Here is a 111885-nt window from a genome sequence, read left to right as displayed (position 1 = left end):
AGCCATGAGAAAATCCCCTCCAAGTAGAGTGTACCACCCACCGTCAGGTGGGCGGGCTTTTTACACTGTCTACTCAAAGGGGATAATATCATTCCGTGGGTCTTTTTGGTTGCGAGCATTTCTACTCCTCTATGGTAAGGTTTGCCTGTCTGATCCAGTTCAGCCTGCGGTTATTTAACAAACCGAGATTGTAATACGTAATCGATTGAGCGCCTGCGTCCACCGCAGTTTTCACCCTCGCTGCCAGATCAAACGCTGACTGGATTTGGCTATGATGCAGGGAAAAAGCAGCCCCCAACGCAGCTTCTGGGGCGACAAGCTTCATCGCATGAAACGTATACGCCACCTCATTAACACTGTCTCCATAGGCGAGAGGGACGACACGATCGAGAGTAGCCGCAGCTTTTCGTAATGAAACCCCTTCCCCATAGGACTGATTCACATAAAACGGTGTCGAGGACGGAAAGCCATCCAATGCAGTCCCCTTACTCAGCGCGATTTCCTTCAGGCTCCTCCATAGCCCATCTACCACTTCCAGACGAGTTTGCTGATAGTGATACAATTCCGGGTATTCCAGCAGCAAGAAGGCGAATTCTCTCGTTTCTGCAGATACTTGCGAGATGGAATCGGCTTCCACCATCTGATTGACCAGCCTTGATACAAGCTGTTGGACAGCTCCTACATCGATTCGTTTCGCTTCAGCACGTTCCGTACATGCCCCGCAAAAACAGAAAGAGAGTAACCATTGTAATGATTCTCCTAACGGTAGGAGGCATACTTCATGATGCTCGCCATGCTTCATCGGCAAAAAGGCGGTCGCTTCGATCAAAATCCGCTCTGGCTTGACTTGCTCTAACGTATCTGCAAATAGTGCCTTGGCGTAATGCTGCACCTCAGGCTGCGAAGGACATAACGCGTACGTGTATGTATCCCCCCAAATGTTTTGCACACAAAGATCTGGATGAGCCAAACCTAGCGTAGAATTGTGAAGGCCAACCCACCATGTATGAAACCCCATTCCTGCCCGCTCACAAGCTTCTTTCATTTTGGCAAGAACGCTTGCTTGTGCGATTTGCTCGTGTACGGTCGGGCGCAAACGGTTATACTTCGACCATTCAGGCGTAAACGACACCCCTGAAAGCGGCAGCCTGCGAAACGTTTTGCTTTGCGGGTGAAAAAATCTCCCCTGATGATAGCTGCTATTGACCACCGCTGTATTACATTTGGCACCTTCCAATGTTTGTATCACAGCTTCGATACCACTCTCGGCTATGTCCCACGGATAAATAAACATTCCGACTTGGCGTGATGAACTCATTTCATTTCACCTCGTTTTTGCAAGTAATCATATGTCAGTGTTTGTCTAAAATCAATCTTGATTATTAAATTTTCTGAATAAACTTCTCAAAGAAACACCCCCAAGGAAGGGGGTGTCTGTTACATCACACGCTTCATTATTACAAGGTACAGGGAACGAAATACCTGCACTTAGTGAATTTTCGCGCGGTATTTCATGTATTTAGAGTACGCATTTTTATATGTTTTACTTATGTGCGTTGTCAATTTTGTTGTCACCGTTGTCGCGGTTACTAACCTATCTACTCAATGATATATGACATTACTCCCCACAGTAACTATACTGAATCACGCCCATTTCTGTTGTAACAGAATATGAATAAGCAAATTAATCATAAAAGCTTCGGTCACATGAACCGAGGCTTTTATCTTCTATTTAATGAAGGAACTCATCACTTTTGTTTACTCACTCTTATAATCTGTAAGATTTTGTTTCTGAAATCCTTACTCCGCCTTCACAAATTTTTCAACGTGTTTTGCGCGTTCTTCCTCAGAGGAAAAGGAGAATATTCATCACTAGATGTTGTCTTGTGGACGTGCGTCTTTGTTATGTGGTTCCCAAAAGGGGGCGAGTCTTAAAAATTCTATTCCGTTCATCATTTATTTGGTTATTAGTGAAACAGCAGCCGGTACTTTAAATAACATTATTTTTCCTGTCCACATTTGTGTTGTAACTACAATTTTATTATTACTTTGCGAGAAAAAGTATCCAGCACCATCCTGATCAATCAAAGTCCATCCATTTTTTTTCATCACGTCCAAAAAAAGATCGATTGCCCTCCCTTGTTCAAACTGTGCCCCGTACCATGAAAAATCGTCCTCTTGGGCTACTGTTACTAGATAATCGGGTGACTGTTTAATTAACTCAAAAACTACCTCTTTCTTAACTGAGGAAAATGGGAGTTCTGGATAAAATAAGCCAGGCCAAAATTGATGTATTCCAACGAAAACAAGTAGGGCAATAATCATTAAAATAGCAACTTTTCTGATCATCATTACACCCCAATCATTGAAAGAATGTTAAAAAAATTATAACCCTTACTTAATCAAAACAGTAAGGGCCTCTCATGATTCTTATTGTTTAATTATCAGCCTTATCCATCTCATATCCATAAACATCATAACCTGCATCAAACCAATCCCCAACTGTTGATACTTCTTTTTTATCAATAGAATGCTGGGATAAGTATTGTTCACCATCTCTAACTACTGTAATCATTGCGGTGTGATCTATAGCTCGCGATTGGACACGTTGAGGACGGGTTCGAGAGCCTTCTGCAAAGTATCAGCTACTACGGCGTCCGACAAAGTTATAGAGGGCGTGGGACTCTTCCTAAAACATCATCGGCTGCAACAAAGGGCTTGCTCTTTCGAAAACATGGAAATAGTTGAGAGATTCTGCCATAATGAGGGCATAAAGGAATAGGAGGTGCTGCTCGTGAAAAAGAAGCTACTCATACTCGCGTTTGCTTTCCTTGTCACAGCAATTCCGTCAATGTCACTAAGTCAACCGGAACACCTAGTCATATGGTATGGGGCCGAGCCGGACTGGTAGTTGTCGCAAATCACTTCTTGAATCCATTTTATAGGGGAGGTGCAGACTGTGAAAAAATGGTTGTCTGGACTTGCAACTTTTGCCCTTCTGTTCACCTTTGTTAGCGTCCCGCAAAATGCTGAACCAGATTGGAAAAGAGTCATCATTGCTACCGCAGACCCCGACTGGTAGAAACCAAGTTTTAGGGGGAGTGTAATAGTATGTACAAAAAGGCTACGTTTGCCCTCGCGAGTATCGGTGCGCTGCTGCTTGTTGGAAATAGCGCATCGGCAGCGATTACTCGCGCTGAGTCGTATGTCGCCATCAGCAAGTTGAGCGACGAAGAGGCGAAAAAGGAAGCCCAAGCCTTCGATAATCTACTCACTCAAAGAGCTAACGAGATCGCTGCCGACACTGGTATAGATTTGTCTGGATACGCGCGAATTGAAAAAGTTGACGTTTGGAAAATGGACAAAGGCCTATTCAAAGAGCTTAGAGAGCTGACTAAAACTGAAGTAGGCGATAAAATGCCCCAAATCCATCTGCACGAGTCCGGTGAGAGCCTGTACATACTGAGACAGTACGCGGATGGAACGAACACAGCTGTAGAGTTCGTGCTGGAAAACGGTAAGTGGGAGAAGAAATAGTATAGGTATTAGTAAAGAAACTCGTCCCCTCAAAACAGGGACGGGTTTTTACTAGCTAGCTAAAATAAAATCGACGAATACTGGTGCTGGTAATTACTCGTAACTCACCTTCATAATGTCCAGGAAGGGTATTTTCCCTATCGTTCCGTTTTCATCTTCATGAACTAGTCTCGTACGCGAGTCAAGAACCATGATCCGTCCACGCACTTTCTCAGGCATCCCTCAAACAGTCAACGACCTTTCATCTCCGTCATTTTTTGCTTCCAAGAGCTGAATCCCCCAATCCTCTAATTCAAACTCATCCCTTGTAGGACGCTTTGGCGTAGCTGCCATTGCTATAAAGCCCCTCCTCAATGAATCGTATAGAAATGATTTTCTATCTTCTCGCCATCTGCTTTGTTCCTTTCTCTCCCATACATCTAGTACCTTCTTCCATGTTCTTAATTGAGGGATACGTGTTTCTTCAATATGTCATATTTAGCATATCAGTATATATTTCATAAATATTTCATTTTTATTTAACATTTTATTTTGTTAGAATCTGAAAGAGTTTTACATTACATATAAAGAAAATAGGGGTTGGTATCATGATTGCACTAGATAGTAATTGGAATTCACTTAGGGTGTTCTACGGTCTAACAGAAAAAGATTTAGACCTCTTGTATTCACACAAAGAATTCTTCAACACTCACTCAAAAGAAATCGTAGATTGTTTTTATAAAGAATTGGAAAAACATCCTAACTTGAATCAAATGATTCGTACAAATGTAACTATGGACCAATTAAAGAACATGCAGATTTGGTATATCGAAACGCTTTCTTCTCATGTTATTGATGAAGAATATGTAAACAGCCGAAAACGAATCGGTACAACCCATGCTAGAATTGGATTGTCGGCTTCTTGGTTCTTAGGTGGATACTCACTGTATTTACGTCTTTTTTCTGATAGAATTCAATCGTTAAAAAACTCAACTGCATTTTATCAGGCTCTTATCAAAAGAGTTTTTTTTGATTCTGCAATTATTCTTGAACAGTATATCGGCGACACGATGCGTGAAAATGTAAGCTACCGCCACAATATGGAGCAAATGGCAGCCGAATTGACAGCTACAACCCAGGAAGCGCTTAGAATCTCTTCCTTCTTCACCGATTCTGCAACCAAACTATATGAATACAATGGTGAGATCGCTCATTCCATGAATGTGTTAAAGGAGCAGAATGAGGAGATTGAGAAACTCAGCGGCTTCGTGGCAGATGTTTCTACACAAACAAATCTTCTAGGCCTTAATGCTGCGATTGAAGCTGCTAGAGCTGGAGAGCACGGACGTGGCTTTACCGTTGTTGCTAATGAAGTACGTAAATTAGCCGATAAATCAAATGCCTCATCTAAAGACATTTATCAATCTCTACAGAACATTAACAATCAATTACTTAAAATTGATCAACATGTCTCATTATCAACTGTTTCCGCTGAGCAATTAGATACTACTTCCGAGCAATTATTTTCTATCATCCATAAACTAGATGAAATTTCTAATCGTCTTCATAATCACTAACTACTACTGAACGGCCAAAGGAGCTTATTTCTTTGGCCGTGTTCTATTATGTAGCTCCTTCCTTTCCCACCCTTCCAGGAGCGTCATGGTATCTGGCTCCGACCTCTTCCACTCAATGTATTTCTCTTTTGTGAGGACATCCAATATTGCCATAATGCCCCCTCTATCCCGACCTGTCTTGATACACAATTCATCAACAGTTGGTGTTCTACGCCGCCCTGCCGAATAGTTGCCGACCACTCTTAATACCTTCCGCTCGATATCAGACAACATGCCTATCCCCCCAAAACAAGAACTTATGTTCCCGTTATATGCGAGCACCATGCGTATGTGCAAATAAAATAAACCTCGAACTATCAATATAGATGACAATTCGAGGTTTATTTTATTTACTATCACTAAATATTTGATCATACTTTTCTGCAAATAATTGCTTGTTAATCATTCCTAGACACAATAGACATCCTGAATAAATATATGCTTGAATTATCCACCCTGGAATTGGATAAATCTCGAGAATCCATTTATTAATAGGAATCAATACTAAAGTAATCTTTCCCCCCTTCCAAACCTTTAACTCTAACGAATCCTTATTGGGAACATAACGTAAAGATAAATGAGCATCAGCATTTCTAATATTCCTATTTATTCCCTTCGTTAGGTCGACGTATTTATTGGAAGTTTCTCTATTAAACATCTGAATTTTTTCATAAAGAGTCAAACTCATGAGATTAACTGCACTTTCGTCCATACCATTTGTTAATTTGGCCAACTGTAAACAGGGAACTAGTATCTGGCCGATATATTCAATTGATTTTGAATATGATGTAATAAACGAACTCGCAATTAACTTTTTTTCAGATAGTTTCTTTGCTTCCTTTTGTGAGAATTCCCTCAAGAGATTCAATGCATCCACATGATATCGAACTGCCTCCGAATATCCAGATATCCCTGCAAGTTCGGAATTATCCTCCGTCCCCCTCCAATACGTACTTAAAATTTTGATTGCTTTTTGAGGATTTATTTTAATAGTGTTTAGGTCACACGCTTAAACATTTTTTCTAAGTCATAACCAGTAAAATGAATCACAATCGGCCTGCCGTGTGGGCACGTATACGGACTACTCGTCTTGCGCAGCTGGTTCAGCAAGCTTTCCATTTCAGCATGTGTCAGGAAGCGGTTCGCTTTAATCGAAGCTTTGCAGGACATCATGATGGCAGCTTTTTCGCGCATCAGCACGACATTGGCTTGGGCGTTTTCGCCCGTTTCCAGTACAAACTGAATGAGCTCCTCAATGACCTCCAGCTCAGCCCCTTCTGGGAACCAATGTGGATGCGCACGAACGATAAAGGTCCGTCCCCCAAACGCCTCGATCTCCAAACCAAACGATTGCAAAAGCGACAGTCGCTTCTCCAGTTTGCTCGCCTCTGCTGCCGTATACTCCACCGTATGTGGAAATAGCATGATCTGGCTGGAAATGCCCTCTTCTGCAAGCTTGTCCATGAAATACTCGTAAAAAATCCGCTCCTGCGCGGCATGTTGATCGATTAAATACATGCCTTCGTCATTTTGCGCGACGATGTAGGTGCCGTGTACTTGACCAACTGGGTACATAACGGGAACAGGCGAATCCGTCTCATGTTCATTAGTCGCTTCCAAGAGTGGCTGTGATTGATCGGTACCTGCTGTGGCTGAATTGTCCTCGCCGCTGATTTCATTCGTTGAATGAGGAGCAAGGGATGGAGCCTGGGCAATGTCCAATTGTTCCGGAATCTTAGTCTCATAAGGTTGGAAAGATTCTCTCATGTCCGTTTGATCCAACATAGTTGCCTGCACAATTTCATGCGGGATAGCCTCTACTTTTGCAAACTCCAACTTTTCATAGTTGACTGCCGACTCCTTCACCGTGCCACTCTCAAGGGATGGTGCGATATGAGGCACTACATCCACTTGCTTACTGGTTGTTTCCTGCTTGGCCATCCATTCCTGGAGTCGGGGACTCGCTGCTAACAGTGGCGATTGTGGTGTTTCAGGCTTGCTGATTTGCAGGTCAAACTGCGGTTGTACGACCTGGGTGACGACCTTCGCTTTTGGTTGCGTAGCCATGGGTCTGACAATTCCTAAGCCTTGTCGCAATGTCTCTTTTACCGATTGCTCTATAGCACTGCACAATTCATCTTCTTTACTGAATCTCGCCTCAAGTTTGGCAGGATGTACGTTCACATCGACCAGTGACGGATCCATCTCGATCTGCAAAGCCACAATCGGATAACGGCCGATGGGTAACAATGTATGATAACCGCGCATAATCGCATTGTTGATCGAATAGCTGCGCACGTACCGACCGTTTACCAGTGTCGAAAGGTATGAGCGATTCGCCCTTGTTACTTCCGTCTTCGAAAGAAAACCAGACCACTTATAGTCGAGGGTCTCCCCTGCAATTGGTAGCAACAGCTTCGCTACTTGCACACCGTAGATAGCCGCCATGACGTGCAGCAGCTTTCCATCGCCAGACGTTTGCAAGAGTGTCTTACCGTTATGAGTCAGCAGGAAGGAGATCGACGGATGCGTGAGTGCAAGCCGATTCACATAATCGGAAATATGTCCGACTTCCGTAGCGATCGACTTCATGTATTTCAAGCGCGCAGGTGTGTTAAAAAACAAGCTGCGTACACATACTTCCGTCCCTTTTACAGCGGCTTTATCGGAAATCGTTCCGAGCTGACCACCTTCAATCAAGAGCTGAGTACCTACCTCACTACTGGACGTACTGCTCGTCAGCTCCATGCGCGAGACTGCAGCAATACTCGGCAGGGCCTCGCCACGAAAGCCCAGTGTACGAATGCGGAACAAATCACGAGCGTTGCTGATTTTACTGGTGGCATGGCGCTCAAAAGCCAGCTGGCAATCTTCCCGATCCATCCCTTTCCCATTGTCAACGATCCGAATCATCTCCAGACCGCCTTCCTCTACGTGGATCTCGATTGTCGTTGCACTGGCATCAATTGCATTTTCGACCAGCTCTTTGACAACCGAAGCCGGTCTTTCCACTACTTCCCCTGCAGCAATCATATTGGCGAGATGCTCATCTAAAACTTGAATGGTTCCCATGAGTGCCTCCCCTCCGGACGAACCCTATCGCTTTTTCAATTGCTGTTTCCATGCATATAGCTTCATCATGGCGTCCATTGGCGTCGTTGAATTCAAATCCAGCTCGCGCAGTTCAGCCATAATCGCTTCTTCCTCCGCCGACGTGAACTGTATCGGTTCTTCACGCACCGCAGCAACTGGTGCCGTCCATAGCGTTTCGAGCGACATTTGCACGTCACTCGCTGCATTTCCATTCCCTGCATTTCCATTCGCTTCAAGCCCAGTTAAGATACTGCGCGCCCGTTCAATGACCCAGGTCGGCATTTCAGCCAGCTCAGCCACATGGATTCCATAACTTTTATCTGCTCGACCTTCTTCAATTTTGTGAAGGAACAAGAGCTTTCCTTCCCGTTCTTCGCATCGAGCGTTGACATTCACGACACCACTCAACGTCTCTGCTAACCCGGTCAACTCATGGTAGTGCGTCGAGAAGAGTGTTTTGGCACCGATTTTTTGGCAAATGTACTCAATGACTGCTTGTGCAAGCGCCATTCCATCGTACGTCGAAGTCCCGCGGCCAATTTCATCAAGTAGGATCAAGCTCTTCGCTGTCGCTTTTTGCAGGGCGTGTCTGGTCTCCAGCATTTCCACCATAAACGTACTGTGACCACCTACCAAATCGTCGGCTGCCCCGATTCGAGTAAAGATCTGATCAACAATCGCCAGCTTGGCCTGTTTAGCCGGAACGAAGCAACCGATCTGTGCCATCACCGTAATCAAGGCGATCTGTCTCATGTACGTACTCTTACCTGCCATATTTGGACCCGTAATGAGCAAAACTTGGCGATTCGTCTGATCCATCTCCACGTCATTTGCCACGTATTTTTCGCGCTCCAGAACGGCTTCCACTACTGGATGACGCCCTTCTGTAATGACGTAATCGCCGCTTTCCACAAGCTCAGGACGTATAAAACCGCGCTCGTCACTTACCGTAGCAAATGCCTGAAGAACATCCACAGATGCAATACGCTCAGCGAGATTCTGCAGTCTTGGTATATGCTTCGCGACCTCACTTCTTACCGTTACGAACAGTTGATATTCCAACTCAATCATCTTTTCTTCCGCTTCAAGAATGAGCGCTTCACGTTCCTTCAACTCTGGTGTGATGTACCGCTCTGCATTAGCCAAAGTTTGCTTGCGCTCATACCGCCCCGCTGGAACGTTGGCGATATTAGACTTCGATATTTCGATGTAATAGCCGAACACCTTATTGAAGCCTACTTTGAGTGAACGAATCCCTGTCGCTTCTCGTTCTCCCTGCTCTAGTTGGGCAATCCACGTTTTCCCTTCACGACTTGCCGTATGGAGCTTGTCCAGGTACTCATCGTATCCCGTCTGAATCATTCCGCCTTCACGAACCGATATCGGGGGATCATCCACGAGCGCATGAGCCAAATAGTTGACGATATCCGTACACTCATCCATCCCTTGCGCAAGCTCCATCAATACTGGCGTATTTGTTTGAATCATAAACTGCTTCAGCTCTGGAACAGCTTCCAAAGACATCCGTAGCTGTATGAGATCTCTTGCGTTCGCATTCCCGTAGGAAATACGGCCCGCCAGACGCTCCAAATCATAGACACGATCCAAGCAAGTCCGTAAATCGGAGCGAAGCAGCATGTCACCCTTCAAGGCTTCCACAGCGCTCAAACGTGCCTCCAACTGATCGCGACTGAGCAATGGGCGCTCAATCCATCTGCGCAAAAGACGACCACCCATTGCGGTTTGAGTCCGATCTAACAGCCACAACAGAGAGCCTTTTTTCGTCTTATCGCGAATGGTCTCTGTCAATTCCAAATTGCGTCTGGAAAAGCCGTCCATTTGCAGATACTGCTTTGCTTCGTACTGTTTTAACAGGCGCATATGGGCAAGACTGCGTTTTTGCGTCGTCCCTATGTAGAACAAGAGAGTATTGACCGCCGCTCGCATGGACATATCCAGCCCTTTTGCCTGCTCCGCATATTGACTATCCACCGCAAATGCGTCCAACTGGTTTGCATCCACGACTGTAGATGGCAATGCTGTCTTCGGCAAAATAGCGAGGCCAAAAAAGACGAGCTCCTTGGGGCGATATTGCAAGGCTTCATCCAGAAAAGCCTCTGCTTGTCCCACCAAAGAGGTAACGTACATCTCGCCTGTACTCAAATCACACGCAGCAACACCTGTTCGCCCTTCTACTTGGGCCAACGCTGCCATATAATTGTTTTCCTTATCCGTCAGCCATTTGCCTTCCATCATCGTTCCCGGAGTAATGACGCGTGTAACTTCCCGGCGAACGACCCCTTTGGCTTCTTTTGGATCTTCGACTTGCTCACAAACGGCTACTTTATGTCCTTTTTTCAGTAGCTCTGCAATATAGCCATCTGCCGCATGATGTGGAACACCACACATTGGTATGCGCTCAGAACCACCACCCTCACGTCCCGTCAGTGTAATTTCCAGCTCACGGGACGCAAGAATGGCGTCATCAAAAAACAGTTCATAAAAATCGCCTAAGCGAAAAAATAAGAAAGTATCCGGATAATCTTTTTTGATAGCCAGATACTGTTGAATCATCGGGGTATATTGAGCCATGATTTTCTTCTCCTAGCCTACGAATTCTCGTCGCTATTATATCATGATTGTACGGTAATGTTGACCCTGCATCCAATGGTAGATCTGTTTATGCTAGCTTCCATGTCTTGCGAAGGTCTTCATCCGTTCTCCACGATTGGCTTTCGATTAAAAAAGAAAAGTATCGATCTAAATGAATTCGTGACAGTGTATAGCCTGGTAGTTCCTTTAATTCTTGCCAGACTTGGGCAACGTACGGCAGGAGCTTTTCTTTTTCGCCCTGGTAGTACGCTTTGATGAGCGGGAGCTTTAGATGAGGCGTCGCTTGTAGCTTCTCGTGATTGGTTGCAACCAAATGGGCCAAATGAAGAATACCTCGAGTGACAAGGGGATCAACGAGCCAACTGGGGAGTGTACGATATTCGAATCCATATTCCTTCTCCCTTACATCCCCCAAAAATCCATATCGCTCTCTGCGGCTCATACAGCCTGCATCCTCAATCAGAACAAGGGGAAGAGCCAAGTACGCATCCAATTTTCGCCGAAGAGAAAAAGTAGGGGTAAGCCCGCCAAAATGAATATGCCCGCCGATTGGATAACCTTGAAACGGCATTCCGCCAGCGAGCCATTCGATAGACGAATTCCCTATTTTCTTGTATGCGAGTGCCAGATTATCGTAGATATGCATAAATAATTGATCAGGGTCCTCCGAGGGCGCAGGTCTCAACTCTGCAACCGGGTGCTGATGGAGACCTAATTCTTCCCGATAGCGTGTCGTATCACATCCAACCGTGCCATTAATACTCAGGAAGTCAGAAGCAAGTGCCATCTCTCCTGTGGGCTTGCGTAAAGCAAACTCGGGATCAGCCCCCAAGCTTTGCAGCTTTTGCGGCTGTTTGCGCATCCGACCTTCCCACCAGTCTCGAGCCCGCTGCATATATTCGTCAGCATCCTTGGCTGGCCAATTTGGTTCCACCTCGACGACCTTAAGCCGATGGGGAGAAGCCGCCATGATCGTCACTTGACCCGCATCGGCTCCAGCGGCATACAAACTGCGCGCAGCCAGCCCTTGCACCACCTGTACCTCCGTTTCGGTGGAAGGCAGGGAAACGGATTGCCACTCAGGTTCCTGCATCCGGTGCAGCAGCCATTGTGATTGCTCCTCGCTCCTGGCGATATCTAGTACATAGTCTTGGTAAAGGCAGATCCTATATGTCCGCCAGCCCGGTCGCGCTGCTTTTCCTGTCGTTACAGGTATTCTCCCTTGCCGGAGCAACCAGCGCCCGATTTCTGGACGATGCAAATACGCTACGACTTCTTTAGCGTTAGCCGTCATCGGTTGTGTTACTGGCGTTTCCTGCTTGTTAGCTCGCTGACTCGCCTTTGTGCGTAGAATCATGCCTTCCACACTCCCCCGCTATTCTCTCGTTATCTTATGACTGCGCCCAGAAAAAAGTGTGGATGGTACGCATCCGAAAAAAAAAAAAAAGAGGAGATAATTTCTCCTCTTTAGTCGAGCTCGTCGAGTAGCGTAGCGGAATCAAAGTCATCAAACTCGTCACTGTTATCTTCAAAGTCGTCAACCAGATGGAACTCTTTGTCATCACAACTATTGCAGACAACAACGCACACCTTTGTTTCTCCAATGACCTCTACTGCATATTCGCTTTCAACTCTGACTGTGATTGTGCCACCACCACTTAACTCCGCTTTTATGCACTTCGGTTGCTCCACGGCGCGTGCAACGATTTCCAGATCGCCTCTGCAGTTCTTGTCGAAGAACGTAAGCGGTACGAGTACGGAGAACTTAACAGTTTCCCGCTTGACTTCGGTTTGCGTGTTATTAGCAAACGAAAACCACAGGTTGACGTCATACATACCAGATACTTCAACGGCATCTCCGACTTTCTCTGCTTGGAAGTTCGTGTTTATAATCCAGCATCCGAGGATCGTCGAAGGAGTTTGCGACGGTATGATGGTGTGGGTTGTAGTAGAAAATTTATGGCCTTTGCCGCAGACTGCTTTCGCGATAAGTTCCCGGCACTGTAGATCTTTGTCTATACCCGACATTTCGTTACCTCCTCCATACAACGTTTCTGTACATTTGTATGCAGGGCATTCGACTAGCGTGCAAACAACCACCTTATATTTGGGAAAGTTGTTGGGTACTCATCAATACAGCGCCGGGAAGGCTTTCTATCAAGAATTAGGAGCAGCAGCCACCAGATTTTTTCTTTTCAGGCCCGCCACCCGTCTCTCCAGTCAATGGGTTTCCGCCTGTATCTAAAATAATACGCTCCGAAACGGTGTTCGTGATCACGTTCGTGACCATTTGCAATAGATCATTCACATCGACTTGCGATTGCTTGAATTCCGTCACGATTGGAATGGAATCCAGCTCCTCATGCAATTGGTTGTACTCGCCTTCCACTTTTTTCACCAGTTCCGGCTTGTTGATGGATTCAAACATCACCATTTGCTTTTGCTTCTGCTTCAAGGTGTCAATCAAATCTTGCACACGTTCATTGTGCTTGATTTGCAATTCGGCACGTTTGAAGAAATCGACTTCATTCGTACGCGTGATCATAGCTGCAAGTTCGCGAGCTTTATCAAGAATTTCTTTCTGGGTATACACGTTTGTTTGTTCCATAATGACCTACACCTCAACTTTGGATACGAGTTCTCCGTGGAGTGTCCACGTTTTCGCATCTGTAATTTTTATGTGCACATACTGTCCGATCAAGGATTTGTCGCCAGTGAAATGGACCAACTTGTTCGTACGCGTACGACCCGCGAGCACTTCCGCATTCGTCCTCGATTCGCCTTCCACCAGTACCTCGACAACCTGATCCTGCAGTTTTTTGTTCTGCTCCAGTGCGATGCGAGCCAACACTTCATTGAGTCGATATAAGCGCGCTTTTTTCACTTCCATTGGAACGTTGTCTTCCATGACAGCAGCCGGTGTACCTTCACGTGGGGAGTAAATGAAGGTATACGCAAATTCATACTTGACCTCTTCCACCATCGAAATAGTATCTTCAAACTGCTCATCTGTTTCGCCTGGGAAGCCAACAATAATATCGGTAGAAAGCGAGACATTCGGGATCGCGTCCTTGATTTTGCGAACGAGCTCCAAATAATGCTCACGAGAATATTTGCGCGCCATCCGCTTGAGTACTTCTGTCGAACCGGATTGGACAGGCAAATGGATTTGCTCCACCAGGTTGCCGCCCTTTGCCAGCACCTCGATCAAGTGGTCGTCAAAATCACGCGGATGACTTGTTGTGAAGCGCACACGCGGGATATCAATCTTGCGGACCTCGTCCATCAGGTCTCCAAAACCATACTCGATGTCCTCAAAATCTTTCCCATACGCATTGACGTTTTGTCCAAGAAGCATGATTTCCTTAAAGCCTTGGCGAGCGAGATCACGCACTTCCGCGATAACATCTTCCGGGCGTCGACTGCGCTCTTTTCCGCGGGTATACGGCACGATACAGTACGTACAGAACTTGTCACAGCCGTACATGATGTTAACCCAGCCCTTGGTGTTTCCTTCGCGGAGCTTCGGCATATTTTCGACGATATCGCCTTCTTTGGACCAAACCTCAATCACCATTTCTTTACTGAACATCGCATCACGCAACAGCTCTGGCAGACGGTGAATATTGTGCGTTCCAAAAATCAAGTCGACCTGCTGGTAGCTTTTCAGGATTTTCTTCACAACTTTCTCTTCTTGGGACATGCAACCGCAAACACCGAGGATCAGATTCGGATTGTTATTCTTGAGCCGCTTCATGTGTCCAAGCTCTCCAAATACTTTATCCTCTGCATTTTCGCGGATCGCACAGGTGTTAAATAGGATAACATCCGCATCTTCGACAGAATCAGAGGAGGTATAGCCCATTGCCTGCAAAATACCAGAAATCGTCTCCGAATCATGCTCGTTCATTTGGCAGCCATACGTACGAACGTGATAACGCTTTCCTTTTCCGATGTGCTGCATGTCTTCTGGGATATTAAAATCGTAATGGACTAAAATCTCTTCCTTACCACGCTTTTTCGCATCTTTCAGAGAGGGGGCCTGGAAGTATTTCGCATAGTCTTCCGTTTTCTTTGGAGACTTAACGGATTTTAAGTCCACAGTCGCCTCTTTCGTTTCCTTCATCATGTATCACCTCAACTAAAATCATCTACATAAGTAACCAATAAAGAATTATATCATTTTGGGTGATACAAAAGCTAATGCTTAATAACCATTATGAGGCAAAAAATGTACGAAACGGCGAGAGACCGTGCCGATCATCACTGGGTATTCCCGGTTTGTTAACCCCTGCCCGCTCCAAAAGCGTTCCATCCAAATCAAACAAGCATGCCCTTACCATTTGGAACTCCGTCTTTTTTCCTATTTTCACCATAATATTTTTTCTCCTGCAACAATACAAGCCCACTCGCCGTCTGAATAGCAGTCAACAAAAACTACATTGCCATTTTGAGGAGGTTAACATGAAAAGAGCACTAGCCGTATTTTTGTCGGTGTTGATGTTCTTAACGATTATCCCAGTCGTCGGTGCCGCTTCCACTCCTTCGTTCTCAGACGTTCCACGTAGCCATTGGGCATACAAGGAAATTACGGAGATGGCGGCAAAAGGGATCATCAAAGGATACGACAATGGGACGTTTAGACCGAACAATGAAGTTACCCGCGCCGAATTTGCCAAAATTATGATCGCAGCAGCAGATGTAGATATAAACAAACGCTACGTCGACCAAACCTTTAAGGATGTTCCGCGTCATCACTGGGCATTTCTGTATGTGGAATACGCCAAGCCTTACTTGACTGGTTACAAATCCGGCTCCACCTACACGTATAAGCCAGATCAAGCTGCAGTACGTGAAGACATTGCTGTCGCATTGGTACGCCTGTTGGGCTATGATCAAAAGTACAAAGCCGACCTGAATCAATTGAAAAAGTTCCGTGATTACGATGATATTTCGTCAGCTCTGCGTCCGTATATTGCGATTGCGATCCAAACTGATCTGATGAAAGGATACAATGGCAATTTCCGTCCACAAGATCCGATTACTCGTGCGGAAGCTGCTTCTCTGCTTTATCGTGCTATTTTGGATCGTGACGATGATGATGAGATCAAAATTGTATTCCCTACCCCTGGTCAACCGCAGCCTCAGCCAGAACCAGAGCGAATCAATATCAGCGATTCCTTCTCTGATTCCAAATTGAAAAACTGGAATACAGACAAAGCGACAGGAAAATGGGAGGTCGCTAGCAAACAAGTGACAGCGGAATCCGATGACGATGATCTGGATCACTACTTCCTGCCACTGAATTGGAATGAGTCTGACAAAGTTAAGAAATACGAATTGAGCGTCGATGTCAATGTCGTAGGCAGTGAAGGTTTAGGAGGCCTTTACTTCAACGGTAAAGACGGAAAAGCCAATGTTGTATTCGTCCAAAAAGATCGCGTTGTTTTAGGGAAAGTGAATGATGTCGACGAAGACGATATTGACATCATTACTTCTAGCTCCTACAAGCTGAAATCCAGCAATCGCTTAAAAGTAGAAGTTAACGAGAACACCGTTTCCATCTACCTGAACGATCAATACTTGTTCGGTCAACAGTATGTAAAACAAGAAGGCACAAAGCTCGGTCTGTACCTGCAAGAAGAGGCAATTGAAAACGCGCCTCGCAAAACGACCTATCTGGACAATTTCTCCTTCAAGGAGACTAAATAAAGAACCATATTTTGACCCGACAAGCTATCTTGGCCTGTCGGGTATTTTTTCACTCTCTTTGACATGCATGTTCTACCAAATGGAAAAAAGATAGCGAAAACGTAGAAATAAACGCATTTCAGATGTTATAATGGTAGCTATTCTTGTCCTGTGAAGGAGCCTTCCTATGTCGTTTTCTGTTAATCAACCGTTTCGCTGGATGGACTCCGGTACCTACCAGGATAGTCCACTTGAACCTTTAATCCGTGATGAAGCGTTGGCAGCCAGTATGCAATTTGAATCTGCAACCCCTGTGATTCATCTCTGGGTGTACGATCAGGCGCTGTATCTCGGCCGTAGAGACGCCAAGCTTCCTCATCTGCAGCAAGCCTTGCGCAAGTTCGGTCAAGATGGCTTTGGTTGTGTTCTTCGCTCATCTGGTGGAGCTTGTGTTCCGCTTGATGCTGGCGTTCTCAATATGGCTTGTTTATTACCTGACACTTCGATTTCCATTGACTCCTTCTTCTCATTTGTTGCCCAGCTTCTTGATGTGGGCCTGCGCGATTATGGGAAGCTAGAATTTGGAGAAGTGACGGGTTCCTACTGTGCAGGCGAATACGATTTTTCCATTCACGGTAAAAAAATCGGAGGTATGGCACAAAGACGCACGCGACATGGCTCTATTTTGCAGTTATGCATTAACGTCGACGATCGGCCACGAGGGGAATGGATGGAGCACTTTTACCGTCTTGCCGGCTTGGATGAAATGCAAAATCATAAGCCAATTCCTTCCATCGATGCTTCTACCGTTGGCAGCATTGCGAGTTTGACTGGAAAATTGGCCACTATGGATGATGTAAAAGCACGTCTATTGGAGACAATCCGTTCTGAGTGGGCTGTATCACCTACCCCCTTTTATGTGCAAAATGAGTTAGTGACAGAGTCGAGGCATCATTTGTCACAACGATTACACTTATTTTCTTATACCGCAAAAGAACTGGCCGCACCTGACTGGCACTTACCCGAATAACGGGCATTATATTTGCTTTTGATTCTCCAGGTGCTGCCGGAAAAATTCTGGAGGAATTATGAATAGCAATCGAAAGGGGACGTTTCAGGATCTGAATGCCCTTTTTGTTTTTGGGGCTCTTACTGTCTTGATGATTCACATCCTCAGTTTTTTTCTCTCAAATGAGAAGACGTATCCGTGGAATAGTGATTTACAAGCCGTTCTAATCATCTTGTTAAAATTCGGTCGTTCTTTGTTTATATTTGCAACTGGCATGTTGTTGTTTTACTGGTATCAGCACCGACAATTGGATTGGCGTGCTTTCTGGAAAAAACGCTGGCGCGCGGTTATTTTGCCTTATGTAATTTGGACGGCCATCTTCACCTATTTTAAACACCAAACTTTTGACCCGGCCGTGCTGGTTGGACCGTTTTTCGAAAGTCTGTTTAATGGCAGTTCGTTCTACCACCTGTATTACATTCCGCTTTACTTGCAGCTTTGCTTGTTGTTTTGCCTGATCAAACCGTGGATGGAACGGTACTTGAACTTCCGCTGGATCATCGCGCTATTTATTGGACAGGCTGGTCTGTACGTTCTCTACCGCTATTTGTTCATTCAGCCGTTATGGGCCATCGATTGGGCTTCAAACCCATTCCTGTCCCTCATCCAGCACAGTTATGTTTACGGGCAACATTATGTTTTCATGTACGTATTTACTTTTGCACTCGGCGCTTATGCCGGAATGAATGTGGATAAATGGCGGACGTGGGTGAAACGCCTTCAAATACCTTCTATCGTTGTGATGGCAAGTGCAGCTGTTTGGATGGCGTACGGCTATCTTTCCGGCTCCAAAAGCTATTACGAGAGCATGAATATTTTCGAACCGCTTTACTTGGTGTACACACTCTGTGTGATCATCAGCTTTTACCCTGCATCCAGTTATCTCGGTAAACTGCCTAAACTCGGTCCATGGCTTGCCCGGTTGGCCAAACAAAATATGGCTATCTATTTGGTTCATCCGTTAATCTTGTTCTTACTGCAGAGCTACGTCATTCATCGACTAGGCTGGTCGACGCCGTCATTGGTCCTCGGCATGTTCGTAATTACACCGCCACTGTGCATTTTCCTTTTCGAATTGACGACGATGTCCTTTTGGTTCAATCGAAGAAAACGTATGGAAGCAAAACCGATTTTCAAAAATCAAACGTATAAAGCGTAAGGGATACACTGGTTTCCTCTAAACTCCTAATGTAAAAAACAATATGATCTCCCATACTAGTACTAGGGACGATTGTTCCACACCTCGATTACTTGCCTGGCGTAACTGCCGGGCTTTTTTTCGTCTAATGCCCCGTCAAAGGCTTGGTGACGCCAAGTTTTCTAAATGTAGCCCTACCGTTTGTACCTCGCTTACGGTATCATAGAAGAGGACCACGAGCAGTGCTTACTGCTATAGACGACAGAAAGAAAAGGTGGTGGATCTGAATGAATCAAGAGATCCCTTTGTTACATATTCCGATCAAAGATCTCATAATCGCGTCCACAAAGGTCGCACATGTGCAGTTAGGTAATTCGCTTGAGCACACCCTGCTAGTCCTAATCAAGTCCGGCTATTCAGCCGTTCCTGTACTGGATCATCAGTATCGTTTGCATGGGTTAATCAGCACGAATATGATCATGAATAAGACTCTAGGTTTGGAACGCTTCGAGACCGAGCGTATGTCCGAACATATTGTAGATGATGTGATGGATACGAAGGTCCCTCGATTGCGTGACACCGATGAATTTTTGAAAGCATTGGAAGTTTCCATTAATCACCCTTTCGTCTGCATTGAAGACGACGAACACTATTTCCAAGGAATCTTGACTCGAAAATCGATATTGGCTTTGGTATATCGTCACTTTCGCAATCTGCCCTTTCCTTTGGCTGACCAACAACAGCCGGCAGAATCGTAGGTCACGGCATACAAAAAGACGGGGCAATAAATGCCACCGTCTTTTTCACATTCTTCTGCGTTACTTCTTTAGAGTAAATAGCTTGGCGATAGAAGCTGATGCTTCCGGTTCTTTTTTTCAGCGAGTAATGTCTGCGCATATTCCAGTGGATGACGGTACGTTTGTTTAAACATCGCCTTCTCTCCTGCCTTGAAAAAAGAATAGCGCTGATCACGCACATTGACTTCAATTAAATACGGATTGCCTCGCTCGTCAATTCCCATATCCATCCCTAAATCTGCTAATGATGAAAAATGCCGACCATACTGCTTCGCAATTTCCACCGCCGCTATACCAACTCTTTCGATGACCGCTTGTTGTTGTTTCACTTCAGGAAAGATGGGTACCAAAGCTTCCGAAAACGGCACTGCTGTCCCACCTCGAGAGAGATTGCTCAGCTTGTTTTTCTGATTGGCGACCTTGGCAACCATCCCGCTCACAGTCCACTGTTTCTCTTTGTTTTTCTGCACCGAAACACGAATATCAAACGTTTTTCCTCCATAGCGCGCCAATGGAATTCCTCGCTGGATCAAAAATCTTTTGTTACCGACCCAACGTCGCACCGTGGAGAGTATCTGCGAATGAGATAAAATCTGCCGCTTTTTCGAGGCAATGAAGTGATAATTGCCTCTATGCCGTTCAATACGTGCTACCCCAATTCCGACTGATCCAATCGAAGGCTTGACGTACACCACCTGGTAATTATCCAAGAACTGACGCAACTGCTCCATGGAATAAGGAACGGTATGTGGCAGATAGCTGCGGATGTGTTCGTTTTTCCAGAGCATCTGGTGTACTCTTCTCTTATCCCGTACAACCAAGCCATTGAACACCGTCTTCTTTTGGCTCAATCTTCGAATCACATTTCGTGCTTTTGTATCCCCTGTCAACACACGATTGTGGATGACGCGCGGGACTGAAACCAGTTGGGAGACGAGTCGATTTCCGTTCCAAAAATATCCCTTGACCCTTTCATCTCCTGGCTTCACATGCCGCGGATGGAAAAAAACAGGCTCCAATCCAAGCTCTCTTCCGATTTCGACATAATAAGGCAGACGCTCATATGACTTGAGGCCTTGAATACCTTTCTCCATAAGGGCCCAATCCAACATTATCCCGATTCTGTCCACGTAGATCCCCCTTGCCACATTGCTCTCACATAGGGTATGTGCCAGAAAGGGCAAGAGCGTGCCTATTTTTGTACACCTCTTTCGCGAACTGACAAAATAATTGCTTTCTCATAGGAATGATGTCGGATGCTGCGCTTGCCCGGGAAAGGATCGCATTTCGTTCTTTTTATTGTCCCCGGCGTTCGATAGCCAGTAAAAATGGGGCTTGGTTTTGCTGATTGATATATTGATATTTTAAAACCAAATAATCCAATTGGCTTAGCTCGTGGCAAAATGCTTCTACTGCCTCTTTTTCCGTCTCTCCCGCCGAATGCCCCCAATAAATCATGACTGTCATGATTCCGCCTGGTCTGAGCACCCTCAACCCTGATTGAATCGCCTGAATGGTACTACTCGCTTGTGTTGTGATTTCTTTGTCTCCACCCGGTAAATAGCCCAAATTAAACATGATCGCCGCGGCACTAATCTCCAGCTTGTCAATTTCCTCATGACTGGCGAGCATCATTTCTACCCTGTTCGCCAGACCTTCTCTTTCAAGTCTCTCTCGTGTTTTCTCGATCGCCTGCGGCTGGATATCGAAGGCGATTACCTTCCCCTCTTCTTGCACCAATTGCGCAAGAAATAAGGTGTCATTTCCATTCCCCATCGTGGCGTCTACAACAGTTTCTCCTACTTGTACCCGTTCACGGATTAATTTACGTGCAACTTCTAATACATTTGGAAACACAGTCAACTCTCCTCTCTATGTACACAAACCTTGTTATAAATCGATTTGCAGGCCGATGCGCGCCGCATAAACTGGACCTGCAGCAAAGGCATTGGCCTCCGCGAATACTTTAGACTCATCATAGCCGTAAAACAAATGCGTAACTAATAAAGAACGGCAGAATAAGGATTGTGCCAGTTCTGCCGCTTGGCGAACAGACAGATGCCCATTTTGCTTGGCTGGTAAATTGTAATCCAGATAGGTCCCCTCGCAAATAAACAAATCCGCTTGATTCGCAAAGCCCTCCCAGGCTGTACCTGGTCCACTGTCAGCTCCGTATACGAGGACATGACCGTTTGCTTCCAAACGCATGGCGTAGCATGGATCTCCATCACCATGGTCTGTCCGTAAAAAAGTAATCGAGACGTCCCCAATGGTAACAGACGTTTCTTCGGTGATTGGGGTAAATGTGGTCGCATCTCGATACACCAATGTCTGAGCATTCGCCAATGGCAGCGCAGGAGCGTAGATCGGAAGCGGCTTGTCAGCAGGTCTTTGGCCAAATAGCTGATGAACCATTAAACCGTACTGCATCACTCCTACATCCGCAACATGATCATGATGATAGTGAGATAAGAGCATGGCATCCAGCTCATAAATGGGCAAATGCTTGCCTAACTGAGCAAGAACACCGCTCCCGCAGTCGAGAAGAATTTTGACACGGTCTGTTTCAATTAGGTAACCCGGAGTAGCACCCCCTGGGCCAGGATAAGGAGATTGATAGCCTAACACGGTAACGCGCATATTCGGTTCACTCCCTCTCATAGGATGGAATAAGGTAGGACAGGAGGTCTGAGATGCAAGGAACATGGAGAGCCGCATGGCAGATCGCTTTTACGTATATTGGGACAGTCGTAGGAGCTGGTTTTGCCTCAGGCAAAGAAATTGTAGAGTTCTTTGTTCAATATGGAACACAAGGCTTAGTGGGCATCATTCTGGCGACGACGCTGTTTATTTGGGCAGGCATCCGCGTCATGCTGATTGCCTATCGGATTCAGGCCGATTCCTATCAAGAAGTCAGCACCTATTTATTTGGGCATCCGTTTGGCACTGTATTTAATACCTTGCTCTTAACCGTATTGCTAGGCACTACCTCAGTCATGCTCGCTGCTACCGGCGCGATTTTTTGGGAGTCATTTCGATTATCTCCCCAAATCGGCATTTGGTTTAGCATGATTTTGATTTTTTTCGTGACGAAAAAAGGGCTGTTTGCCATCCATCACGTGAACAGCATTTTTGTTCCGATGCTCATTGGCTTTACTGTACTTGTCTTCCTTTATACGAAGCCATGGTTAGATACGAATGTCGTCGTTGAATCGTTACGGCCTTGGGCGTGGCTTAGTTCTCCCTTTTATTATGTTGCCTTAAATGTCACGCTTACACAAGCGGTTTTGATTCCGATGGGTAGACAGAGTACAAGCGAGAAGCCTCTCATCCTGGGGGGAATCATAGGAGGATTGGGAATAGGCCTTCTGCTCTTGCTCGCCTATGCTTCTCTCTCTGTAAAAATGCCGGGAATCCATCACGCGGAAATGCCTATGATTGCTGTGCTGCAAGGCTTGGGGCCAACCATTCCTTTTTTATTCTCCCTATTGGTGTATGCCGAAATTTTCTCGACTCTTGTGGCCAACGTTTTTGGTCTAGCCCAACAGATTAGACAAGTTACCCCACTTCGAGGGCCGACTATTTTACTCGGGATTTTGCTGATTTGCTATTTGATCAGTTTTATCGGGTTTAGCTCGCTTCTCCGCTTCCTATATCCACTCTTTGGTCAACTGGTCGTCTTTTTCCTTGTCATGCTCGTGTACAGGCAGTGGCGCGAACGCATGTAACAAAAAAACCTCTCCCGTTAAGGAGAGGTTTTTCACTCTATCAAACTTAAGCAAATTCTTTAACCAATTTTTCGAAGTCTTCTTCAGACAAGCGAATGTCTTGGTTCACCAAACCTTCTTCTTTGAAGCCATTTACGAGAGCTTCGTAAGGTTTTTGCTCAGTGTTTTGGTAGATCAGACCTGTAATCAGGCCTTTGTGTTGCATAGAGGTAGACATTGCTTTGATACGGTCATGTGGATCGTATCCTTCGAGCGTGTCTACTGGTACGATGTTCTCTTTGAACCAGTCGTATGTGTTTACCTTGTTGTAGGTTACACAAGGGCTGAATACGTTGATCAAGGAGAAGCCTTCGTGTTGGATACCTTTTTCAATCAGTTCAGTCAAGCCCTTCAGATCGCTGGAGAAGGATTGAGCAACGAATGTCGCACCTACAGACAGCGCCAGTTCAACTGGAGAAATCGAGGACTCGATGGAACCTGCCGGTGTAGACTTGGTCACGAAACCAGTCGCGGAACGCGGGGAGGTTTGACCTTTTGTCAGACCGTAGATTTGGTTATCCATTACGATGTACGTAACGTTCATATTACGACGGATAGCGTGTACAGTATGGCCCATACCGATCGCGAAACCATCCCCGTCACCACCTGCTGCGATAACTGTCAGCTCGCGGTTCGCCATTTTCACACCTTGTGCGATTGGCAGGGAACGTCCGTGAATACCGTGGAAACCATAACAGTTGATGTAGCCGGAAATACGACCAGAGCAACCGATACCGGAAACAACTGCCAGATTTTCAGGTTCCAGACCTACGTTCGCTGCAGCGCGTTGAATAGCCGCTTGGATGGAGAAGTCTCCACAGCCTGGGCACCAGTTTGGCTTTACGTTATTTCGAAACTCTTTCATAGTCGCCATTTTTTACCAGCTCCTTCACTTCAGCATAGATTTCCTTCGGCAGGAATGGGTTACCGTCATATTTAAGCACGGATTCGATTTTTTCAGCGTTTCCAACGTGTTGTTTGAGCAAGCTTGTTACTTGCGCTTGAGCGTTGTGCTCAACAACAACAACTTTCTTCGCTTTATCTACGAGTGCTTTGATTTCTTCAGTTGGGAACGGATGCAGCAAACGGATTTGTGCATGGTTTACTTTCATTCCCTCTTGTTCCAGACGGCCTTTTGCTTCTTGAATAGTACCAATTGTGGAGTTGATACCCACAACCAGAACATCCGCATCAGCGTGAGGAGCATCTGCTGTTACAGCGCCTTTGAAGCTTTTCAGGACGCCTTCCATTTTGCGCATACGTTTATCCATTTGTTGAATACGGTTTGCAGCATTCTCAGATGGACGACCAGTTTGATCATGCTCAACACCAGTTACGTGGTGCAGACCGTATTTTTGACCAGGAATAACACGAGGAGAAACGCCGTCTTCTGTTACTTCATAACGTTTGAACAGGTCGTTTTGCTCTTTTTCTGGCAATTCTTGTCCAGCAAGCAGTTTTCCGCGGCGGATTTCTACTTTGCTGTAGTCAAATGGAACAACGGTTTGTTTACCCAAGGACAGCGTCAAGTCTGTCATCAGGATAACAGGCAGTTGGTATTCTTCCGCAATGTTAAACGCTTCAACTGCATCGTAGAAGCACTCTTCTACTGTGCTTGGCGCGATCACTACTTTTGGAATGTCACCATGCGTACCGTAGATCATAGCATTCACATCGGATTGCTCGATTTTGGTAGGCATACCAGTAGATGGGCCACCACGCTGTGTGTTCACGATTACAACTGGTTGTTCCGTGATACCAGCCAGACCAATTGCTTCCATCATCAGGGACAGACCAGGACCTGCAGAAGCAGTCAAGGAACGAGCACCCGCGAAGTTAGCACCGATTGCCATCGTAATTGCAGCAATCTCGTCTTCTGTTTGGATAACAGTACCGCCCAATTTAGGCAGCTTTTTAATCAAGTATTCCATTACCTCGGAAGCAGGTGTGATCGGGTAAGCTGGCATGAAACGGCAGCCTGCTGCTACAGCACCCAGAGCGATCGCATCGTTACCGATGAGGAACAGTTGTTTTTGTGGATCAGCCTTTTCCATTTGGAACTCAGGCAGTTGACCACCAGTCAATTCATTTACAAAATCAAAACCGCGGCGAATGGCATCCATGTTCTTTTCAACCACTTTTTCGCCCTTGCGGAGGAACATATCTTCAACAATGGGACGGAAGCTTTCCACTGAAATGCCGAGGATGGCACTGGATGCACCAATCGACACCATGTTTTTCATCAGGGAAGTTCCCAGCTCATCAGCGATCTCAGTCAGTGGTACAGTGAAGAAGCGAACTGGCTTCAAGCCGTCCGGCAACTTTGGATTAAATTTCGCGTCCGCGATAATGATACCGCCTTCACGCAACTCATGCGCATTGAAATCGATCGTCTCTTGGTCAAACGCTACGAGAATGTCCAGATCGTCAGAGATCGCACGCATTGGCGTTGTGCTCACGCGAATTTTATTGTTCGTGTGTCCACCCTTAATACGGGAAGAGAAGTGACGGTAGCTATACAGATGGTACCCCATCCGGTTCATTGCCATCGAGAAAATCTCACCAGTACTCTCGATGCCCTCCCCTTGCTGTCCTCCAACTTTCCAGGAAAGTTGACTAATCATTCAGATTCCACCCTTTCAGTGACTGTGAGAAAAGCTGCCCTATCACACCTTGAAAAGACTGATAAGATGTGACATTTCTGTGCATAGACAGTAACAATTGTAGTCCTGTCCATGTCAAATTGCAAGTGCTTTTACTCAACTTACTTTTGACCTGAATTTTAATGTTGAACTTGGTACATTAATATCCTCATGCTTTATTGTAGCACGTTTCCGAAAACACGCAACCAATTTCCTTGCACAAATTTCAATACTTCCGCCTCTTTATATCGTTTTAACAAAGCTTCTAGTAACTGGGAGTAATCTGCCGCGGATGCCATGTCCCCAAACGTCTCGGTAATACCATCGAAATCGGAGCCAAAACCTACGTGGTTTACGCCACCCAACGCGCAGATGTGATCCAAGTGGCGCAGCAAGTCATCCATCCAAACCGTGCGCTTGTCCGGCACGGTAAAGAAGTCTACAAACGTCAAGCCAATCACGCCATCTTTGGCGATTAACGCTCGAATTTGCTCATCCGTCAAATTGCGAGAGTGATTGCATAGGCTTCTCACGTTCGAGTGGGATGCGATCACTGGTGCTTTTGAGCATTCTAGTACATCCCAGAATCCTGGGTCGGCCAAATGCGAAACATCAATGATCATCCCCAGCCGATTCATTTCTTCTATGACTTCTCGTCCAAATGAAGTAAGTCCACCTGGATTCGGCTCTCCATTTCCACTTGCTAGGGCATTGCCATGATTCCAGGTCAGCGTCATTCCTCGTACACCAAGCCGGAACCACGTACGTAGCTGAACCAGACTCTCTTCTAATGCATGCGCACCTTCTACAAACAGAATAGCCCCTTTCTGTCCCTTTAATACGCATTCAGTCAAATCGGCCTTTGTGAAAATCGGCCGGAATTTATCACTGGCCACCTTTTGATAAAAAATATCGATCATTTCTAGTACAGAATGAAAGCGACGTCCAAACGGCACCTGAGAAGGGACGAAACAGGCAAGCACTTGTATGTCTACATTCCCTTTTTCAAGGACGGTAAAACCCGTTTGCAAGAGCTTGTCTTCTTTATAAAAGTCCAAATCAGGGTTCTGCCATAGCTTGCATAATACATCGCTATGCGCATCAAAGATTTTCATATGGAAACGCTCCTTCTCTTCGATGACTTCGGAGGTTATACTTCTGGACAAACGAAAAAACCTGTTCATTCTTCGAACAAACAGGCAGGTGAAGCATTTGCAGTTGTATCATCTGGGTTCTACGATTAATTTGATTGCAGTTCGTTCTTCTCCATCAATCACGATGTCGGTAAAGGCTGGAATACAAATGAGGTCAACTCCACTCGGCGCTACGAACCCTCGTGCGATTGCTACTGCCTTCACAGCTTGATTAAGCGCCCCAGCACCAATGGCTTGGATCTCAGCGGCTCCTCGTTCACGAAGAACTCCGGCAAGGGCACCAGCAACGGAATTGGGGTTAGACTTTGCTGAAACTTTTAATACTTCCATCCTTTTTGAACCTCCCGTCTGATAGGAATCCTGTCATCATTAGAATGATATTCGCATAACCCCTAAAAATTCCTGCTAACTCGCTTGAAAGATTCAAAAAATTCTAATCTTATTCTCATTATTCCATAAACGGATGGTCGGAGTCAATTCTGATTCGTTCCATTTTTTTCGCATGCCCAGTCGCTTTATCTAGAGTAATCAGCACTGCATTCAACTGCGCAGGATCTGGCGCTACCTCAAAGCGAACAGGGAGCTGCGTCAAAAATTTCTTAATAACTGCTTCGCGTTCCATCCCCAAAATGCCGTTACTTGGGCCACACATTCCCACATCACACAAAAATCCGGTTCCTTGAGGCAAAATACGTTCATCAGCGGTTTGCACATGGGTATGCGTCCCCACGACCGCTGTTACCTTCCCATCTAGGTACCATGACATAGCTTGCTTCTCCGATGTAGCTTCTGCATGAAAGTCTACAAAAATGAACTTCGTACGCTTCCGAGCTTGCTCCACTAGCTTGTCAGCCATTTGAAATGGACAGTCGAGCGGTGGCAAGAACGTACGCCCCATCAAATTAATGACAGCTAGTTCCCCTTCAGGTTGTTTGATGTATGTAATCCCTTTTCCGGGAGCCCCTTCTGGGAAGTTCGCGGGTCTAATCATCCGCGGCTCATCATCAATAAAATCGAAAATTTCTCTTTGGTCCCACGTATGATTCCCGAGCGTAATCGCGTGAACACCCCACTCGAAAAGCTCCTTGGTAATTTTCTCTGTGATCCCGCGACCATGCGCAGCGTTCTCTCCATTTGCTACGATAAAGGTAGGGCTGTATTTTCGTTTCAGTAACGGCAAATATGTTTTCACGATCTCTCTGCCAGGCGAGCCCATAATATCTCCAATGAATAACAACTTCATTACCAAATCACCTCATTGCTAGTATACACAATTCCTCTGCTCATTAGAAAACTTGACTTCGTCAAGCATTTGGTGTGTCCTTCGTTGCGCTACAAAAAAAGTAAAGTGGCACGCAGCCACTTTACTTTGCATACTCAACTGCCCGTGTTTCACGGATAACCGTTACTTTAATATGACCTGGGTAGTCAAGTTCATTTTCAATTCGTTTCGTGATATCCCGTGCCAGACGGGTAGCTTCCGCATCGTCAATCTTATCAGGTTGAACCATCACGCGAATTTCGCGTCCTGCTTGGATCGCATAAGACTTTTCTACGCCATCGAACGACTCAGAGATCTCTTCCAGTTTCTCCAAACGTCTGATATATGTTTCCAATGTCTCACGGCGTGCACCTGGGCGTGCGGCAGACAGAGCGTCAGCAGCTCCCACGAGCATAGCAATGACGGAAGTTGGTTCGGTATCACCGTGATGAGACGCAATACTGTTCACTACTACGTGGTGCTCATTGTACTTCTTAGCCAGTTCAACACCGATTTCAACGTGTGAACCTTCTACTTCATGGTCAATTGCTTTTCCGATATCATGCAGCAAACCTGCACGTTTGGCCAGCTTCACATCTTCTTTCAGTTCTGCCGCCATTAAACCGGCGAGATGTGCCACTTCCATAGAGTGCTTCAGTACGTTTTGACCGTAGCTTGTACGATAACGCAAGCGTCCGAGAATCTTGATCAGATCTGGATGCAAGCCGTGAACGCCTGTTTCAAACGTTGCTTGCTCACCGTATTCACGGATTCGCTCGTCTACTTCGCGACGTGCTTTTTCCACCATTTCCTCGATGCGAGCTGGGTGAATGCGGCCGTCTGCGACCAGTTTATCTAACGCTGTCTTGGCGATTTCCCGACGAATCGGATCGAAGCCAGACAGGATGACTGCTTCTGGAGTATCGTCAATAATCAGATCGATACCAGTCAACGTTTCCAGGGCACGAATGTTACGTCCTTCGCGTCCGATAATACGTCCCTTCATCTCATCATTTGGCAACGTAACCACAGAAACGGTTGTTTCTGCTACGTGGTCTGCTGCACAACGTTGAATGGAGGTCGTAATGATCTCACGAGCACGCTTGTCCGCTTCTTCCTTGGCCTGAGTCTCAATCTCCTTGATCATCACAGCCATTTCGTGGCGGACAGTATTCTCCACATCAGTCAGAATGATCGTCTTCGCCTCATCCTGCGTCAAGCCGGAGATTCGTTCTAGCTCTGATACTTGTTCTTTATATAAGTGCTCTACCTTGCTTTGCAGTTCTGCGATGGTACGGTCACGCTCAGACAATTCTTCTTCTTTGCGCTCCAACTGTTCCATCTTGCGGTCCAACGATTCTTCTTTTTGTAGAATTCGTCGTTCCTGACGCTGGATCTCATTGCGTCTCTCACGCAATTCAGTTTCCGCTTCGGATCGAAGCTTGAACACTTCATCCTTTGCTTCCAGCACCTTCTCCTTCTTAACGGCTTCGGCGTCCCGTTTGGCTTCCTCCACGATCTGTCGTGCAGCTTCTTCTGCACTGGAGATCTTCGCTTCCGCAATCGATTTACGAGTGAAGTAGCCTGCACCCAAGCCGATCAGCAGGGCAACGAGCACAATGACAACAGTAATTATAGGATCCATAGGCTTTTTCGTTTCACCTCCTTATTGTAAGACATCTCCCCGCTTTCCAAGCATTTGTTTTCCATGGAGTGCTCTCACATTTGAACATTCGGCTAAAAAACAAGACCGATTTACTCGGTCCGCTGAATCCGTACAGCTTTCGCACGGTTTTTCAGTTGTTTCATAGGCAACGAGTGAGCAAATCACAAAAGTTATGATACACCAAGTAAATACAAACCTATTTTATTATTTGTGAACAAGAATTGTCAAGATCATGCAAATAGAGTTGGCCCTAACTATCGCTTCTATGACGCAATTCTTCACGCATTTGTTGAATGATCGCATGGGAGAATCCCTTGCGCATCAGCATAGATAGCAGCTTGCGCTCTTCATCGGGGTTCGGTGCACCCTCTATACGCCGCGCCTTCTTCTCTATCAATGCGCGGGCAGCATCTAGTTCAGCCTGCCTAGACACGCCACGTACTGCGTCATCTACAATCGCTCTGTCCACTCCACGCTGGGTAAGCTCCATACGCAGCATATACGGGCTCCTCGGCTTCAAACGCAATCGCTCGTCTACCCATTGCTTCGCAAATGCTTCATCATCGATGTAGCCGTGATCCTTGCAGCGCTGGCATATCTCTTCTGCAATCTGTGGCGAAAATCCCTTTTCTATCAAATAGGAATGCAGCTGACTGCTTGTTCGCGGGCGTATGCCGAGATATCGCAATGCACCTAAATACGCTTTATGCTTTTCTTCTGCTATCAGGACTTCTCGGCAAAAAGCTTCATCTAATTCTGTTCCCTTAAATAGGTTGTACTTTACCAGTATGTCTTCGTGTACGGTAATGGCATACTCGCCTTCGACATCGATATGGTAGCGTTGCTTTTGTTTGATATCTCGATGAACGGCAGTGATCAGGCCGCTCTTCATGATGATTCACTCCTTCGCAAAGCTAAAATAACAGCCTGTCTCATCGACAGGCTGCTCTTCTACTCTTCATTACTCCAGATCAAATGTAGGCTCTTCATCTTGCTCTGGGTCATTTACTGCTTCACCTTCTGGAACAGAACCAGGGTTTAGGCTGAAGTATTCGCGTACTTTTGTTTCAATCTGCGATGCAATGTGCGGATTTTCTTTCAGGAAGACTTTCGAATTTTCTCTACCTTGGCCGAGACGCTCCTCATTGAAGGAGTACCATGCGCCACTCTTTTGTACCACATCGATCTCGGAACCGATGTCGAGAATGCTACCTTCTCTGGAAATACCTTCGCCGTACATGATATCCACTTCAGCAACCTTGAATGGTGGTGCTACTTTATTTTTGACGACTTTGATCTTCGTCTTGCTTCCTAAAATGTCGTTGCCAACTTTGATAGATTCCGCTTTACGAACGTCCAAGCGAACACTCGCGTAGAACTTCAAAGCGCGTCCACCCGGAGTTGTTTCTGGGTTACCGAACATAACTCCCACTTTTTCACGAAGCTGGTTGATGAAGATTGCAATCGTTTTGGACTTGTTGATGGCGCCGGACAACTTGCGGAGTGCTTGGGACATCAAGCGTGCTTGCAAACCTACGTGGGAATCTCCCATCTCGCCTTCGATCTCTGCTTTTGGTACGAGTGCCGCAACGGAGTCGACTACGATAATGTCTACCGCACCAGAGCGCACCAGTGCTTCCGCGATCTCCAAAGCTTGCTCACCAGTGTCTGGTTGGGACAACAGCAATTCATCGATGTTCACACCCAGCTTCGCAGCGTAAACCGGATCCAAGGCATGCTCAGCATCGATAAACGCAGCTTGTCCACCCTGTCTTTGAACTTCTGCGATGGCATGAAGCGCTACTGTTGTTTTACCAGAAGACTCTGGTCCGTAAATCTCAACAATCCGTCCGCGTGGGAACCCACCCACACCAAGTGCAATATCTAGAGCAAGTGCACCGCTAGAAGCCGTAGAAATCTGGATGTTGGATACTTCTCCCAACTTCATAATGGAACCTTTTCCGAATTGCTTTTCTATTTGACGCAATGCACTCTCCAAAGCTGCGCGACGATCTGACAAATGGTACACACCCTTTCAATTTTCGCATCTCTTTTGCTTGTCTTCATCATACCTCGAGACAGAAGTGTTTGCCAAGTATTTTTTACGAACAAATATTCGCATCGTAAAAAAGCAGCCATTTCCTGGTTGTTCCCAGAGAAATGACTGCTTTGTGTAATACTCTCTAATTAGGAACGCTTCGCTCCGCGAGGCTTTGCAGGCTCCAGATTGATTCGTTTTCCGTTGATACGTGTTTGACGCAGTGACTCATATACGAATGCCGCTACCTCTTCCGGAACCTCAACAAATGTGAAGTTCTCGAAAATGTCGATGCGACCTACTGATTTTCCTGGGATACCCACAGATTCAGAGATCTCGCGTACCAGATCCTGTGGCTTCATGTTCGCATTGCGGCCTACGTTCAGGAAGAAGCGAACCATGCCTTTTGCTGCGCCTGTCTCACCAAAGTTGTACGCTTCTACTTCCTGCCCTTGTCCCGCTTCGGTATGGAATGCCAGGTGCAATGCAGCAGCTGCTACTTTTTCAGCCGGGTATTGACCTACGAGAGCATCCGCTACTTTTTGATACATATCCGCGATTGCATCGCTTTCCAAAAGGCTAGTCAATTGTTCACGCAATTGCTCTTGTTTGCGCTCAGCCACTTCCTCCAAGGAAGGAACATTGCGAGAGAGCACTTGTGCTTTTGTCTGCTTTTGGATAAACATCATTTGTCTTACTTCACGCGGCGTAACCAGCGTCATCGCAATTCCTTTGCGACCTGCGCGACCAGTACGGCCAATACGGTGTACGTAGCTCTCAGAGTCTTGTGGAATATCGTAGTTGATTACGTGAGAGACGTTTCCTACGTCGATACCGCGTGCTGCTACGTCAGTCGCGATCAAGAATTCAATCGAGCCCTCACGGAACGCATTCATGACCTTGTCACGTTGTGCCTGTGACAAGTCACCATGCAATCCGTCCGCAAGGTATCCGCGGGATTGCAGCACTTCGGACAACTCATCTACGCCGCGCTTAGTGCGGCAGAAAATGATACCCAGCTCGACATCCTCACTGTCCAAGATGCGGCAGAGGCTCTCTACTTTGTTACGGTCAAACACTTTGTAGTATACCTGTTCGATCAATGGTGCCGTTACTTCTTCACGGCTAACCGCGATCGTTTGCGGTTGTTTCATGTAACGGGTAGCCAAACGCTTGATTTCTGGCGGCATCGTCGCAGAGAACAGCAAGGTTTGACGCTCTTCCGGCATATGTGTGATGATCGTTTCGATATCTTCGATGAAGCCCATGTCCAGCATTTCATCCGCTTCATCCAAAACGAGTGTATGTACGTTATCCAGCTTCAATGTTTTTCGGCGCAAGTGGTCCATAACACGGCCAGGAGTACCTACAACGATTTGTACACCTTGGCGCAGTGCACGAATTTGATGTCCGATCGATTGTCCGCCATAGATTGGCAGCGTACGAACTTTGTTATATTTCGAGATGCGCAAGAGCTCTCCCGCAACCTGGATAGCCAGCTCACGAGTTGGGGTCAGCACGATCGCTTGTACACGATTGGCAGGCGTAATCTTTTCTACAAGTGGAATCCCGAATGCAGCAGTCTTACCAGTACCTGTCTGTGCTTGACCAATCAGGTCTCCGCCATCCAGAACTTTTGGAATGCAAGCTGCCTGAATCGGTGATGGCTCCTCGAAGCCCATATCGTGAATCGCTTGCAGAATAGATTTATGTAAAGGAAAATCGGAAAAAATCGTCATGAAAAAAATCACCTTTCTTTTTGCATTTGCAGCGCATAAAACAACGCGTATTTAGCGGCACGCCCAACGATTGCATGCCTTCTTCCGGCAAGGCGCAGCTCTTTTACAACTGTAGGCATTCCTTCTGCCGCGATCCCTACGTAAACAAGGCCAACAGGCTTGCCCTCGGAAGGATCGGGTCCAGCCACTCCCGTAACAGAAATCCCGTAAGTAGCCCCCAGCTTTTCTCGTACATGTTCAGCCAGCAATTGAGCTGTTTTCTCACTGACTGCCCCATCTGTTTGCAAAATGGAATCAGGTACTTCGAGCAACTGATTTTTCACTTCATTGGTGTAGCAGACTACCCCTCCACGAAACACTTGCGAGCTTCCCGGCACAGAGGTAATCAACGAGGCAATTGCTCCTCCTGTGCAGCTTTCTGCACAAGCAATCGTCTCATTTCTCTTTTTTAGCTCAGAAACCAGCACATCATGCAGCGACGAATTCTCACCCATCCCGTACATATACTGGCCAACACGGCTGAGAATTTCTTTTTCTACAGGTAAGATTAGGGCTTCCCCTTCTTCGACTGTAGCAGCTCTTGCCGTAATCCGCAGCGTTACTTCGAATTCTTTGGCGTATGGCGCGATCGTTGGATTGTCCTGCTTTTCGATCAGATCGAGCAGTTTTTCCTCCAAGGCAGATTCGCCTATTCCGTAGAACCGGAGTACATGAGAATGAAACACTTGTTTTTCTGGGAGCAAATCGTTCAAGTAAGGCATCACGTAATTCTCCACCATTGGATACAGCTCGCTTGGTGGTCCAGGTAACAGCACGAACGTACTACTGTCATGACGGATCGCCATCCCCGGCGCCATCCCGAAATCGTTGGAGAATACATGGCTGCCAGAAAGCACCAGCGCCTGCTTACGATTGTTCTCCGTCATGACAATCCCACGTTGCAAAAAGAATTTTTCAATTCTCTCCATGGCCTCTGGATTCGTTTCCAATCCAATGCCTACATGCCCCGCCAAGGTTTCTTTCGTCAAATCATCTTGAGTCGGCCCTAGCCCACCCGTGAAAATGACGAGATCAGATCGCCCTGATGCCAATCGAATCACTTGTAGCAATCGCTCCGTATTGTCTCCCACAACCGTATGAAAGTAAACTCCCACGCCAATTTCCGCCAGCTTCTGAGAAAGAAACTGTGCGTTGGTGTTAGCGATCTGGCCTAACAAAAGTTCGGTACCTACCGCAATAATCTCCGCTCTCATCTTCCTCATCCATTCTCTTTGAGAGTAGAAAAGCCTCTAAACTAATAGTTTATCACTTGCAAACGCTCAAGAGAAGAGTCTTGTGAAAAAAGAGACCAATACCCACATTACGAGTATTGGATCACGTTACGATTTTTCGCAAAGTAGTCGTACCCGGAGTAAATCGTGATGATCACCATCGCCCAAGTAGCTACTTCGTCGAACGGAATGCCGAAGAACTCAAATGGGAAGTTGCGAATCATGACAGCCGTAATCGCTACGATCTGCACCCATGTTTTCAGTTTACCCAATGCACTCGCAGCAATTACCTGTCCTTCTGCCGCTGCAACTAGTCGTAGACCCGTTACCGCAAACTCCCGGCTGATAATGACAATCGCAATCCACGCTTCCAGACGTTGCATCTCTACAAGTGAAATGAGTGCTGCGGAAATCAACAGCTTATCAGCAAGCGGATCTAGAAACTTCCCCAAGTTCGTCACGATTTTATTTTTCCGTGCAATATAACCGTCGAGTCCGTCCGTACTGGCTGCTAGGATAAACACCAAAGCCGCAATCAGCTCGTTATACGTCATCGTCAGGCTGCCAATCGAAAATGTCCCGATGTTGTAACGCACCAGCATAAAAAACATAACTACCGGCACCAGAAAGATCCTGGCGAGTGTGATGCGGTTGGCGAGATTCAACTAGACTACCTCCCCGGCTAAATCGTATTCATAGGAGTGTGTAATTTTTACTTTTACGATGGTGCCCAGTTCGCCTTTAAAACCTGTGACGAATACTTCACCATCGATTTCCGGAGCGTCATACTGTGTTCGACCTACATAAATATCGTTACGTCCTTCGTAACGTTCAATCAAAATATCCAAGACTTGACCAACAAAGCGTCCGTTGCGATCTCCGGCTACTTCACGTTGAATTTCCATCAGCATGTTCGCACGTTTTTCCTTAAGCTCTTCGTCAACGTGGTCAGGCAGACGAGAAGCTGGAGTGTCATCCTCGTTGGAGTAAGTAAACACACCCAGTCGATCAAAGCGAATATCCTTCACAAACTCGCTCAGGCGCTCGAAGTCTTCCTCTGTTTCCCCTGGGAACCCTACGATCAAAGAGGTACGCAGTGCCACATCTGGAACCTGTGCGCGAATTTTTGCTACCAGCGCACGAATGTCCGTCTGTCTTCCCGGGCGACGCATTCTTTTCAAAATATGGTCTTCGGAGTGCTGCAAAGGCATATCTACGTATTTGCACACTTTTGGATTGGTAGCAAAGGTGTGGATCAATTCATCCGTGAAAAATCCAGGATATGCGTAGTGAAGACGAATCCACTCGATGCCCTCGACTTCTGCCAGGCGGTTTAAAAGTTCAGGAAGCATCAGTTTTCCATCGTAAATATCCGTTCCGTAGTTCGTAGAATCTTGTGCGATCAGGCTCACTTCTACGATACCTTGAGCAGCCAAATGACGCGCTTCTTCTACGATGGACTCGATTGTACGACTGCGGAATCCCCCACGCATCAAAGGAATCGAGCAGAACGTACAGGCGTTGTCACAACCCTCGGCAATTTTAATATATGCGGAGTATGTGCCTTCTTTTACTTTCCGCTTCACTACATCTTCGTACGTAAAAATGGGATTTCCTACAAAAATCGGTCGCTTGCCCTCTAGAGATTCTTCGATAATACCTGTAATCGACATAAAATCGCCTGTTCCGACAATACCGTCCACCTCAGGAATCTCATTCAAGATATCCTCTTTGTAACGTTGTGTGAGACAGCCTGCCACCACAAGCGATTTCAGTTTGCCGGATTCCTTCAATTCACCCATTTCCAGAATCTTATTGACGGATTCTTCCTTGGCTGCATCGATGAAACCGCAGGTATTGACGATGACCACAGTTGCTTCTTCCGGGTTATCAACCAGTTCATAACCTTTTTCATCTATCAGATGGGCCATCATGTCCGAATCAACGAGATTCTTTTCACAGCCCAGCGTAACAATCGCTACTTTTTCACGCGTGCCTACCTTCTCTGTCATCTTTTTTCCTCCAATTGGTCACACCAACCCATATTACACCTATCCAGTATAATATAAGCCTAAAGGAAGTGTCAAAAAAGAGAAAAGTACGAAAGGCAAGCATACGCTTGCCTACTGGGTGACCGCCTCTTTAACTTTCATCGTAATATTAGACGGCATTGATTTCATTTTAGACGTGTCTACCAAGACTCCGTTAACCTTCAATTCCACTACAGTCGGTTTGCCCAAACGAATATAAGCTGATTTCCCCAGCTCAATCGTTTTTTCCTGATCCTTCTTGAGCGTGCCCTGCTCAACATAAGTTTTGCCTTTTCCTTCCGAAATACCAAACCAGCTTGTTTCTGCTTTCACCTTCAAATAAACCGTGATTTTTTCTCCACCTTGCAAGGAATAATTATACATTGATCCTTGCTGCGATTCGAATGTGATGGTTGCCTGAGGAGTTTCTGTAACGGTCTCAGGTGGGTTTGTTCCTGTTTCAGGATTCGGTGTGGTAATAGAAGGCGGCTTCGGTTGTTGAGCAATCGGGGATGTTCCCGCTCCACCACCATTGCCAGGCGTGACAATCTCTGCTCCAGGGTTAACTGTTCCACCCGGCACTGGCTGAGTCATCTGATTTCCGTTGTTGTTGACGACAGCGAAATAAATAACCCCGATAATCAAGGCAATAAACAAGACGAGCAAGGTCTTGGTAACCCATCGCCCCGCTTCTAATGGATTGTTCGCTGAAGCAACTCGTCTGCGACGCAGTCGTTCTACTTGCTCTGTAGGTGGCTGGGCCGGCAAATCGGACTGAAAGTGAGTCAGGATGTGGTTCGGGTCTAGACCGACAGCTTCCGCATAACTCTTTATAAATGCACGCGCGTAAAAGTGGCCAGGAAGTACATGAAAATGACCCCTTTCAATAGCTTCCAAATATCGCCGCTGTATCTTGGTGATACGTTGGATGTCGTCGAGCGTGATTCCTTTTTCTTCGCGGGCCCTTTGTAGGACTTGACCTAGCTCAGACACAGCTGCCCCTCCTTAATTCATTTCGAAATTATCAAAGCCGCGATTGTTGATAAGCTCATATGTAATCTCTTCATCCGGATGATGACGCAGCTCAATAATGTAATGGAAATCATCAAGTTGGTACTCAGATTCCCTTACGAATATATCCGGATGCTCAATGATTTTTGCGGCAGGAAAGTTCATAATTTCCCGAAGCAAGGTGAAGTGCTTTTCTGTCGATCGCAGCGTTGAGACAATTCCATCTATCAAATATACATGATCTGTAGACATTTCATCAATGGCTAAGGAACTACGCACCGTCTGGCGCAACAAAGTAGAGGAAATGAATGTCCAACGTTTATTGGCGGATACGCTGGCAGCAATCATCGATTCAGTCTTCCCTACGCGAGGCATGCCACGAATCCCGATGAGCTGATGACCTTCCTTCTTCAGGATTTCTGCCATGAAATCGACCAACAAGCCCAGCTCCTCACGAACAAAACGAAACGTTTTTTTGTCCTCGCTATCCCGTTCAATATAGCGACCGTGACGCACAGCCAAGCGATCCAGCATTGTCGGGGGACGTAACCTCGTTATGGTTATGTTGTCCATTTTTTGCACAACGTTGCGCAAAACCTCCATTTTTTCATCATCATCGGTCAAGAGCAGCATACCTCGACGCATGGTATCCACACCATTGATCGTCACGATATTAATGTTCAACATCCCCAGAATAGAAGATACGTCCCCTAAGAGACCGGGACGGTTACGGGCAATCTCATACTCCATGTACCATTCTTTCTTCGCTTCCATATGCAATCCTCTCCGCCAACCAGAATTCTCTTCTTATGTAGTATATCACGTTCGTTTCATTCGACAATCGCGAAAAGAAAAATCCCCAAAAGTAGGGGATTTGATGGCTAGCTGCCAGCGTTCGCATCATTGCGATTCTGAACAAGCTTCACCATGAGTGATGCCAAAGCTTGTTGCTGCTGTTGATCACCTGCGTCCCACAGCTGTTTCAACAGACGCTCCTGATCGTTTTTCGGGTCTACTTGCTCAGACAGATAGCTACCGATTTGATAAGCTACATTTTGAAGCGTATCGCTTTCCATCCCGGATTGTTTCGCTTGTTCTACCCGATCTCCGAGAAACGCTTTCCAGTCGCTGAAATTGTCAAGAATCGACATAGGGAAATTCCCTCCTTTTGTACGTTGCGAACAGATTTGCTGCCCACACAAAAGGTAGAATTCCATCATTTCTCGTATTTTATTCATGCATACTTCTCTTCTACGTGTACCACCCACCGTTTGGACTAATCACTTGCCCCGTCACATAACTGGAATCCGCCGAAAGCAAAAAGCGCACGACTGCGGCTACCTCATATGGTTGTCCAAGACGGTTGGCCGGTATTTCTTCCGCGATCATTTCCATTTCATCTGGAGCAAAGCGCTCCATCATTCCACCAGCAATAGCCCCAGGAGCGACTGCATTTACCGTGATTCCGTTTGGGGCCATTTCCTTTGCCAGGGCTTTGGTGAACGTATTGACTGCTCCTTTGGTCATGGAATACAACACTTCACATGAACCGCCTGTCAGTCCCCAAATGGAAGAAATGTTAACGATACGCCCATACCTTGCGCGCAGCATGGCCGGAACAGCAGCTTGGCAGACCAAAAAAGCCGAACGAACATTAAGAGCGATGAACTCATCGAATTTCTCGACAGTCACATCCGTAAATAAGCCGACATCATCCACAGAGGCATTGTTTACGATCAATAATGGTGCAACCTGCATCTGAGCAAACATCGCCGTAATTTGCTGTGGATCCCGTAGATCAGCTTGGAGGATGACGTACGGAACACCCCGCTCCTGGCATTTTTGCACCAACGGCTCCAATTTTTCTTTATTTCGATTGTAATGCAGATAAAGGGGAACCCCCGCATCAATCAGGTAGGCACCGATCGCCTGCCCGATCTCTCCGGAAGCTCCCGTAATTAACGCCCACGGCGTCTCTTGCTTGAACATGAATACATTACTCCTGTGGCGAAGCGGAACGAACGATAGAAACAGCCATCTGCTCGATTAAAAAATGCTCCTTCAAACGTTTTTCCACATCTTCGCGTGTGATCGACTCCAAGGTCGGCACTACGGAAAACAGATCATTTCCGTTAAATTTGAAGCTGGTAAACTGGTTAGCGATAAACTCCACGGAGTTTAGAGAACGCAGGAAGTTTCCGATTTTTTTACGCTTCGCACGCTCAAAGTCATCTTGGGCTATACCGTTTTGCTTCAACTGTTTGATTTCTGCTTTGATCGTTTCCACTAAACGCTCTGGATCAGGTGTATCTCCACCAATGATCGTATACGCATAATCCTGCTCGCTGCTGTAGTCAAAATCAAAGCTTTCCGTAATCAGCTCACTGTCATACAAACGCTCATAGACAGCGGAGCTTGTGCCGAATGCGATGTCCAATACTAGTTTAGTAGTCAACTCGCGTTTTAACAAGGCTTCCTTGGTTAGACCGTTTTCCTTTTCCTTGATTCCGATCATGCATTTGGGCAAGCCAACTGTTAGAAACGCTTCTACTTTCGCTTCCGCTGGAGCTGATGGCTCTTCTGGAAAAACGCGCGTGATTTGTGGCGCAGGAGCAAACTCCTTTGCTCCCTGATTTTCACGAATGAGCTTCATGATCGCTTCTGGTTCGAAGGAACCCACGACCAATAGGAGCATATTGGCAGGATGATAAAACGTTTCATAGCACTGATACAAATATTCTTTTGTAATATGAGAGATCGTCTCGATCGTACCCGCAATCTCAATGTTAATCGGATACTTTTGGTACATGGCCTTCAAGAGGTTCACGTACACCTTCCAGTCAGGATTGTCATCGTACATGGTGATTTCCTGGCCAATGATTCCTTTTTCCTTTTCTACACTGGCATCTGTAAAATATGGGTCCTGCACATAATCGAGCAGCAGATTCAGATTGTCATCTAGCTTATCTGTGCACGAAAACAAATAAGCGGTACGATTGAAGCTCGTGAATGCATTACAGCTCGCCCCGTTTTTACTGAATTCGTGCATGACATCCCGATCTTTCTTCTCAAACATTTTGTGCTCAAGAAAATGCGCAATGCCGTCGGGAACATTGATTTCTTCCCCGCTTCGAGTGCGGAAATGGCTGTCAATGGAGCCGTAACGCGTAGTGAACACAGCGTATGTTTTGCTGAAGCCCTGTTTGGGAACCAGATAAACTTGCAATCCATTTTGGAGAGTTTCATGATATACCGTTTCATTTACTTGTTCAAAGACAGTGGTCTGCATCTTATGCCTCTCCCTTCTTGTCCCGCAGCAGATAAATCGTGTCAATCGTCACCTTGCTTGCTACCTTCTTGATATCCTCAATAGTCGCTTGGTTGATCCCCGCCAAAAGCTCTTCGATTTTCCGAGGACGTCCACTAATCACACCATTGTACGTAAAATCAATCATCCCGCGCGCACTGTCCAACAGCTCACGGAACTGGTTAGACAAAGTTGCACGCGTTTGGCTCATTTCCTCATCCGATATGGTTCCTTGTTGCATCAGATCAAGCTGCTGCTTAATAATCTCAACCGCACGTTGATATTTGCTAACATCAATCCCGGACATAATCATGAGAATCCCTTTGTGGCTCTCAAGCCTGGAAACGGCATAGTAAGCGAGACTTTCTTTTTCACGGACGTTGACAAACAGCTTGGAGTGCGGAAAACCGCCTAAAATCCCGTTGAACAAGAGCAGCGTCGGGTAATCGTCATCCTTATAAGTGATCTGCGTGCGGCAACCGATGTTGAGCTTTGCTTGGTTGACATCGAGTCGATCGATCACTTCGCGTTCAGCCGATACATCCTTCGCCGTTGATGCGATCTGCAGTTCTCCTACTTGGGAACGCTCCACTGGGATATGCTTGCGAATAGCCTCGCTTACTTCCTGCTGATCAACATCGCCGACCACGAACATATTGATCGGATTTGTCGTCGTTACTTCTTTAAAATATTGATACAGCTCCTGACCAGTGATCTTTGGCAAATCCGCCACACGACCTTGGACGAGAAGAGAGAATGGTTCACCTTTACACATTTCTTCTGTCACGCGTTGGTTCGCATACTTCATTTTGTCGTCGATCAAACTCTCTATCCGTTTTCGTAGCGTCTCTTTTTCCTGTGCCAAGTACTTTTCGGAAAAAGCGTTGTCTTGTACATACGGTCTGACGAGCATATCTCCTACGAATTCGATGGCCTGCTCCAAAAGTGAGGATTCATTGGATAAATACTTTTCATTCGGTACTTCCATATAAATTTGCAGGATTTGCCGCTCGCCTTTTTTCATGACATCGACATCAAAAATGGCACCATACAGGAAATCCAAATGTGCTCGCAATAGTTTCGTTTCTGGAAAACGAGCGCTGGCACGTTTCATGACCATCGCAAGCAATGCTGTTTTCGTTACGTGCTCCTCCGATAGCGCTTGTTCAATCATCGTCACGATCGTCGTTGTCTTGAACTTTTCGGTTGGAAGGATATGTACGTTCATCCCATTGATTTGGGAGCTTTGAAATGCAATTTCGGTTGTAGAAGCAGTCATAGTCCAATCTCCCTTCTCCATCAGCTTACTCATACTCTTCTCTATTGTAACCAATTGTCAGGGCATCAAGCATCAGAATCTTCCATTATATATCCCAGTGCTTCATCCTATGCGCTCACGCAAGTCCCGTAATACGCAAATCACAGCGCTTCCATTATATAAAAAAGAGCAAACGCACCTTTTCACGAAGGGCGTTCACTCTTTTCCTTACATATCCATCGCATCCCAGTCTCGAGGATCATCCGATGTGCTATGCTCTTCAACAAATCGACCGCAATCAGACGAGAGACAGAGCATGCCATCCAACTGCTCATCATGAAAGGGTAAGCCGTGGCTTCCCCCACAGTACGGACAAGTCCACATACGACGGGCCTCCTTTTATTCGTGAAGGTACTCCGTAGTAGTTTGTCCAAATTTTAGAGGAGACTCTCCACTTTATTTTGCTCCCAAATCCGCAAGTAATCATACGGATCGATCGCTTTCCCCGTGCTGTTACGATAGAGGCCAAAATGCAGGTGAGGTTCAAACATTCCCACTGTACCAGTTCCACCGTAGCCTGTATCTCCAACAAAACCGATCAGCTGTCCAGCTTTTATCGTTTTCCCTACATGCAATCCTGGCGCATACGCCTGCAAATGAGCGTAATACATCCGATATTGGCCATTCTCATCCGTAATGTTTACTCTCCAGCCACCATACGTATTCCAGCCCACTTTGTTGATCGTCCCATCGGATACCGAGTAAATCGGCGTTCCTTTCGGTGCCATAATGTCGATGCCCTCGTGATTACGGACACTGCCGCTATTCGACTCGGTCCACTCTCGATCGGACCCGAAGCTATCCCCATACGGCTCATATCCACTATTATCGTGGAAAGGAAACCGAAATTGTTTCCCAATCAATTGATCATCCGCATCCGCAACTTTTGTGGCAATCGGATGCTCAGCTCTTTTTGCATCTTCTGGCAAATATAAAATTTGGCCCACCAGTAACTCATCAGAAGAGAGAGGGTTATCTTTTTGAATGGCACTCATGTTCGTGTCGTGGCGAACTGCAATTTTTGATAAGGTATCTCCCTGTTGAACGACATATGGATTAAAGGAGTATTTCACACTCGCAGCCTTGTCTTCCACAGTTTTGGATTGTATGTATGCAACAGCCGACGTCTCATCCCATCGAACTTGATAGCCAAATGCCTCGGAGATAAATCGGATTGGAACAAGCGTCCGCTTATTCACAATGATTGGAGAAACATCCATCTTCAAACGTTTTCCATCTACGTTCGCAGTCTCGCTTCCAATTGTAAGGGTGATATGCTTGCCTTTTTTGTTGAGCAATACTTTTTGCGTATCTGCATCGTAGCTTACTTCTGATCCTGTTGCCTCCGCTACTACTCGTATCGGAACGAGCATGCGCCCATTTCGATGGATTGGTGATACATCTGATTGGACTCCCATTCCATCGACAACGACAGAAATGATCGGTCCTGGCTCTTTTGCTGAAACCATTCCACCGGATACTGCTATCATCAGGCAAAAAACAAAAGCGCCTAGAATCCTGTTCCATCGATAACTGCTGTACTGATGTAGACAGCGGTTCATCTTTTTCCCTCCCCACAGACAATTTGCAAATACGGATAGGACCGTTTTTTGCGGACCGCAAGCAGTCACAAAAATTATCGCACAGGGGAAGTGACAGGTTCTAGACGCTAAATTTTGTCAACGAATGATTAACGCGATCCCGTATCGTAAGGTTTGCCGAGGGCCGCTGGAGCACTGGATCGCCCTACCAGACCAGCCATCACGAGAATCGTCAGTACGTACGGAAGCATGAAAATAAATTCAGTCGGAATGTAATTGGTCAATCCGAAGATTTGTACCAAAGACTTGATCGCTTGAGCGACACCAAAGAATAAAGCTGCTCCCATCGCACCCATTGGATGCCATTTACCAAAGATCAAGGCCGCAATCGCGATAAAACCTTGTCCGGAAACCGTGTTATGGGAAAAGTTACTGGTTGTCGTCAAAGAAATGGTAGCTCCACCCAACGCAGCCAGCATACCACTGATCATAACAGCTGTGTAGCGCATTCTCTTAACATTGATCCCTACTGTATCAGCAGCACGCGGATGCTCACCAACTGCACGCAAGCGCAATCCGAATGGTGTCTTGAATACAATATACCAAGTAAGGAAAACTGCAATGAAAGCTAGATAGCTCGTAGGATAAGCCTCAAAAATGGCATGTCCGATATACGGAATTTCACTCAATCCAGGAATACTGAATTTGTTAAACACTGAGTTCAATGTCGTTGTCTGACCTGCTCCGTTAAAAATAATTTTGGTCAGGTAGATGGAAAGTCCAGCTGCCAAGAAGTTCAGGGCCACACCGCTGACGGTCTGGTCCGCTTTAAACGTTACCGAAGCAACAGCATGTGGGAGCGCAAAAATAGAACCGGCAATCCCCGCCGCAATAAATCCGACCCACGGTGCCCAAGCACCAAGTGAATCTTGGAAAGCATAGGTCATTACGGCACCAGTAAAAGCACCGATAATCATCATACCTTCTAGCGCAATGTTCACGACACCAGAACGCTCGGAGTACAGTCCACCCAATGCTGCAAAAATCAAGGCAGTGGAAAACACGATGGTATCATGAACGAGGTTGCTAAGAATTAATCCCCAATCCATCAGTTTCCACCTTCCTTTTTCTTCTTCAAGATCGGCTTAATAAACATTTTCACGATGCCATGTGCAGCAACGAAGAAAATAACGGAAGCAATCACGACACGAATCAATTCAAACGGTACACCCGCACTAAATTGCATACCGCTCGCACCGAATGTGAGAACCCCAAACAATATGGCAGCAAGGATAACCCCGAATGGTGTATTTCCGCCAATCAATGCTACCGCAATTCCATCAAAGCCATAGCCAGTATGCTGCGTCATAATCGCTTGATAGTGGAATACGCCCAAAATCTCAGTAGCTCCACCAATCCCTGCAAACATACCACCAATAAACATAGCCTTTACAACATTACGATTCACGTTCATACCAGCATACTCAGAAGCATGCGGGTTCAAACCAACGGAACGCAATTCAAAACCAGATTTAGTTTTCCAAAGGATGATATAGAAGAAAATAGCTGCGAGTACGGCAATCAGTGTACCCCAGTGCAAACGAGCATTGTCAAACATTTCAGCGAGCCATCCAATGGTAATGATCGCAGAATCCTTTACCTCTTCAGATGTTTGTTTGCCTGCTGGAATAAAGAAGGCATTCATGACCCAGTTTGCAAAGTAAAGAGCTACCCAGTTCAACATAATGCTGGTAATAACCTCATTGACACCACGGGCTGCTTTCAAATAACCGGCAATCGCACCCCACAAACCACCTGCTACAGCTCCTGCAATGATAGCAAGTGGAGCATGAATGATAGCTGGAAGGTCAAAAGAAACACCTACAACAGTAGAAGCAATCATCCCTACGATAAATTGACCTTCTGCCCCGATGTTAAAGAGACCTGTACGGAAAGCAAACGCTACAGCCAAACCTGTAAAGATCAAAGGTGTAATTTGGCGAATCGTTTCACCAAAGTTATACGCGCTACCAAATACTTTTTTAATCAAAGCCATATAGGCATCAATTGGATTAAATCCACCTGCCAACATTGCGATTGCCCCAGTCAAAAGACCAAGAATGATCGCAACGGCAGGAACGAGAAACGATTCTTTTGTGAAGACCGCAATAACTCTATTCATCGTTTCCCCCTCCTTGCATTACTTTTCCGCCGGACATCATCAAGCCGAGCTCTTGCTCCGATGTCGATTTAGCATCGACAATCCCCACAATAGCTCCCTCATAAATAACCGCAATCCGGTCGGACAAATTGATAACCTCATCCAATTCTAAGGAAAGCAAGAGAACTGCTTTTCCTTGATCGCGTTGATCAATTAGTCTGCGATGAATGAATTCGATAGCCCCTACGTCCAAGCCACGAGTAGGTTGAGCCGCAATCAGCAAATCCGGGTTCTTGTCCACTTCGCGGGCAATAATTGCCTTCTGTTGGTTTCCTCCCGAAAGCGCTCGTGCTGGCGTGTAAATACTCGGAGTTCGAACGTCGAATTCTTCGATAAGCTTGGCCGCATGCTTGTCAATGGCGCCATAATCAAGAAAACCGCCTTTGCAAAACGTTGGATGGAAATACGTTTCCAATACCATGTTTTCACTCATGGTGAAATCAAGAACCAATCCTCGCTTATGTCGGTCTTCTGGAATGTGAGACAATCCTGATTCCGAAATGTTTCGCGGACTTTGATTCGTAATTTCTTTGCCATTAAGAAGGATACGCCCACTTGTTGCTTTACGTAAGCCAGTTAATACTTCAATCAGTTCACTTTGGCCATTTCCGTCGACTCCTGCAATTCCAAGAATTTCACCCGCGCGAACCTCTAAGCTGAGATTGTTCAGTGCATTCACACCGCGGTTCCCCATTGCAGTCAATTTCTCTACGGCCAAGATCGTATCTTTAGGTTTTGCTTCCGTTTTATCCACGCGGAAGTTTACTTCACGACCAACCATTTTTGCAGCCAAGTCGTCTGGATTCGTATCTTTTACCAAAACGGAATCAATGACTTTTCCGCGACGAATAATTGTTACCGCGTCACATACTGCCATAATTTCTTTCAGCTTGTGTGTGATCAGGATAATCGTCTTACCTTCTTTTACCAAGTTATGCATGATCTCGATAAGTTCATGGATTTCCTGCGGCGTCAATACAGCCGTAGGCTCATCAAAAATCAAGATGTCCGCACCGCGATAAAGCGTTTTCAAAATCTCTACACGCTGCTGCATCCCAACTGAGATATCCTGAATTTTTGCTCTCGGATCAACTTTGAGCCCGTATTGATTCGACAGTTTTTCTACCGCTTTCTCAGCGCTTTGAATATCTATCTTCAACCCGTTTTTCGGTTCATTTCCTAGCACAATGTTTTCCGTGACTGTAAATGTTTCTACGAGCATAAAATGTTGGTGAACCATTCCGATACCAAGGTCGTTTGCAATCTTTGGACTGGTGATCTGTACAACTTTCTCGTTAATCAGAATTTCGCCTTCATCCGGCTGATATAGACCGAACAAGATATTCATGAGTGTGGACTTACCCGCGCCATTCTCTCCGAGCAGCGCATGAATTTCACCTTTACCTACGGACAGCGTAATACTGTCATTCGCAATAATGCCTGGGAACCGTTTTGTGATCCCTCTCATTTCAACCACTTTTTTTACCGAGTTCATGCATGCTCACCCCATTTTTCGGGTCTATTGTGAAGGTAAAGGACAAGGCCAGTAGCTCGAACCAGCCTTGTCCATTTGCAGCTTCCTTAGTTTTTACTTGTCAGGAACTGTGATTTCGCCTTTAACGATTTTTTGCTTGTATTCTTCAACCAGTTTCAGTACGTCTTCAGGAACGTTCTTCGTGGAAGTGTCAGCCAGACCTACACCGTTTTCAGCCAGTCCGAGCCATTGTACTCCGCCTTTGAATTTACCCTCAGACAAGTCTTTCGCTACACGAATAACTGCTTCGTCAACACGTTTTACCATGGAAGTCAATGTGATCTCGTCGCCAAAAGTTAGGGATTGGTCTTTGTCAACACCGATTACCCATACGTTTTCGCCTTTAGCTTTACGGTCTTTTGCTTCGTTGAACACACCGTCACCTGTACCGCCGGAAGCGTGGAAGATGATGTCCACACCTTGACCGTACATAGAGGAAGCCGTAGATTTACCCATGTCTGGTTTATCAAAAGCACCAGTGTATACTTTGATTACTTGAATGCTTGGGTCAACAGCTTTTACACCTGCTTCGAAGCCAAGATCAAAGCGTTTGATTACCGGGATATCAACGCCACCAACGAAACCAACTTTTTTCGTTTTCGTCATCTTCGCTGCAACAACACCAGCGAGGAAGGAGCCTTCATGCTCTTTGAAGAGTACAGATGCTACGTTAGGAGCATCTACTTCAGCGTCGATGATCGCCAATTTTGCGTTTTTGTTTTCATCTGCTACTTTTTTCAGGTGGTCACCCATCAAGAAGCCGATACCCCAAGTCAGATCCCAACCGTCTTTTACGAATTGAGTCAGGTTTGGTACATAGTCAGCATCTGATTTTGATTGCAGATAGTTTACGTTTTCTTTCGGGAGATTCAAATCGGTTTGGAGTTTTTGCAGCCCTTCCCAAGCACTCTGGTTAAAGGAGTTGTCGTTTACGCCGCCAACGTCTGTAACCATACCTACTTTGATAGCTTTAGCAGCTGGAGCACCACCATTGCTACCAGTTTGGCCTTGAGGCTGTGCTTCTGGTTTGCTTCCGCAGCCAGCGAGAACGAGCGACAGGCTGAGTGTTGCCACAGAAAGCACGGATAGAACTTTCTTCATCTGAGATTACCCCCTGTTTTTAGTTGATGAAATTGTTGAGTGAGGTTGCCCCCACAGTTACAACCGTCTCCGTACGACATGAAAGTGAATTTTGTCAGCCCTGAAGTAATTATGGGAGTATAGCACTGGCTTTTCACTTTCGTCGTAATGAATCTGTTTGAGCAAGAGCATGGGAGCAGATTTATCGCAATGCAGCAGGTTGGAAACCTTTTCATTGTAGCCCATGGGTTCAATATCGGCTACTGCGTATGCGATCCTTACCCCTGTTACGCTCTCCAGCCATTTGAAGATAGACTCTCCACTTGCCGCATAGCCCCCGGGCACCAGATGTGCAGGAATGCGGTCCACACAATAAACCACAGGCTCACCGTCAGCCGTGCGAATTCGCTCTACTATGAGAACGCCTTCACCCGGATTTAAGGCTAGCCGCTTCCTCTCTTCTTCAGCAGATTCGCCAAAGGATGTTTTCAGGATCAAGGTTCCTGCCGTATATCCTTGACGCTCAATTGCATCCGTCACACTAAAGAGTTCCCCAATCCCGCCTGAAAAAACAGGCTTTGAATTAATAAAGGTACCTACACCGTGTCTACGAATGACAATCTTCTCTTCCTCAAGAAGTCGGAGTGCCTCGCGAAGCGTCGCCCTGCTTACACCAAGCTGTTTGGATAGTTCGGCTTCAGAAGGGAGGCGTTCACCAGGACGAAGAAGTCCGGTTTCGATATCACTCTTGATCTTGTCCATTACCAAGAGAAACAGTGATCGAACATTCCCTTTGATGCTCATCATCATTCACTCCTGCTGTCCTTCAGCCATCCCAACAGGTAGGACGTCAGACCTCTGATTCGTATGAGACTTAATAACAACAATTTCCGTCAATCTCTTAAAAAGTTTACATGAGGGGCGAGTATCATGCAAGCCAAATATTTATGAATAATAATGCAAAATGATTAATTTCGACAGGGGTTTTTCTCCTGAAATAGGAAAAAAGACCCTGCCGGAACAAATTCTGGCAGGGTCTTTCACTATGAAATATTGCTTTCTATGGACGGACGTGGCAGACGAACCTCACGAGGCTTGCTTCCCTCATAAGGACCGACTATTCCTTGAGCTTCCATCATATCAATCAATCGTGCCGCTCGCGTATAACCGACACGGAGACGACGCTGCAGCAAGGATGCCGATGCCGTTTGGGCTTCTGAAACAATTTGAACAGCTTGATCGTACAGTTCATCATCCACGACTGGCTGCTGTTCCTCTTGCACGTCACCCGGGATCATCTCTTCATTGTAGCGAACCTCTTGCTGTTCTTTCACAAAACGAACAACCTCTTCTACTTCCTTGTCGGATACAAAAGCTCCTTGAACACGAGTCGGCTTGGATGCCCCCATCGGCAGCGAAAGCATGTCCCCTCTACCAAGAAGCTTTTCCGCTCCTCCCATATCCAGAATCGTTCTGGAGTCAGCCATCGAAGATACCCCAAAGGCAATGCGGGAAGGGATGTTCGCCTTGATCACACCTGTAATGACATCTACGGAAGGACGTTGTGTCGCGATGATGAGATGAATCCCGGAAGCACGAGCCATTTGCGCGAGTCGACAAATCGCATCCTCCACTTCTCCCGGAGCTACCATCATCAAGTCCGCAAGCTCATCGACGATGACGACAATATAGGGAAGTGGCGTCCCTTCCACTTGCGCATTGTACATTTCAATATTGCGGCTCCCTGTTTTGGCAAACAAATTATAACGCCGCTCCATCTCTGCCACGACCTTTTTCAATGCAACAGAAGCTCTTCTCGGGTCTGTAACAACAGGAGCCAACAAATGTGGAATTCCGTTGTACACATTCAGTTCCACCATTTTCGGGTCAACCATCATCAGCTTGACTTCTTCTGGTTTGGCCTTGAACAAAATACTCATGATTAATCCGTTAATGCATACTGATTTTCCGCTTCCCGTCGCCCCCGCTACGAGCAAATGGGGCATTTTCGTCAAATCTGCTACGATCGGCTCTCCGGAAATATCCCGGCCAAGAGCAACGGTAAGCTTCCCTGGCGCATCTTGATACTCAGGAGCTTCCAACACTTCTCGTAGTGATACGACCGCTACCTCTGAGTTCGGAACCTCGATGCCAATGGCTGATTTTCCTGGGATTGGTGCCTCAATCCGGATATCTTTTGCCGCCAATGCCAAAGCAAGGTCATCCGTCAAGCTGACAATCCTACTTACTTTTACCCCTGTAGCAGGCTGAACTTCATAGCGTGTAACAGCTGGTCCGCGATGTACTTCGGAAACCGTTGCATTGACCCCAAAGCTCTTCAGTGTCTGCACTAATTTCGCCGCATTTGAGGTATGATCGACGTCTTTTCCTGTAGAACTCGCTTTGGGTCTTGCGAGCATTTGCAGATTTGGAAGCTCATACGGTATGGTGTTCTGTTCTTCTCTGGTATCTAGTGTACCGAAGATTTCTTCTTCTCCTTCGAGCGCAAACGTAATTTCCTGATTCGTTTTCGGTTGTGCAGCTCTCGCTTGATGACTAGGATCGACCGGTTCCTCATCCTCATCCAACGCAATGCGATCCGTAAAATCACGAATTAACGGGGCGTTCGGTTGCTGGACTTCTTCCTCCTCAATAGCAGGCTGTGGATGAGATTTTTGCTCTTTCAACGCAGTAACCGCGATTGTGCCGTTCTCTTCCTCCGATTGCTTTTGCTTGCGAGCCTCTTCGGATTCCTTTGCTTCCTTCTTTCGCTTCTCGCTCTCTTCCTGTAAAAGCTGTACAGAGTCCTTCACTGTATTTTTCGCCTTTCCGTAAAACAAAGCGAGCTTGTCCTTGGCAAACATCAAAATGTTTACATAAGAGAGATTGAACAGAAACATCAGTCCCACAAGGAACAGGAAAACAATCACGAGACCCGTACCAATTGTCCCAACAAGACCATTTGTCACCGCAAAAAACAGGGCACCGATCATCCCTCCGCCTACCCCGGTGGTGGACACTTTCTGACCATGATCGAGCCAAATTCTGTCCCATGTAACCTTAATAATGCTTTGCTCTGCAAATTTTCCATCTGCGGTAATTTGTTTGTACAAAATCATGTGATCCCAGGTCAAAATCGCCACACCAATGAGCGCTATCCCTAAGACGCGGTAAGTAAGCTTCGGTGACTTTCTCGTAAACATCATATGTATGGCCATTCCGATTAGCAGAACAGGAATGATGAAATCCCATGAGCCCGCAATAAACCGAAATAGAAGTGCCAGTACATTTTTGCCCAGCCATCCACTCTCCAAAAGCCCGATCAAGGACAGCACGATGATGAGAAGTCCCAGCAGCTCTATTTTGACAACTGAGGCCAATGCCGCTTGTGAACGCTCTTTTTTTCTCCTACTCAATGGCACGCCTCCTCCTCGTCCTTACACTCGTTATGTACTGTAATGGTAAGAAAACCTCTATCGAGGCCTTTTCAACGTATAGCGACCACGTTTTAGCGGAAAGTTTCCATACGCTCCGGAATTTATTTAATAAATTCCTATTCGTTAAAAAAGGCAGCCGTCGCATGTTCGGCTGCTGTTCGTACATCATTAGTATAACACAGGAAATTCATAGAAATACAGGACTTCTTAGGCGAGCCATTCAGGTTTAAACTGAATTTTTTGTCCGGGTGCGAACTGCTCCTTCAGGTAGTCTTGCGGATCCGGACTAATCAGCCTGACGATTTTTCCTTCAAACGGTCCGGTTTGCTCAATGAGCATCGTGGCATGACCCACCGCGATCTCTTTCAGCTCTTGTTTCTCCACTTGCTCCATGTTCTCAAAAACCGTTTCCATCGGAATGATGGAGTATAAGATCATTGGAGTACACTCTCCTCGCCTTTTTGCGATTTGATCAGTTCGTTCAGCTTTTTCAGCGCACTTCCAAGGCCGCCGACTTCATCAATCAAGCCGTATTTAACCGCATCTACGCCAATCACATTGGTTCCGATGTCTCGTGTCAATTCACCGGTTCGGGTCATGAGCTCACGGAACTTTTCTTCCGAGACATTGGAGTGACGGGAAATGAAGCTCACTACACGATCTTGCATTTTGTCCAAGTACTCAAACGTTTGCGGCACACCAATGACAAGACCAGTCAAGCGGATCGGATGGATCGTCATCGTGGCGGTTTCTGCAATAAATGAGTACGAACCAGCTACAGCAATTGGCACACCGATACTATGACCACCGCCGAGTACGAGTGTGACTACCGGTTTAGATAATGACGCTACCATTTCCGCAATTGCTAAGCCCGCTTCCACATCCCCACCAACTGTATTCAAAATGACGAGCACGCCCTCTATTTTGCTGTTTTGTTCTGCCGCAACCAATTGAGGGATGAGGTGCTCATATTTCGTCGTCTTATTTTGAGGAGGCAACTGAATATGTCCTTCTACTTGTCCGATGATGGTCATACAATAAATATTGCTTTCGAGCTGTGGGACGTTTGTCTGACCCAGTTGCGTAATAGAATCGAGCAGTTTTTTCTTCGGATCTTCTGGTGCAGGTGCTTCTGACGGCGGCGAAGCAGCAGGCTCCTGATCATCAGTTGGTGATTGTGGTTGGGATTCCTTACTATTTACCGCTGTACTTGCAAGTGGCGGCCTATTTAAAAAATCGTTAAATTGTTGATTCGGCATGGATGATCCTCCCTCACTTTCCTCTGTAGTATGGATAAGGGGAGGAAAAATCATGCGCCCACAAAGCCAAAAAAAGCCAGAAACCCTTCTTCTAAAGGGTTTCCAGCTCTTTATCAAGTGATCCTACACTTCCATGATAATCGGCAAGATCATCGGACGTCTGCGCGTTTGCTCGTACAGATAACGGCCTAATGACTCTTTTACGTTATTTTTCAGTGAAGACCATTCATTCACATTTTCTTCCATGCATTTGACAAGTGTTTGGGTCACTATGCGATTTGCCTCATCCAGCAACTCTTCGGATTCACGTACGTAGACGAAACCGCGAGAAATGATGTCTGGACCTGACAAAATCGTGCCATTTTGTTTGCTGAGTGTCACGACAACTACCAGTATGCCATCTTGTGACAGTAATTTGCGATCTCTAAGAACGATGTTTCCTACATCACCAACGCCCAAGCCGTCAATCAAAACGTTGCCAGCATGAACTTTTCCACCGTAACGGGCCTTGCCCCCTGAGAATTCAACTGTATCGCCGTTATCCAGCAAGAACGTGTTTTCTTCAGGAATACCAACCTGTTCAGCAAGTAAGGCATGCGTTTTCAACATGCGATATTCACCGTGAACAGGAATAAAGTACTTAGGCTTCATTAGGTTAAGCATCAGGCGCAATTCTTCTTGGCTACCATGACCGGAGACGTGGACGGTTCCGTTAGGTCCATGGCCACCATAAATGACATCTGCACCAATGCGCGATAATTGATCGATCGTACGCGCCACGTATTTTTCATTCCCTGGAATGGGAGTGGCTGCAATAATAACGGTATCCCCTGGAAGGATGTCAATTTTCCGATGGGCGGATCGGGCCATCCGAGTGAGCGCGGACATAGGCTCTCCTTGGCTTCCAGTTGATAAAATAACGACTTGTTCAGCATTCAGCTTGTTGATTTCATCGATCTCAACAATCAAGCCCTCAGGGACCAACAAGTACCCTAAGTCTCTGCTGATATTAATAACATTTTGCATGCTCCGGCCGACAACCGTCAATTTACGGTTGAACTGTGCTGCAGCATCCACCACTTGTTGAATGCGGTGAACATTTGATGCAAACGTAGAAACCACAATACGTCCAGATGCTTTGCTGAACACATCCATGAGTGCTTTGCCCACTGAGCGTTCCGATCCGGTAAATCCAGGCCGTTCTGCATTCGTACTGTCAGAGAGCAAGCACAAAACGCCTCTGTCACCGATCATCGCCATTTTTGCCAGATCAGCTACCTGATTGTTAACAGGTGTTTGATCGAACTTGAAGTCTCCTGTATGAACGATGTAACCTTCTGGCGTGTCCAGGCATACCCCTACACAATCCGGGATGCTGTGGTTTACGCGGAAAAAGGTCGCTTTCATCTTTCCGAGAACGACTTCCGAGTCGCTGTTGATCAATACGCGTTTTGTTTCGTTTAGGATGCCCGCTTCTTTTAACTTTGCATCAATCAAACCAAGGGTAAGTTTTGTCGCATAAACCGGGACTTTCAAATGCTTCAGCACGTAGCTGAGGCCGCCGATGTGGTCTTCGTGTCCATGCGTAATAATAATACCCCGAACCTTGTCGCGATGTTCCTCCAAGTAGGTGATATCCGGAATAACCATATCAATCCCCAGCATTTCCTCTTCTGGGAACTTCAATCCGGCATCAATCACTACGATGTCGTCACCGCTTTGTACCACGTACATATTCTTCCCAATTTCGCCGACTCCGCCCAGGGCGAAAACGAGAACAGAGTGATTCGACTTTGCCAAAACGTGTAACCTCCTATATTTAGTTGTCATGTCCACTCAAAAAAACCGCCCCAAATCACTTGTTCTTATTATACCCGAAGTGAAATCATGAACACAAGGAAAAAGAGCCATCCCGGGCAGGAATGGCTCTTGATCTTTCTATGGAGTTAAACAAGCAGGGAATGAACGAATGCTTTTTCTTGTTCATTCAGCTCAACTAGAGGCAATCGAACGCCCCCAACTTGAACGCCGAGCTTTTCTAATGCGACCTTGGTCGGTCCTGGGCTCGGGTAGGCAAACAGGCCTTCAAAAATCGGCAACAGCTTGCGATGGAGTCTTGCTGCATCTGCGTAATTACCTGCAAAATAAGCGTCCATCATGTCTGTCATTGGGCGGCCAACTATGTGACTCGCCACACTGACAATGCCCACTCCCCCGATAGACAGGATCGGCAAGGTTAAGCCATCATCACCACTATACAGCTCAAAGCCTTCTGGAGCATGTTCAATGATTTGCGACATCTGCGACAAGTTGCCAGAGGCTTCCTTCACGCAAACGACATTTGGCAGTTGAGCCAAACGCAGAGTCGTTTCCGCTGTCATATTGACAACAGTACGTCCTGGCACATTGTACAGCATGATTGGCAACTCGGTAGCATCAGCCAATGCCTTAAAGTGTGCGTAAAGCCCTTCTTGAGATGGCTTGCTGTAATATGGTGCAACGAGCATTACAGCGTCTACGCCAATGGATTGTACAGCTTGAGTGAACTCTATACTGGAAGCTGTATCATTACTACCTGTTCCAGCAATGATGTGGACTCTTCCTTTTGCGTAGGAAACCACATGACGGAACAGATCAAGCTTTTCGGTACGAGACAAAGTCGGAGATTCGCCAGTCGTTCCACTGACGACAATCCCCGTCGTTCCATTTGCGATCAAATGATCAATCAAACGTTCTGTTTTATCGTAATCGATTTGAAGTTGATCATTAAAAGGCGTTACCATTGCGGTAAGCAGTCTACCAAAACGTGCCACTCACTCTCCAACTCCTCTTATCGTGATCAGTAGGTATTTAAGGCAGGATATGCTCTCACTTATGTTGAACATGCAGATTGAACTGCTGATGAAGCGCACGAACAGCCTTCACCATATCCATTTCATGCACGAGTACCCAGATGGTTGTATGGGAGTCTGCCGATTGAAGAATTTGAATGTCTTCTTGCGTAAGTGCCTCCACGATTCGTGCCATCACGCCCGGCACGCCCGTCATCCCTGCACCAATCACGGACACTTTTGCGCAGTGCGGTAACAGCTGCGGCTCGTATCCCATTTCCGTTAACAGACGAGCAGCTTTTTCTCCCATTTCATCATGGACCGTGTAAGCAACACCCATTGGGTTCACATTGATGAAATCTACGCTGATGTTATTGGTAGCCATCGTTTTGAAGACTTGTAACTGTGTATCGTAAGACCCTTCTTTGTTCGCTACCTTGATCTGGGTAATGTTCGGTACATGAGCAATTCCCATGACGACTCTGTCGTGTACAGTGTAGCCCATTTTCCCGATCTCCAGCATGGTTGTAACAAGTGTACCGGGGTCGTCCGAAAACGTAGAGCGAACACGAATCGGCACGTTTGCGTGCATCGCGATCTCCACCGCTCTAGGATGAATGACTTTTGCACCCAGGTGAGCCATGTTGCAAATCTCCGTGTAGGTCACCATGCCAAGTCGCTGCGCTTCCTCAACGATGCGCGGGTCCGCCGTCATAATGCCTTCCACGTCGGTGAAAATATCCACCGTTTCAGCCTTCAAAGCGACACCGAGAGCGGTTGCAGTTGTATCGCTTCCGCCCCGTCCCAGTGTCGTAATTTCCCAATCGGCTGTACGTCCCTGAAACCCTGGAACGATCACAACTTGACTTTCCTCCAGGTCTTGCAAAATGCGACTTGGATCGATCGACGTGATTTGTGCATTCGTAAAATCGTCGCTCGTCACAATATTTGCCTGACCGCCTGTCAAAATCGTTGCTTTAATTCCTCGTGCATTCAGCATGCTGCACATGATGGTAGCAGAGATGATTTCTCCGGTATGCATCAGCATATCCATTTCACGACTTGGCAGTTGGTTCCCATTCGCACGAACCAACTGCAAAAGTGTATCGGTTGCGTATGGATCACCCTTGCGACCCATCGCCGATACGACAACGACGAGGGCATAGCCCTCATCAATTGCTTTTTCCATATGGTAGATTGCCCGCATCCGGCAATCCTCCGTCGTCAAGGAAGAACCACCGAACTTCTGGACGAGAATCTTCACTAACCTCTCCCCTATACTCTTGCTTTTATGAGTTCTTCAGCGATTTGTACTGTATTCCATGCTGCACCCTTGAGAAGATTGTCAGAAACGATCCACATATGCAGTCCACGAGGATGATGGAGATCACGACGCACCCGGCCCACGAATACTTCCAGTTTGCCTGTTGCATCAGTAGCAAGTGGGTACTGCTGTTCCCCTGGCACATCTACTAACACGATACCAGGAGCGTTTTCCAGCAGGGCCTTTACTTCTGCCAGATCGTAATCCTGTTTCAGCTCAACATATACCGACTCGCTATGGCCATAGACCACTGGAATACGTACGCAAGTAGCTGAAACAAGTACAGTGTCATCACCGAAGATTTTTTTGGTCTCATTGACCATTTTCATTTCTTCATAAGTAAAACCATTGTCGGTGAACACATCAATCTGCGGAATCGCGTTGTACGCAATCTGATGATGTACAGGCAATTTGCCTACGGGAAGTACGTTACACTGCGGTTCTTTACCATCCAAAATGTCTCGACTTTGGTCGAGCAATTCATTGATCGCAGATTGACCTGCACCAGATACTGCTTGGTAAGTAGAAACGATGATTCGGTCTATACCAAAACGATCATACAGGGGTTTTAGAGCGGCAACCATCTGAATCGTAGAGCAATTCGGATTCGCAATGATTCCATTATGAGCGAGCGCAGCATCCATGTTTACTTCTGGCACAACGAGAGGAACATCTGGATCCATCCGGAATGCGCTGGTATTGTCAATGACAACTGCACCGTGACGCACTGCATGATGAGCCAGTTCCTTACTGACCGATCCACCAGCACTAAACAAGGCAAAATCAACCCCTGCAAAACTGTCTGGAGTCGCCTCTTCCAGTACAATTTCTTGCCCCTTGAAGGTGACTGTTTTTCCTGCAGAACGTCCAGAAGCAAGCAGCTTAAGCTGTTTGATTGGGAAGTTGCGCTGTTCTAATAGTTGAATCATCTGCTGTCCGACTGCACCAGTCGCACCGACTACAGCAACGTTGAAAGTCAGTTGGTTTGCCATCTCTTACTCTCCTCCTAATCGCGAAAAAGCAGGTTAATTGTTTATTCTGTAGTCTTATTAGTAGTTAAATCTTTCGATGAGCAAGGGCTGCAATTGTCGACCTTCCAAAGCTTCTTCGCATGTTTCCAATAGGAGATCCATACGAGCTACAAGCGAGTTCGGTTTTTTATCCGGGGCATCCTGCCCGAACGGCACGAAATACATATTTTTCGCGGCCAATAGCTTGGCAATATTGGCTGCATTTAATCCCAGACCATCATTGGTGGAAATGGCAATCACAATGGGTCGCAGATTACGCATCGTCGCTTTAGCCGCCATCAATACGGCACTATCCGTAATGGCATTCGCCAATCGACTCGTCGTACTGCCTGTGCAAGGCGCAATCAGCATGACATCTAACAACTTGGAAGGTCCCAACGGCTCAGCCTGAGGAATCGTCGAAATAAGCTCCTCGCCTGTCAGTTCCTTGATTTGTTGCTGCCAGCTTTGAGAAGTACCGAAGCGTGTATCCGTGGTCATAATCGTATTCGATACGATCGGTACCACCCGTGCCCCAGCATCCACAAATCGCTTAATTTGCGGCATGGTTTCCTCAAAGGTACAATGCGATCCAGACAAACCAAATCCAATGGTCTTTCCCTGAAGCTTACTCATGTTGCATCCCCTCCTGGCGCTTTCCTTTGATCCGCAATAAGACGAGACAATGTTTGGGCTAAAATTTGTCCAGCGGTTTTCGGTGCAACGATTCCAGGCAATCCGGGAGCAAGAAGAGCTTTAATACCTCGTCTTTCAGCGTAACGAAAATCCGTTCCCCCTGGTTTGGAGGCAAGATCAAGAATAAACGCCGATTGAGGCATTTGAGCAATCACTTCTGCCGTGAGTAATAATTGCGGGATGGTATTAAAAATGAAATCAGCATTCGTAACCTGTTGCCTTACTTCGCTTATATGGAAGGGAGTCAATCCCATCTCATAAATGCGTGCCAAGTGTTCCTGACGTCTGGCCCCAACTCTTACGCGGGCTCCCAACGCATGCAATGCTCGAGCCATGGACAAACCTGTTCGGCCCAACCCCAAAACAATTGACTGTGATCCATGAATCGTAATATCCGTATGTTGAATCGCCATCATTAACGCTCCCTCTACAGTAGGGATAGAGTTATAGATAGCTACGTCATCACGATCCAAGAGCTCCACGAGCGGAAGCTGGGTGGAAGCCAACAGCTTTTTCAGATAAGGCTTTGCCATTCCCGTGTAAACCACGCAATGACTCGGCAGACTCGCCACATGTTCGTCTAGCAACTGCATTTGTTTGGAGCAGAAAATACTTTCCACGTATCCTTGGTCATCGGTCCCTACGATGGGTAGGATGAGGGCGTCCACGTCTTTCAACACATCGCATGTTAATGGTTTCTTCGTTGCCCCTGTAAAATTACTTTCCAGGTTGTCGAAGCCAACTAACGTGACGCTAGCATCCAGTTGTATGCATCGCTTAATGACTTCCAACTGGCGAGCGTCTCCGCCGATGAAGGCAACATGTATGCCCGTTAGCATGCTGCGTTCCCCTTTCCACACATTTTACTGCATTAAATGATCGGAACGCAAAGGTTTTCCATTTGGAAAAGTTGACGGAAATCCATGCGGTCTACCCCCATCCTATTCCGCTCCTGCTACTTCGGTGACAGAAGCGCCTACTTTTGGGAAGCTTGTGCCTCAGGCGCTTGAAGCTGGATGATGACCATATCTGGCCCAATTTTTACGATGGATCTCCATGGGATCACGAGGTCCTCTCGCTTCTTACCGAACCCAAAGAAACTGCCTCCTGGCAAGATGATGGATTGAATCGTACCGTTTTCGGGATGGATGACTAAATCGGAATCACTGATGACCCCCATTTTCTCCCCGTTGTCCAGTCCAATAATCTCCTTCCCACCCAACTCGCTTAAGCGCATGGAGAAGCCCCCTTTGTCCTTTTATTTACTGTTGATATACGCAAAAAAATCCGGGCTATGCCGGATTTTTGCTTACAACAAAATATCGTTTTTCACGTTTTCAGGGAAGCCGTCGAGTGGACTCACCATCGCCATAGACATCTTGGAACGGAACAGTTGCTGCGCCACAGCCAAAACAGATTCATGGGAAACACGGTCAATTTTGGCGATGATCTCGTCTAAACTAAGGTGACGGCCCAACAGGAGTTCATTCTTGCCAAGTCGACTCATACGGCTATTCGTGCTTTCCAAGCTGAGCATCAGGCTGCCTTTCAGCTGCTCTTTTCCTTTGTTCAGCTCTTTGTCCGTAATTCCATGATCAGCGACATCGCGTAGGACGCGCGAAACGATGTCAAAAACCTGTCCTACTTGCTCTGGTGCCGTTCCTGTATACACGTGGAACGTACCCGCTTCTTTGTAGGACGAATGATAGGAATAAACAGAGTATGCCAAGCCGCGCTCTTCTCGAATTTCTTGGAACAGACGCGAACTCATACTGCCACCTAGCACATTGTTCAGCAAAATCAAGGAGTAGACTTCAGGATGCCCTACCTTAAAGCCAGGTAGTGACAGGCACAGGTGCGCTTGCTCTGTCGCTTTATGATGCGCGATCACATTTCCAGCAAAATCAGGAGTAGACAAGGTCGGCATACTGCCTGGACGCGAGAAAGTCTGAAAGCGCTTTTGAATGTCTTCAATTAAACTGTCTTCAAAATTTCCTGCTACTGTTATCACCGTATTCGTTGGCAGGTAATGCTGATCAATATAACCGAGCAAATCGTCACGTTTCAAGCTACGCAGGACATCCTCCGTACCCAAAATTGAATACCCCAGTGGGTGTGTGCTGTACGAAGCGCGTGCAATTAAATCATGCACCATATCATCTGGCGCGTCTTCATACATGCTAATTTCTTCAATGACGACGTTCTTTTCCTTTTCCAACTCATCTGCATCAAACACCGAATTGAAATACATATCAGAAAGAACATCGAGGGCGATTGGAGCGTGTTGGTCGAGCACCCTTGCGTAATAGCAGGTATACTCCTTCGAGGTAAAGGCGTTCACGTTTCCGCCAATCTCATCAAAGGTTTCCGCAATTTCCTTTGCAGAACGAGTAGTCGTGCCTTTGAAAAACATATGCTCGAGAAAATGGGAAATCCCGTTGTTTTTCTCGTTTTCATATTTCGAACCAGTCCCTACCCAGATGCCTAAGGCAACGGAGCGAACGGACGGAATCCGTTCCGTCACGATTCGAAGACCGTTATCACACGTATGACGTTGTATCACGTAAATCCTCCTCGGTTGTTCATCTGTCTCTACCCGAAACCTCGGGGAATTTCTTGTAAACACGTCTAACTATAGCAAACTTCCTTTGTCTCCACAATAAATGAACATGTATTTACGGTGACGGGAGTCTACGACTCGATATTACCTCCGAAACAGTCGTCGGCTGTAGCCCCTTCTTTTTGGCGATCGTCAGAAGTTGATCTAAACTGGCCTCGGAGGTAGAAGTAGGGTGCATGAGTACGAGGACACCGTTCTCCATTTTCCGGCTGATTTTATTGATCACATAAGCAGGTGAAGGTTTCTGCCAGTCAATCGTATCTGCCGTCCATAAAATCGTCTTCATTTGATAAGAAGAATGCGCGATTTGTACAACGCGTTGGTTAAAAGCACCAGATGGCGGTGCAAACAAGGAGGGCTTCACTTCCAGCGTTTTATAAATAACATCTTGCGTACGACTTATCTCTTGATGAATTCTCTGTGTCCCCAGTGTGTTCATATCGGGATGGGAATACGCATGATTACCAATCTCATGGCCACGAGCCAAGATCTTTTTTGCTTCTTCTGGGTAACGTTTTGCCCAAGAGCCATCCAGAAAGAAGGTTGTCTTTACCTTGTGTTTATCGAGTGTATTGAGCATTGAATCGAGATACTCATTTCCCCAGGCCACGTTGATCATGAAAGAAATCGCTGGCTTATTCGGATTTCCTCGATAGATGGGATGTGCTCCCAATTGCTCAAGCGAAACCGCTGGAGGTACTTCCTTGTATACCAGCAAATCTGGACTAGACACACCCGCAGCCAGCATTTTATTGATTGATTCTTCTACATCCACAACACGGCCATTATATCCCGGAATCGCTTTCCACGTCTGATCGACGACGGCATCTATCGGCTGTTCCTCTCTGCCCTCTTTCCACTTTTCAATCTGCGCCCGTAAACGCGCTTTTTCGTTTTCGTTATGATCTCCATTCACTACATGGACATGTTTGATCGTACTGATGTAATGATGAATAGGCTGATAATTCAAGAGAACGATCAGCGCTGCTCCATATATAACGATAAACAAAAGTCTCCTGGTCCTATTCGTCATTAGGGCGTCGCCCTCCTCTATCGATCGTACGAGTCTCTCTTGTCCAATGTATGAGAGGAAGGAACGACTTAGACATACGAAACGGGAGCATCTGGCACATAAAAGAAAAAAGCTTCCGTACACGAATTTCTTCGAGTGACGAAGCCTTTTGTTTTTCTTTATTCTTCTTTTGTTGGTGTTTCAGCAGCTTGTGCCGCAGCAGCTTGCTCTTTCAAAACTGCTTTGCGAGAAAGATTCACACGACCTTGGTCGTCGATCTCGGTCACTTTCACTTGTACTTTATCACCAACTGCGACAACATCTTCTGTTTTGGCTACACGCTCTTCAGCCAGTTGAGAGATGTGGCACAAGCCTTCTTTACCTGCGAACAATTCGATGAACGCACCGTACTTCTCTACGCGTTTTACTGTTCCCAGGTAAACCTGACCAACAGCTACCTCACGAACCAGATCTTCAATGATTTGTTTCGCGCGCAGATTCGCTTCGTGGTTGATGGATGCGATGAAGACTCGTCCATCTTGCTCGATATCGATTTTTACGCCAGTTTCTTCGATAATCTTATTAATGACACGACCTTGTGGACCGATTACATCACGAATTTTCTCCGGATTGATCGTCATGGTCATGATTTTTGGTGCATAAGGAGACAGTTCTTTACGCGGTTCGGAAATCGTGCTCATCATATGGTTCAGGATGTGCAAACGACCTACACGCGCTTGCTCCAAGGCCAGCTCTAAAATCTCACGGTTGATACCGGAAATTTTGATGTCCATTTGGATAGCTGTTACACCAGCCTCTGTACCCGCTACTTTGAAATCCATGTCTCCCAAATGATCTTCCATACCTTGAATATCAGTCAGGATCGAGAAAGATTTCTCATCTTTGCTCATGATCAAGCCCATCGCAATACCTGCTACCGGAGCTTTGATCGGTACACCTGCATCCATCAAGGCAAGTACGCTCGCGCAAATCGACGCTTGCGATGTGGAACCGTTGGATTCAATTACTTCGGATACGAGACGAATCGTGTATGGGAACTCTACCTCAGTTGGAATGATCGGCTCAATTGCACGCTCACCCAACGCACCGTGTCCGATTTCACGACGCCCTGGAGGACGCAACGGACGTGCTTCACCCACGCTATACGGCGGGAAGTTGTAGTGGTGCATGAAACGCTTGGATTCTTCCAGACCGAGTCCATCGAGAATTTGAACATCTCCCAGCGCGCCCAATGTGCAAACGCTCAGTGCTTGCGTCTGACCGCGGGTAAACATAGCAGAGCCATGTGTACGGGAAAGAATGGTTGTCTCACTGGACAGCGGGCGGATTTCGTTCAGAGCGCGTCCATCAGGGCGAACTTTCTCATCCGTAATCAGACGGCGAACCTCATCCTTGACAATATTGCCAAGTACTTCGCTAATCATCTTTACCTGCTCTGGGTATGCCTCAGGGTCCTTGGCTGCAAAATGTTCTTTGGTGTCTGCCTTGATATCGTCAATAGCATCGTAGCGTGCTTGTTTTTCTTCGATGCGAACAGCTTCTTTCAGGCGAGCTTCCGCATATTCACGCACAGCTTGATCGATTTCAGAATCCACCTCATGCAAGATGACTTCCATCTTTTGCTTGCCAATTTCGGACACGATCATGTTCTGGAATTCTACCAGTTGCTTAATAACGTCATGACCAGCCATGATCGCTTCGAGCATTACTGCTTCCGGTACTTGGTTCGCAGCTGCTTCCACCATGTTAATCGCTTTGTGTGTACCTGCGACAGTCAGGTGAATATCGCTTTTCTCCGCTTGAGCTACGGTAGGGTTAATGACGAACTCCCCGTCAATTCGTCCTACGATCACTCCTGCAATCGGACCTTCAAAAGGAATTTCCGAAACGGATAGCGCTGCGGAAGTACCAATCATCGCAGCGATTTCAGGTGAGCAGTCTTGATCCACAGACAGAACAGTATTTACGATTTGTACATCGTTACGGAATCCTTCTGCAAAAAGAGGGCGGACAGGGCGGTCAATCAAGCGGCTAGCCAAAATTGCCTTTTCGCTTGGACGTCCTTCTCTTTTAATAAAGCCGCCAGGAATTTTCCCAACCGCGTAGAGACGCTCCTCATAGTTGACAGTCAATGGAAAGAAATCAAGTGGTTTTGGTTCCTTCGAGACTGTAACTGCGGACAGGATTGCTGTATCGCCGTAACGAACCAAGACCGAACCATGCGCCTGTTTAGCCATTTTGCCAAATTCCAGGGTCAGTTTTCGGCCTGCCAGTTCGAAGTCATATGTACGGTATTGTTGCTCCATGATGCTAGCAGTCCTCCTTCACAACAATGTGCATTTCACACTTTGTTTTCTACCTATATGTATTATTTCCTGCCATGATAAAAATTAAATGGCTACCTTTGGCAGTCTTTCTAGATAATAAAAAAAGCTTCTTTTGAAGCTAATTAAATCTACCAGATAGGTCACAAGCTTTTTTACTCGTTTCGGATGGGCTTAGCGCATTTCTACGCTAAACCCTCCTACACGATAGAAAAAGCGGGCAGAACCCGCTTTTTACAAGACGCTGATTAGCGGCGCAGACCCAGGCGGTCTACAACCGAACGATAGCGTTGAACATCTGCTTCACGCAGGTATGTCAACAGGTTACGACGTTGACCAACCATTTTCAAGAGACCACGACGGCTGTGGTGATCTTTCTTGTGCGTACGCAAGTGTCCGTTCAGATTGTTAATGTTTTCGGTCAAGATAGCGATTTGCACTTCCGGTGAACCGGTGTCGTTCTCATGAGTACGGAACTCTTGAATCAGTTGAGTTTTACGTTCTTGAGTCAATGCCATCATGACTCACCTCCTCATTTTTTATACCGTTCGCCGAGTCTGCCGTCGGTGAGAATCGGACAGCCAAGCTACGGTTATCTGTACAACGTTTTGAATTATAGCATACCATTTTGTGAAAAGCAAAGAGAATCCTTTACGAGATTCCCTCTGCGAATTTTTGTTTCGCCGTTTGTACATCTCGTCCAATTTGCGCAATGAGTGCATCGACTCCAGCAAATTTCTGTTCTTCCCGAATGTAGAACAGGAACTCTACTTCTACTTCTTTGTCATAGATTTCACCTGAGAACTCAAAAATGTGCACTTCTAATGACTTTTCTTTTTTCTCCAGTTCAAATGTAGGCTTGATGCCTACGTTCATGACGCCATAGTAGCTTTGTTCATCTACGGTAAACCGAACGCCGTAGACTCCATTCTTTCCGATTAAGTACGGCTGATTCACTTGGACGTTCGCTGTAGGAAAGCCAATGGTTCGACCGCGTTTGTCGCCATGCACGACTGTCCCGCGAACTTTGTAGGAGCGGCCTAGCAAATGGCGAACCTGCTCGACATCCCCATGATGCAGATATTCACGGATGATTGTACTGCTCACTTTTTCACCCAAACGATTTACCGGACCCACTATGTCGAGCCCATAGCGACCTTTGCTCATTTCTTGCAGGGTATGGGCAGTCCCCATCCCGCGATAGCCAAAGGTGTAGTCGAAGCCAACGACAATATGGCGGCATTCCAATGGGAGAAGGCACTCTGCGATGAAATCTTCTGGATAAATAGCCGCAAAGCTAATATCGAACTTCATTACATAAGTGGTGTCTACGCCCATCTTTTCGAATTGCTCGAGCTTGTCTGCAAGTGGTGTCAAATAGCGGGTATAACCGCTTTGCCCCAATACTTCTCGAGGATGCGGATCAAAGGTCACTACCGTACTTTGCCATCCGTTTGCTTTCGCTGTATCAATCGCCTTTTGGATTACACGGCGATGCCCAATATGTACACCATCAAAGTACCCCAGTGCAATCGCACAAGGATTCGCTTGCAGGTCAGACGGAAACGGGTATGTCAGGTAGATCGTTTTCACGGATTACACCTCGGCTGGAAAGACTTTTTCTGGTTTGGCGAAAAGTCCTTTGTCTCCACGGCATACGCGATGGATGCCAAGTAATTCTTCCCCCGCAAACAAGCAAATCAAACTTCCTTCCTCCGTAGTGACGCCCGGAAGCGCAGTCGCAAGTCCATTACGTACTGCTTTGATCCGTTCTGGCTTAACCTGAAACGACGGTAAGAACGAGATTGCCTGAGGGATGGAGACCAAGTAGCGGGAAATGTCTTCCCCGGTTGCTGCCTGTTCCTCAATCTGCTGGAGGGGGATTGCCTCTTGCTCCTGGAACGGGCCGCTTTTTATTCGCCGCAACAGCTTCATATGGGCAGGATAACCCAGAGCGCGTCCGAGGTCAACACATAAGGTGCGCATGTATGTGCCTTTGGAGCACGTGCATGTGAATGCAACATCGACAGTGTCCCCATCCACGCTGATCTTATGAAGGGTCAGCTCATACAGCGTCACTTTCCGTGCCTGCCGTTCGATCACCGTGCCTTCACGAGCCAGGTCGTACAACCGCTTGCCGTTTACCTTCACCGCAGAGAACATCGGAGGTACCTGCTCCATTTCACCCAAAAAGGATTCGAACAGCGCTTGAATACGCTCCGTCGTGATCGATGCTGCATCTACGCTAGCTTGCTCCACCACTTCTCCAGAAGCATCTTCCGTCGTGGTCGAAGAGCCGAGGCGCATGACTACATCATAGCGCTTAGGCAGCTCTTGCAAATATTCAACTAGCCTCGTTGCGTGTCCCACACAAATGGGGAGTACACCCGTTACATCTGGATCCAGTGTACCCGTATGCCCCACTTTTTTCGTTCCATACAATCGACGAATTCGTGCTACACAATCATGGGAGGTCATACCAGCTGGCTTATCGATAACCAGCACGCCGTTCACGTTACTCATCGAATTTCACTCCTACTGCATCGTCCAGCACAGTCCATATTCTTTGCTGTACTTCTGAAAGTGGTCCTTTGATCGTGCATCCTGCTGCTTTTGCGTGTCCACCACCACCGAGCTGCTTAGCAATGACAGCTACGTCAACCCGATCGCGAGCACGCATGCTCACCTTGACCACTCCCGGTTCCGCTTCCACAAAAGAAACGCCTACCTCGACTCCCTCAATGTTGCGGCAGTAATTCACCAATCCACCAGCATCTTCTCGCTCAGCACCTACTTCGGCAAAATCTGCGGCCGAAACAGTGATCGAAGCAACCAAATTTTGATGGGACAGTTGCAAGGTTTGGAGAGCACGTCGCAAAACTTTCACATGGGCAAAAGTGATTTCCTCTAGGCAGCGCTCTGCTACGTCTCCTGGCTTCACTCCATATCCGAGCAATCGAGCAGCGATTTCCATGACACGTGGTGATGTATTGGAATAGCGGAAACCGCCTGTATCTGTCAGAAGACCTGTATAGATGCACAGCGCAAGCTCTTCATTGAATGAAACCCCAGCTGCCTCTGCAACATCAAACAAAATCTCTGCTGTTGCGGCTGCATCCGGCCGAACCAGATTTACCGTTCCAAAATGATCGTTGGTCGGATGGTGATCGATATTCAGCAAAGCAGCGCCAGACGCAAATAAAGACCGTACATCGCCCATCCGCGACTCATCCGCGCAGTCTACAGCGATTACGGCCCCGAACGTCTCGTTCAGTGGTTGCTTGCGCAGGTTATAAAGACGGTCAAACCTCGGCAAGAAGTTAAACTTGATCGGTGTTTCCCCTTCGTTTACAACCACATACTCTTTTCCCAACTGCTCTAGCATGAGCACGACTCCCAAAGCAGATCCTGTAGCATCTCCGTCAGGACTTACATGAGAGAGAACCAGGAAGCGGTCGTGCTCCTGCATAAACCGCGCCGCTTCCTGTACTGCTATTTGATTAGGATTCATCCTGTTTCTCTCCCTCTGTGGAGATTTCCCGCAGGATTGATTCAATTTTGCTGCCGTAGTCAATGGACTCGTCTAGCTTGAATACAAAATCAGGAATGTGACGCAGCTTTACGCGTTTCCCGATCTCCGTACGCAAATAACCTTTTGCTTTTGTCAAACCTGCAAGAGAAGCTTTACGTTCTTCCTCACTGCCAAAAATGCTGACAAAAACCTTTGCCAATTGCAGGTCACTACTTACCTCTACATCTGTTACCGTTACGAAACCGACACGAGGATCTTTGAGTCCACGTTGCAATACGAGGCTCAGCTCTTTTTTGATTTCTTCACCTACGCGGCTAATCCGTGTTTTATTCATCGATTTTCACCTCCGCTGACTGTTCATTAATCGTAGTATTCCGTATCCACACGAATCAACTCTACATCTGGATGGTTCTCTACAAATCGGACGACAGTCTGCATTTCTTGTTGTAAAAAAGAGATCTCATTAGCAACGGCAGCGATACCCAATACGGTACGCTGCCATTGCTCGAGATAAGCCACCTCTGCCGCGGAGACGTTAAATCGGCTCCGCAGCTTGCCGATCAGACTTTTGACGATGGCCCGTTTTTCTTTCAGGTTTTGGCTAGCGGGCAGAAACAGTTCAATCTGCACACCTGCTATCATTATTGTTTCACTTCAACCATGACGAATGCTTCGATGACATCGCCGATTTTGAGATCATTGAAGCGTTCCAAAGTCAGACCGCACTCATAGCCAGCTGCAACGTCTTTCGCATCATCTTTGAAGCGCTTGAGGGTATCAAGTTTGCCTTCATAAATTACAATGCCTTCACGGATCAAACGTGCACCAGCATCGCGGCTCAATTTACCTTCAGTCACATAGCAACCAGCGATGTTTCCGACTTTGGATACTTTGAACACTTCACGAATCTCAGCTTGACCGATAATATTTTCTTTGAAGACTGGATCAAGCATACCTTTGAGAGCAGACTCGATCTCTTCGATTACAGTGTAGATGACACGGTGCAGGCGAATGTCGATCTTCTCTTGTTCAGCCATGCTGCGTGCATTCGGTTCAGGACGCACGTTGAAACCAATGATGATCGCATTCGATGCATTTGCCAGCGTAACATCGGATTCCGTAATCGCGCCAGCACCTGTATGAATGATTTTCACACGTGTACCGTTGACATCGATTTTTTCCAAAGAACCGCGCAGAGCTTCTACAGAACCTTGTACGTCACCTTTTACGATCAGGTTCAGTTCTTTGATATCGCCCTCTTGGATGTGTTGGAACAAGTCATCCAAAGAAACACGGGAGCTCTCACGACGCTCGGATTCACGCTGTTTGGAAGCACGTGCTTCCCCGATCGCGCGGGCTTTTTTCTCGTCTTCAAAAACACGGAACTGGTCGCCTGCTTGTGGAACATCATTCAGACCCGTGATTTCAACTGGTGTAGATGGGCCAGCTTCTTTCAGACGGCGTCCTTTGTCGTTAACCATGGCACGCACACGACCGAAAGCAGAACCTACAACGATAGGATCACCAACGCGCAGTGTACCTTGTTGAACCAGAATGGTTGCGACTGGACCGCGTCCTTTGTCAAGCTCTGCTTCCACTACAGTACCACGAGCACGCTTATCTGGGTTTGCTTTCAGTTCTTGTACTTCGGATACGAGCAAGATGTACTCAAGCAGTTCTTCAATACCTGTACGTTGCTTTGCAGACAATGGGGAGAAAATCGTCTCGCCGCCCCACTCTTCGGCAACCAGTTCATACTCGGTCAATTCTTGCTTGATACGGTCCATATTTGCTTCTGGTTTGTCAATCTTGTTGACCGCTACGATGATTGGCACATTCGCTGCCTTCGCATGGCTGATCGCTTCAATCGTTTGCGGCATGACACCATCATCTGCTGCAACAACCAGAATCGTGATATCCGTAATTTGCGCACCACGTGCACGCATGGTTGTGAAGGCCGCGTGACCTGGCGTATCGAGGAAAGTAATTTTCTTTCCTTTGATCTCTACTTGGTACGCACCAATGTGCTGCGTAATTCCGCCTGCTTCGCCTGCTACAACGTTTGTAGAGCGAATCGCATCCAGCAAAGTCGTTTTCCCGTGGTCAACGTGACCCATGATGGTGACAACTGCCGGGCGCTCCAAGAGGCTTTCTGGTGCATCTACTTCTTCCAATGTTTCGAAGTTGGTTTCATCGATGATGATTTTTTCTTCGACTTCAATGCCATAATCTGCGCAAATAAGTTCGATGGCTTCACGATCGAGGTACTGGTTAATCGTTGCCATGATCCCCAAATTAAACAGCTTTTTGATTACTTCTGCTGGTTCTTTGCGTAGTTTTACAGCCAATTCGTTAACGGTCAAAGACTCGGTAAAGGTAATTTTTGTTGGTGGGTCAAATACTGGACGTGGAGCCTTTTGGCCACCACGATTGTTATTGCCACGGCGATTATTTTGGTTATAGCGGTTATTACCACCGCCACGGAAAGGCTGACTCTTCTTGTTATCTTCAAAAGTCTTTTGAGTCTGTGGACCCTTTTTGATTTTCTCACGTTTTTCTGTACCCACATTGGATGGGAGATTTACTTTATCTTCAAATTCTTCCCCTGTACGTCCCTCTGTTTGATTTGCAACAGGTTGTTGTGCAGGACGCTGTTGGTTTTGTGGTCGTTGATGATTGTTCTGTGGTCTTTGTTGTCCTTGACCCTGTGGTCTTTGCTGTCCTTGACCCTGTGGTCTTTGTTGGCCTTGACCCTGTGGTCTTTGTTGGCCTTGGCCTTGTGGTCGTTGCTGATTACCTTGTGGCTTGCGGTCATTCGGCTTTGCGGGTTGACTTCTCATATTGTTTGGTTTTCTCTCCTGATTCTTCCCCTGATTTTTTCCATGCTGAGGACTTTGCTGATCGGAATTGGCACTCGCACTGTTGTTAGCTGGACGATTGATGTTTGATGTGCTTCCTCCACGATCGCTGTTTGGTCTGTCATTTCTAACCGTTTGAGCTTGCCCCGCTTGTTGCTGGGGTTTGTTCTGTTGTCCTCTGGAGTCGTTGGGGCGTTGTTGATCTTCCGTTTGTTTGGGTCTTGCATCACTTGGCGTATTACGCTGCTCCGGTTTGGCACCAGAACGCAATTTAGCCATGTGATCCTCGATCCTCTTGATCGTCCCTTCTTCCATGATACTCATATGATTTGCAACTTCTATATTCAATCGTTTTAGCAAATTGAGGATTTCCTTACTGCTCATGTTGTGCTGTTTGGCATATTCATACACACGTGTCTTCAAATATACTTCACCCTTTCTAAATTAGGTGAGCAGACGCTGAATGCTTTCGGCCAATTTCCCATCGGTTACCGCCACGGTAACGCGCCCATCTTTTCCGATTGCGTGTCCCAATGAATGTCGGTCGCCAGTGGTTACACATGAGACACCGTAATAGGAACATTTATCCTTTACTTTCTTAGCGGTATTGTCTGATGCATCTGATGCGAGCAAAACCAGGCGGGCCTGCCCATTACGAATAGCGGTAATGACTAGCTCCTCCCCGGTAACGATCTTTCTCGCACGCATCGCCAATCCGAGTAATTGTGCTGCTTTTGGGATCATTTTCCCATCATCTCCAGCCATTTCTCACGGAAAGCATCATACTTTTCTTGGGAGATGGACATATTGAGGGCACGTTCCAGCACTTTTTTCCATTTTCCCGATGCGAACGCATCCGGCTTCAGACAGCTTTCCTGCCGACACACATAGGTACCGCGTCCCGCCGCCCTTCCAGTAAGATCAATGACGATCTCTTCTTCTGGCGTCCGGACGACGCGGACTAATTCCTTTTTCGGAAACATTCCTTGGCAAACAATGCACTTACGCAACGGGATCTTTTTTTGCTTCATGATTATTCGTTGTCCGTCCCTTCATCGCTCTCTACTTCTTTTGGATAAGCGATGCCTTCTTGGTCGGCTTGGGACTCGCTCTTGATATCGATCTTCCAGCCAGTCAGCTTTGCTGCCAGGCGTGCGTTTTGGCCGCGCTTACCAATCGCCAGAGACAATTGATAATCAGGAACGATCACACGTGTAACCTTCTCGGCTACGTTAACCTCAACATGCAGCACTTTTGCAGGGCTGAGTGCATTGGCTACATACTCGGCAGGATCTTCAGACCAACGAACAATGTCGATCTTTTCGCCTTTCAGCTCCGTAACGATCGTTTGGACGCGCATGCCCTTTGGACCGACACAAGCACCTACTGGATCAACATCTGCGTTGATGGAATGCACAGCGATCTTCGAGCGATCGCCCGCTTCACGCGCAACAGATTTGATTTCAACCACACCGTCATATATTTCTGGCACTTCTAATTCGAAGAGACGCTTCAAAAGCCCCGGGTGAGTACGAGAAACGACGATTTGCGGTCCTTTAGTGGTTTTCTCTACTTTGATGATGTATGCCTTCACACGATCTTGAGATTTAAAATCTTCGGATGGCATTTTTTCGGTGATCGGCATAACGGCTTCCGCCTTACCCAGATCAATGTAATAATTGCGAGCGTCCATACGCTGAACGACGCCTGTTACGATATCGTCTTCACGCTCAATAAACTCGCTGTAGATCAAACCGCGCTCCGCTTCGCGAATGCGCTGTGTAACCACTTGCTTCGCTGTCTGAGCAGCAATACGACCGAAATCACGAGGCGTTACCTCGATTTCGACGATGTCCTCCAGACGGAAGTTAGGATCGATTTCTTGTGCTGCTTCTTGAGAGATCTCTAGGCGCGTATCCAATACCTCTTCTACTACGTTCTTCCGCGCAAACACACGCACCATACCTGAATGACGATTTACATCCACCCGTACATTTTGGGCCGAGTTGAAGTTACGTTTGTATCCAGAGATAAGAGCCGCTTCGATGGCCTCAATCAGTACGTCTTTGGTGATGCCTTTCTCTCTCTCAATGGCTTCTAAAGCCTCGATAAAATCGCCGTTCATGACTTTCGTTGCCTCCTCCTTTACTTACCACGGGCTACCACAAGCTACTGACAATTAAAAAACAATCGCCAATCTGGCTGTGTCAATTTGCTCTTGGGAAATTACATACGTTTTCTTTGCCTCTTTCACTGTCAGCTTGCCATCTTCAAAGGATATCAGTTCGCCTTCGAACTGGCTTGATCCTTCTACTGGCTCTTTTGTTGTGATATGAACATGTCTGCCAACAGCTTTCGTGAAATCCTTATCCTTACGCAAAGGGCGCTCAGCACCCGGCGAAGATACTTCTAAAAAGTATGCCGTAGGGATGGGATCTACTTCGTCTAGTTTTTCGCTCAGCTTCTCGCTGACAAGGCGGCAGTCATCAATATCGATGTTGCCAGTTTCATTGTCGATAAACACGCGCAGAAACCAGTTGCTGCCTTCCTTTTTGTACTCGATGTCAACCAGCTCCAGGCCCACTTCTTCAACGATGGGCGTGACGAGTTCAGTGACGATGCCCGTTACCTTGCTCAAGCAAGTACCTCCTTCTCATTTGAACCATGAGGTGTAGCCAGAAAGAAAGAGTGGGTTTCCCCACTCTCGATCAGCCATGCGTATAAAACCAGTATTTCCAAAAAAATTATAGCATAACAGCCCTCCGCTGACAACCTTTGGATGACCGTCTGCCTTGACAGCAAGCCTTAGAACAAAGATAACTGATTGGATTCCGGCAGTCCTTTCAACGCACCCTGTTCGTCCAAGAACTCCAAAATGGTCTTGGAGATGCGGGAACGGGATAAGAGGTCTTCCTTGGACAAAAACTCCCCTTGTTCTCTCGCCTGTACGATACTGATCGCTGCGTTCGTCCCTAAGCCAGGCAGGGCGTTGAATGGAGCGATCAGAGTGTCACCCTCGATCAGGAAGCGCGTTGCGTCCGATTTGTACAAATCAACGTTCGTAAAACGGAAGCCGCGTTCTACCATTTCCAGCGCCATCTCCAAGACAGTCAGCAATGCCTTTTCTTTTGGCTGTGCATCGTGTCCCTTACCCTCGATCTCTTCAATCTTTTGCTTGATCGCTGCTGAGCCTTTGACCATCAACGGAATATCAAAGTCATCTGCGCGAACAGTGAAATACGTCGCGTAAAACTCCAATGGACGATGAACTTTGAAGTATGCGATCCGTACTGCCATCATGACGTAAGCAGTCGCGTGCGCCTTCGGGAACATGTACTTGATCCGCTGACACGATTGAATATACCATTCTGGCACATTGTTATTGCGCATTTCTTCTTGGTCGTCTTCAGGAACCCCTTTACCTTTACGTACAGACTCCATGATCTTAAAGGCACGAGAAGGCTCTAGCCCTTTATAGATCAAGTACACCATGATATCGTCACGACAACCAATTACGTCCGGCAGCTTACATGTACCGTTTCGAATCAAGTCCTGTGCATTATTCAGCCAAACGTCCGTACCGTGTGAAAGTCCAGAAATCTGAACGAGCTCGGCAAACGTAGTCGGTTTGGTGTCTTCTAACATCTGACGTACGAATTTGGTTCCAAACTCAGGAATGCCAAGTGTTCCCATGTTCGTACCGATTTGTTCTGGTGTAACTCCCAACGCTTCGGTGGTACTGAAGATGGACATGGTCTTTTTATCATCCAGTGGAATCGTCTTCGGGTCCATTCCCGTCAAGTCTTGCAACATACGAATAACGGTCGGATCATCGTGTCCCAGAATATCAAGTTTCAGCAAGTTATCGTGAATGGAGTGGAAGTCGAAATGGGTTGTGCGCCATTCTGATTCATTATCATCAGCCGGGAACTGAATCGGACAAAAGTCTTCAATCTCCATGTAGTCAGGTACTACGATAATACCGCCCGGATGCTGTCCCGTCGTCCTTTTTACGCCTGTGCAGCCGTTGACGATCCTGGATATCTCCGCATTACGCAGCGTCATGCCACGCTCATCGGCATACTTTCGCACGTAGCCATACGCTGTTTTTTCCGCAACGGTACCAATCGTTCCGGCACGATAAACGTAATCCGCTCCGAACAGCTCTTGTGTGTATTTATGTGCACGCGGCTGATAGTCACCAGAGAAGTTCAAGTCAATATCCGGTACCTTGTCGCCTTTAAAACCAAGGAACGTTTCGAACGGAATATCTTGCCCGTCTTTGGCATACATCGTGCCGCATTCTGTGCATGCTTTATCCTCCAGGTCAAACCCAGAGGCGATGGAACCGTCTGTGATAAATTCACTGTGCTTACAATCTGGACAACGATAGTGAGGAGGCAATGGGTTTACCTCAGTAATCTCAGACATCGTGGCAACAAAAGACGAGCCTACAGACCCACGTGAACCTACCAGGTAACCATCATTCAACGATTTCGTTACCAAACGCTGAGAAATCAAATAAATCACACCGAAGCCGTGCTTGATGATACTGTTCAATTCTTTTTCCAAGCGATGCTCGACCAGTTCGGGCAATGGATCACCATACAACAACCTTGCTTTGTCATAACACATTTGACGCAGCTCATCATCCGCCCCTTCAATGATCGGCGTGTACAGCTTGTCTGGAATCGGACTAATATCCTCAATCATATCCGCAATGGCATTCGTATTGGTTACAACAATTTCTTTTGCGGTCTCTTCCCCCAAAAAGGAAAACGCATCTAGCATCTCTTCCGTTGTATGGAAGTAAAGCGGCGGCTGGTTTCCTGCCGTTGGGTCCCCTTTTGACAATAAGAAAACATCGCGGAAGATTTCATCTTGCGGATTGAGAAAATGCACATCTCCTGTGGCTACGACCAGCTTGCCGAGCTCTTTTCCCATTTCCACAATCTTTTGATGATAGCCCTTCATCGTCTCCAATGATGGAATTTCTTCATTACGCAATAGTGGTGAGTAATGAGCAACCGGCTGTATTTCCAAAAAGTCGTAATAACTAGCAACTTCCTTCAGTTCTTCTGGTGACTTACCACGCAGAATCGACTGCATCAGCTCGCCATCCTTACATGCTGTCCCGATTAACAAGCCTTCACGGTATTTGGTCAGCTGGCTTCGCTGAATTCGTGGCCAACGGAAGAAGGTTTCCACATGGGAACGACTCACGAGCTTGTACAGGTTTTTGAGGCCTTCTTTATTTTGCACGAGAATCGTCGCATGGAATGGACGACCACTCTTGTAATCCGCCTCTTCGTTGCTTTTTTCATTCAGTTCAGCAAGCGATTTGATTTCCGCTTCTTTTATGTCCTTCAGCATTTGCTGGAACACTTGAGCCAAGGCCACGGTATCGTCCAACGCACGGTGAGCATTAATGAGCTCGACGTTGAACTTTTTCGCTAATGATCCCAAACGATAATTGCGCATTCCTTTGTACATCAAACGCGCCAAAGGCAGGGTATCTAAAAATGGATTGGTCCATGGTTCCATGCCAATCCTTTTGGCGCAGGCGTTAATAAACGCTTTATCAAACTCTGCATTATGCGCAACGAGGATGGCGTCACCAGTAAAATCTTTGAACTTGCGGAGTACCACATCGAGTGTCTCTTGCCCGCGGAGCATTTCGTTGGTAATCCCCGTAATCTCGGTTGTCTTTGGCCCAATTTCCAATTGCGGGTCGATCAGTTCCGTCCATTGGTCGACAATTTCTGAGCCTTTCATTTTGACAGCAGCGATCTCGATGATTGTATGCTCTGAGGCGTTTAACCCCGTCGTCTCCGTATCAAACACGACGTATTCGGTATTTTCATCAATGGAGAGATTGTTGTCTGCTTGCATGTTGTAAACGATATCGATACCATCTTCGACTACGTAGGCTTCCATACCGAGAATGCATTTGATGTTGTTCTTTTTGGCGATAGAATACGCCTCTGGAAAAGCCTGTACGACACCATGGTCAGTGACAGCAATTGCTTTATGACCCCACTTTGCTGCCGTCGAGACCAGTGATTTTACGGATGCAACGGCATCCAGCGCACTCATTGGCGTATGGCAGTGGAGCTCGACACGTTTTTCTTCAGCGTGATCTTTGCGAATGACCTGCTCAATCTGGTTCAAATCATTGGCATTCATCACAAGATCGCGTACAAATGTGTCATGCTGTACACTTCCCCGTACTTTCACCCACATGCCGTCTTTCAGCAATTCAAGCATTTTCACGTCTTCTTTATCGCGGGAGAACATCTTCACCGTGAGAGAATCCGTATAATCTGAAACGTTGAACGTGAGCAAATGGCGTCCACTGCGAAGCTCTTTAACTTCTACGTTAAAAACGGTTCCTTGGATGACGATACGGCGTTCCTCATCTTGAATCTCGCAAATCGGGATCGGCGCATCTTTGATTTCATAGCCCATCATGAGCGTAGTGACAGCCTCAGCTTTATCAGACGATTTGCTCTCTTGCTGAGCAGCTGTCATCACAACTTCGACGAGAGCACGCTCTTCCTCTTTACGTTGCTCCTCAAAGGCCTTATACGCGTCATCGCTTTCTTCCCCATGGAAAGTAAAGCGCATCGAGCAATCGGTAGCTTTTTGGAAAGCAGCCAAAAGCTCATTATCCGCTCGTTTACGTTTGGCAACCTCAACGGACATCTCCGTTGGCAAGTACACCTTGACTTCCTGTTGGTCGACTTGCTTACGTGCTTGACGCATCGTACCTGCCAAGGAGTTCAGAGCTGGCTCCAGACCCGCCAGCAAGACATCCCAATACTCTTCGACTACATGATCGAGTGATGGCTTTTGGAGATAATGAAATCGGGTATCTACTTTGGCTAGATGTGAAAATGTATGCGTCAATCGCTTGGTAAAAGCTGCATAAACATCTGCAGGTATCATTCTCGGGAGGGCAAAGTGAAAAACCCATTCTTTGTTCTGCTTATACAGCTCTAACTTTTCAATCTGAGCATCAAGAAAAAATCGCTCCACCCATTCGTCAGGAACTTCCATTTGCTTGACCAATAGGGAGAAGCGATGCTTTTGCTCTTGTAAACGGTCCACGGTTTTCCCACCTTCCCTATAAGTGAGCGTTCAAACAAGAAAAAGAGGCACTCCCCTTTAAGCTAGGGGAGTACCCCGTAAAAATTCGACAAAATCCTTCTTATTCCTGCATGCAACTAGTTACCGAACAATGCAGCTCCTGTTTGGTCAACACGAGATAAGTGACCTTTCACTTCATCGACCAATTGATCCAGCTTCACATCATGTGTTTCACCGTTTTTGCGGATACGCACTTCAACTGTTCCTTCTTGTGCAGCTTTATCGGAAACCGTAATACGCAGGGGCAATCCAATCAAATCGGCATCTTTAAACTTCACACCAGCACGCTCAGGACGATCGTCAAACAAAACTTCTACGCCAGCCTTGCGCAATGCTTCTGTAATTTGTTCACTAGCTTGCCGTTGCTCTTCTACTTTAACATTGACCGGAATCACATGCACATGGAAAGGTGCAACAGATACTGGCCAAATGATTCCATTTTCATCATTGTTCTGCTCGATCACTGCCGCAATCGTACGAGATACACCGATTCCGTAGCAACCCATGATCATTGGTTGACTGCGACCATTCTCATCCAGGTACGTAGCACCCATCGCTGTGGAGTATTTCGTACCCAGCTTGAATACGTGACCGACTTCTACACCACGTGCAAACTTGATAACACCACCTGTACGAGGGCACTCGTCGCCTTCTGTAATGTTGCGCAAGTCAGCGTACTGGGAAACCGTGAAATCACGGCCAGCAACTACATGAGTCAGATGATAGTCTGTTTCATTGGCACCGACGACACCATCATAAACTTCTTGAACAAAATTGTCCGCAATGATTTCCACTTTTTCAGGATCAATGCCAACAGGGCCAACAAATCCTGCTGGAGCTCCTGTTACCGAAACGATATCCACTTCAGAAGCCAGCCCTACGATCGTCGCATCATACAAATTTTTCAGCTTCACTTCATTGATCTCATGATCACCGCGCACCAGAACCATAACCAGCTTGTCGTCTATGCGATAAATGAGGCTCTTGATGATTTGCTTTGCTTCGATTTGCAGTGCTTGCACCAATTGGTCGATCGTTTTGGTACCAGGCGTATGCAATTTTTCGCGAGCTGGCGCTTCTGTTGCTGGCTTCGCAGATGGCTTGTACACGACTTCTGCTTTTTCCAAGTTGGCCGCATAATCGCCTTCTTCAGAATAAGCAATCGTGTCTTCCCCAATGTCGCACAGCGCCATGAATTCGTAAGTGCCTTTTCCGCCGATTGCACCTGCATCCGCTTCTACTGCACGGAAGTTCAAGCCTACACGGGTAAAGATGTTCGTGTACGCATCATACATCGCCTGGAAGTTGCGATCCAGACCTTCTTGTGACGTATCAAAAGAGTAAGCATCCTTCATAATAAACTCGCGGCAACGAATCAAACCGAAGCGTGGACGCACTTCATCACGGAACTTGGTTTGAATTTGATAAAGGTTGATCGGGAGTTTTTTGTAAGAGTTAATCTCATCACGCACGAGACTCGTAATGACTTCTTCGTGGGTTGGACCCAAGGCAAAAGGACGATCATGACGGTCACGCAGGCGAACGAGCTCGGGACCGTATACATCCCAACGACCCGTTTGATGCCACAGCTCAGCTGGTTGCATCGCTGGCATCAACAGCTCTTGTCCCCCAGCATTGTTCATTTCTTCACGCACAATCGCTTGGATTTTGTGCAGGGAACGGAGCGCCAGGGGCAGGTACGTATAAATACCGGAAGCCAGTTGGCGGGCCATACCAGCACGGAGTAGCAGTTTGTGGCTGGCAATCTCCGCGTCGGATGGCACTTCCCGCAGGGTAGGGATCAACATTTGACTTTGCTTCAACACATGCGTGTCCTCCTTATGCCTTATCAGCAATCAACGTGCATTACCCAACAGTTGTAGGTTTTTGCTCGTTTACAATTTCATTAATTTCTTTCATCAGCTCTTCAAACAACTCGGTTTCTTTTACTTTCCGAACAATTTCACCATTACGGAAAATCAAGCCCTCGCCATTTCCGCCGGCAACGCCTACATCTGCTTCACGAGCTTCACCAGGACCATTAACCGCGCAACCCATTACCGCTACTTTTAACGGTACTTTCAGCGTCGAAATGGCATCTTCGACTTTTGTTGCCAAGCCGATCAGGTCAATTGCGCATCGACCGCAAGATGGGCATGCAATAACCACTGGATCGTTGTTCACGATATCCAAGCTGCGAAGGATTTGTTTCGCTACTTTAATTTCTTCAACAGGATCAGCCGTCAGGGATACGCGGATGGTGTCACCGATTCCCATCGACAATACCGTTCCAATTCCAACTGAAGACTTAATGCTGCCGGAAAACTGTGTACCTGCTTCTGTAACACCGACATGCAGTGGATAGTTGCGTTTCTGTGCCATCAACGAATATGTTTGGATCATTGTTGGAACATCGGAAGACTTCAAGGAAATGACGATGTTGTCGTAATTCAAGTCTTCCAGAATTTGCACGTGGTCTATCGCACTTTCTACGATCGCTTCCGGAGAAGGGTAACCGTATTTCTCCAAAAGTCTTCTCTCCACTGAACCGGAGTTGACCCCGATACGGATCGGAACATTGCGCTCGCGGCACGCTTCCACTACACGTTGCGTTTTTTCTTTCGAACCGATGTTTCCTGGGTTGATCCGAATTTTATCAATCCCGCTCTCCAGTGCAATCAACGCGAGCTTGTGGTCGAAATGAATGTCGGCAACAAGCGGCAATGGGGAGCGTTCTTTAATTTTTTTGATGGCACGGGCTGCATCTTCATTGATGACGGCCAAGCGAACAATTTGGCAACCGACATCGTGCAGTCTCTGAATTTCAGCCAGAGTTTTTTCTACATCACGAGTGTCTGCTGTCGTCATCGACTGGATGACTACGCTTTTTTGGCCCCCGATTTGCACTCCACCTACAAAAACCGGTTTCGTCTCCTCGCGCTTGAACATTTTGCACCATCCTTTTAGGTATGTCTGTTTTTCTTTCTATCATGTTAGTACGTGATTAGGAGAACAATCGTTGCAGATCATTCCAAGTCACTACCAAAATCAGCAACATCAAAAAGGCAAAGCCCAGGAAATGAACCATTCCTTCTTTATGAGGGTCAACAGGTCGACCACGCAACGCCTCTACTCCCAAGAATGCGAGACGTCCGCCATCTAAGGCAGGCAGTGGCAACAGATTGAACAATCCAAGGTTAATGCTCAATACAGCAGCCCATTTCAATAGAATCGCCATACCTTGTTGAGCAACCTCTCCTGTCATCTTGAAAATACCGACTGGACCACTCAAGTCCTTCAGCCCATATTCACCCGTCACGAGCATTCCCAAGCTTTTCAGGATCATCATCGTAAACTCGTAAGTGGAAGTTGCACCGTATTTGAGAACTTCTCCTGGGGCAAACGTGAGTGCATTGGTTACCATGATTTTGCCCACGTTATTTTCGTCTTTCCCTACTTTAACTGGCACAGTCATACGCTGGCCATTGCGCTCGTACTCAAATGTTAATTGTTGGTCTGGCGCTTTGCTAATCTTCTCTACAACGTCTTTCCACGAGGATACAGGCTGACCTTGAATCGCGATCACCTTATCACCTGGCAATAATCCAGCTTGAGCAGCAGGTCCTCCCGGAATCACATTCCCCAGATGGCTGCCATTCGGTACGCCGTACAAGAAGCCGATCACGATAAACAAAACAAACGCCAGCAAAAAGTTGGCTGCAGGTCCTGCAAAAATCGCCCAAAAACGTTGGGAAACTGTCTTGCCTTTGAACTGTCTGTTCAGAGGAGCAATCTGTACTTCTTGTCCATCCTTGACCAGCTGAGCCTGTGGATGAACAGCAAATGTCTTCTGCTCTCCATCTAGTTCAAGCACGATATTTAAATTTTGCTCCAGATCAAAATGTACCACCGTACCGGTAATCGCACGAGGTGAACCAGTACTTGGCCCATCGAGCAAAATATGTGTGACCTTTCCTAACGCATCCCGCTCCACGCTTACTTCCATGTGCGGTTTCAACATATCCATCTCCGGGTCTTCCCCCGCCATGCGAACGAGACCACCGATGGGTAACAGGCGTAAGGTGTATTCCGTTTCTCCCCGCTTCACGCGAAAAATTTTTGGCCCCATTCCCAGTGCAAATTCACGACATAAGATTCCTGCCTTCTTGGCCAGAAGGAAGTGTCCTAGTTCGTGCACAAAGACAAGTACCCCAAATACAACTACAATCGCGAGAATTGATTCAACGGAATCCAGGTTGGGCAAAGGCAAGTGAACAGCCACCTTTCTGTCAAGTATCTAACACTCATATTTCCTTAGATGGAGACGAGCGCATAAGAGCGTGCCCACTCATCAGCTGCAAAAATATCTGCAAGCTCTGGACTCGCTACACCAGGGTGAGCTTCGCATGTTTTTCGGACGACCTTTTCGATGTCCAAAAAACGGATCGCTCCCTTCAAGAACCTATCAACTGCGACTTCATTGGCTGCATTCAGTACCGCAGTATGCGTACCTCCTGCCATGCCGCACTCATACGCTAATTTTAACAGTGGATAACGCTCATAATCCATGGCTGCAAAATGAAGCGTGGCGATCTTGACCAAATCGAGTGGTTCGGTAGGCAGTTCTTTTCTGATGGGATAGCTCATGGCGTACTGAATCGGAACCTTCATATCCGGCGTACCGAGTTGAGCCATGACCGCTCTGTCTTTGTATTCTACCATAGAGTGTATGATACTTTCATAATGCAATACGCATTCGATTTGCTCATAAGGTAAATCGAACAGCCAATGAGCCTCGATCACTTCAAAACCTTTGTTCATCATGGTAGCAGAATCGATGGTAATTTTTGCACCCATGCTCCAATTCGGATGAGCCAATGCCTGCTCTACTGTCACTTGCTGTAGATCCTCGCGAGAGAGGTGACGGAAAGAACCTCCTGAAGCGGTCAAAATGACCCGCGCCACATCTTCCTTGCGCTCCCCTTGCAGACATTGGTAGACAGCTGAATGCTCGCTGTCTACTGGAATAATCGATACGCCTTTTTCTTTCGCTCGTTTCATGACGACAGGGCCAGCGCTCACCAGTGTCTCTTTGTTGGCCAGTCCAATTGTTTTTCCCGCCTCAATCGCAGCGAGTGTAGGTGCGACCCCTACACTGCCGACAACAGCAGTCATAACGAAATTGGCAGCTTCATGACGGGCAACCAGTTCCAATCCTTCCGCCCCGTAAACGATTTCTGGTTGAGACTTACCCGCCAATCTATCTCGCAGTTCAACGGCAGCCTCCTCATTTCCCACAGAAACGAGATCGGGCTTGAATTTTTCCACCTGGCGTGTCAATAGATCGACGTTTGTTCCAGCAGCCATAGCTACCACCGAAAAATCCTCAGGATGCTGGTCTACGACTTCAAGCGTACTCGTTCCAATTGACCCCGTTGAACCTAAGAGCGCTATTTTTTTCACGGATTTCACCCTCTATATCTCTTTCTATATGCAAAAGGTTTTAGACAATACCTAATAGATGTAGAACCGGAAAGACGAGCAAAAAACTATCAAAGCGATCCAAAACGCCCCCGTGACCCGGAATGAGCTGTCCTGAATCTTTTACATGGAAATGTCTCTTGAAAGCCGACTCAACCAAATCACCCAATTGCCCGACGATCCCCGCAACAAGTGCGATAGTCAAAGCCTGATCAATCGCAAAATGTCCAAAGCTTGCATTGATGGAAAGGACAATCAAGACAGAAGCGACGAGACCTCCTAAGGCCCCTTCCACCGTCTTGTTTGGACTTATTTCTGGCCACAGTTTACGCTTGCCTATTGCTTTTCCCACAAAATAGGCGCCCGAATCAGTCGACCAGATTCCCATAATGACCATGACCGTCAGCATGAATCCTTCAGGTAGGTTTCGGGTAGCGGCCATATAAGTAAAACCGTAGCCTATGTATAACGCCCCCACCAACGTAAGGGCGACGTGTTCAATGTGAAACTGATTTTTCCGTAAAACGGAGTAAATCAACAAGAGCAGGATGACGGGCAGCATCAGATCCGGCATGCTGATACTGAACCAATCCGAAAATAATAGAGACGGCCACAAAATGCTTAACATCAATACATATCCGAGCAATCCTGCCAAATAAAATGACTGAATGCCAGCCATTCTCATAAATTCAAAATAGCCAATGACAGCCAGTAAAAACACCAATAGTGAGTACCAAACTCCACCAGCATACATCAATAATAGAAAAGCAGCCCCACCAATCAGGCCTGTTATTATACGTTGCTTCAACTGATTCCACCTCTCGGTTATACCGCCCCGTAGCGACGAGCTCGGCCTTGGTATTCCACGATTGCTTGATAAAAATGTTCACGGGTAAAATCAGGCCATAGCACATCCGTAAACCATAATTCTGTATATGCCAATTGCCACAGCATAAAGTTACTCAAGCGAATCTCTCCACTTGTGCGAATCAAGAGGTCTGGATCGGGAATTTCGCTTGTATACAGGTAGCTCGATATCAATTCCTCAGTCAGTTGCTCTGGTTGAAGCTCACCTGCTTTTACTTGTGCCGCCATCTCTGAAAATGCTTTCGCAAGTTCATCTCGCCCGCCGTAATTCAGAGCAAAATTCAATTGCAGACCGCTATTGTCCTTCGTTTTCTCTTCTGCTTCCAGCAGTGCTTTCAGCGTATGAGAAGGCAGCTCGTTTTTACTGCCCAGCATGCGAATGCGAACACCACGTTCTATTAATTCATCCAATTCTGTCGACAAAAATTCCTGCGGAAGTTTCATGAGAAAATCCACTTCATCTCGTGGGCGCTTCCAATTTTCGGTAGAGAATGCGTACATCGTCATATAACGCACACCAATCTCGTCTGCAGCCTTGACGACTTCCTTTACTGCTTTCATTCCTGCACGGTGCCCGGCAACCCGGGGTAAACTGCGCTTGTTGGCCCAACGACCGTTGCCATCCATAATAATCGCCACATGTTCCGGGATCTTCCCGGAACGATCCAACTCGGCTGGCTCCGTTTGCTTTTCTTTGCGGCCCCATTTGCGCGCCAGATGTTCTAACATAAAGTGTTCCCCCGTAATGAGAGATATAGACGTACATCCCCCTCAAACGAGGGGGATTACCATTACCTATACTTCCAAAATGTCTTTCTCTTTGTCCTTAACGATCTTGTCAACTTCGGCGATGAATTTATCCGTCGCTTTTTGTATGGTTTCTTGATGACGACGGGAATCGTCCTCAGAAATGGTAGCAGCTTTTTCCAGCTTTTTGATTTCATCGTTTGCATCACGACGGATGTTACGAATAGCTACCTTTGCTTCTTCTCCACCTTTTCCTGCCAGCTTCACGAGCTCTTTACGACGCTCTTCTGTGAGTGGAGGAATCATCAGACGGATAATCACACCATCGTTGGATGGGGATATTCCCAAATCCGATTGTTGCAGCGCACGGTCAATTTCTTTGAGCGCGGTTTTATCCCAAGGCTGGATAGTCAGCATACGTGGTTCTGGAACGCTGATGTTTGCCAATTGGCTAATCGGCGTTGGAGTGCCGTAGTAGTCTACTGTAACACGCTCCAGCATCGCTGGGTTCGCACGACCTGCACGCAGGCTAGACAGATCTCTTTTCAAAGCATTGATCGCTTTATTCATGCGATCTTCCATGTCTTTTAGCACAGTTTGTGGCATAATTATTCCCCTTTCACTAGAGTACCGATTTTGTCGCCCATTACTGCCCGACGAATATTGCCTTCTTCAGAAATGTTAAAGACGATCAACGGAATACTGTTATCCATGCACAGGCTGGACGCTGTTGAATCCATGACACCTAAACCTTTATTCAGCACTTCCAGGAATGTCAACTGGTCGTACTTCTTAGCGTTCGGGTCAAGGCTTGGATCTGCAGTGTACACACCGTCTACCTTGTTTTTCGCCATCAGGATTACTTCAGCTTCAATTTCAGCTGCACGCAAAGCAGCAGTCGTATCCGTTGAAAAGTAAGGGTTACCAGTACCGGCAGCGAAGATGACCACACGCATTTTTTCCAAATGACGAATGGCACGACGGCGTATGTATGGTTCTGCTACCTGTCTCATCTCAATCGAGGTTTGAACACGAGTCGGGACGTTCACTTTTTCTAACCCATCCTGCAAGGCGAGTGAGTTCATAATTGTGGCCAGCATCCCCATGTAATCGGCTGTTGCCCGATCCATTCCTTTAGAGCTGCCTGAAAGTCCGCGCCAGATGTTACCTCCTCCGACGACTACTGCGACTTGTACACCCAATTCTACGATTTCCTTGATCTGGTTAGCGACGGAGAAAATTACCTTTGGGTCAATCCCATACCCTAAGTCCCCCGCCAAAGCTTCCCCACTCAACTTTAACACAACCCGTTTATAGGCAGGAAGTGGCATGTGAAACGGCCTCCATTCATGAATCATTCTCTGTGCCCAGTCTGCATTCCTTCTAATTGGGAACAGGTACACACTGCTATTTACATGCAGAAAGTTTCACACAAAGTGAAACTCTCGCTTTGAAAATAGGGAACACGAAGGTGTTCCCTATAACCTTTATTATTGCTTATTAACTTGAGCCATTACTTCAGCTGCGAAGTCTTCTTGTTTCTTCTCGATACCTTCGCCTACTTGGAAGCGAGCGAATCCTTTCAAGGTAGCGCCTGCTTCTTTCAACAGAACAGCTACTTTCTTGTCAGTATCTTTTACGAATGGTTGCTCAACCAGTACGTATTCTTCGAAGAATTTGGAGAGGCGGCCTTCTACCATTTTCTCAACGATGTTAGCAGGTTTGCCTTCAGCCAGTGCTTGGTTTTTCAGAACTTCACGCTCACGCTCGATCTCATCAGCGGAAACTTCTTCACGGTTAGCAAAACGTGGGTTGGACGCTGCTGCGTGCATGCCCAGGTCGCGAGCCAGTGTCTCGTCTTGTGTACCTTCCAAAGTAACCAGAACGCCGATACGGCCACCCATGTGGAGGTAAGCACCGAATGCGCCGTTGTCTGTTTTCTCGGAGAGTGCAAAACGACGGAAGGAGATGTTCTCTCCGATAGTCGCGATTTTCTCGTTGATTACATGACCCAAAGTCTCGCCAGCACCTTTGAAAGGTTGCTCCAGCGCTTCTTCAACAGATGCAGGGCGTTGGGATACAACGTGCTCAGCGATGTCTTTAACGAGTGCTTGGAACTCAGGGTTTTTACCTACGAAGTCAGTTTCGCAGTTCACTTCAACAACTGCTGCTACGTTTCCAGCTACTGCTGTTGCAGTCAAACCTTCTGCTGCGATACGACCAGATTTTTTTGCTGCTTTCGCTACACCGCGCTCACGGAGCAAGTCAATCGCTTTTTCCATGTCGCCTGCTGTTTCTTCCAGCGCGCGTTTGCAATCCATCATACCTGCGCCTGTACGCTCGCGCAGTTCTTTAACAGCTTGTGCACTAATTGCCATTGAGTGAAACCTCCTCGAAAAGTTACGATCTTATTATAGTCGAAAAGCATGTTGCGTGCTAACCTGCACGGCAACAATATTCAACAAAAAAGGATGGACGGGGGGTTCTGACACCCTCAGTCCACCCATTTTACACACATGCTTACGCAGTTGTTGTTGCTTGTTGCTCTGTACCTTGGTTTCCTTCTTGCAGAGCATCTGCCATTTTAGCAGTCAGCAGTTTCACAGCGCGAATTGCATCATCGTTACCTGGGATCACATAGTCGATCTCATCTGGATCACAGTTAGTATCTACGATTGCAACGATTGGGATACCCAATTTGCGAGCTTCTGCTACAGCGATGCGCTCTTTACGAGGATCGATTACAAACAGAGCGTCAGGCAGTTTATCCATGTGAGCGATACCGCCCAAGAATTTTTCCAGACGATCCATTTCTTTGCGCAGAACGATAACTTCTTTCTTAGGCAATACTTCGAAAGTACCATCGTTTTCCATGCGCTTCAGCTCAGCCAAGCGAGATGTACGTTTTTTGATGGTTGTGAAGTTTGTCAGGGTACCACCCAACCAACGTTGGTTGATGAAGTAGTGACCTGTGCGTTCTGCTTCTTCTTTAACGGATTCTTGTGCTTGTTTCTTCGTACCAACGAAGAGCACTTTACCGCCGTCTTGAGCGAGTTCACGTACGAAGTTGTACGCTTCCTCTACTTTTTTAACGGTTTTTTGCAGGTCGATAATGTAGATTCCGTTACGTTCGGTGAAGATATAGCGAGCCATTTTCGGGTTCCAACGACGAGTTTGGTGACCAAAGTGTACACCAGCCTCGAGCAATTGTTTCATCGAAATTACTGCCATATTTCACACCTCCTTCAAAAATGGTTTTTGTGATGCGTACCTCCGCCTCACCGCATGTTCCTAGCAATTCTGCCTTAGGCAGCACCGTTGCCGGAATTGGTGGACGTGCGATTTCAACACCGTAAATGAATATATCATATGGGAGTTTCAATTGCAACAAACGAATTCCATTTATTTCGTAAAAAAAGTTTTGACCCTTCTTGGCAGAGGACAAATGGACACATTTGGTTACATTGAAAAAACCGCCTATTTTTTAGGCGGTGTTGTGATCAACTTGACGATGTCTGCTTCCTGAGCGGCGGTCGACACTTCATAGGTACCTACACGAATACGATTTAGCTTGTCGCTCGCACGTAGCTGTGCCACAAATTGATTGTCGGTAGGAAGGATTCCTTCCTTTACTAGAATCTGCGCTACATCTTCTGCAGTTGCTTTGTAAGGAACAGTGAAAGATACCTTCTTATCTGCTACTGGTGCTTCTACTGTCGGAGCTTTAGGTGCCAACGTATTGGGTGACGTTGGTGTCTGCGTATTCGGTACGGTTGGAGTAGGCTGGTCGTCCTTACTCTCTGGATTCGTTGGCGGAATCACCTTTTGTTCCGATGAAGCTGCAGGTGTCGTAGGCTGTACAGTTGGCGTCTGCGGTTGCTTAGTCACAGGCGCCACGGTTTGACCTACCTTTGGCGTAACTGGCGCCTTAGGCACTCCAGGAGCTGGCTGTACGTTCACTTTCTTTTCTTCCTGCCACTGTTTGTATTCTTCTGCTGTAAGTACGACCATTTCCAGCTCTTGTGCAGCTACTTTCATTTGATCGACAGTCAGGGCTGGTGCTTGCGCAGTTTGCTTAGGCGCTAACAGTCCAATAATGGAGGTAGCCACAATCAGTCCTGCTCCAAATCCAAATAATAGCTCTTGTTTACGCATCGGCAAGACCTCGCTCATGCCTGTCAGCCAAGGAAAAGACCAAATCGATTTCCCCTCTGCCGGCACCGAGTCGTTTTGCGATCTCATCCCGAGACAAACCTTCTTTACTCAGCTCAAAGGCACGGCGATAACGTTCTCGCAGTGCCAGCATATCCACCTCTTGAACTTGAGGTGCTGGTTCTATCCTATCCGTATCATTTGGAGCCTCTTGCTTGTGACTCTCACTCTTTTGCCATTCTTCTTCCATATTGTCTAATCGCTTGCGCAAACTAGCGATATCCTCGAGAAGATCCGCTCTCATTTCCTGCCATTCTGCAGAAAGAAGATGGGTTTCTTGCTTTACCTGTTTTTGAAGACGCTGCACGCTTTTTTCGAGCTCGTCCTTGTCCGTCGTGCGTTGTGTCGGTATTGAGGAAAAGGAGTCAACAGGCTGCTTCTTTTTAATGACAAAAGCAAGAAGCATACTGATCATTCCTGCTCCAATCAGGATGGGATACACTACGTCCATGTTGTCCACCTTTATTTCTGGCTTGACTTCGTTTATAAAGAAATATCTATAATACGTCCACGCAATGGATCTCTCATGAGATCAGCATTCGTAGATACACCTTCGCTCGATTCGGACAATTGACTTCCAGCGGATTCTTTTTTGTCCTGATGCTCTTGCTGTCCTTGCTTTTTTTCTCGTTCGCGTATCTGGTTCTTTTGTGATTGCTCAAGATCGCTCGGGCGCTGGCGCATATGTTCATCCAGGTCTCTCCGCTGATCAATCATTGATTGTTGTTCATGCATGGTTCGTTGTTGCTGATGCTCCTGAATTCGGCTGACTTCTAGCGTACGTGGTATTGCCACCTGCAATTCAACCGCTTTCAAACTCATATGGCCCCAACTCCCTTTGTCACACTAAGTATGTAAGCATCCTGGATTAGATGAGGGTTGCTGTGCTAATTTCACCGTCTAGCACAATAAATCGCGTTCTCGCATACTCATGCTTGATAAAGTGCACCAGCTTTCCAAACGTCATTTTAATTCCTGGATACATCACATGATATGCCTCAATAGCTGCTGGGCCTTCCCCTTTCAGCTCGAGTTCAATATCATTTCTGCGTGCTTCCAATTCCTTGCTTTCTTTTTCCAAAACCAAACGAGTATTGGTTAGCTTGATTTGCATGAGACGTTTGTCTGCTGGAAGTTCTTTGCTGACTTGAAGAATCTGATTAATAACGCCTAGGCCTTGATCTGTTTTGCGTAAATTTTCATACACATTTTGTAGTTCTTTTTGAATGTTCGCCAGTTCTTGTCTTAATTCTGGTTTTACTCCTACTTCGAGTATCGTAGGAGTGGCGCTGCTGTTCCCAAATACTCGTGCCACAATCTTTTCCCCAGCTTGAAGCACGCCACCAATAATGAAGCCTTTTGCTCCTTTGCAGATGATTTGCTTTCCAGCTCGTATGGTTGAGAACATGATGCTTTGTGAAACAATCACTTGATTGCCAGCCGTTACATTGGCGTTTTGGATAAAGGATGTCCGAACATCTTTCCCCGCAACAATGCAGCCTTTGTCCTGGGCAACAATCCCGCTTTTGATTTCAATAGAGCCCTCCGCGTACAACTCGGCCCCTTCTACACTGCCAAGTACACGGATATCTCCTGATGACTTTACGCGAAAGCCATTCAATACGTTCCCGCGAATGACCACCGTTCCCACAAAATCAATATTGCCAACACCAAAATCGACATCCCCGTTTACTTCAAATACGGGAAACACGTTCATTTTTGCCTGTTCCGTGAAGGAGACTTGTCCGTCAATAGCGGCGTATAGCATCGTCCGCTCTTGATTGAGCACAACATTTTTCCCAGGCTTTATGTTTATTTCCTTGCCGGCTTTGGGAGCGATGGGCTCTCCGGTAACTGCTGTGCCTGGTTGTCCCTGGCTTGCTGATATTTTACGTGCCAAGAGTTGTCCTTTTGCCACATTAGGGATTGTCGTCACATTATAAAAATCAACTCGACCATCCTCTAGCTCTTTTGGACCTTCCCCTTCATTAATAGATGCCAAATAGGGGTACTCGATAGTCGCATCGGTTCCGGCCACTGGTGCAATCCCCTGAGCAACCTTTACTCTCGCATTTGCATACTTCGCGGGTAAGGTACACAAGTTCTGGACTACATCATCGAGAATTCCATACTTCACATTGCTTGTTTGTAATGCTTTGTAAACATCTGTTTCCAAGACGACAATTTCGTCGATATCTTGTTCGTCCGCACGTAGAAGTACCTCAGCCTCCAATTTATCAGCTGAAATTTTTACTTCTATTTTATAATTCCCGATTCCTTCCATCATTCTACCCCTCTCAAGCTTGGGTAATGTCCCCTTACATTAATTGCGATTTCCATCTGGACAACGCAGAACGAAGTCGGAAAAGAGCTTTGGAGTGCAACTGGGATATTCTTGAAGGTGACAAGCTCATGATTTCCGCAATTTCTGATAAGGTCATTTCTTCAAAATAAAACAAAGAGACAACCAATCGTTCCTTTTCAGGCAATTTGTCGATGACCGTTACTAGAACCTCTTTTAAGCTGGATACTTCCGCCACATTATCAGGGCGAGGTGTGAGCTCGTCAATGATATACGAATGTCTTGCTGTTTTTTGTTCGTCTTCATCCCCTACTGCCTCATCGATAGAAACCATGCTAGCAAGAGAGGTTTCCAAGAAAACCTGTTGAAGCTCCTTTTTGCTTATTCCCAGATAATTAGACACTTCTTGATCGGTTGGCATTCGCAGCATTTGCTGTTCCAAGGTGGTGTATGCTTCTTCGATTTTTTTGGCCTTGTCTCGAACAGTACGAGGGATCCAGTCGTTCTCGCGTAGTCCATCGATCATTGCACCACGAATCCGCCACATGGCGTACGTCTCAAATTGGAGACCCCGGGTATGATCGAATTTAGCCAAAGCGTCCAATAGTCCAAAGCGCCCATAACTAATCAAGTCATCCTTGTCCACATTTGCTGGCAGATTAATCGCCAACCGATTTGCCACCTTATCTACCAGTGGCAAAAACCGCGTGACCAAGTCAACCTCCGCCTCGCGACTTCCCTCTTGTTTCCACATGACCCATTTATCGAACTCTTTTGCTTTTTCTTGACTGGTTAGCCGTGCCACGAATAGTCACCAACCTTTACTCATCTGATAAGCGCCTAACGACCTCTGCAACGGTGGCTGGATCCTCAGTAGGATGAACCCTTTCCATCTTGTTGATTGAGAGTGGTGCAAATGTTTGATCTTCCTGTTCTAATAGTTGTCCAATTTCCAGTACGACCCCACCTTCCGCTAGAGGAGAGCCTGTCTCCTCTAGCGTGTCCGTAACCATTGGTGGAGTAGATGACTGTATGAACGTTGCGAGCAGCCAACGAATTGGAAATGCAGCGAGGAAGAATAGGACAAATGCGATACCTGCTCTCTCCAGTGATACGAGCCAGACATTACTCGCCACAGCCGTACCCAGCGTCACAAGAAATGCGAGCATTCCTAATCCAAAATTAATCCAAATGGTTCCTAACATTTGTTATACTTCCTTCACACCTTGATTTACGGTCCTGATTTGAAGAATGCCGTTTGTGGCATCTAACTCTATTGTCCGACCGCAGTTTCCCCCTGTATCTTCTGCCACGATCTTTATATGAGCATCCTTCAATGCAAGTTTGCACGCCTCTACATTCCGAGGCCCAATCCGCATGGTGTCATTATTCCCTAAAAATGCGAACATTTGTGCACCGCCAGCCAATTTTGCAACTGTGTGTCTGGTCTCAGCACCAGCCTTCACCATCAACTGAATCAGATGGGGGATTGCTGTATCCGCATACTTGCCTATTGTTAGCTCCCCGCTTTTAGCCAAAGACGATTCAGGGAGCATGACATGTGCCATACCTGCAATTTTATGGATATGATCGTAGAGCACTACCCCTACGCAAGAACCTAAACCGGTAGTACGCAGCTTACTCGGCGGCTTTGCCACCCCAAGATCAGCCATCCCTATCTTAATAATCTCCATCGAACGGAACCCCTAATGAACGAAATAGTGTTGGGAGCGATTCAGGATCAGGAATTAAGAAAAAGTTCCCTTTTACTTGATCATTGCCTTCGAAAAAAGCGGTGTCAATCGTGAGGGCAAAGTCACCCGCTTGACCCAACGCTATTAATCCATAACTTAGAATAGCTCCAGCCATATCCACAGCGAGTGCAGGTACAGACGGTTGTAAATTTAATTGTGTAAAATCAGCTAACGATGATAGATAAGAGCCTGTTAAGATGTTGCCAATCTCATGCAGCGCTGAAATCTCCAACTCTTCCCACTCGTACACATCTTTATTAATTCCTGTAATTTGTTCGAGTAGGTGCTTGGCAGAATCCAAATCAAGGATGAAAAACATGTTCCCTGGACAATCGCCTTCAACGCGGAGGAAGACGGTCACTACTACAGTTTCCGCTCCTCCTACACAATCTGCAACTTCGTCGAAAGGGATAATCTTGACTTGTGGAACTTTCATATCGATTTCTTTTTGTATGAGCTTGGAGAGAGCCGTGGCAGCGTGACCAGCACCGATGTTCCCGATTTCCCGTAAAACGTCAAATTGGAAATCTCCAAACTTCGTAAAATCGCCCATTTTACTTACCCCTCAATTGCGTCCAACTGCTTGATTTCCTCAGTGCTCAATACTTTATCGAGATTTAAGAGGATTAACAGTCGTTTATCCAGCTTAGCGACACCTCGCAAATAAGCAGCTTCCACTCCTCCAACAACCTCTGGAGGCGGTTCAATCGCATCAACTGGTATATCGATAACATCGTTAGCAGCATCTACAATGAGACCCACTTCCAATTCACCTACGGCCACGATAATGATTCGAGTTGCTTCGGAATAGACGCTTTCTTCGAGACTAAAGCGATTGCGTAGGTCAATAATCGGTGTCACAACGCCACGCAGATTAATAACCCCTTTGACGAAACTAGGCGTTCGCGGAACTCTTGTGATGTGCTCCAGCTTTTCAATGGATTTGACTTGATGAACCTCTACGCCATACTCTTCGTCCTTCAATCGAAAGACAATCACTTTGACTTCGCTAATGACTTCTTTTTGATCGAGCATGCGGCTGCCCCTCCTTCTACTTAATCAGCGAGTTACAATCTATGATGAGCGCGACCTGTCCGTCTCCCAAGATCGTTGCACCTGAAATAGCAAATACATTAACCAGATATTTGCCGAGAGATTTTAGAACAATCTCTTGTTGACCGATGAACGAATCGACGACAAGGCCTGCCATTTTCTCACCTTTACGTACGATGACGACTGCCACTTCATCTTCCATCGTTTCCCCATTATCAGGTACTTGGAAAATGTCCTGCAGCGAAACGAGCGGAACTACACGTCCCCGGAAGTCGATCACTTTTTGGCGGTGAGCCATCATGATTTGATCTTTTTTAAATACAGCCGTCTCAATGATGGAGCTGAGTGGGACAGCGTACTTCTCATCTTTCACTTGTACCAGCATCGCGGAAATGATAGAGAGCGTAAGCGGCAATTGAATGAGGAAAATCGTGCCCTGACCGCGCACAGAATCTACGCCGACACTGCCACCCAACGATTCAATTTTGGACTTAACGACATCCAGTCCAACACCACGACCGGAAATATCAGATACAACCTCCGCTGTACTAAAGCCTGCTGCAAAAAGCAACTCGTGGATTTGCTTGTCGCTCATGCTATCTGCAGTAGCAGGATTGACAATCCCTCTCTCAAGCGCTTTTTTGAGAACTTTATCTTTATTGATTCCAGCACCGTCATCTTTTACTTCAATAAATACATGGTTCCCACTATGGAAAGCGCGGAGCTCGATTTTTCCTTCCTCTGGCTTACCCACCTTTTTCCGATCTGCTGGAGACTCAATTCCGTGGTCAAGCGAGTTACGCAGCAAGTGATTGAGTGGGTCCCCGATTTCGTCGATGACAGTACGGTCCAATTCTGTCTCCGCACCGATAATCTCCAGATTCACTTTTTTATTCAGATCTTTTTGCAGATCGCGAATCATACGTGGGAAACGATTGAATACTTGCTCCACCGGAACCATCCGCATGGTCAGAATGATGTTTTGCAAATCGCCACTAATCCGACTCATGTGCTCCACGGTTTCCTGCAGTTCATTCTTTCCGATCTCGCGTGCCAACTGCTCCAAACGACCGCGGTCAATGACTAATTCGCTAAACAGATTCATCAAGATATCCAAGCGTTCGATATCCACACGAATTGTTTTTCCACCAGCCGTCGCCTTCTTCACAGGTGCTTGAGGAGCTTCTGCTGCTCCTTTTTCAGCTGGCGCTGGCGTCTGTTGCACTACGGGAGCAGGTGGAGCTTCACTCTTCAGTTGAATCGTTTCGATTGTCACATCTTGGATTTCCGAAATGTTAAGAATCGTAGTTCGTACTTTTTCAATCGATTGCTCCGTCACATAGGCGATTTCAAACGATTGTTCAAATCGTTCATTCTCGATATCTTCAACAGCTGGCTTTGTTTTGATCACTTCACCCATGGATTCCAATTGATCAAAAACCATGTAAGAGCGAGCAGCCTTGAGCAAGCAGTTTTCATTCAATGTCACTTTGATCCACAAAACGTTATTTCCGAGCTCCTGAGACTGCTTCAAGACCATCATTGCATAATCGTCCAGCTCATGCTCTTCAGCTGGTGTACTTTCCTCTTGCGGTGCTTCCACTACCATCGTAGCAGCTGCTACTTCCTGCTCGGCTGAAAAATCTCCAGCTACAATCGCCCGCAGCTTCTTTACAATAGCGGATACATCCGCTGAACCGTCTCCACCCTCTGTGATATCGATGACCATGCCTTCAATCAAATCTACGCTCTGAAAAATAGCGTCCATGATATCACTGGTAATCGTTAACTTCTGATTGCGAATCAGGTCCAGTACATTTTCCGCTTCGTGAGTCAAACTCGCCATGTCTTCAAAGCCCATGGTCGCCGACATACCCTTCAATGTATGAGCGGAACGAAAAATCTCTTTGACGTGGCCAATATTACCCGGATCACTTTCCAAGAGTAACAAGTTGGCGTTGATTGCCTGTAGGTGTTCCTTTGACTCCTCAATAAACATGTCCAAATACTGATTCATATCCATAGGTGATCCACCTCCCAAAAATCAGTGCAAGAGCTTGCACAACAGCTCTGGAATCTTTTCTAATGGGGCCACGTTGTCTGCCAAGCCTGCTTGAATCGCTGCTCGTGGCATTCCGTATACGACACAACTCGACTCATCTTCGATAATACTTGTGACAGCGCCAAGCTCCTTCATACGCTTTAGCCCTTTAGTCCCATCATTTCCCATGCCTGTCATGATGATTGCCCATTTGTCTACGTTTGTCAATTGACTGACTGATTCAAACAGGATATCGACAGACGGTCTGTGACCGCCTCGTGGCTCCTCTTGATGTAAATAGGCCTGAAGTCTCCCATTTACTTGACGAACTTCGAAATGGAAGCCTCCTGGAGCAATGTAAGCTGTACCATTTTCCAAATACTCGCCATCGACAACCTCGGTTACTCGAATTTGGCATAACGAGTCTAGCCGATTTGCTAACGATTTTGTGAAACCTGCTGGCATATGCTGAACGATGGCAATTGGTGCCGGAAAATTCGCCGGAATTGCAGTGAGTACACTCTGCAATGCTTTAGGACCACCCGTAGATGTACCTAAAACCACCAGTCTTGCCTTTCCGCCCACTTGTGACCGCATCACGGCAGGCGGGCTCGGTATTTTCGTACGTATTACTGGAGATGCCGGTGCAGCTTTTGATTCGGAAGATACCGGTTTGACTATGCGAGGGATCTGCTTTCTCAAACGTACTTTCGATGCTGCCGCAGCCTTCACGCGCTCGATAAGACGATCGCCCACTTTATGGATGTCGAGAGAAATTGGACCAGACGGCTTCGTTACAAAGTCAAACGCGCCTAGCTCCAACGCATGAATCGTAGCTTCGGCCCCTTCTTTTGTCAGGCTGCTCAACATGACAATAGGAACCGGGCATTCATTCATCAGCTTTTCCAAAGCGTCCAAACCGTTCATAACCGGCATTTCAATGTCGAGAGTTAGAACATCCGGCGCCAGTTCTTTACATTTTTCAATACATTCGAGTCCATTCTTAGCTCGATCAATCACTTCAATCTCAGGATCCGTTGATAAAATGTCCGAAATTACTTTACGCATGAATGCAGAATCGTCCGTGACGAGAACGCGGATTTTGCTCATTCGAATGTCGCTCCCTTCCTACTTTTATGTCTCATCGTATGAAGTGCCTCAACTTCGCAAGAAATCCATTGAGACCACTGACAGAAGCATCTGAAGTAGCCGGACGATCCAAATACCGTTCTACCAGATTTCGTATGCTTCTCGCGGCTTGCGATTGTGGATATGTAAGTAGAAAAGGACGCTGCAATTTAACAGCTTTTGAAACATAAGGATCATCCGAAACATATCCAAGCGACTGAATATCCAGATTCAAAAAGCGTTTAGAAACCATCGCAAGCTTGTCCGCCGTCATTTTCCCTTCTCTCTCCGACGACGCTCGGTTTATCACCAATCGAATGGAGACAGCGGGGTTACGTGCGTGTAGCATCTTGATGACTGCATATGCATCCGTTATCGCTGGTGGTTCGGGGGTGGTAACGAGGATGACCTCGTCTGAGGAGAGCATGAATCGCATGGATTCTTTTGAAAAACCTGCTCCCGTATCAAAAATGATTGTGTCGGCATAGCCTTGCAGCGGGTCCAGATGAGAGAATAAGCGATCAAGCTTGTGATCATCTAATTGCATAATCTGTGTAAATCCAGAACCACCCGCGATAAATTCTAAGCCTCCTGGCCCGTGCTCGATAATGTCCCAAACAGTCGTATCTGGCTCTAACAAATGAAACAGATGCTTTTTTGGTGTAATTCCCATTAATACATCCAGGTTTGCCAGACCCAGATCCAAGTCAAACAAAACCGCCTTATGACCCTTCTCAATCAAACCAAGCCCAAAATTCAAGCTGAAATTGGACTTGCCGACACCACCTTTTCCACTCGTCACTGTCACCAGTCTAGTTGGTCGTGTCTTCTTGTTTTGTAGCATCCGCTCACGGAGTTGCTCTGCTTGGTCACGCATCTGTTTACTCTCCCATAATCATCGTTGAAACCAGCTCGGGTGTAGCTACAACGATATCATCTGGTACATTTTGACCTGTCGTTACATAGGAGAGCTGTAGATTCATCTCCTGACAAACATTCAACATCGTGCCAAAGCTGTTCGTTTCATCCGCTTTTGTAAAAATGACTTGCTTCACTTGAACTTCCGCAAAATTTTGGACGATCGCTTTCATATCGTTGAATTTGGAGCTCAAGCTAAGTACTAGATAGTTCACGCTGTCTTTTCCATGCTCCAACAATTCACGAATGCCTTCCACGTATTCATCGTTGCGAAAATTTCGTCCAGCCGTATCGACAAAAATGAGGTCACAATCACTTAAGCGTTCCATCGCTGCCGCCATTTCTTTCGGAGAAAAGACAACCTCCAGCGGGACATTCAAAATGTTTGCGTACGTCTTCAATTGTTCTACTGCTGCCATTCGATACGTATCAGCCGTGATAAAGCCGATTTTTCGTTTTTCCTTCAACATGCTGTTCGCCGCAAGCTTCGCAATGGTCGTTGTTTTTCCAACCCCTGTCGGACCGAAAAAGAAAGCATACCGTACGTTCTTACCCAGCTTTGGCGAAGATGCTGTATATGGCTCAATCATCGAAGTGATAATCGTTCGGCATACAGCAAATGCTTCTTCCTCCGTCCACTTTTCACCCGGTTGCGACATTTCCATTACTTTTCGAATGATTTCCGCTGTTAGCTCTTCAGTCACTTCTTGTTTCAGTAGCTTTGCACGAATAGACTGTATCTCTGGAGGAAGTTGTTCACTTAAGTCATGCACCAACAGCTTTTGAAACATTTGACGCATATCTCGCATTTCAGTGGCAATCGCGTCATGATTGCTTGCGGGTAAAGCTCTTTCTTGGGTTGTCATGACAGGAGCATGCTGCTCAGCTGGCTCTCCTTGCTTTTGCACAGCTCTCGTATCTGGGATCTCTTCTTTTGGAGGCGTCGCAACCGCGGTTTGTGTTATCGCGGCTACGACCTGCTCCCTACCTGTTGATTCAACTTGTTGATTCTCCGATGTTTTTGTCACAGTCGGTCTTCGATACGCTTGAGCAGCGGTGTACGTACCCGTCTGCGATTTGGGCAAAACGTTGTTGGTTCGATGTTCAGCTGCTACTGTTGGATTTTCTCGCTCGGATGCCTTTTCATCGACAGCAGCGATTACTTCGATTCGTTGTTTGCCAAACATCCCGAACAATCCACCTGTTTTTATCGGCTTGGAATTAAGAATCACAGCATCCATTCCTAAGTCCGTCCTGATTTTTCCCATTGCTTCTGGCATCGAATCGACAATGTAACGTTTTACCCTCACGAAATGTTCACCATCCCTACGCTTTGCACTTCAACATGTGGTTCGAGCTCGCTGTACGACAAAACGGGAACGTCTGGCATCATGCGATCTACTAATTGACGCAAGTACATTCGGACCGCTGGTGATGAAAGAATGATCGGCTGTTGACCCGAGTTGATCATTTTGCTCACTTCAGTCGACATGTTTTGGAATATTCGCTGAGACGTTTCCGGATCCATCGCCAGATAGCTTCCTTGCTCAGACTGTTCCACACGTTCAGAGATTGCTTTTTCCAATCCTGCTCCAGCTGTAAGCACGCGAAGTGGTTGTCCTGGCTCCGTAAATTGGAGTGTGATCTGTCGCGCCATCGCCTGTCTCACATATTCTGTCAGTACATCTGGATCTTTTGTATACAAGGCTTGATCCGCAAGTGCTTCAAGGATGACGTGGAGATTTCGAACAGACACTTTTTCACGCAACAGCTTTTGCAATACTTTTTGTACGTCCCCAATGGCGAGCATACTTGGAATCAGCTCGTCTACGAGAACTGGTGCTGTCTCCCGTACATTGTCGATCAGGGCCCTTGTTTCCTGGCGACCTAACAATTCGTGGGCATGTCGCTTGATGACCTCTGTCAAGTGTGTAGCCACAACAGATGGCGGATCGACAACTGTATAGCCGGAAAGCTCAGCAATCTCCTTATTCTCTTCTGTTACCCATAATGCAGGCAATCCAAACGCAGGTTCTACGGTTTCTATACCAACAATAGAATCATCTTCGATCCCCGGGCTCATCGCCAGATAGTGATCCAGCATGATTTCCCCTTTTGCGACCTGGTTGCCTTTTATTTTAATCATATATTCATTCGGTCGAAGCTGGATGTTGTCACGTATACGAATGACCGGTACAACAATCCCCATCTCGAGTGCGATTTGTCTTCGAATCATAATGACCCGATCTAACAAATCTCCTCCCTGCTTCACATCGGCAAGCGGGATTAAGCCATAACCGAACTCGAATTCGATCGGATCGACCTGTAACAGGTTCACGACACTTTCTGGACTGCGTACTTCTTCCAATTGCTGCTCTTCCACCTGGTCGGCGGATTCTTGGATTTGCATCTTTTGGTTCTTCTCCATTTTCCAAGCAGCAAATCCCATTATCCCGCATACCGGAAGTACAGGCAGAATTCCAATCGGTGTAAAGACCCCCAGCAATAACATGCATCCGGCTACGATATAGAGAAGACGCGGAAAGCTGAACATTTGCTTGACGATGTCTTCACCAAGACCTTCACCAGAAGTGGAACGCGTTACAATAATACCCGCTGCGGTCGAGATTAAGAGCGCTGGAATCTGGCTCACCAGTGCGTCACCGACAGACATGGTAGTGAATCGAGAGGCAGATTCAGCAAAGCTCATATCGTGAATGAGCATCCCGATGATAAAACCACCAATAATATTTACGATAAAAATGATAATACCCGCGATGGCGTCCCCTTTTACGAATTTGCTGGCACCATCCATTGCTCCATAAAAGTCAGCTTCGTTCTCAATCTTTTTTCTTCGGACACGTGCTTCTGCTTCTGTGATCATCCCTGCATTCAGATCGGCGTCGATACTCATCTGTTTACCAGGCATCGCGTCGAGCGTAAAACGTGCTGCTACCTCAGCTACACGCTCAGAACCTTTCGTGATTACGATAAACTGAATAATGATCAAGATCAGAAACACGACGAAACCGACGACTTGATTACCACCGACTACAAAGCTACCGAACGTTTCAATAACTTTACCGCCTTCACCATGCGATAGAATATTTCTAGTCGTCGACACGTTCAAGGCTAGTCGAAAAAGTGTTGTAATAAGCAAAACCGTCGGAAAGATCGAGAATTCCAAAGTTTCTTTTGTATACATCGACACAAGCAAGATGGTCAATGCAAGGGAGATATTCAAAATCAACAGCAAATCAAGTAGCGCTGAAGGAAGTGGGATTACCATCATGACAACAATGCTTATGACAAAAAGGATCGTACCAACTTCTTTAAATTTGAATCCCACTGGTTATCCTCCTTCCATTTATTTCACTTTCCCTTGCAGCTTGTAGACGTACGCGAGAACTTCCGCGACCGCTTTAAACATCTCTTCGGGAATTTGTTGCCCAACTTCAACTTGACTATAGAGAGCCCGGGCCAAGGGCTTGTTTTCCATGGTAACGATACGATGCTTTTTCGCTACTTCCCTTATTTTTAATGCTAGATAGTCTTGCCCTTTGGCGATTACCGTCGGTGCACTCATCGCACTTGCGTCATAGCGAACGGCAACAGCAAAGTGAGTCGGGTTCGTAATAATGACATCCGCTTTGGGAAGCTCCTGCATCATACGGCGAATGGCCATACTTCTTTGCCGTTCACGAATCTTCCCTTTGATAAGCGGATCACCTTCCGCTTGCTTATGCTCGTCCTTGAGATCCTGCTTGGACATCCGCAGATTCTTTTCATGCTCATAACGCTGATAGGCGTAGTCCAGAATCGCGAGAATGAAAAGCAATAACCCGAGATAGATTCCCAGCTTTGTCACCTCTTCGGCAGTAAACGATAGGACTGCTCCGAGAGACAATAAGGAAAGCTGTACAACTTGTTCCTTTGCATTCCACAAAATGACGTACGCGACATATATGCCTGCGCTTATTTTCAATAAAGATTTCAGTAGCTCTACGAGCGAGCGTAAGGAAAAAATTCGTTTTGCCCCTTTAATCGGATCGATCTTTTCCAGTTTCATTTGAAGGGGTTCTGTACTAATTAGCCAGCCTACCTGCATGTAGTTCACCGCAAATGCGACAAGAAAACTCAAGCCCAAAATAGGTCCTACAATTTTTATCGCTTCAAATACGAGCTGCATCACGATGACTTTTAAATTTTCTTCATTTAATTGCCACGTGGTGTATGTAATCAATGACTCCCGCATCAAATCTTGAAATGTGCCTAGCATGGTAGAGCCAAGCATCATTAACAGAAAGAAAAATGCTGTCAAAGATAGGGCTGGGGAAAGATCCTGACTTTTCGCGACTTGCCCTTTTTTTCGTGCGTCTTGCTTTTTCTTGGGCGTAGCTTTTTCTGTCTTTTCCCCATTAAAAAATTGAAGATCTACTTGATAAGAAAGCCTCAATTGATTCATGGTGATCCTCCGAGCGATTTCATCATTTCTGCAAGTGCCCGGAACATGTTCCCAAACAATCCGTTCAGGGTCAGCAAGAACGCAGGCATCACCACGATAAGCAGTAAAAAGCCCGCAAGCAGTTTAATGGGCAAGCCCACCACAAAGATATTAAACTGCGGGACAGATTTGGCGATAATACCAAGAGAGAGATCAACCAGAAACAATGCAACGACGATAGGCGCCGCAATCATAAATGCACTCACAAACATCGTTTGAAATGTTTTTACTGCTGTCATCATGACGTTTTCGCTTCCGAAAGCCGCCCACATGATGTCCACCGGTATAACCTGGTAACTGCTTATCACACCTTGTATCAGCATGTGATGCCCGTCAATACTGAAAAAGTACAGGACAGCCAGAATGTTTTTGAAGTTACCTGTCACCGGGATATATGTACCCGTTTTGGGGTCAATCACGTTTGCCATTGCAAGACCCATCTGCATGTCCATCAGTCCGCCGGCAACCTGAATGGCGATAAACATCATTTCACATATGTAACCAAGAATGACACCAACAAGCGCTTCCTTCATGACATACAGAATAAATGTCAAATCCATCGGAATCTCGCCTTGCACCGGCAAGGATTGAAAACTGATGACGGCCATGACAAATGCAAGACCGATTTTAAACTGATTCGGTACACCACGAATGGAAAAGAACGGAGCCGTTACAAAAAAGGCACTCATTCGGACAAAAACAAGCAAGAATACGGGCAGATACATCAGAAAAAGATTCATATGCTACCCAACAAAACGATGAAGGTTACCGAAGATCCCCATCGTAAAATCAAGCAGTACCCGAAGCATCCATGGACCAGCAGCCAAGATCACGACAAATACGGCCACGATCTTTGGAATGAAAGCGAGTGTCTGCTCCTGAATTTGTGTCGTTGCCTGAAAGACACTGACCATCAAACCGACCAGTAAGGCGACCCCAAGTGCGGGTGCCGAAATGAGCAGGATGGTATAAACAGAGCTTTGGGCAATCTGCATAAGTAATTCTTGAGTCATGCTCTACCTCCTGAAGCATTCGGAATGTCGCTAAAAACTGGTCAAAAGTGATCTCACAATGAGATACCAGCCGTCCACCATGATGAACAATAAAATCTTAAACGGCAATGAAATCATAACCGGCGGTAACATCATCATCCCCATCCCCATCAAAATACTGGAGACGATCATATCAATTACGAGAAAAGGAATGAATATCATAAAGCCGATCTGAAAAGCCGTCTTCAATTCACTAATGGCAAAAGCAGGTACCAGTGCATTCAAAGGAATATCTTGGATCGATTTTGGTCGTTCGGCTTTTGTGTATTCCAGAAAAAGTGCTAAATCTTTTTCACGCGTCTGCTTTGCCATAAATTCCTTAAAGGGTATGACTGCTGCGTCAAGTGCCTGCTGTTGCGTTAGCTTGCCTTGCATAAATGGCTGCACGGCTGTTTCGTTTACTTGTCCGAGTGTCGGAGCCATAATGAAAAATGTCATAAACAACGCAAGGGCAATCAATACCTGATTCGGTGGCATTTGTTGAGTTGCCAACGCATTTCGTACAAAAGACAAGACAATCATAATTCGCGCAAAACTAGTCATTAAAAGCAAAATCGCTGGAGCTACAGATAGTACTGTCAAAATCAGTAACAGCTGAATGGCCGTCGATGTCTCCTGCGGTGTTCCTGTTCCGCCGCCTATCTTCAAATCAATGCTCGGAACAAGCGGTGTCCCCGCTGGCGCCGCCATGACCATATCAGGTACGGATAGCAACACTGCGACAAGCATCAGCACCTGCAAAAAATATTTCATTTTTGGTCCCCTCTGTCCTGAGCTTGCTCTTTCTTCCAATGTTCTGTTTGGTTTGGACGATTTTTCAAGTCGTTCCATTGACCCTGCAACAGATCTTGAAAGCTTTTGCCGTCCATATCAGAAGAAAACAAGATTTCTTCTTCTGCCTGCTTCTTCTTACCGAACGGGAGCCACTCTAGCGAGAATGGGCTTTTCATTGGTTTGATCTCTGCGTCAGCTAAGATCAGATCTACCTCTTCACCCGGTTCGATCCTACGAAGCAATTGAACGTTTTCTCCCACGCCCACGATGTACAATGACTCGCCGATCATAACAACCTGAAGTGTTTTGCCATTGCCTAACGCAGTAGCGCTAATTACTTTAATTGGTCCATGACTTTGAGCCCCTTGACGTCGACCGAGAAAACGGAGCAATAAAAAGATCAATACTGCAATAAAGCCAAGCGAAAAGATGACTTGAACTAGATACCCGATCATACTTCCTGTTCCGCTGCCCGGAATGGCCGCCGGCTGTTCACTGCCGGCGGGCGCATTGCTAGTTGGCACTTTTCCCTGGTTGTACGCATCCGCTACTGAACCTTCCGCAAATGCGGTACTCGGCAGGGAGGAGACGAAAAGCAACAGGATCAGACTGAAGGCTAAAATGAGTCTTGCCCCTGCATTCCGGATCATCATCATTAGCTCATTGTCTTTTTGATCGCTTCCAGAACGCGATCCGCCTGGAATGGTTTTACGATGAAGTCTTTTGCGCCCGCCTGGATCGCATCGATTACCATCGCTTGTTGACCCATCGCGGAGCACATGATCACACGCGCGTTAGGATCCAATTTTTTAATTTCTTTCAATGCAGAAATTCCATCCATCTCTGGCATGGTAATATCCATGGTTACGAGATCAGGTCCCAATTCTTTATACTTTTCAACTGCTTGTGCACCGTCACTTGCTTCCCCTACGACGCTGTACCCGTTTTTCGAAAGAATTTCCTTGATCATCATACGCATGAATGCTGCATCGTCTACGATTAAAACTTTGTTAGACATGAATAGCTCCTCCCTAATGCTTCCCTCTTGATTGGATTATTGTAATTTTTGAACACGATCTATCTGACTGATGATATCTGTAACACGAACCCCAAAGTTCTCATCAATGACGACAACCTCGCCCTTGGCAATTAATTTGTTGTTCACCAAAATATCTACATGCTCACCTGCCAGCTTGTCCAACTGTATAATCGATCCAGCGGACAAGTCAAGGATTTCTCTAATAAGCTTTTTCGTACGACCTAACTCAACTGTTACTTGCAATGGAATATCGTGAAGCAGGTTTAAGTTCTGTATGTCTCCTGTATACATAGGAGCACCTCCAAGCGGAGCAAATTGTGCTGGTACTACATTCGCCTGACTAGCTGCAAGACCTCCGAAATGCTGTGGTGTTGGCGGAGCCATTGGAGGCTGCTGATACATACCTGGGTACGGAGCGTAGCCTGGTGGCATCATTGGTTGTCCATACGCGTCAGGATACATCGGCGGCTGTCCTGGGTAGCCCATTGGCTGTGCATAACCCGGTTGTTGCTGATACACCGGTTGTTGCTGTTGTGGCGGCGCTACAGGCGGTACGTGGCTCTGTGGTTGCTCCGGCGCACTTGATTGGATAGAAGGAGCCGACAGACTCATAGCAGGCAGAGAAGGCATCTCTATCTCATCTATGAGGGCGGCCACTGCTGCTTCATCCTCTGAACCTCCAACCAATCTATCAATCATCTTTTTCGCAAAGGAAAGCGGGAGAAGCTGCATAATATTGGAATCGATAAGTTCGCCTTGCTCTCCTACCTTTAAGCGGAAAGATACTTTCACCAGAGGACTGTCATCATCAGAGAAGCTGTCTCCACCCTTGCCTTGCGCCAGATCCATTACATCGATGCCAGGTGGCGTAATATTAATGAACTGGTTGAAAATCGTCGACATGGACGTAGCAGCGGAACCCATCATCTGATTCATTGCTTCCTGAACCGCGCTGATATGAAGCTCTGACATTTCAGTGCTCGCTGGTCTGCCGTCTCCGCCCATCATCAGATCCGCGATAACTGCAGCATCTTCCATGCGAATGACTAGCAGGTTAATTCCTTTGAAACCGTCTGTATATTCCACGTGGACGGCCACGTGAGGAATCGGAAATTCGCTTTCCAATTCATCGACATTAACTACGGAAACAGTAGGGGTAGTAATATCTACTTTTTGACTTAATAAAGTAGATAACGCGGTAGCTGCGCTCCCAAAGGAGATATTACCAATTTCTCCGAGTGCATCTTGTTCAAACGGGGACAGAAAATCGGCAACATCCTGGGTCACTGCCGACACAGCTTCCTCTTCGTCCTCAACCAAGTTGTTCGCACGTAACAGCGCGTCAATCTCGTCTTGAGAAAGCATATCTCTACTCATTTTGTTCCTCCCCCTCCTCTATGACTTCATCAATCTGTACGGCGACCCTTCCTTTAAGTGTTCCTGGCTGACCCAAGAACTTTAAGTGGTCGCCCACTTTAATTTTCAACTTGTTGTCGATTGATTGATCTAATTGAATGACATCACCTTTTTGCAGCTGCAGGAAATCTCCTACTGTAATCGTAGCTGTCCCCATTTCAGCAACAATCGGCAATTTTGCAACTTTTACTCGCTCTTCTACACGCAGACGCTCTTCTTCATCCCGTGTTTTCTTTTGTTTGGAGAACCAGTATTGTCCAGACAGCTTTGTCATGATTGGCTCCAGTACCACGTGAGGCAAACAGAGATTGATCATTCCTGTTGTATCGCCGATTTTGGTACTAAAGGAGATTACCACGACAATCTCGTTAGGTGAGACGATCTGCATGAACTGTGGATTCATCTCCAAACCTTCCTGGTACGGATCTAGCTCAATGATTTGCTTCCATGCCTCGTGGAAAGTATCCAGCGCTTTGCCGAATACGCGTTCCATCACCGTTGTTTCAATTTCCGTAAGGGCGCCCATCTTTTCCGGAATCGCCCCCTGTCCTCCCAGAAGTCGATCCAGCATAGTATAGGCGATGTTTGGATTTACTTCCAAAACCATTCGTCCTTCCAGCGGAGGAGCTTCAAAGATGTTCAAGATGGTCATCTTGGGAATAGAACGTATAAATTCGTCATACGGCAATTGATCGACGGAGGCAACCGTAATTTGCACGAAGGTACGGAGCTGAGCTGAAAAATACGTAGTCAACAGCCTCGCGTAGTTTTCATGGATTCGCGTTAAACCACGGATCTGATCTTTTGAGAATCGCAGGGCGCGTTTGAAATCATATACTTTGACTTTACGCTCAGTTTCTTCCTTTTTCAGCTCGTTGGCATCCATTTCGCCCGAAGATAGGGCGGCCAACAGCGCATCAATCTCACTCTGTGAGAGAACCTCGGCCATATGTCGTCACCTCCTTGCTATGTATACCATAATCGCTTCCTATGACAAGACGCGTTTGGTTGTCACTACTTGAACAATCTTACCTTCTTGCATCAGGGAGCTGATTTCATTCATAATTTTTGCTTCCAGCTTGTTCACACCTTCAGTACCTTTTATGTCTTCTGGTGTCAACCCCGCCAATGTTTTAATAATCACTTGATTGACTTGCGGCAAACGCTGCTCCAGCTCTGTTTTAGCATCAGCACTGTCGGCCGTAATGCTAAAGCGTACAATCATGTAATTATTCGTTAGCAAGTTCGTAGTAATTTCGCCAGTGTCAACGGAGAACTCTTTCATTTCCTCTGCCGTGAGCGTCTTCACTTCTTGCTCTCCCGTCGTGGCTGTTTGCGCATCCGGAGAGAGATACGTTTGCCAGAGTACAAACGAGATCACTCCCAGTAGCGATATCGCGATGATAATGATTAGAGCCATGTTAAACAATCGATTTTGAAACATCGCTAATGCCTCCCGCTATTCATTTGAATCACCCGGCATTTTCGGTACAGATGTTGCCGGAGGAACATTATGATAAAAAGCCTGAACACGTTCAGCGATGGATTCCACCGAATCCTTCACGATGTACTTTCTGTCGTTGAATAGCGTGATTACGCTATCCGGAGTTGCTTCAACAGTTTCAATGTGAGTGATGTTCAGATAAAAAGTAGAGCCGTTAAAACGAGTTAACTTAATCATTGGCTGCTCCTTTCCGGATCAGGCTGGGGAAGGCTTAGAACACTTCCCCGGCCAATTCCGTTAAACGAAATTATCGTTTCAGGTTCACCAGTTCTTCTAATACTGTGTCAGATGTCGTGATGATCCGAGAGTTTGCTTGGAAACCGCGTTGTGCCACGATCATTTCTGTAAATTCTTCAGAAAGGTCAACGTTGGACATTTCCAGTTGTCCTGCGATGATGCTGATTCGTGCATCTGCTGGAGTAGCTGGAGTCATTGGATCATCATCACGTGCACCGGCGTTCACTGTGTTTTCGTAGAGGTTGTTACCGATCTTCTTCAAACCACTTGGGTTGTTGAAGGTCATTACGCCAATAGTATTGTCCGAAGCAAGTGCTCCAGTATCATCCACAGTCGTAACTACGCCATCCTTACCAATGGAGTAAGAAACAATTCCATCTGCTTGGTTGATTTGGATTGGAGCCGGATCAGTGTTCATCAACTTCATCCCTTGGGAGTTCACCAAGAAACCTTGGGCATCACGAGTGAAGTTCCCTGCACGCGTGTAATAGATGGTTGCCCCTTCATCAGGACTGACCATGAAAAACGCGTCTCCTTCGATGGAAAGGTCTGTCGGCAGGTTTGTTGTCATTGGGCTACCAGCAGAGAAAACAGTATCAATAGAAGCAATGGAAGCACCCAGGCCGATTTGCGTCGGGTTTGTACCGCCTTTACCACCATCTGTAGGAGCACCAGCCCCTTGAACGTTTTGGCTCAAAATATCTTGAAACATTACACGACCCTTTTTAAAGCCAACTGTGTTTACGTTCGCGATATTGTTACCAATAACGTCCAATTTTGTTTGAAAACCACGCATGCCTGAAATACCTGAGTACATTGAGCGAAGCATAGTTATTTCCTCCTTTACCTTCTCATTTACAGCGGCTACCTCTGTCAGTCGGTAGCCGAATGGGCTTCCTCAAAAGGAGGTCCAGCCCAGTTAACAGCCACCTACACGAAAATGGCACTGTCGATGTTTGTAAATACGTTGTCCTTCATGCTGCCATCGTCTACGGCGGTAATAATTTTCCGATTTACGATGCTCACGACGTAGGCCACATTATCCATCATAACGAGAGACTCTCTGGCGCCTTTGGCGGCTGCTTTTTGCACAGCGGACTCCAAACGCTCCAGCTGCGGTCTTTCTAGCGTAATGCCCCGCTCCTGCAAGCGATTGACGGCATGCTGGCTAAAACTAAGTGGCTCCGACTTGGTTGCAGCGCCAATCGATTCCGTCAAATACTGCTGAAATAACGTGTTGTTTCCCGGAGCAGTTTGGGTAGTAGCTTTTGCGACGTGATTCGTTTTCGGAGGAAAATAGGGTTGCCCCACACGAAAATGGTTCATGGCGCTTCCTCCTTATATCCAATCCTAGACGATGTCGTCAATGCCGCGAGCCGTTTCCCGCAATCGATCCCATAGCACATCTGTTGATTCATTGCTGTCTACCAGGGCATCGAGAGCAAATTCTTGCTCGTCTTTATCTTGCTGTTGTCGATTCTCTTGCTGTTGTCGTGCTTGTTCACGCTGCTGTTGGAAGTTAAAAGCTGTATCTTGCTGCTGGTTTACCTCCAAGCGATCAACTTGCAAGCCTTGTTGTGTCAACGCAGCTCGAAGCTGCGGAAGCTGATTGTCCAGCATATCCTTTCCAGCCTGTGTTTCGGCATGGAACTGTGCTGTAATCACTCCAT

110 protein-coding genes and 1 pseudogene (1 of these 111 cut by a window edge) are annotated in these 111885 nt (G+C 46.6%); 8 read left to right on the top strand and 103 right to left on the bottom strand.

The genetic code is table 11. The features are described 5' to 3' along the window. Window positions 1-121 precede the first annotated feature (121 nt). The 3 genes from POF51_RS08810 to POF51_RS08800 form a co-directional block, all read right to left on the bottom strand. Window positions 122-1318: a hypothetical protein gene (locus tag POF51_RS08810; RefSeq protein WP_271755071.1), complete on the bottom strand. Its 1197-nt coding sequence runs from the start codon at window positions 1316-1318 to the stop codon at window positions 122-124. A 638-nt stretch (window positions 1319-1956) separates the two neighbouring features. Next, window positions 1957-2352, bottom strand: a complete 396-nt coding sequence (locus POF51_RS08805) for a hypothetical protein (protein ID WP_139135935.1) — start codon at window positions 2350-2352, stop codon at window positions 1957-1959. 85 nt (window positions 2353-2437) lie between these two features. Next, a complete protein-coding gene (locus POF51_RS08800) occupies window positions 2438-2575 on the bottom strand; it encodes a hypothetical protein (RefSeq protein WP_170831604.1) in 138 nt (45 codons plus the stop codon). 384 nt (window positions 2576-2959) lie between these two features. Between POF51_RS08800 and POF51_RS08795 the strand changes: the two genes are divergently transcribed. Beyond that, complete coding sequence (locus POF51_RS08795; protein ID WP_271755060.1) at window positions 2960-3082, top strand: hypothetical protein; 123 nt, start codon at window positions 2960-2962, stop codon at window positions 3080-3082. Between the two features lie 29 nt (window positions 3083-3111). Next, window positions 3112-3537, top strand: a complete 426-nt coding sequence (locus tag POF51_RS08790; RefSeq protein WP_069849156.1) for a hypothetical protein — start codon at window positions 3112-3114, stop codon at window positions 3535-3537. Window positions 3538-3630: 93 nt separating this feature from the next. Here POF51_RS08790 and POF51_RS08785 read toward each other — a convergent pair. After that, a pseudogene (locus tag POF51_RS08785) lies at window positions 3631-3876 on the bottom strand (hypothetical protein). 248 nt (window positions 3877-4124) lie between these two features. Here POF51_RS08785 and POF51_RS08780 point away from each other — a divergent pair. Continuing rightward, the gene (locus tag POF51_RS08780) at window positions 4125-5093 is read left to right on the top strand and encodes a globin-coupled sensor protein (protein WP_069849159.1); all 969 of its coding nucleotides are present in this window, start codon (window positions 4125-4127) and stop codon (window positions 5091-5093) included. A gap of 24 nt (window positions 5094-5117) precedes the next feature. Here the strand turns inward: POF51_RS08780 and POF51_RS08775 are convergent, their stop codons facing one another. The 9 genes from POF51_RS08775 to POF51_RS08735 all read right to left on the bottom strand — a co-directional run bounded on the left by POF51_RS08775 (window position 5118) and on the right by POF51_RS08735 (window position 15214). After that, on the bottom strand, window positions 5118-5366 hold the full coding sequence (locus tag POF51_RS08775) for a hypothetical protein (RefSeq protein ID WP_271755046.1): 249 nt from the start codon (window positions 5364-5366) through the stop codon (window positions 5118-5120). Between the two features lie 112 nt (window positions 5367-5478). Next, on the bottom strand, window positions 5479-6009 hold the full coding sequence (locus tag POF51_RS08770) for a hypothetical protein (RefSeq protein ID WP_271755044.1): 531 nt from the start codon (window positions 6007-6009) through the stop codon (window positions 5479-5481). A gap of 119 nt (window positions 6010-6128) precedes the next feature. Beyond that, a complete protein-coding gene (gene mutL, locus POF51_RS08765) occupies window positions 6129-8204 on the bottom strand; it encodes a DNA mismatch repair endonuclease MutL (RefSeq protein WP_271755042.1) in 2076 nt (691 codons plus the stop codon). A 24-nt stretch (window positions 8205-8228) separates the two neighbouring features. Further along, window positions 8229-10817, bottom strand: coding sequence for a DNA mismatch repair protein MutS (gene mutS, locus POF51_RS08760; RefSeq protein ID WP_271755040.1), 2589 nt, complete (start codon window positions 10815-10817; stop codon window positions 8229-8231). Between the two features lie 88 nt (window positions 10818-10905). Next, window positions 10906-12195 carry a putative amidoligase domain-containing protein gene (locus POF51_RS08755; RefSeq protein WP_271755038.1) on the bottom strand — a complete coding sequence of 430 codons (1290 nt, stop codon included), beginning with the start codon at window positions 12193-12195 and terminating at the stop codon, window positions 10906-10908. 110 nt (window positions 12196-12305) lie between these two features. Then, on the bottom strand, window positions 12306-12866 hold the full coding sequence (gene cotE / locus POF51_RS08750) for an outer spore coat protein CotE (RefSeq protein WP_017249244.1): 561 nt from the start codon (window positions 12864-12866) through the stop codon (window positions 12306-12308). Window positions 12867-13002: 136 nt separating this feature from the next. After that, window positions 13003-13446 carry a RicAFT regulatory complex protein RicA family protein gene (locus POF51_RS08745; RefSeq protein WP_017249245.1) on the bottom strand — a complete coding sequence of 148 codons (444 nt, stop codon included), beginning with the start codon at window positions 13444-13446 and terminating at the stop codon, window positions 13003-13005. A 6-nt stretch (window positions 13447-13452) separates the two neighbouring features. After that, complete coding sequence (gene miaB, locus POF51_RS08740) at window positions 13453-14964, bottom strand: tRNA (N6-isopentenyl adenosine(37)-C2)-methylthiotransferase MiaB (RefSeq protein ID WP_017249246.1); 1512 nt, start codon at window positions 14962-14964, stop codon at window positions 13453-13455. A 91-nt stretch (window positions 14965-15055) separates the two neighbouring features. Further along, window positions 15056-15214 carry a hypothetical protein gene (locus POF51_RS08735; protein WP_170831605.1) on the bottom strand — a complete coding sequence of 53 codons (159 nt, stop codon included), beginning with the start codon at window positions 15212-15214 and terminating at the stop codon, window positions 15056-15058. A gap of 88 nt (window positions 15215-15302) precedes the next feature. Between POF51_RS08735 and POF51_RS08730 the strand changes: the two genes are divergently transcribed. The 4 genes from POF51_RS08730 (at window position 15303) to cbpB (ending at window position 19494) form a co-directional block, all read left to right on the top strand. After that, on the top strand, window positions 15303-16550 hold the full coding sequence (locus POF51_RS08730) for an S-layer homology domain-containing protein (protein WP_271755034.1): 1248 nt from the start codon (window positions 15303-15305) through the stop codon (window positions 16548-16550). A gap of 166 nt (window positions 16551-16716) precedes the next feature. Beyond that, window positions 16717-17559: a lipoate--protein ligase family protein gene (locus POF51_RS08725; RefSeq protein ID WP_271755032.1), complete on the top strand. Its 843-nt coding sequence runs from the start codon at window positions 16717-16719 to the stop codon at window positions 17557-17559. A 58-nt stretch (window positions 17560-17617) separates the two neighbouring features. After that, window positions 17618-18757: an acyltransferase gene (locus POF51_RS08720; RefSeq protein ID WP_069849173.1), complete on the top strand. Its 1140-nt coding sequence runs from the start codon at window positions 17618-17620 to the stop codon at window positions 18755-18757. A gap of 266 nt (window positions 18758-19023) precedes the next feature. Further along, on the top strand, window positions 19024-19494 hold the full coding sequence (cbpB, locus tag POF51_RS08715) for a cyclic-di-AMP-binding protein CbpB (RefSeq protein WP_069849175.1): 471 nt from the start codon (window positions 19024-19026) through the stop codon (window positions 19492-19494). 68 nt (window positions 19495-19562) lie between these two features. Here the strand turns inward: cbpB and POF51_RS08710 are convergent, their stop codons facing one another. From POF51_RS08710 to POF51_RS08700, 3 genes are all read right to left on the bottom strand, one after another. Further along, on the bottom strand, window positions 19563-20663 hold the full coding sequence (locus POF51_RS08710; RefSeq protein WP_069849177.1) for a YheC/YheD family endospore coat-associated protein: 1101 nt from the start codon (window positions 20661-20663) through the stop codon (window positions 19563-19565). Window positions 20664-20829: 166 nt separating this feature from the next. Next, window positions 20830-21390 carry a tRNA (mnm(5)s(2)U34)-methyltransferase gene (locus POF51_RS08705; RefSeq protein ID WP_017249253.1) on the bottom strand — a complete coding sequence of 187 codons (561 nt, stop codon included), beginning with the start codon at window positions 21388-21390 and terminating at the stop codon, window positions 20830-20832. 33 nt (window positions 21391-21423) lie between these two features. Beyond that, window positions 21424-22173, bottom strand: coding sequence for an MBL fold metallo-hydrolase (locus POF51_RS08700; protein WP_069849179.1), 750 nt, complete (start codon window positions 22171-22173; stop codon window positions 21424-21426). Window positions 22174-22226: 53 nt separating this feature from the next. On the opposite strand from POF51_RS08700, the gene POF51_RS08695 reads away from it, so the two are divergent. After that, window positions 22227-23261, top strand: a complete 1035-nt coding sequence (locus POF51_RS08695) for a YkvI family membrane protein (protein ID WP_069849181.1) — start codon at window positions 22227-22229, stop codon at window positions 23259-23261. Window positions 23262-23307: 46 nt separating this feature from the next. Here the strand turns inward: POF51_RS08695 and POF51_RS08690 are convergent, their stop codons facing one another. The 87 genes from POF51_RS08690 to POF51_RS08260 all read right to left on the bottom strand — a co-directional run. Continuing rightward, window positions 23308-24174, bottom strand: coding sequence for a 2-oxoacid:ferredoxin oxidoreductase subunit beta (locus POF51_RS08690; protein ID WP_007719146.1), 867 nt, complete (start codon window positions 24172-24174; stop codon window positions 23308-23310). Next, window positions 24146-25924, bottom strand: coding sequence for a 2-oxoacid:acceptor oxidoreductase subunit alpha (locus POF51_RS08685; RefSeq protein WP_017249256.1), 1779 nt, complete (start codon window positions 25922-25924; stop codon window positions 24146-24148). The genes POF51_RS08690 and POF51_RS08685 overlap by 29 nt, the downstream gene beginning before the upstream one ends. A gap of 194 nt (window positions 25925-26118) precedes the next feature. Next, entirely contained in the window at window positions 26119-27057 is a 939-nt protein-coding gene (locus POF51_RS08680; protein WP_271755016.1) for a dipeptidase, read from the bottom strand. Between the two features lie 108 nt (window positions 27058-27165). Next, the gene (gene spoVS / locus POF51_RS08675) at window positions 27166-27426 is read right to left on the bottom strand and encodes a stage V sporulation protein SpoVS (RefSeq protein ID WP_003385776.1); all 261 of its coding nucleotides are present in this window, start codon (window positions 27424-27426) and stop codon (window positions 27166-27168) included. A 118-nt stretch (window positions 27427-27544) separates the two neighbouring features. Then, on the bottom strand, window positions 27545-28339 hold the full coding sequence (locus tag POF51_RS08670; RefSeq protein ID WP_069849186.1) for a TIGR00282 family metallophosphoesterase: 795 nt from the start codon (window positions 28337-28339) through the stop codon (window positions 27545-27547). A gap of 121 nt (window positions 28340-28460) precedes the next feature. Further along, window positions 28461-30002, bottom strand: coding sequence for a ribonuclease Y (gene rny / locus POF51_RS08665; RefSeq protein WP_069849189.1), 1542 nt, complete (start codon window positions 30000-30002; stop codon window positions 28461-28463). 271 nt (window positions 30003-30273) lie between these two features. After that, a complete protein-coding gene (locus tag POF51_RS08660; protein WP_069849191.1) occupies window positions 30274-30915 on the bottom strand; it encodes a RecX family transcriptional regulator in 642 nt (213 codons plus the stop codon). A 69-nt stretch (window positions 30916-30984) separates the two neighbouring features. Further along, window positions 30985-32043, bottom strand: coding sequence for a recombinase RecA (gene recA, locus POF51_RS08655; RefSeq protein WP_017249260.1), 1059 nt, complete (start codon window positions 32041-32043; stop codon window positions 30985-30987). Between the two features lie 167 nt (window positions 32044-32210). After that, a complete protein-coding gene (locus tag POF51_RS08650; protein ID WP_069849194.1) occupies window positions 32211-33800 on the bottom strand; it encodes a DEAD/DEAH box helicase in 1590 nt (529 codons plus the stop codon). 8 nt (window positions 33801-33808) lie between these two features. After that, a complete protein-coding gene (locus tag POF51_RS08645; protein WP_026043139.1) occupies window positions 33809-35053 on the bottom strand; it encodes a competence/damage-inducible protein A in 1245 nt (414 codons plus the stop codon). 107 nt (window positions 35054-35160) lie between these two features. Continuing rightward, complete coding sequence (pgsA, locus tag POF51_RS08640) at window positions 35161-35736, bottom strand: CDP-diacylglycerol--glycerol-3-phosphate 3-phosphatidyltransferase (protein WP_017249262.1); 576 nt, start codon at window positions 35734-35736, stop codon at window positions 35161-35163. Next, entirely contained in the window at window positions 35737-37083 is a 1347-nt protein-coding gene (gene rimO, locus POF51_RS08635; RefSeq protein WP_017249263.1) for a 30S ribosomal protein S12 methylthiotransferase RimO, read from the bottom strand. It lies immediately after the preceding gene. Window positions 37084-37194: 111 nt separating this feature from the next. Next, window positions 37195-38094: a helix-turn-helix domain-containing protein gene (locus POF51_RS08630; RefSeq protein ID WP_271755002.1), complete on the bottom strand. Its 900-nt coding sequence runs from the start codon at window positions 38092-38094 to the stop codon at window positions 37195-37197. Window positions 38095-38106: 12 nt separating this feature from the next. Next, window positions 38107-38886, bottom strand: a complete 780-nt coding sequence (locus tag POF51_RS08625) for a YmfK family protein (RefSeq protein WP_016743377.1) — start codon at window positions 38884-38886, stop codon at window positions 38107-38109. A 107-nt stretch (window positions 38887-38993) separates the two neighbouring features. Further along, complete coding sequence (locus POF51_RS08620) at window positions 38994-39263, bottom strand: DUF3243 domain-containing protein (RefSeq protein WP_017249265.1); 270 nt, start codon at window positions 39261-39263, stop codon at window positions 38994-38996. 100 nt (window positions 39264-39363) lie between these two features. Continuing rightward, window positions 39364-40101, bottom strand: coding sequence for an elongation factor P 5-aminopentanone reductase (gene ymfI, locus POF51_RS08615; protein WP_069849196.1), 738 nt, complete (start codon window positions 40099-40101; stop codon window positions 39364-39366). Between the two features lie 7 nt (window positions 40102-40108). After that, window positions 40109-41401, bottom strand: coding sequence for an EF-P 5-aminopentanol modification-associated protein YfmH (gene yfmH, locus POF51_RS08610; RefSeq protein WP_069849198.1), 1293 nt, complete (start codon window positions 41399-41401; stop codon window positions 40109-40111). A gap of 1 nt (window position 41402) precedes the next feature. Then, window positions 41403-42698 carry an EF-P 5-aminopentanol modification-associated protein YfmF gene (gene yfmF / locus POF51_RS08605; protein WP_271754998.1) on the bottom strand — a complete coding sequence of 432 codons (1296 nt, stop codon included), beginning with the start codon at window positions 42696-42698 and terminating at the stop codon, window positions 41403-41405. A 207-nt stretch (window positions 42699-42905) separates the two neighbouring features. Next, entirely contained in the window at window positions 42906-43061 is a 156-nt protein-coding gene (locus tag POF51_RS08600) for a hypothetical protein (RefSeq protein ID WP_007719195.1), read from the bottom strand. Between the two features lie 53 nt (window positions 43062-43114). Continuing rightward, window positions 43115-44299, bottom strand: coding sequence for a stalk domain-containing protein (locus POF51_RS08595; protein WP_069849203.1), 1185 nt, complete (start codon window positions 44297-44299; stop codon window positions 43115-43117). Window positions 44300-44427: 128 nt separating this feature from the next. Next, window positions 44428-45387 carry an ABC transporter permease gene (locus POF51_RS08590; RefSeq protein WP_017249270.1) on the bottom strand — a complete coding sequence of 320 codons (960 nt, stop codon included), beginning with the start codon at window positions 45385-45387 and terminating at the stop codon, window positions 44428-44430. Beyond that, complete coding sequence (locus POF51_RS08585; RefSeq protein ID WP_017249271.1) at window positions 45387-46460, bottom strand: ABC transporter permease; 1074 nt, start codon at window positions 46458-46460, stop codon at window positions 45387-45389. The genes POF51_RS08590 and POF51_RS08585 overlap by 1 nt, the downstream gene beginning before the upstream one ends. Beyond that, window positions 46453-47994, bottom strand: coding sequence for an ABC transporter ATP-binding protein (locus tag POF51_RS08580; RefSeq protein ID WP_069849205.1), 1542 nt, complete (start codon window positions 47992-47994; stop codon window positions 46453-46455). The genes POF51_RS08585 and POF51_RS08580 overlap by 8 nt, the downstream gene beginning before the upstream one ends. 93 nt (window positions 47995-48087) lie before the next feature. Further along, window positions 48088-49134 carry a BMP family lipoprotein gene (locus POF51_RS08575; protein ID WP_017249273.1) on the bottom strand — a complete coding sequence of 349 codons (1047 nt, stop codon included), beginning with the start codon at window positions 49132-49134 and terminating at the stop codon, window positions 48088-48090. Between the two features lie 57 nt (window positions 49135-49191). Further along, on the bottom strand, window positions 49192-49917 hold the full coding sequence (locus tag POF51_RS08570; RefSeq protein ID WP_017249274.1) for a GntR family transcriptional regulator: 726 nt from the start codon (window positions 49915-49917) through the stop codon (window positions 49192-49194). 239 nt (window positions 49918-50156) lie between these two features. Next, window positions 50157-52535, bottom strand: coding sequence for a DNA translocase FtsK (locus tag POF51_RS08565; RefSeq protein WP_069849207.1), 2379 nt, complete (start codon window positions 52533-52535; stop codon window positions 50157-50159). Between the two features lie 222 nt (window positions 52536-52757). Next, on the bottom strand, window positions 52758-52988 hold the full coding sequence (locus POF51_RS08560; RefSeq protein ID WP_069849210.1) for a YlzJ-like family protein: 231 nt from the start codon (window positions 52986-52988) through the stop codon (window positions 52758-52760). After that, a complete protein-coding gene (locus tag POF51_RS08555; RefSeq protein WP_069849212.1) occupies window positions 52985-53809 on the bottom strand; it encodes a ClpP family protease in 825 nt (274 codons plus the stop codon). Before POF51_RS08555 ends, POF51_RS08560 begins: the two co-directional genes overlap by 4 nt. Before the next feature lie 123 nt (window positions 53810-53932). After that, the gene (locus tag POF51_RS08550) at window positions 53933-55639 is read right to left on the bottom strand and encodes a ribonuclease J (RefSeq protein ID WP_208636221.1); all 1707 of its coding nucleotides are present in this window, start codon (window positions 55637-55639) and stop codon (window positions 53933-53935) included. 116 nt (window positions 55640-55755) lie between these two features. Next, complete coding sequence (dapA, locus tag POF51_RS08545) at window positions 55756-56622, bottom strand: 4-hydroxy-tetrahydrodipicolinate synthase (RefSeq protein ID WP_069849218.1); 867 nt, start codon at window positions 56620-56622, stop codon at window positions 55756-55758. A gap of 55 nt (window positions 56623-56677) precedes the next feature. After that, window positions 56678-57904 carry an aspartate kinase gene (dapG, locus tag POF51_RS08540; RefSeq protein ID WP_069849220.1) on the bottom strand — a complete coding sequence of 409 codons (1227 nt, stop codon included), beginning with the start codon at window positions 57902-57904 and terminating at the stop codon, window positions 56678-56680. An 11-nt stretch (window positions 57905-57915) separates the two neighbouring features. Continuing rightward, entirely contained in the window at window positions 57916-58956 is a 1041-nt protein-coding gene (locus POF51_RS08535; RefSeq protein ID WP_069849223.1) for an aspartate-semialdehyde dehydrogenase, read from the bottom strand. A gap of 57 nt (window positions 58957-59013) precedes the next feature. Next, window positions 59014-59610 carry a dipicolinate synthase subunit B gene (locus POF51_RS08530; protein ID WP_069849225.1) on the bottom strand — a complete coding sequence of 199 codons (597 nt, stop codon included), beginning with the start codon at window positions 59608-59610 and terminating at the stop codon, window positions 59014-59016. Next, complete coding sequence (gene dpsA / locus POF51_RS08525) at window positions 59607-60509, bottom strand: dipicolinate synthase subunit DpsA (protein ID WP_069849228.1); 903 nt, start codon at window positions 60507-60509, stop codon at window positions 59607-59609. The genes POF51_RS08530 and dpsA overlap by 4 nt, the downstream gene beginning before the upstream one ends. 137 nt (window positions 60510-60646) lie before the next feature. Then, window positions 60647-60907 carry a YlmC/YmxH family sporulation protein gene (locus POF51_RS08520; protein WP_017249283.1) on the bottom strand — a complete coding sequence of 87 codons (261 nt, stop codon included), beginning with the start codon at window positions 60905-60907 and terminating at the stop codon, window positions 60647-60649. 72 nt (window positions 60908-60979) lie between these two features. Continuing rightward, window positions 60980-62233: a M16 family metallopeptidase gene (locus tag POF51_RS08515; RefSeq protein WP_069849231.1), complete on the bottom strand. Its 1254-nt coding sequence runs from the start codon at window positions 62231-62233 to the stop codon at window positions 60980-60982. Between the two features lie 112 nt (window positions 62234-62345). After that, window positions 62346-63323: a polysaccharide deacetylase family protein gene (locus POF51_RS08510; protein WP_069849234.1), complete on the bottom strand. Its 978-nt coding sequence runs from the start codon at window positions 63321-63323 to the stop codon at window positions 62346-62348. A gap of 158 nt (window positions 63324-63481) precedes the next feature. Next, window positions 63482-65629, bottom strand: a complete 2148-nt coding sequence (pnp, locus tag POF51_RS08505) for a polyribonucleotide nucleotidyltransferase (RefSeq protein ID WP_069849236.1) — start codon at window positions 65627-65629, stop codon at window positions 63482-63484. A gap of 266 nt (window positions 65630-65895) precedes the next feature. Further along, entirely contained in the window at window positions 65896-66165 is a 270-nt protein-coding gene (gene rpsO / locus POF51_RS08500) for a 30S ribosomal protein S15 (RefSeq protein ID WP_015891708.1), read from the bottom strand. Between the two features lie 133 nt (window positions 66166-66298). Beyond that, entirely contained in the window at window positions 66299-67240 is a 942-nt protein-coding gene (locus tag POF51_RS08495) for a bifunctional riboflavin kinase/FAD synthetase (RefSeq protein WP_017249287.1), read from the bottom strand. Between the two features lie 3 nt (window positions 67241-67243). Continuing rightward, complete coding sequence (truB, locus tag POF51_RS08490; RefSeq protein ID WP_017249288.1) at window positions 67244-68170, bottom strand: tRNA pseudouridine(55) synthase TruB; 927 nt, start codon at window positions 68168-68170, stop codon at window positions 67244-67246. Beyond that, the gene (locus POF51_RS08485; RefSeq protein WP_069849237.1) at window positions 68163-69158 is read right to left on the bottom strand and encodes a DHH family phosphoesterase; all 996 of its coding nucleotides are present in this window, start codon (window positions 69156-69158) and stop codon (window positions 68163-68165) included. The genes truB and POF51_RS08485 overlap by 8 nt, the downstream gene beginning before the upstream one ends. After that, window positions 69148-69513, bottom strand: coding sequence for a 30S ribosome-binding factor RbfA (gene rbfA / locus POF51_RS08480; RefSeq protein ID WP_007719226.1), 366 nt, complete (start codon window positions 69511-69513; stop codon window positions 69148-69150). Before rbfA ends, POF51_RS08485 begins: the two co-directional genes overlap by 11 nt. 26 nt (window positions 69514-69539) lie before the next feature. Continuing rightward, window positions 69540-69821 (bottom strand): DUF503 domain-containing protein, encoded by a 282-nt coding sequence (locus POF51_RS08475; protein WP_007719228.1) that lies wholly within the window; start codon window positions 69819-69821, stop codon window positions 69540-69542. Continuing rightward, window positions 69821-72460, bottom strand: coding sequence for a translation initiation factor IF-2 (gene infB / locus POF51_RS08470; protein ID WP_069849240.1), 2640 nt, complete (start codon window positions 72458-72460; stop codon window positions 69821-69823). Before infB ends, POF51_RS08475 begins: the two co-directional genes overlap by 1 nt. Before the next feature lie 21 nt (window positions 72461-72481). Then, the gene (locus POF51_RS08465; protein WP_007719232.1) at window positions 72482-72781 is read right to left on the bottom strand and encodes a YlxQ family RNA-binding protein; all 300 of its coding nucleotides are present in this window, start codon (window positions 72779-72781) and stop codon (window positions 72482-72484) included. Further along, window positions 72778-73068, bottom strand: a complete 291-nt coding sequence (gene rnpM, locus POF51_RS08460; RefSeq protein WP_017249292.1) for an RNase P modulator RnpM — start codon at window positions 73066-73068, stop codon at window positions 72778-72780. Before rnpM ends, POF51_RS08465 begins: the two co-directional genes overlap by 4 nt. Window positions 73069-73070: 2 nt before the next feature. Beyond that, window positions 73071-74162: a transcription termination factor NusA gene (gene nusA, locus POF51_RS08455; RefSeq protein ID WP_017249293.1), complete on the bottom strand. Its 1092-nt coding sequence runs from the start codon at window positions 74160-74162 to the stop codon at window positions 73071-73073. A gap of 54 nt (window positions 74163-74216) precedes the next feature. Then, window positions 74217-74675: a ribosome maturation factor RimP gene (rimP, locus tag POF51_RS08450; RefSeq protein ID WP_017249294.1), complete on the bottom strand. Its 459-nt coding sequence runs from the start codon at window positions 74673-74675 to the stop codon at window positions 74217-74219. A 167-nt stretch (window positions 74676-74842) separates the two neighbouring features. Next, complete coding sequence (locus POF51_RS08445) at window positions 74843-79147, bottom strand: PolC-type DNA polymerase III (RefSeq protein WP_069849243.1); 4305 nt, start codon at window positions 79145-79147, stop codon at window positions 74843-74845. Window positions 79148-79263: 116 nt separating this feature from the next. Further along, window positions 79264-81009, bottom strand: a complete 1746-nt coding sequence (locus POF51_RS08440; RefSeq protein WP_170831608.1) for a proline--tRNA ligase — start codon at window positions 81007-81009, stop codon at window positions 79264-79266. 43 nt (window positions 81010-81052) lie between these two features. Then, entirely contained in the window at window positions 81053-82135 is a 1083-nt protein-coding gene (gene ispG, locus POF51_RS08435; RefSeq protein WP_007719240.1) for a flavodoxin-dependent (E)-4-hydroxy-3-methylbut-2-enyl-diphosphate synthase, read from the bottom strand. Between the two features lie 55 nt (window positions 82136-82190). Then, window positions 82191-83456, bottom strand: coding sequence for an RIP metalloprotease RseP (gene rseP, locus POF51_RS08430; RefSeq protein ID WP_069849247.1), 1266 nt, complete (start codon window positions 83454-83456; stop codon window positions 82191-82193). Window positions 83457-83500: 44 nt separating this feature from the next. Further along, on the bottom strand, window positions 83501-84649 hold the full coding sequence (locus tag POF51_RS08425) for a 1-deoxy-D-xylulose-5-phosphate reductoisomerase (RefSeq protein ID WP_069849694.1): 1149 nt from the start codon (window positions 84647-84649) through the stop codon (window positions 83501-83503). A gap of 40 nt (window positions 84650-84689) precedes the next feature. Beyond that, entirely contained in the window at window positions 84690-85475 is a 786-nt protein-coding gene (locus POF51_RS08420; RefSeq protein WP_271754969.1) for a phosphatidate cytidylyltransferase, read from the bottom strand. A 17-nt stretch (window positions 85476-85492) separates the two neighbouring features. Then, window positions 85493-86263 (bottom strand): isoprenyl transferase, encoded by a 771-nt coding sequence (locus POF51_RS08415; RefSeq protein ID WP_017249299.1) that lies wholly within the window; start codon window positions 86261-86263, stop codon window positions 85493-85495. A gap of 66 nt (window positions 86264-86329) precedes the next feature. Continuing rightward, window positions 86330-86887: a ribosome recycling factor gene (gene frr / locus POF51_RS08410; RefSeq protein WP_017249300.1), complete on the bottom strand. Its 558-nt coding sequence runs from the start codon at window positions 86885-86887 to the stop codon at window positions 86330-86332. A 2-nt stretch (window positions 86888-86889) separates the two neighbouring features. Further along, window positions 86890-87612: a UMP kinase gene (pyrH, locus tag POF51_RS08405; protein ID WP_017249301.1), complete on the bottom strand. Its 723-nt coding sequence runs from the start codon at window positions 87610-87612 to the stop codon at window positions 86890-86892. A gap of 159 nt (window positions 87613-87771) precedes the next feature. Then, window positions 87772-88659, bottom strand: a complete 888-nt coding sequence (tsf, locus tag POF51_RS08400) for a translation elongation factor Ts (RefSeq protein ID WP_017249302.1) — start codon at window positions 88657-88659, stop codon at window positions 87772-87774. Window positions 88660-88801: 142 nt separating this feature from the next. Next, a complete protein-coding gene (rpsB, locus tag POF51_RS08395) occupies window positions 88802-89512 on the bottom strand; it encodes a 30S ribosomal protein S2 (protein WP_069849249.1) in 711 nt (236 codons plus the stop codon). Between the two features lie 246 nt (window positions 89513-89758). Beyond that, window positions 89759-90454, bottom strand: coding sequence for a DNA polymerase III subunit gamma/tau (locus POF51_RS08390; RefSeq protein ID WP_069849250.1), 696 nt, complete (start codon window positions 90452-90454; stop codon window positions 89759-89761). Then, window positions 90429-90953, bottom strand: a complete 525-nt coding sequence (locus POF51_RS08385) for a DUF6115 domain-containing protein (protein ID WP_083261674.1) — start codon at window positions 90951-90953, stop codon at window positions 90429-90431. Before POF51_RS08385 ends, POF51_RS08390 begins: the two co-directional genes overlap by 26 nt. A 23-nt stretch (window positions 90954-90976) precedes the next feature. Continuing rightward, a complete protein-coding gene (locus POF51_RS08380; protein ID WP_017249305.1) occupies window positions 90977-91315 on the bottom strand; it encodes a hypothetical protein in 339 nt (112 codons plus the stop codon). A 46-nt stretch (window positions 91316-91361) separates the two neighbouring features. Further along, window positions 91362-92780: a DUF342 domain-containing protein gene (locus POF51_RS08375; protein ID WP_017249306.1), complete on the bottom strand. Its 1419-nt coding sequence runs from the start codon at window positions 92778-92780 to the stop codon at window positions 91362-91364. A 31-nt stretch (window positions 92781-92811) separates the two neighbouring features. Then, on the bottom strand, window positions 92812-93600 hold the full coding sequence (locus POF51_RS08370; protein ID WP_017249307.1) for a FliA/WhiG family RNA polymerase sigma factor: 789 nt from the start codon (window positions 93598-93600) through the stop codon (window positions 92812-92814). Window positions 93601-93616: 16 nt separating this feature from the next. Next, window positions 93617-94000, bottom strand: a complete 384-nt coding sequence (locus POF51_RS08365) for a hypothetical protein (protein ID WP_069849255.1) — start codon at window positions 93998-94000, stop codon at window positions 93617-93619. A gap of 3 nt (window positions 94001-94003) precedes the next feature. Then, entirely contained in the window at window positions 94004-94489 is a 486-nt protein-coding gene (locus POF51_RS08360) for a chemotaxis protein CheD (RefSeq protein WP_007719270.1), read from the bottom strand. Then, on the bottom strand, window positions 94476-95102 hold the full coding sequence (locus POF51_RS08355; RefSeq protein ID WP_069849256.1) for a chemotaxis protein CheC: 627 nt from the start codon (window positions 95100-95102) through the stop codon (window positions 94476-94478). The genes POF51_RS08360 and POF51_RS08355 overlap by 14 nt, the downstream gene beginning before the upstream one ends. Window positions 95103-95107: 5 nt before the next feature. Beyond that, a complete protein-coding gene (locus POF51_RS08350; protein WP_007719278.1) occupies window positions 95108-95584 on the bottom strand; it encodes a chemotaxis protein CheW in 477 nt (158 codons plus the stop codon). Between the two features lie 16 nt (window positions 95585-95600). Beyond that, on the bottom strand, window positions 95601-97625 hold the full coding sequence (locus POF51_RS08345) for a chemotaxis protein CheA (protein ID WP_271754959.1): 2025 nt from the start codon (window positions 97623-97625) through the stop codon (window positions 95601-95603). A gap of 21 nt (window positions 97626-97646) precedes the next feature. Further along, the gene (locus POF51_RS08340; RefSeq protein ID WP_017249312.1) at window positions 97647-98753 is read right to left on the bottom strand and encodes a protein-glutamate methylesterase/protein-glutamine glutaminase; all 1107 of its coding nucleotides are present in this window, start codon (window positions 98751-98753) and stop codon (window positions 97647-97649) included. Between the two features lie 31 nt (window positions 98754-98784). Continuing rightward, window positions 98785-99648, bottom strand: a complete 864-nt coding sequence (locus POF51_RS08335) for a MinD/ParA family protein (RefSeq protein ID WP_069849259.1) — start codon at window positions 99646-99648, stop codon at window positions 98785-98787. 4 nt (window positions 99649-99652) lie between these two features. Continuing rightward, window positions 99653-100999, bottom strand: coding sequence for a flagellar biosynthesis protein FlhF (gene flhF / locus POF51_RS08330; RefSeq protein WP_069849261.1), 1347 nt, complete (start codon window positions 100997-100999; stop codon window positions 99653-99655). After that, the gene (flhA, locus tag POF51_RS08325; RefSeq protein WP_271754955.1) at window positions 100996-103038 is read right to left on the bottom strand and encodes a flagellar biosynthesis protein FlhA; all 2043 of its coding nucleotides are present in this window, start codon (window positions 103036-103038) and stop codon (window positions 100996-100998) included. The genes flhF and flhA overlap by 4 nt, the downstream gene beginning before the upstream one ends. Window positions 103039-103056: 18 nt before the next feature. Next, window positions 103057-104154 (bottom strand): flagellar biosynthesis protein FlhB, encoded by a 1098-nt coding sequence (gene flhB, locus POF51_RS08320; protein WP_069849265.1) that lies wholly within the window; start codon window positions 104152-104154, stop codon window positions 103057-103059. Continuing rightward, on the bottom strand, window positions 104151-104933 hold the full coding sequence (fliR, locus tag POF51_RS08315; protein ID WP_069849267.1) for a flagellar biosynthetic protein FliR: 783 nt from the start codon (window positions 104931-104933) through the stop codon (window positions 104151-104153). The genes flhB and fliR overlap by 4 nt, the downstream gene beginning before the upstream one ends. A 3-nt stretch (window positions 104934-104936) precedes the next feature. After that, window positions 104937-105206 (bottom strand): flagellar biosynthesis protein FliQ, encoded by a 270-nt coding sequence (gene fliQ, locus POF51_RS08310; RefSeq protein ID WP_007719290.1) that lies wholly within the window; start codon window positions 105204-105206, stop codon window positions 104937-104939. A gap of 30 nt (window positions 105207-105236) precedes the next feature. Then, window positions 105237-105998, bottom strand: coding sequence for a flagellar type III secretion system pore protein FliP (gene fliP / locus POF51_RS08305; RefSeq protein WP_069849269.1), 762 nt, complete (start codon window positions 105996-105998; stop codon window positions 105237-105239). Then, window positions 105995-106675 (bottom strand): flagellar biosynthetic protein FliO, encoded by a 681-nt coding sequence (locus tag POF51_RS08300; protein ID WP_017249319.1) that lies wholly within the window; start codon window positions 106673-106675, stop codon window positions 105995-105997. The genes fliP and POF51_RS08300 overlap by 4 nt, the downstream gene beginning before the upstream one ends. After that, entirely contained in the window at window positions 106675-107037 is a 363-nt protein-coding gene (locus POF51_RS08295) for a response regulator (RefSeq protein ID WP_007719294.1), read from the bottom strand. Before POF51_RS08295 ends, POF51_RS08300 begins: the two co-directional genes overlap by 1 nt. Window positions 107038-107073: 36 nt before the next feature. Continuing rightward, a complete protein-coding gene (gene fliY, locus POF51_RS08290) occupies window positions 107074-108435 on the bottom strand; it encodes a flagellar motor switch phosphatase FliY (RefSeq protein ID WP_017249320.1) in 1362 nt (453 codons plus the stop codon). Then, window positions 108428-109423 carry a flagellar motor switch protein FliM gene (gene fliM / locus POF51_RS08285; protein WP_017249321.1) on the bottom strand — a complete coding sequence of 332 codons (996 nt, stop codon included), beginning with the start codon at window positions 109421-109423 and terminating at the stop codon, window positions 108428-108430. The genes fliY and fliM overlap by 8 nt, the downstream gene beginning before the upstream one ends. A gap of 39 nt (window positions 109424-109462) precedes the next feature. Beyond that, entirely contained in the window at window positions 109463-109918 is a 456-nt protein-coding gene (locus POF51_RS08280) for a flagellar basal body-associated FliL family protein (protein WP_017249322.1), read from the bottom strand. Between the two features lie 15 nt (window positions 109919-109933). Next, window positions 109934-110155 carry a flagellar FlbD family protein gene (locus POF51_RS08275; protein ID WP_017249323.1) on the bottom strand — a complete coding sequence of 74 codons (222 nt, stop codon included), beginning with the start codon at window positions 110153-110155 and terminating at the stop codon, window positions 109934-109936. A 70-nt stretch (window positions 110156-110225) separates the two neighbouring features. Next, the gene (gene flgG / locus POF51_RS08270) at window positions 110226-111044 is read right to left on the bottom strand and encodes a flagellar basal body rod protein FlgG (RefSeq protein ID WP_017249324.1); all 819 of its coding nucleotides are present in this window, start codon (window positions 111042-111044) and stop codon (window positions 110226-110228) included. A 101-nt stretch (window positions 111045-111145) separates the two neighbouring features. Continuing rightward, on the bottom strand, window positions 111146-111541 hold the full coding sequence (locus POF51_RS08265; RefSeq protein WP_069849272.1) for a TIGR02530 family flagellar biosynthesis protein: 396 nt from the start codon (window positions 111539-111541) through the stop codon (window positions 111146-111148). Window positions 111542-111565: 24 nt separating this feature from the next. Then, a protein-coding gene (locus tag POF51_RS08260; protein ID WP_174230200.1) for a flagellar hook-length control protein FliK crosses the window boundary here: on the bottom strand, window positions 111566-111885 show its end. Its footprint extends 904 nt past the window's final position; the window shows 320 of its 1224 coding nt (coding positions 905-1224); its start codon lies off the right edge, out of view; it ends in the stop codon at window positions 111566-111568.

This window comes from Brevibacillus sp. AG (assembly GCF_028369215.1).
In the GTDB taxonomy this organism is placed as follows: Bacteria; Bacillota; Bacilli; order Brevibacillales; family Brevibacillaceae; genus Brevibacillus; species Brevibacillus porteri.
The sequence above is the reverse complement of the archived record's forward strand: the minus strand, read 5'-3'. Positions and strand labels throughout refer to the sequence as shown.

Coding starts and splice junctions, on each gene's coding strand:
- POF51_RS08695 (WP_069849181.1), top strand. CDS start 22,227: ATGCAAGGAACATGGAGAGCCGCATGGCAGATCGCTTTTACGTATATT.
- flgG (WP_017249324.1), bottom strand. CDS start 111,044: ATGCTTCGCTCAATGTACTCAGGTATTTCAGGCATGCGTGGTTTTCAA.
- POF51_RS08800 (WP_170831604.1), bottom strand. CDS start 2,575: ATGATTACAGTAGTTAGAGATGGTGAACAATACTTATCCCAGCATTCT.
- POF51_RS08810 (WP_271755071.1), bottom strand. CDS start 1,318: ATGAGTTCATCACGCCAAGTCGGAATGTTTATTTATCCGTGGGACATA.
- POF51_RS08700 (WP_069849179.1), bottom strand. CDS start 22,173: ATGCGCGTTACCGTGTTAGGCTATCAATCTCCTTATCCTGGCCCAGGG.
- POF51_RS08585 (WP_017249271.1), bottom strand. CDS start 46,460: ATGAATAGAGTTATTGCGGTCTTCACAAAAGAATCGTTTCTCGTTCCT.
- POF51_RS08745 (WP_017249245.1), bottom strand. CDS start 13,446: ATGGAACAAACAAACGTGTATACCCAGAAAGAAATTCTTGATAAAGCT.
- POF51_RS08390 (WP_069849250.1), bottom strand. CDS start 90,454: ATGAGCGAGGTCTTGCCGATGCGTAAACAAGAGCTATTATTTGGATTT.
- POF51_RS08685 (WP_017249256.1), bottom strand. CDS start 25,924: ATGATTAGTCAACTTTCCTGGAAAGTTGGAGGACAGCAAGGGGAGGGC.
- POF51_RS08365 (WP_069849255.1), bottom strand. CDS start 94,000: ATGTTAGGAACCATTTGGATTAATTTTGGATTAGGAATGCTCGCATTT.
- POF51_RS08555 (WP_069849212.1), bottom strand. CDS start 53,809: ATGCCGAATCAACAATTTAACGATTTTTTAAATAGGCCGCCACTTGCA.
- POF51_RS08300 (WP_017249319.1), bottom strand. CDS start 106,675: ATGATGATGATCCGGAATGCAGGGGCAAGACTCATTTTAGCCTTCAGT.
- pyrH (WP_017249301.1), bottom strand. CDS start 87,612: ATGCCACTTCCTGCCTATAAACGGGTTGTGTTAAAGTTGAGTGGGGAA.
- POF51_RS08560 (WP_069849210.1), bottom strand. CDS start 52,988: ATGATCTTATACTCCATCATTCCGATGGAAACGGTTTTTGAGAACATG.
- POF51_RS08335 (WP_069849259.1), bottom strand. CDS start 99,648: ATGCGTGACCAAGCAGAGCAACTCCGTGAGCGGATGCTACAAAACAAG.
- POF51_RS08380 (WP_017249305.1), bottom strand. CDS start 91,315: ATGAGTTTGAAAGCGGTTGAATTGCAGGTGGCAATACCACGTACGCTA.
- ymfI (WP_069849196.1), bottom strand. CDS start 40,101: ATGTTCAAGCAAGAGACGCCGTGGGCGTTAATTACGGGAGCTTCCGGA.
- POF51_RS08650 (WP_069849194.1), bottom strand. CDS start 33,800: ATGACGATTTTTTCCGATTTTCCTTTACATAAATCTATTCTGCAAGCG.
- POF51_RS08520 (WP_017249283.1), bottom strand. CDS start 60,907: ATGCGCTTAAGCGAGTTGGGTGGGAAGGAGATTATTGGACTGGACAAC.
- POF51_RS08485 (WP_069849237.1), bottom strand. CDS start 69,158: ATGAATCCTAATCAAATAGCAGTACAGGAAGCGGCGCGGTTTATGCAG.
- mutL (WP_271755042.1), bottom strand. CDS start 8,204: ATGGGAACCATTCAAGTTTTAGATGAGCATCTCGCCAATATGATTGCT.
- yfmH (WP_069849198.1), bottom strand. CDS start 41,401: ATGCAGACCACTGTCTTTGAACAAGTAAATGAAACGGTATATCATGAA.
- POF51_RS08755 (WP_271755038.1), bottom strand. CDS start 12,195: ATGATTCTACGCACAAAGGCGAGTCAGCGAGCTAACAAGCAGGAAACG.
- POF51_RS08790 (WP_069849156.1), top strand. CDS start 3,112: ATGTACAAAAAGGCTACGTTTGCCCTCGCGAGTATCGGTGCGCTGCTG.
- POF51_RS08625 (WP_016743377.1), bottom strand. CDS start 38,886: ATGGAAGCGAAGAAAGAATGGTACATGGAGTATGAGATTGCCCGTAAC.
- POF51_RS08570 (WP_017249274.1), bottom strand. CDS start 49,917: ATGAGCATCAAAGGGAATGTTCGATCACTGTTTCTCTTGGTAATGGAC.
- fliR (WP_069849267.1), bottom strand. CDS start 104,933: ATGAATCTTTTTCTGATGTATCTGCCCGTATTCTTGCTTGTTTTTGTC.
- frr (WP_017249300.1), bottom strand. CDS start 86,887: ATGCCACAAACTGTGCTAAAAGACATGGAAGATCGCATGAATAAAGCG.
- POF51_RS08720 (WP_069849173.1), top strand. CDS start 17,618: ATGAATAGCAATCGAAAGGGGACGTTTCAGGATCTGAATGCCCTTTTT.
- rpsO (WP_015891708.1), bottom strand. CDS start 66,165: ATGGCATTGACTCAAGAACGTAAAACTCAACTGATTCAAGAGTTCCGT.
- POF51_RS08510 (WP_069849234.1), bottom strand. CDS start 63,323: ATGACGAATAGGACCAGGAGACTTTTGTTTATCGTTATATATGGAGCA.
- POF51_RS08775 (WP_271755046.1), bottom strand. CDS start 5,366: ATGTTGTCTGATATCGAGCGGAAGGTATTAAGAGTGGTCGGCAACTAT.
- POF51_RS08375 (WP_017249306.1), bottom strand. CDS start 92,780: ATGATGGAAGGAATCGGGAATTATAAAATAGAAGTAAAAATTTCAGCT.
- miaB (WP_017249246.1), bottom strand. CDS start 14,964: ATGAAGGAAACGAAAGAGGCGACTGTGGACTTAAAATCCGTTAAGTCT.
- POF51_RS08465 (WP_007719232.1), bottom strand. CDS start 72,781: ATGATCCCAAAAGCAGCACAATTACTCGGATTGGCGATGCGTGCGAGA.
- POF51_RS08275 (WP_017249323.1), bottom strand. CDS start 110,155: ATGATTAAGTTAACTCGTTTTAACGGCTCTACTTTTTATCTGAACATC.
- POF51_RS08600 (WP_007719195.1), bottom strand. CDS start 43,061: ATGTGGACTTGTCCGTACTGTGGGGGAAGCCACGGCTTACCCTTTCAT.
- POF51_RS08620 (WP_017249265.1), bottom strand. CDS start 39,263: ATGTCGATTCTTGACAATTTCAGCGACTGGAAAGCGTTTCTCGGAGAT.
- POF51_RS08360 (WP_007719270.1), bottom strand. CDS start 94,489: ATGGAGATTATTAAGATAGGGATGGCTGATCTTGGGGTGGCAAAGCCG.
- rbfA (WP_007719226.1), bottom strand. CDS start 69,513: ATGAATAAAACACGGATTAGCCGCGTAGGTGAAGAAATCAAAAAAGAG.
- POF51_RS08355 (WP_069849256.1), bottom strand. CDS start 95,102: ATGGGCGATTTTACGAAGTTTGGAGATTTCCAATTTGACGTTTTACGG.
- POF51_RS08690 (WP_007719146.1), bottom strand. CDS start 24,174: ATGGCGACTATGAAAGAGTTTCGAAATAACGTAAAGCCAAACTGGTGC.
- fliY (WP_017249320.1), bottom strand. CDS start 108,435: ATGAGTAGAGATATGCTTTCTCAAGACGAGATTGACGCGCTGTTACGT.
- POF51_RS08535 (WP_069849223.1), bottom strand. CDS start 58,956: ATGGCAAACCAACTGACTTTCAACGTTGCTGTAGTCGGTGCGACTGGT.
- POF51_RS08345 (WP_271754959.1), bottom strand. CDS start 97,625: ATGGATATGAATCAGTATTTGGACATGTTTATTGAGGAGTCAAAGGAA.
- yfmF (WP_271754998.1), bottom strand. CDS start 42,698: ATGACTGCTTCTACAACCGAAATTGCATTTCAAAGCTCCCAAATCAAT.
- POF51_RS08265 (WP_069849272.1), bottom strand. CDS start 111,541: ATGAACCATTTTCGTGTGGGGCAACCCTATTTTCCTCCGAAAACGAAT.
- POF51_RS08645 (WP_026043139.1), bottom strand. CDS start 35,053: ATGAGAGCGGAGATTATTGCGGTAGGTACCGAACTTTTGTTAGGCCAG.
- mutS (WP_271755040.1), bottom strand. CDS start 10,817: ATGGCTCAATATACCCCGATGATTCAACAGTATCTGGCTATCAAAAAA.
- POF51_RS08805 (WP_139135935.1), bottom strand. CDS start 2,352: ATGATGATCAGAAAAGTTGCTATTTTAATGATTATTGCCCTACTTGTT.
- pnp (WP_069849236.1), bottom strand. CDS start 65,629: ATGGAGCAACAATACCGTACATATGACTTCGAACTGGCAGGCCGAAAA.
- POF51_RS08670 (WP_069849186.1), bottom strand. CDS start 28,339: ATGAAGTTGTTATTCATTGGAGATATTATGGGCTCGCCTGGCAGAGAG.
- POF51_RS08595 (WP_069849203.1), bottom strand. CDS start 44,299: ATGAACCGCTGTCTACATCAGTACAGCAGTTATCGATGGAACAGGATT.
- POF51_RS08550 (WP_208636221.1), bottom strand. CDS start 55,639: ATGACAACTAAATATAGGAGGTTACACGTTTTGGCAAAGTCGAATCAC.
- POF51_RS08780 (WP_069849159.1), top strand. CDS start 4,125: ATGATTGCACTAGATAGTAATTGGAATTCACTTAGGGTGTTCTACGGT.
- POF51_RS08680 (WP_271755016.1), bottom strand. CDS start 27,057: ATGAAAATCTTTGATGCGCATAGCGATGTATTATGCAAGCTATGGCAG.
- POF51_RS08415 (WP_017249299.1), bottom strand. CDS start 86,263: ATGTTAGAACATCTGGCGCGCAAATGGGGCCGCAAAGAAAAGCAAACG.
- cotE (WP_017249244.1), bottom strand. CDS start 12,866: ATGTCGGGTATAGACAAAGATCTACAGTGCCGGGAACTTATCGCGAAA.
- POF51_RS08730 (WP_271755034.1), top strand. CDS start 15,303: ATGAAAAGAGCACTAGCCGTATTTTTGTCGGTGTTGATGTTCTTAACG.
- fliQ (WP_007719290.1), bottom strand. CDS start 105,206: ATGACTCAAGAATTACTTATGCAGATTGCCCAAAGCTCTGTTTATACC.
- truB (WP_017249288.1), bottom strand. CDS start 68,170: ATGAGTAACGTGAACGGCGTGCTGGTTATCGATAAGCCAGCTGGTATG.
- rimO (WP_017249263.1), bottom strand. CDS start 37,083: ATGACAGAGAAGGTAGGCACGCGTGAAAAAGTAGCGATTGTTACGCTG.
- POF51_RS08575 (WP_017249273.1), bottom strand. CDS start 49,134: ATGAAGAAAGTTCTATCCGTGCTTTCTGTGGCAACACTCAGCCTGTCG.
- POF51_RS08735 (WP_170831605.1), bottom strand. CDS start 15,214: ATGGTGAAAATAGGAAAAAAGACGGAGTTCCAAATGGTAAGGGCATGC.
- nusA (WP_017249293.1), bottom strand. CDS start 74,162: ATGAACGGCGATTTTATCGAGGCTTTAGAAGCCATTGAGAGAGAGAAA.
- POF51_RS08530 (WP_069849225.1), bottom strand. CDS start 59,610: ATGAGTAAGCTTCAGGGAAAGACCATTGGATTTGGTTTGTCTGGATCG.
- POF51_RS08475 (WP_007719228.1), bottom strand. CDS start 69,821: ATGATAGCAGGTGTGCAGATTGAACTGTTTCTGCCCGCTAGCCAAAAC.
- POF51_RS08280 (WP_017249322.1), bottom strand. CDS start 109,918: ATGTTTCAAAATCGATTGTTTAACATGGCTCTAATCATTATCATCGCG.
- spoVS (WP_003385776.1), bottom strand. CDS start 27,426: ATGGAAGTATTAAAAGTTTCAGCAAAGTCTAACCCCAATTCCGTTGCT.
- rny (WP_069849189.1), bottom strand. CDS start 30,002: ATGGATCCTATAATTACTGTTGTCATTGTGCTCGTTGCCCTGCTGATC.
- POF51_RS08660 (WP_069849191.1), bottom strand. CDS start 30,915: ATGAAGAGCGGCCTGATCACTGCCGTTCATCGAGATATCAAACAAAAG.
- flhB (WP_069849265.1), bottom strand. CDS start 104,154: ATGAATCAATTGAGGCTTTCTTATCAAGTAGATCTTCAATTTTTTAAT.
- rnpM (WP_017249292.1), bottom strand. CDS start 73,068: ATGAAGCAAAAAAAGATCCCGTTGCGTAAGTGCATTGTTTGCCAAGGA.
- POF51_RS08725 (WP_271755032.1), top strand. CDS start 16,717: ATGTCGTTTTCTGTTAATCAACCGTTTCGCTGGATGGACTCCGGTACC.
- POF51_RS08340 (WP_017249312.1), bottom strand. CDS start 98,753: ATGAGCAAAATCCGCGTTCTCGTCACGGACGATTCTGCATTCATGCGT.
- POF51_RS08580 (WP_069849205.1), bottom strand. CDS start 47,994: ATGAACTCGGTAAAAAAAGTGGTTGAAATGAGAGGGATCACAAAACGG.
- rpsB (WP_069849249.1), bottom strand. CDS start 89,512: ATGGCAGTAATTTCGATGAAACAATTGCTCGAGGCTGGTGTACACTTT.
- POF51_RS08295 (WP_007719294.1), bottom strand. CDS start 107,037: ATGTCTAACAAAGTTTTAATCGTAGACGATGCAGCATTCATGCGTATG.
- fliM (WP_017249321.1), bottom strand. CDS start 109,423: ATGGCCGAGGTTCTCTCACAGAGTGAGATTGATGCGCTGTTGGCCGCC.
- POF51_RS08350 (WP_007719278.1), bottom strand. CDS start 95,584: ATGCTCGATCAAAAAGAAGTCATTAGCGAAGTCAAAGTGATTGTCTTT.
- tsf (WP_017249302.1), bottom strand. CDS start 88,659: ATGGCAATTAGTGCACAAGCTGTTAAAGAACTGCGCGAGCGTACAGGC.
- cbpB (WP_069849175.1), top strand. CDS start 19,024: ATGAATCAAGAGATCCCTTTGTTACATATTCCGATCAAAGATCTCATA.
- ispG (WP_007719240.1), bottom strand. CDS start 82,135: ATGTTCAAGCGCGAGGAGACGAAACCGGTTTTTGTAGGTGGAGTGCAA.
- fliP (WP_069849269.1), bottom strand. CDS start 105,998: ATGAAATATTTTTTGCAGGTGCTGATGCTTGTCGCAGTGTTGCTATCC.
- dpsA (WP_069849228.1), bottom strand. CDS start 60,509: ATGCTAACGGGCATACATGTTGCCTTCATCGGCGGAGACGCTCGCCAG.
- POF51_RS08590 (WP_017249270.1), bottom strand. CDS start 45,387: ATGGATTGGGGATTAATTCTTAGCAACCTCGTTCATGATACCATCGTG.